Annotated in this window: 97 protein-coding genes, 1 tRNA gene and 1 pseudogene (2 of these 99 cut by a window edge); 76 read left to right on the top strand and 23 right to left on the bottom strand. The window is 45.4% G+C overall.

Translation table 11 applies throughout. From position 1 onward, the window contains the following. Positions 1–1,824, bottom strand: the 5' portion of a protein-coding gene (locus tag MHH60_RS06240) for an ATP-binding protein (protein ID WP_076136209.1). Its footprint begins 1,275 nt before the window's first position; only the first 1,824 of its 3,099 coding nucleotides appear in the window; it begins with the start codon at positions 1,822–1,824; its stop codon lies beyond the left edge, outside the window. Positions 1,825–1,942: 118 nt separating this feature from the next. Here MHH60_RS06240 and MHH60_RS06235 point away from each other — a divergent pair, with 118 nt between their 5' ends. The 4 genes from MHH60_RS06235 (at position 1,943) to MHH60_RS06220 (ending at position 4,640) form a co-directional block, all read left to right on the top strand. After that, positions 1,943–2,509 carry an RNA polymerase sigma factor gene (locus MHH60_RS06235; RefSeq protein ID WP_051491104.1) on the top strand — a complete coding sequence of 189 codons (567 nt, stop codon included), beginning with the start codon at positions 1,943–1,945 and terminating at the stop codon, positions 2,507–2,509. Further along, positions 2,506–2,958 carry an anti-sigma factor family protein gene (locus MHH60_RS06230; RefSeq protein ID WP_076136210.1) on the top strand — a complete coding sequence of 151 codons (453 nt, stop codon included), beginning with the start codon at positions 2,506–2,508 and terminating at the stop codon, positions 2,956–2,958. The genes MHH60_RS06235 and MHH60_RS06230 overlap by 4 nt, the downstream gene beginning before the upstream one ends. A 75-nt stretch (positions 2,959–3,033) precedes the next feature. Next, entirely contained in the window at positions 3,034–3,531 is a 498-nt protein-coding gene (locus MHH60_RS06225; protein ID WP_076125480.1) for a hypothetical protein, read from the top strand. Between the two features lie 17 nt (positions 3,532–3,548). After that, positions 3,549–4,640: a DUF4097 family beta strand repeat-containing protein gene (locus MHH60_RS06220; protein WP_036680112.1), complete on the top strand. Its 1,092-nt coding sequence runs from the start codon at positions 3,549–3,551 to the stop codon at positions 4,638–4,640. Positions 4,641–4,715: 75 nt separating this feature from the next. Here MHH60_RS06220 and MHH60_RS06215 read toward each other — a convergent pair whose 3' ends face one another. Continuing rightward, a complete protein-coding gene (locus tag MHH60_RS06215) occupies positions 4,716–5,696 on the bottom strand; it encodes an aldo/keto reductase (protein ID WP_076136212.1) in 981 nt (326 codons plus the stop codon). Positions 5,697–5,922: 226 nt separating this feature from the next. Here MHH60_RS06215 and leuB point away from each other — a divergent pair, with 226 nt between their 5' ends. The 5 genes from leuB (at position 5,923) to MHH60_RS06190 (ending at position 11,455) form a co-directional block, all read left to right on the top strand. After that, on the top strand, positions 5,923–7,005 hold the full coding sequence (gene leuB, locus MHH60_RS06210) for a 3-isopropylmalate dehydrogenase (protein WP_036680106.1): 1,083 nt from the start codon (positions 5,923–5,925) through the stop codon (positions 7,003–7,005). 169 nt (positions 7,006–7,174) lie between these two features. After that, positions 7,175–7,714: a peroxiredoxin gene (locus MHH60_RS06205; RefSeq protein WP_076136214.1), complete on the top strand. Its 540-nt coding sequence runs from the start codon at positions 7,175–7,177 to the stop codon at positions 7,712–7,714. Between the two features lie 225 nt (positions 7,715–7,939). Further along, a complete protein-coding gene (locus tag MHH60_RS06200) occupies positions 7,940–8,347 on the top strand; it encodes a hypothetical protein (protein WP_036680100.1) in 408 nt (135 codons plus the stop codon). A 391-nt stretch (positions 8,348–8,738) separates the two neighbouring features. Next, complete coding sequence (locus MHH60_RS06195) at positions 8,739–9,842, top strand: ATP-binding protein (protein ID WP_076136215.1); 1,104 nt, start codon at positions 8,739–8,741, stop codon at positions 9,840–9,842. Between the two features lie 107 nt (positions 9,843–9,949). Further along, positions 9,950–11,455 (top strand): leucyl aminopeptidase, encoded by a 1,506-nt coding sequence (locus MHH60_RS06190; protein ID WP_076136336.1) that lies wholly within the window; start codon positions 9,950–9,952, stop codon positions 11,453–11,455. A 98-nt stretch (positions 11,456–11,553) separates the two neighbouring features. Here MHH60_RS06190 and MHH60_RS06185 read toward each other — a convergent pair whose 3' ends face one another. The 4 genes from MHH60_RS06185 to MHH60_RS06170 form a co-directional block, all read right to left on the bottom strand. Then, positions 11,554–11,700, bottom strand: a complete 147-nt coding sequence (locus MHH60_RS06185) for a hypothetical protein (protein WP_172628785.1) — start codon at positions 11,698–11,700, stop codon at positions 11,554–11,556. A 103-nt stretch (positions 11,701–11,803) separates the two neighbouring features. Next, complete coding sequence (locus tag MHH60_RS06180) at positions 11,804–11,983, bottom strand: FeoB-associated Cys-rich membrane protein (protein WP_038569228.1); 180 nt, start codon at positions 11,981–11,983, stop codon at positions 11,804–11,806. A gap of 44 nt (positions 11,984–12,027) precedes the next feature. Continuing rightward, positions 12,028–14,040, bottom strand: coding sequence for a ferrous iron transport protein B (feoB, locus tag MHH60_RS06175; protein WP_036680095.1), 2,013 nt, complete (start codon positions 14,038–14,040; stop codon positions 12,028–12,030). Continuing rightward, on the bottom strand, positions 14,037–14,279 hold the full coding sequence (locus MHH60_RS06170; RefSeq protein WP_036680093.1) for a FeoA family protein: 243 nt from the start codon (positions 14,277–14,279) through the stop codon (positions 14,037–14,039). Before MHH60_RS06170 ends, feoB begins: the two co-directional genes overlap by 4 nt. A gap of 238 nt (positions 14,280–14,517) precedes the next feature. Between MHH60_RS06170 and MHH60_RS06165 the strand changes: the two genes are divergently transcribed. The 4 genes from MHH60_RS06165 to MHH60_RS06150 all read left to right on the top strand — a co-directional run bounded on the left by MHH60_RS06165 (position 14,518) and on the right by MHH60_RS06150 (position 19,024). Beyond that, a complete protein-coding gene (locus tag MHH60_RS06165) occupies positions 14,518–15,477 on the top strand; it encodes an aldolase catalytic domain-containing protein (protein ID WP_170914180.1) in 960 nt (319 codons plus the stop codon). Positions 15,478–15,721: 244 nt separating this feature from the next. Further along, positions 15,722–17,848, top strand: a complete 2,127-nt coding sequence (locus MHH60_RS06160) for a putative bifunctional diguanylate cyclase/phosphodiesterase (protein ID WP_076136217.1) — start codon at positions 15,722–15,724, stop codon at positions 17,846–17,848. 64 nt (positions 17,849–17,912) lie between these two features. Further along, positions 17,913–17,986, top strand: a tRNA-Gly gene (locus MHH60_RS06155). 147 nt (positions 17,987–18,133) lie between these two features. Further along, positions 18,134–19,024 (top strand): cation diffusion facilitator family transporter, encoded by an 891-nt coding sequence (locus tag MHH60_RS06150; RefSeq protein WP_076136219.1) that lies wholly within the window; start codon positions 18,134–18,136, stop codon positions 19,022–19,024. A 297-nt stretch (positions 19,025–19,321) separates the two neighbouring features. On the opposite strand, the gene MHH60_RS06145 is transcribed toward MHH60_RS06150, so the two are convergent. Both MHH60_RS06145 and MHH60_RS06140 read right to left on the bottom strand, forming a co-directional pair. Continuing rightward, positions 19,322–20,677: a dipeptidase gene (locus MHH60_RS06145; protein ID WP_076136221.1), complete on the bottom strand. Its 1,356-nt coding sequence runs from the start codon at positions 20,675–20,677 to the stop codon at positions 19,322–19,324. A gap of 158 nt (positions 20,678–20,835) precedes the next feature. Next, positions 20,836–21,519, bottom strand: coding sequence for an SDR family NAD(P)-dependent oxidoreductase (locus tag MHH60_RS06140; RefSeq protein ID WP_076136222.1), 684 nt, complete (start codon positions 21,517–21,519; stop codon positions 20,836–20,838). Positions 21,520–21,634: 115 nt separating this feature from the next. On the opposite strand from MHH60_RS06140, the gene MHH60_RS06135 reads away from it, so the two are divergent. The 4 genes from MHH60_RS06135 (at position 21,635) to MHH60_RS06120 (ending at position 24,031) form a co-directional block, all read left to right on the top strand. Further along, positions 21,635–22,030, top strand: a complete 396-nt coding sequence (locus tag MHH60_RS06135) for a winged helix-turn-helix transcriptional regulator (RefSeq protein WP_256715154.1) — start codon at positions 21,635–21,637, stop codon at positions 22,028–22,030. A gap of 42 nt (positions 22,031–22,072) precedes the next feature. Continuing rightward, on the top strand, positions 22,073–23,026 hold the full coding sequence (locus MHH60_RS06130; RefSeq protein ID WP_076136224.1) for an RNA methyltransferase: 954 nt from the start codon (positions 22,073–22,075) through the stop codon (positions 23,024–23,026). Between the two features lie 32 nt (positions 23,027–23,058). Next, complete coding sequence (locus MHH60_RS06125; RefSeq protein WP_076136226.1) at positions 23,059–23,676, top strand: NUDIX hydrolase; 618 nt, start codon at positions 23,059–23,061, stop codon at positions 23,674–23,676. Between the two features lie 202 nt (positions 23,677–23,878). After that, positions 23,879–24,031, top strand: coding sequence for a hypothetical protein (locus MHH60_RS06120; protein WP_155288093.1), 153 nt, complete (start codon positions 23,879–23,881; stop codon positions 24,029–24,031). A 101-nt stretch (positions 24,032–24,132) separates the two neighbouring features. On the opposite strand, the gene MHH60_RS06115 is transcribed toward MHH60_RS06120, so the two are convergent. The 3 genes from MHH60_RS06115 to MHH60_RS06105 form a co-directional block, all read right to left on the bottom strand. Next, on the bottom strand, positions 24,133–24,600 hold the full coding sequence (locus tag MHH60_RS06115; RefSeq protein ID WP_076136228.1) for an ASCH domain-containing protein: 468 nt from the start codon (positions 24,598–24,600) through the stop codon (positions 24,133–24,135). A 24-nt stretch (positions 24,601–24,624) separates the two neighbouring features. Next, the gene (locus MHH60_RS06110) at positions 24,625–26,586 is read right to left on the bottom strand and encodes an ABC-F family ATP-binding cassette domain-containing protein (RefSeq protein WP_076136230.1); all 1,962 of its coding nucleotides are present in this window, start codon (positions 26,584–26,586) and stop codon (positions 24,625–24,627) included. Positions 26,587–26,705: 119 nt separating this feature from the next. After that, the gene (locus tag MHH60_RS06105) at positions 26,706–26,873 is read right to left on the bottom strand and encodes a hypothetical protein (protein ID WP_162636617.1); all 168 of its coding nucleotides are present in this window, start codon (positions 26,871–26,873) and stop codon (positions 26,706–26,708) included. Positions 26,874–27,051: 178 nt separating this feature from the next. Here MHH60_RS06105 and MHH60_RS06100 point away from each other — a divergent pair, with 178 nt between their 5' ends. The 6 genes from MHH60_RS06100 (at position 27,052) to MHH60_RS06075 (ending at position 32,210) form a co-directional block, all read left to right on the top strand. Next, positions 27,052–27,429, top strand: a complete 378-nt coding sequence (locus MHH60_RS06100; protein ID WP_036680049.1) for a PH domain-containing protein — start codon at positions 27,052–27,054, stop codon at positions 27,427–27,429. Between the two features lie 604 nt (positions 27,430–28,033). Beyond that, positions 28,034–29,611, top strand: coding sequence for a gamma-glutamyltransferase (gene ggt / locus MHH60_RS06095; RefSeq protein ID WP_076136232.1), 1,578 nt, complete (start codon positions 28,034–28,036; stop codon positions 29,609–29,611). Positions 29,612–29,738: 127 nt separating this feature from the next. Then, positions 29,739–29,867 (top strand): hypothetical protein, encoded by a 129-nt coding sequence (locus MHH60_RS06090; RefSeq protein WP_341161121.1) that lies wholly within the window; start codon positions 29,739–29,741, stop codon positions 29,865–29,867. A 29-nt stretch (positions 29,868–29,896) separates the two neighbouring features. After that, positions 29,897–31,357: an amidase family protein gene (locus MHH60_RS06085; protein WP_081389043.1), complete on the top strand. Its 1,461-nt coding sequence runs from the start codon at positions 29,897–29,899 to the stop codon at positions 31,355–31,357. A 426-nt stretch (positions 31,358–31,783) separates the two neighbouring features. Further along, a complete protein-coding gene (locus MHH60_RS06080) occupies positions 31,784–32,056 on the top strand; it encodes a hypothetical protein (protein ID WP_341161120.1) in 273 nt (90 codons plus the stop codon). Continuing rightward, complete coding sequence (locus tag MHH60_RS06075; RefSeq protein WP_341161119.1) at positions 32,040–32,210, top strand: hypothetical protein; 171 nt, start codon at positions 32,040–32,042, stop codon at positions 32,208–32,210. The genes MHH60_RS06080 and MHH60_RS06075 overlap by 17 nt, the downstream gene beginning before the upstream one ends. A 240-nt stretch (positions 32,211–32,450) precedes the next feature. Here the strand turns inward: MHH60_RS06075 and MHH60_RS06070 are convergent, their stop codons facing one another. Continuing rightward, complete coding sequence (locus MHH60_RS06070) at positions 32,451–32,618, bottom strand: hypothetical protein (RefSeq protein ID WP_306082141.1); 168 nt, start codon at positions 32,616–32,618, stop codon at positions 32,451–32,453. 343 nt (positions 32,619–32,961) lie between these two features. Here MHH60_RS06070 and MHH60_RS06065 point away from each other — a divergent pair, with 343 nt between their 5' ends. The 18 genes from MHH60_RS06065 (at position 32,962) to MHH60_RS05980 (ending at position 53,892) form a co-directional block, all read left to right on the top strand. Continuing rightward, positions 32,962–34,536, top strand: a complete 1,575-nt coding sequence (locus MHH60_RS06065; protein WP_076136233.1) for a PucR family transcriptional regulator — start codon at positions 32,962–32,964, stop codon at positions 34,534–34,536. 53 nt (positions 34,537–34,589) lie between these two features. Beyond that, a complete protein-coding gene (locus tag MHH60_RS06060; RefSeq protein ID WP_076136235.1) occupies positions 34,590–35,714 on the top strand; it encodes an XdhC family protein in 1,125 nt (374 codons plus the stop codon). After that, positions 35,656–36,228, top strand: a complete 573-nt coding sequence (locus MHH60_RS06055; protein WP_162164265.1) for an NTP transferase domain-containing protein — start codon at positions 35,656–35,658, stop codon at positions 36,226–36,228. The genes MHH60_RS06060 and MHH60_RS06055 overlap by 59 nt, the downstream gene beginning before the upstream one ends. A gap of 254 nt (positions 36,229–36,482) precedes the next feature. Further along, positions 36,483–37,643, top strand: a complete 1,161-nt coding sequence (locus MHH60_RS06050; protein WP_036680038.1) for a BMP family ABC transporter substrate-binding protein — start codon at positions 36,483–36,485, stop codon at positions 37,641–37,643. A 109-nt stretch (positions 37,644–37,752) separates the two neighbouring features. Then, positions 37,753–39,285 carry an ABC transporter ATP-binding protein gene (locus tag MHH60_RS06045; protein WP_076136237.1) on the top strand — a complete coding sequence of 511 codons (1,533 nt, stop codon included), beginning with the start codon at positions 37,753–37,755 and terminating at the stop codon, positions 39,283–39,285. Further along, positions 39,282–40,424 (top strand): ABC transporter permease, encoded by a 1,143-nt coding sequence (locus tag MHH60_RS06040; protein ID WP_076136239.1) that lies wholly within the window; start codon positions 39,282–39,284, stop codon positions 40,422–40,424. Before MHH60_RS06045 ends, MHH60_RS06040 begins: the two co-directional genes overlap by 4 nt. A gap of 3 nt (positions 40,425–40,427) precedes the next feature. Continuing rightward, entirely contained in the window at positions 40,428–41,357 is a 930-nt protein-coding gene (locus MHH60_RS06035; protein ID WP_076136241.1) for an ABC transporter permease, read from the top strand. Between the two features lie 58 nt (positions 41,358–41,415). Continuing rightward, complete coding sequence (locus MHH60_RS06030; RefSeq protein ID WP_076136243.1) at positions 41,416–42,315, top strand: FAD binding domain-containing protein; 900 nt, start codon at positions 41,416–41,418, stop codon at positions 42,313–42,315. Between the two features lie 34 nt (positions 42,316–42,349). After that, positions 42,350–44,644 carry a xanthine dehydrogenase subunit D gene (pucD, locus tag MHH60_RS06025; RefSeq protein WP_076136245.1) on the top strand — a complete coding sequence of 765 codons (2,295 nt, stop codon included), beginning with the start codon at positions 42,350–42,352 and terminating at the stop codon, positions 44,642–44,644. Next, positions 44,631–45,167: a (2Fe-2S)-binding protein gene (locus tag MHH60_RS06020; RefSeq protein ID WP_081389044.1), complete on the top strand. Its 537-nt coding sequence runs from the start codon at positions 44,631–44,633 to the stop codon at positions 45,165–45,167. The genes pucD and MHH60_RS06020 overlap by 14 nt, the downstream gene beginning before the upstream one ends. A 4-nt stretch (positions 45,168–45,171) precedes the next feature. Next, on the top strand, positions 45,172–45,684 hold the full coding sequence (gene uraD, locus MHH60_RS06015) for a 2-oxo-4-hydroxy-4-carboxy-5-ureidoimidazoline decarboxylase (RefSeq protein ID WP_076136247.1): 513 nt from the start codon (positions 45,172–45,174) through the stop codon (positions 45,682–45,684). A 43-nt stretch (positions 45,685–45,727) separates the two neighbouring features. After that, positions 45,728–46,678: a factor-independent urate hydroxylase gene (gene pucL / locus MHH60_RS06010; protein WP_076136249.1), complete on the top strand. Its 951-nt coding sequence runs from the start codon at positions 45,728–45,730 to the stop codon at positions 46,676–46,678. Next, positions 46,678–47,082: a hydroxyisourate hydrolase gene (gene uraH, locus MHH60_RS06005; protein ID WP_076136251.1), complete on the top strand. Its 405-nt coding sequence runs from the start codon at positions 46,678–46,680 to the stop codon at positions 47,080–47,082. Before pucL ends, uraH begins: the two co-directional genes overlap by 1 nt. Before the next feature lie 33 nt (positions 47,083–47,115). Next, positions 47,116–48,510: an allantoinase gene (locus MHH60_RS06000; RefSeq protein ID WP_076136252.1), complete on the top strand. Its 1,395-nt coding sequence runs from the start codon at positions 47,116–47,118 to the stop codon at positions 48,508–48,510. After that, the gene (locus tag MHH60_RS05995; RefSeq protein ID WP_076136254.1) at positions 48,507–49,763 is read left to right on the top strand and encodes a M20 family metallo-hydrolase; all 1,257 of its coding nucleotides are present in this window, start codon (positions 48,507–48,509) and stop codon (positions 49,761–49,763) included. The genes MHH60_RS06000 and MHH60_RS05995 overlap by 4 nt, the downstream gene beginning before the upstream one ends. A gap of 34 nt (positions 49,764–49,797) precedes the next feature. After that, positions 49,798–51,030 carry a pyridoxal-phosphate-dependent aminotransferase family protein gene (locus tag MHH60_RS05990; RefSeq protein ID WP_076136256.1) on the top strand — a complete coding sequence of 411 codons (1,233 nt, stop codon included), beginning with the start codon at positions 49,798–49,800 and terminating at the stop codon, positions 51,028–51,030. 234 nt (positions 51,031–51,264) lie between these two features. Continuing rightward, the gene (gene ade, locus MHH60_RS05985) at positions 51,265–53,082 is read left to right on the top strand and encodes an adenine deaminase (protein WP_076136342.1); all 1,818 of its coding nucleotides are present in this window, start codon (positions 51,265–51,267) and stop codon (positions 53,080–53,082) included. A gap of 357 nt (positions 53,083–53,439) precedes the next feature. Further along, a complete protein-coding gene (locus tag MHH60_RS05980; RefSeq protein ID WP_076125508.1) occupies positions 53,440–53,892 on the top strand; it encodes an IDEAL domain-containing protein in 453 nt (150 codons plus the stop codon). A 92-nt stretch (positions 53,893–53,984) separates the two neighbouring features. Here the strand turns inward: MHH60_RS05980 and hemH are convergent, their stop codons facing one another. Next, positions 53,985–54,998, bottom strand: coding sequence for a ferrochelatase (gene hemH / locus MHH60_RS05975; RefSeq protein WP_179088915.1), 1,014 nt, complete (start codon positions 54,996–54,998; stop codon positions 53,985–53,987). 450 nt (positions 54,999–55,448) lie between these two features. Here hemH and MHH60_RS05970 point away from each other — a divergent pair, with 450 nt between their 5' ends. Together MHH60_RS05970 and MHH60_RS05965 are read left to right on the top strand one after the other, a co-directional pair. Continuing rightward, positions 55,449–57,752 (top strand): FMN-binding protein, encoded by a 2,304-nt coding sequence (locus MHH60_RS05970; RefSeq protein ID WP_076136259.1) that lies wholly within the window; start codon positions 55,449–55,451, stop codon positions 57,750–57,752. Between the two features lie 197 nt (positions 57,753–57,949). Next, a complete protein-coding gene (locus tag MHH60_RS05965; protein ID WP_036680004.1) occupies positions 57,950–58,906 on the top strand; it encodes a 3'-5' exoribonuclease YhaM family protein in 957 nt (318 codons plus the stop codon). A 69-nt stretch (positions 58,907–58,975) separates the two neighbouring features. Here the strand turns inward: MHH60_RS05965 and MHH60_RS05960 are convergent, their stop codons facing one another. Further along, complete coding sequence (locus MHH60_RS05960) at positions 58,976–59,632, bottom strand: 3'-5' exonuclease (protein WP_036680002.1); 657 nt, start codon at positions 59,630–59,632, stop codon at positions 58,976–58,978. A 111-nt stretch (positions 59,633–59,743) separates the two neighbouring features. Between MHH60_RS05960 and MHH60_RS33225 the strand changes: the two are divergent. From MHH60_RS33225 to MHH60_RS05945, 4 genes and pseudogenes are all read left to right on the top strand, one after another. Continuing rightward, positions 59,744–60,259, top strand: a pseudogene (locus MHH60_RS33225) (TerD family protein); the annotation flags it as partial. 111 nt (positions 60,260–60,370) lie between these two features. Continuing rightward, positions 60,371–61,042, top strand: a complete 672-nt coding sequence (locus MHH60_RS33220; protein ID WP_256715159.1) for a vWA domain-containing protein — start codon at positions 60,371–60,373, stop codon at positions 61,040–61,042. Between the two features lie 184 nt (positions 61,043–61,226). Then, positions 61,227–61,844, top strand: a complete 618-nt coding sequence (locus tag MHH60_RS05950; protein WP_076136263.1) for a DNA-3-methyladenine glycosylase family protein — start codon at positions 61,227–61,229, stop codon at positions 61,842–61,844. Between the two features lie 21 nt (positions 61,845–61,865). Next, on the top strand, positions 61,866–62,576 hold the full coding sequence (locus MHH60_RS05945; protein WP_076136265.1) for a DNA alkylation repair protein: 711 nt from the start codon (positions 61,866–61,868) through the stop codon (positions 62,574–62,576). Positions 62,577–62,604: 28 nt separating this feature from the next. Here the strand turns inward: MHH60_RS05945 and MHH60_RS05940 are convergent, their stop codons facing one another. Both MHH60_RS05940 and MHH60_RS05935 read right to left on the bottom strand, forming a co-directional pair. Continuing rightward, on the bottom strand, positions 62,605–63,297 hold the full coding sequence (locus MHH60_RS05940; protein ID WP_076136267.1) for a PspA/IM30 family protein: 693 nt from the start codon (positions 63,295–63,297) through the stop codon (positions 62,605–62,607). Positions 63,298–63,356: 59 nt separating this feature from the next. Next, positions 63,357–63,575, bottom strand: coding sequence for a PspC domain-containing protein (locus MHH60_RS05935; RefSeq protein ID WP_038569266.1), 219 nt, complete (start codon positions 63,573–63,575; stop codon positions 63,357–63,359). 286 nt (positions 63,576–63,861) lie between these two features. Between MHH60_RS05935 and MHH60_RS05930 the strand changes: the two genes are divergently transcribed. Continuing rightward, the gene (locus MHH60_RS05930; protein ID WP_036679993.1) at positions 63,862–64,275 is read left to right on the top strand and encodes a zinc ribbon domain-containing protein; all 414 of its coding nucleotides are present in this window, start codon (positions 63,862–63,864) and stop codon (positions 64,273–64,275) included. A 339-nt stretch (positions 64,276–64,614) separates the two neighbouring features. Here the strand turns inward: MHH60_RS05930 and MHH60_RS05925 are convergent, their stop codons facing one another. Continuing rightward, positions 64,615–65,718: a GerAB/ArcD/ProY family transporter gene (locus MHH60_RS05925; protein ID WP_076136269.1), complete on the bottom strand. Its 1,104-nt coding sequence runs from the start codon at positions 65,716–65,718 to the stop codon at positions 64,615–64,617. Between the two features lie 145 nt (positions 65,719–65,863). Between MHH60_RS05925 and MHH60_RS05920 the strand changes: the two genes are divergently transcribed. The 16 genes from MHH60_RS05920 (at position 65,864) to MHH60_RS05845 (ending at position 85,243) form a co-directional block, all read left to right on the top strand. Further along, positions 65,864–67,378: a spore germination protein gene (locus tag MHH60_RS05920; RefSeq protein WP_076125412.1), complete on the top strand. Its 1,515-nt coding sequence runs from the start codon at positions 65,864–65,866 to the stop codon at positions 67,376–67,378. Next, the gene (locus tag MHH60_RS05915) at positions 67,375–68,598 is read left to right on the top strand and encodes a Ger(x)C family spore germination protein (RefSeq protein WP_076136271.1); all 1,224 of its coding nucleotides are present in this window, start codon (positions 67,375–67,377) and stop codon (positions 68,596–68,598) included. Before MHH60_RS05920 ends, MHH60_RS05915 begins: the two co-directional genes overlap by 4 nt. A 6-nt stretch (positions 68,599–68,604) precedes the next feature. Further along, a complete protein-coding gene (locus MHH60_RS05910) occupies positions 68,605–68,835 on the top strand; it encodes a hypothetical protein (RefSeq protein ID WP_076136273.1) in 231 nt (76 codons plus the stop codon). 240 nt (positions 68,836–69,075) lie between these two features. Beyond that, the gene (locus MHH60_RS05905) at positions 69,076–70,635 is read left to right on the top strand and encodes a response regulator transcription factor (RefSeq protein WP_076136344.1); all 1,560 of its coding nucleotides are present in this window, start codon (positions 69,076–69,078) and stop codon (positions 70,633–70,635) included. Next, entirely contained in the window at positions 70,632–72,422 is a 1,791-nt protein-coding gene (locus MHH60_RS05900; RefSeq protein ID WP_076136275.1) for a sensor histidine kinase, read from the top strand. Before MHH60_RS05905 ends, MHH60_RS05900 begins: the two co-directional genes overlap by 4 nt. A gap of 184 nt (positions 72,423–72,606) precedes the next feature. After that, positions 72,607–73,908, top strand: a complete 1,302-nt coding sequence (locus tag MHH60_RS05895) for an ABC transporter substrate-binding protein (protein ID WP_076136277.1) — start codon at positions 72,607–72,609, stop codon at positions 73,906–73,908. A 228-nt stretch (positions 73,909–74,136) separates the two neighbouring features. Then, positions 74,137–74,949, top strand: coding sequence for a carbohydrate ABC transporter permease (locus MHH60_RS05890; RefSeq protein WP_232061505.1), 813 nt, complete (start codon positions 74,137–74,139; stop codon positions 74,947–74,949). Then, positions 74,949–75,770: a carbohydrate ABC transporter permease gene (locus MHH60_RS05885; RefSeq protein ID WP_076136279.1), complete on the top strand. Its 822-nt coding sequence runs from the start codon at positions 74,949–74,951 to the stop codon at positions 75,768–75,770. The genes MHH60_RS05890 and MHH60_RS05885 overlap by 1 nt, the downstream gene beginning before the upstream one ends. A 37-nt stretch (positions 75,771–75,807) precedes the next feature. Then, complete coding sequence (locus MHH60_RS05880; RefSeq protein ID WP_076136281.1) at positions 75,808–78,879, top strand: glycoside hydrolase family 2 TIM barrel-domain containing protein; 3,072 nt, start codon at positions 75,808–75,810, stop codon at positions 78,877–78,879. A 188-nt stretch (positions 78,880–79,067) separates the two neighbouring features. Continuing rightward, positions 79,068–79,778, top strand: coding sequence for a lantibiotic protection ABC transporter ATP-binding protein (locus MHH60_RS05875; RefSeq protein ID WP_076136283.1), 711 nt, complete (start codon positions 79,068–79,070; stop codon positions 79,776–79,778). Next, complete coding sequence (locus MHH60_RS05870) at positions 79,775–80,518, top strand: lantibiotic immunity ABC transporter MutE/EpiE family permease subunit (RefSeq protein WP_076136285.1); 744 nt, start codon at positions 79,775–79,777, stop codon at positions 80,516–80,518. Before MHH60_RS05875 ends, MHH60_RS05870 begins: the two co-directional genes overlap by 4 nt. 5 nt (positions 80,519–80,523) lie before the next feature. Beyond that, positions 80,524–81,285 (top strand): lantibiotic immunity ABC transporter MutG family permease subunit, encoded by a 762-nt coding sequence (locus MHH60_RS05865; RefSeq protein ID WP_076136288.1) that lies wholly within the window; start codon positions 80,524–80,526, stop codon positions 81,283–81,285. Between the two features lie 15 nt (positions 81,286–81,300). Continuing rightward, positions 81,301–81,960 (top strand): response regulator transcription factor, encoded by a 660-nt coding sequence (locus MHH60_RS05860; protein WP_076136346.1) that lies wholly within the window; start codon positions 81,301–81,303, stop codon positions 81,958–81,960. 101 nt (positions 81,961–82,061) lie between these two features. Then, entirely contained in the window at positions 82,062–83,324 is a 1,263-nt protein-coding gene (locus tag MHH60_RS05855; RefSeq protein WP_162636685.1) for a HAMP domain-containing sensor histidine kinase, read from the top strand. A 289-nt stretch (positions 83,325–83,613) separates the two neighbouring features. Continuing rightward, a complete protein-coding gene (locus MHH60_RS05850) occupies positions 83,614–84,387 on the top strand; it encodes an SDR family NAD(P)-dependent oxidoreductase (protein WP_036675873.1) in 774 nt (257 codons plus the stop codon). 496 nt (positions 84,388–84,883) lie between these two features. Beyond that, the gene (locus MHH60_RS05845) at positions 84,884–85,243 is read left to right on the top strand and encodes a hypothetical protein (protein ID WP_036675871.1); all 360 of its coding nucleotides are present in this window, start codon (positions 84,884–84,886) and stop codon (positions 85,241–85,243) included. A 64-nt stretch (positions 85,244–85,307) separates the two neighbouring features. On the opposite strand, the gene nrdF is transcribed toward MHH60_RS05845, so the two are convergent. The 5 genes from nrdF to MHH60_RS05820 all read right to left on the bottom strand — a co-directional run bounded on the left by nrdF (position 85,308) and on the right by MHH60_RS05820 (position 92,548). Next, complete coding sequence (nrdF, locus tag MHH60_RS05840) at positions 85,308–86,267, bottom strand: class 1b ribonucleoside-diphosphate reductase subunit beta (protein ID WP_076136292.1); 960 nt, start codon at positions 86,265–86,267, stop codon at positions 85,308–85,310. Positions 86,268–86,306: 39 nt separating this feature from the next. Next, positions 86,307–88,391 (bottom strand): class 1b ribonucleoside-diphosphate reductase subunit alpha, encoded by a 2,085-nt coding sequence (gene nrdE / locus MHH60_RS05835; protein WP_076136294.1) that lies wholly within the window; start codon positions 88,389–88,391, stop codon positions 86,307–86,309. Next, the gene (gene nrdI, locus MHH60_RS05830; protein WP_076136296.1) at positions 88,378–88,737 is read right to left on the bottom strand and encodes a class Ib ribonucleoside-diphosphate reductase assembly flavoprotein NrdI; all 360 of its coding nucleotides are present in this window, start codon (positions 88,735–88,737) and stop codon (positions 88,378–88,380) included. Before nrdI ends, nrdE begins: the two co-directional genes overlap by 14 nt. Before the next feature lie 403 nt (positions 88,738–89,140). Then, positions 89,141–90,790: a helix-turn-helix domain-containing protein gene (locus MHH60_RS05825; RefSeq protein ID WP_076125388.1), complete on the bottom strand. Its 1,650-nt coding sequence runs from the start codon at positions 90,788–90,790 to the stop codon at positions 89,141–89,143. A gap of 30 nt (positions 90,791–90,820) precedes the next feature. After that, positions 90,821–92,548 carry a sensor histidine kinase gene (locus tag MHH60_RS05820; RefSeq protein ID WP_232061178.1) on the bottom strand — a complete coding sequence of 576 codons (1,728 nt, stop codon included), beginning with the start codon at positions 92,546–92,548 and terminating at the stop codon, positions 90,821–90,823. A gap of 323 nt (positions 92,549–92,871) precedes the next feature. Between MHH60_RS05820 and MHH60_RS05815 the strand changes: the two genes are divergently transcribed. The 4 genes from MHH60_RS05815 to MHH60_RS05800 all read left to right on the top strand — a co-directional run bounded on the left by MHH60_RS05815 (position 92,872) and on the right by MHH60_RS05800 (position 102,943). After that, positions 92,872–94,215 (top strand): ABC transporter substrate-binding protein, encoded by a 1,344-nt coding sequence (locus MHH60_RS05815; RefSeq protein WP_076136298.1) that lies wholly within the window; start codon positions 92,872–92,874, stop codon positions 94,213–94,215. 98 nt (positions 94,216–94,313) lie between these two features. Beyond that, positions 94,314–95,252 (top strand): carbohydrate ABC transporter permease, encoded by a 939-nt coding sequence (locus MHH60_RS05810; RefSeq protein ID WP_036675858.1) that lies wholly within the window; start codon positions 94,314–94,316, stop codon positions 95,250–95,252. 15 nt (positions 95,253–95,267) lie between these two features. Next, positions 95,268–96,107 carry a carbohydrate ABC transporter permease gene (locus MHH60_RS05805; protein WP_081383301.1) on the top strand — a complete coding sequence of 280 codons (840 nt, stop codon included), beginning with the start codon at positions 95,268–95,270 and terminating at the stop codon, positions 96,105–96,107. A gap of 149 nt (positions 96,108–96,256) precedes the next feature. Then, positions 96,257–102,943 carry an S-layer homology domain-containing protein gene (locus MHH60_RS05800; RefSeq protein WP_143766731.1) on the top strand — a complete coding sequence of 2,229 codons (6,687 nt, stop codon included), beginning with the start codon at positions 96,257–96,259 and terminating at the stop codon, positions 102,941–102,943. A 161-nt stretch (positions 102,944–103,104) separates the two neighbouring features. Here MHH60_RS05800 and MHH60_RS05795 read toward each other — a convergent pair whose 3' ends face one another. Next, positions 103,105–103,947, bottom strand: a complete 843-nt coding sequence (locus MHH60_RS05795) for a helix-turn-helix domain-containing protein (RefSeq protein ID WP_076136299.1) — start codon at positions 103,945–103,947, stop codon at positions 103,105–103,107. Positions 103,948–104,127: 180 nt separating this feature from the next. Here MHH60_RS05795 and MHH60_RS05790 point away from each other — a divergent pair, with 180 nt between their 5' ends. From MHH60_RS05790 to MHH60_RS05755, 8 genes are all read left to right on the top strand, one after another. Continuing rightward, a complete protein-coding gene (locus MHH60_RS05790) occupies positions 104,128–105,270 on the top strand; it encodes a DUF2264 domain-containing protein (protein ID WP_076136300.1) in 1,143 nt (380 codons plus the stop codon). 73 nt (positions 105,271–105,343) lie between these two features. Further along, positions 105,344–107,155, top strand: a complete 1,812-nt coding sequence (locus MHH60_RS05785) for a heparinase II/III family protein (protein WP_076136302.1) — start codon at positions 105,344–105,346, stop codon at positions 107,153–107,155. A gap of 72 nt (positions 107,156–107,227) precedes the next feature. Further along, positions 107,228–108,364, top strand: coding sequence for a glycoside hydrolase family 88 protein (locus MHH60_RS05780; protein ID WP_076136304.1), 1,137 nt, complete (start codon positions 107,228–107,230; stop codon positions 108,362–108,364). Between the two features lie 10 nt (positions 108,365–108,374). Next, positions 108,375–110,234, top strand: a complete 1,860-nt coding sequence (locus tag MHH60_RS05775; protein WP_076136306.1) for a DUF2264 domain-containing protein — start codon at positions 108,375–108,377, stop codon at positions 110,232–110,234. 206 nt (positions 110,235–110,440) lie between these two features. Further along, on the top strand, positions 110,441–111,142 hold the full coding sequence (gene sigK, locus MHH60_RS05770) for an RNA polymerase sporulation sigma factor SigK (RefSeq protein ID WP_036675850.1): 702 nt from the start codon (positions 110,441–110,443) through the stop codon (positions 111,140–111,142). Positions 111,143–111,859: 717 nt separating this feature from the next. Then, the gene (locus tag MHH60_RS05765; protein WP_306082147.1) at positions 111,860–113,515 is read left to right on the top strand and encodes a sensor histidine kinase; all 1,656 of its coding nucleotides are present in this window, start codon (positions 111,860–111,862) and stop codon (positions 113,513–113,515) included. A 2-nt stretch (positions 113,516–113,517) separates the two neighbouring features. Further along, positions 113,518–114,924, top strand: a complete 1,407-nt coding sequence (locus MHH60_RS05760; protein WP_076136308.1) for a response regulator transcription factor — start codon at positions 113,518–113,520, stop codon at positions 114,922–114,924. Between the two features lie 24 nt (positions 114,925–114,948). Continuing rightward, a protein-coding gene (locus MHH60_RS05755; protein WP_076136310.1) for an extracellular solute-binding protein crosses the window boundary here: on the top strand, positions 114,949–115,343 show its start. The gene runs 1,237 nt beyond the window's last position; 395 of the gene's 1,632 nt are visible here — the first part of the coding sequence; the start codon lies at positions 114,949–114,951; its stop codon lies beyond the right edge, outside the window.

Genomic DNA, 115,343 nt, shown 5'->3' with positions numbered 1-115,343 from the left:
GCTGGAGTCGCCCTGTTCATAGGGCTGGAAAGCTCTGAGCAACGTCTCCTCGTTCATGCCAAGACCAGTATCCGTAATATGAATCTGCGCCGATTTTTTATGAATATCTGCATGGATTCTTATCGTGCCTACAGTCGTATATTTGACAGCATTTTGAAGCAGATTGAACAAGATCTGAATGAGTCTTTTTTCATCAGCCACAATAGAAGGAAATGAATCTGGTATTTCTGAGATTAGGGTTAAAGATTTCCCTTCCGTTAAGAATTTGAACATATCAAGCACACCCACTGCGAAGGATTGAATCTTAAGTTCTCTGAGCTGCAATTGTATATTGCTTTCACGGAGCTGGGATTGATCCAGCAGATCGTCTACCAGAAGGGACATACGTCTTCCAACGGTAATGAGCAGTTTTAAATTCTCAGCATTTTGATGCGTTACAGTGTCACGCTCGCTGTCCAGGACAGTTTCGGCAATGTTAATGATACTGTACAGCGGATTTTTTAATTCATGTGAGGTGTTAGCCAAAAAAACATCCTTTTGCGTAACACTTCTCTGCAGGCTGTGCGCCAGTTTTTCCGTCTCCTTGGTATTCCAGTGATATCGCTTAAATCCAAAAGTCGCAAAGCACAAAAAGGCGATAATTAGATCAAAAGGATAATAGGTAACGTTGACCCAGTTATAATTCTTGAACATTCCCCAAAGTGTGCTGTTAACGATGGCAAACATAGATAACAACAGGAAAATAGAGCCTTCGTAATTTTTAACAATAGATCTCAGAAAAAGAATTACGACACCTAATGCTAAAACTAATAAATTTATGCCGAAAATCAGTGTGTGAAATTCATAATAGTGAACAACGGGTCCAAATAATATGAACAGGATGTCTGCTACGGACAGGATGGTTAGGATACGAATACTTTTTATTTTTAAATCCGCGAACAAAAGATGTTTGCTTGTCTGCAGGATAAAAATAAATACAGCAATATAAGAGATAAAAAATAGTTTGAAATTCCATTGATAGTTCAAGGGAAATACGTGCAATAAAAGCCTGTCATCATCTATGAGTACGGTAGTTATAGCGGATATTACCAGCAGAAAAAAATAGATCAACATCTTTTGCCGCAGTCCAATTATATATAAAATAACAGCATATACAGCGTGCAGCAGTAGAACAACACATAATAGCAACTGTAGGCTAATAGAGAGCAGTCTTTCCCGTGCTAAAGCTTTTTCGCTGCCAAATACAATTGTTTTAGAAATTCCTCCCGTTTGGGAAAAGGAGTAGTTGGCTACATGGATTACAATTTCAAGTTCACTTTTATCGGTTGTAAAGGATACTGAATAAGGCAGTATGTATGGAATATAGTGCTCTTTATTCTCAGCAGGAGCACCAGAGCTGCCCAGTCGTTCACCATTGACATACACTTCTGAAGAAGAGCGAGCTCCGGAAATGAGAAGACTATAGGATTGCTTCTTATTATTATCTGTAAGCACACGTAGTCGATAGGAGCCGTAGCCATAAGCAGATTTATCGCTACCGCTAAGGGCATCTTTCCAGTTCCCCGGGACTTGTATATATTTTGCAGGAGCAGCAGTTACAGATTGTTCGTTGAATGAAGGAAGCAGCATACCCGGATAGAACTCCCACTGTCCACTTAAAATAAGGAGTTTGTCCTGATTCAATTGTTTATCCCGTAAATCCAACACACCATTGATCAGTGGTGGTTGTGTGGTGTGCGGAGAAATCTTTACCCATAGGATACGGAATCCAGTGAGTATAGTAAGAAACAATGCGATAATTAAGAAGAGTTTTCTTTTAGTCATAGTAGTTAAACATTATTCGACAACAAACTATATATTCCTCTCTTCAGTCTATTTCAAAAAATCCAAAAAAATTTATGTATAGGTTGCAGGGGAGAAGGATTGGCTGGCGTCTAACGTTATGAAGGTGAAGGAGGGGAGAAAGCTGGAAGAGGCAGAATGGATTGCTGCTGTGCTGAACGGTCAACATCAAGCCTTTGGGCATTTGGTGACACGTTACCAAGGCATGGTATACAGAGTATGTGTCAAAATCACAGGAGAAGCCGAATCGGCCAAAGATATGGCCCAGGAGGTTTTTATAAAAGCATATAAAGCGCTCCCCTCCTTCAGAGGACAATCCTCCTTCTCGACATGGCTGTATCGGATTGCCTACCGAACCTGTCTGGACTGGAAACGGGCCAACGATAGGGAGTGGAAGTACCGAAGTGCAGCTGATTACACAGAAAATGATTGGGTAACGTCTCAAACTCCGGAACATGAGGTACTTGAGCAGGAAACATCAGCTGAATTAGGAGAGAATGTGAACAGTCTGGCGGAACCGTACCGGTCGGTCGTCCAGCTGTACTATTTTCAGCGAAATTCCTATCAAGAGATTGCAGAGCAAAAGGGAGTTTCCGTGAAAACAATCGAATCGCAGCTTTATCGAGCCAGACAGATGATGCGTAAACAAAGGGAGGAATGGCGATGAATTGTGCAATAGTGAAGGAATGGATGCCACATTATATAGACGGCCTACTGTCTCCAGAGATGGAGCTGAGTATCCGATTGCACATAGAGTCATGTCCTGATTGCGCAGAGTGGCTGGAGGAAGCCAAAGCAATGTCGGAGCTGTGGTCGGAAATGGATGCTGACAGAGAACAGTTGCAGGCGCAGATGGACTTCCCGGATCTCGCAGCAGATGTTATGACACATATTGAGCAGCTCGAAACAGGGCGCAGATCACGAGCGACTAAGGCGACCAATGCAAGACGTCGTTCTGCCCCAAAAACCTCATGGATTCATTATGGAGTGGCTGCTTGCCTCAGTTTGTTATTGTTGCAGTTTGGGGTATTTGAGAATTTGGCCTATGGTATTACCGAAATAAACGGCCATATGTCGAATTCAGTAACCCAGTGGTTTGGTGGCTTTGGGAGATAGTAATAAAATAATTGAACATTAATAGATGTTTAAATTGGCTAAAGTTTTGCTACCCAAATTTTAGGAGGATGTATTATGATTAAGAAGAGACGTTGGCTCACTTTTATGCTGGCTATGATACCTGGAGTAGGTCATTTGTACTTAGGCTTTAAAAAGCAGGGTTTACAGTTTATGATCGGGGCGTCCTTATGTATAATGTTTATTCCGTCCGAGCCCTTGATCTTCCCGTTTGCCCTGGCGGCGCTGTGGTTTTATCAGTTGTTTGATGCCCTGCAGAAGGCGGCTTGGATGAAAATAACTGCTGCTGAACACGAACGAATGATGTTTCATCCAGACAGCTTCGGAGCCCCTTGGACCATGGGTATGTCCTCTATGCCTGGATATCCACATGAAGAGATCAATCCAGCTTGGGTGGGAATCGGCTGTGTTGTTGCTGGATTCCTCATGTTGGTAATCACAGCTTTCCCTACCCTTTGGGATATGCTGACTGAGATCAACATCGGCACGATCTTATTATCAGTGGGTCTGATTGCGTACGGACTGAAGATGTTAAGGAACAATACGAGAGCATAAGAAACGGGGATTTAACTATGGGGAGATGGAAAATAGGAAGTTTCACAGCAGCCTTGGGCTGCATTGCCCTTGGTGTCATTATCGTGATGGCTCAGTATGATATGATCAGCTATGAGGTGCTTGGTTTTTTATGGCCGGCGTTGTTGGTCTTATTCGGACTTGAGATGTTGATTAGACTTTTTATCAAATCCGATGTCAAAAGCCGTGTAAGCGGCTGGGCCATCCTGTTAATTATTGTGCTGATCGGAGCAAGTGGTGCTCAGACAGTAATGGCCGGAGGTTCACTCAGCAATCTGATCGGTAATACACATCTAACTCCGCTTAGTGGGAATGTGGAAGTGAAAGAGAATATTACGACGCTCAAAATTGTACTTCCAAGTGGAAAAGTAAAGGTTGAGGGTGTAGCTGGAAGCTCTTTGGATTATGAGGGAAGTTTACTGCTGCCTGGAAAATCGCAAAGTGATGCTGAAAGTGCACTAGAAAAGAAATGGAAAGTTAGTACTGAAGGAGATACACTGATTATGGAGCTTGATACCGATCATAATTGGTTCTCTAACATTCAGTTTGGATTCAATACCAAAAGTCCTTATTTAAATGTAAGTGCACCCAATAACCTTGCTGTTGAGGTTGAGACAAGTGATGGCTCTATAGAAGCCTGGAATCTTAAGTCAGGTATAGAGGTTGAGACAAGTAATGGTGCATTAAATATTCATGATATTGTCGGCGAAGTGGATGCACATACCAGCAATGGGTCACTATCCGTACAGAATATCCAAGGTGAAGTTGAACTTGTGAGTTCTAATGGAGCCATAGTATTGGATAACATTGATGGGGCATTGTCAGCCAAGAGCAGCAACGGCAAAATTACTATAAATTCAGCTGTGACCGGAAACTGGAAATGTACATCCAGTAACGGAAAGATTATAGTGGGCTTGCCGGCCGTGTCGGATGCGAAGATTATTGCAGATACAAGCAATGGCTCGCTGAAAGGGAATGTGCCCTGGGATCGGGACGGAGATAGCTATGGTACCGCTGTGCTTGGTAAAGCCACTTATACTGTGGATTTAAGCACGAGTAATGGAAGTGTGACCGTGGACACAGCTGAATAAGCAGGAGTAAAAGGGAGCTGAGGCTTCAGCGAATGGATTCTGCTGAGGCCTCAGCTCCTTTGTGATAGAACTTACCTACCAAGCATACGCTTTAGGGGCTTCACCGCCGGGTCCAGGGAATATTTCATCTAGCCGTTTAAGCACAGCTTCATCTAGCGTAATCTCAAGACTGCGCAACGCACTCTCGAATTGCTCCAGTGTGCGGGGGCCAATAATAGGAGCAGTTACAGCAGGATTAGCCAGTAGCCAAGCAAGAGCGACATTATCCTGTGGTTCTCCTAGCTCTATACATAAGCTGGAAAAGGCTTCAAGCTGGCTCTTGTGCTGCTCTACACGATCTGCATTTCCGCCACTCCGGCTGCCCTCTATTTTTTTGAGTGCATTTCTTCCGAGCAGACCTCCATCGAGTGGGCTCCAAGGAATAATACCTAGCCCCAGATGGCGAGCGGCTGGCAAAACTTCAAGTTCAGGAAGCCGACAGGCCAGGCTGTATTTATGCTGCTCTGAGACTAGTCCAAGAAAACCACGAGCCTTTGCTTCTTGTTGAGCTATGGCGATATCCCAGCCTGCAAAGTTACTGGAACCGACATAACCAATCTTGCCTTGACTCACAGCCAGCTCGAAAGCCCCCCAGAGCTCTTCCCAGGACGTACTGCGGTCTATATGATGCATCTGGTACAATTCAATATGATCGGTCTGAAGACGCTGCAGGGACCCTTCAAGATGGCGGCGAATGATATATGAGGATAATCCTTCTTCATCATTAGGACCATCAAGCTTATCATTCATGGCTCCATAAACTTTGGTGGCTAGTACAACCTTTTCCCGCCGCCCGCCGCCTTGTTTAAACCAGCGTCCGATAATGGTTTCAGTCAGGCCAGAATTTTCGCCCCAGCCGTAAATGTTAGCGGTATCAAAAAAATTAACACCTGCATCCAGTGCAGCGTCCATGATGCGGAAGGCTTCTTTTTCATCCGTCTGCGGGCCAAAATTCATCGTTCCTAGACATAGGCGACTGACCTTCATGCCGGATTTGCCAAGCTTTGCATATTGCACTTCGCATTCACTCCTTTGATAGATGACTTCATATTAATTGTAAACATCTTCAGAACTAAGAGCAAATATGCTCAGCATTGACTGTAGTGGTCTGATCCTCTCTATTTATAGGCTATACCTATCAGCTCAATAGAATCTATATCTTTGTCCTTTACGACTGGGTATGATACAACAATATAAAGAAGAACTATGTCTGTTAGAGCAGAAAACTTGAGGAGTGACTGAGATGAGTGAAGTTAAAAAAATCGCCGTAATCGCAGGGGACGGTATTGGACCAGAAGTTGTAGCAGAAGCGGAAAAAGTATTGAAAGTAACAGAAGAAGTATTCGGTTATGCTTTTGAAACAGAGCATGCATTATTTGGCGGTATTGCTATAGACGAGAAGGGCACTCCGCTGCCGGAAGATACCCTTGAAATCTGTCGTAGCGCAGATGCTGTGTTATTGGGTGCAGTTGGTGGACCGAAATGGGATAATAATCCAAAGGAGCTTCGTCCTGAAACCGGACTGCTTGGAATTCGCAAAGCACTGGGGTTGTTCTCCAACCTGCGTCCAGCTGTCGTATTTGACTGTCTTAAGGATGCTTCGACTTTGAAGCCTGAAGTCCTGGAAGGCACAGATCTTATGGTAGTTCGCGAACTGACTGGCGGGATTTATTTCGGAGATAAATTGCGCCGTCAAGGAGAACATGGTGAAGAAGCTGTGGACACCTGTGTATATAACGTAATGGAAGTAGAACGAATTGTCCGCCAAGCTTTTGAAATTGCCGGCAAGCGCCGTAATAAACTGGCGAGTGTTGATAAAGCGAATGTACTTGAAACTTCACGTTTGTGGCGTGAGGTTGTGAATAAGATTGCTCCAGAATATCCGGAGGTAGAGGTAGAGCATGTACTGGTTGATAACTGCGCAATGCAGCTGCTGCGCCGTCCATCTAGCTTTGACGTTATCGTTACCGAGAACATGTTTGGTGATATCCTGAGCGACGAGGCTGCTATGCTGACAGGTTCTATCGGTATGCTTGCTTCAGCTTCGATGGGTGACGGCAACTATGGTCTCTACGAGCCCGTTCACGGCTCTGCTCCTGATATTGCCGGACAAGGGCTTGCGAACCCGATCGCAACAATCTTGTCGCTGGCCCTGATGTTCCGCCTAACCTTTGGTTATGAGGATGCTGCTGCTGCAATCGAAGCGGCAGTTGCTGCAGTATTGGATGCAGGACACCGTACAAGTGATATCGCCGTGGATAAGAGCAAAGCGATCAGTACAACTGAAATGGGCGACCTGATTGTTGCAGCAATCCGCAAAGCCTAATCTTCTATTTGTAATAATTATAAATAAATAATTGATCTAATCTTGACTTTGATTTTGTGCGATGATACCATTTGTTAAGTAGACAAGATATTCTATTTCAGCATTTTTCAGTATATTGAGAGATACAAATGGTATTTTTTCTTACATAATCAGAGGGAGGATTCTAGCAATGGCGGAACGTTTAGTAGGTAGACCGGCTCCCGATTTTACTATGGAAACCGTATCAGGTGATGGTAAGGATTTTGGTAAAGTAAGCTTGTCTGATTATCGTGGCAGATGGCTCGTATTCTTCTTCTATCCGCTTGATTTCACATTTGTATGTCCAACCGAAATCACAGCTCTCAGTGACGCAGCAGCACAGTTTGAAGCACTTGATACAGCGATTCTCGGCGCAAGCATCGATTCGATCCACAGCCACAAAGCTTGGATTAATACCCCTAAGGATTCCAACGGCCTGGGTCGTTTGAATTTCCCGCTTGCAGCTGATATTACGAAACAAGTTTCTAAAGACTATGGCATTCTGATTGAAGAAGAAGGTATCGCATTGCGTGGCTTGTTCATAATCGATCCTGAAGGCGAATTGAAATATCAAGTTGTTAACCACAATGATGTAGGCCGCAGCGTGGAAGAAACTCTTCGTGTTCTGCAAGCCTTGCAATCTGGTGGCTTATGCCCAATGAACTGGAAGCCGGGCGATAAGAATCTGTAAACTTTAGAACGTTATCATAGTGATCTTTGATATTCTGATTTCTACCTCCTTGCAGAAAATTTTCTGTAAGGGGGTTTTTTGCACCAAAAGATCTTGTATATCTAAATAGATTTGAAAATAGGCGCGAAAAGTTATATTATGTCCTCGAGTGGAGGAATCTCCATTGGGGTAATGTAATACAATAATAAACAATCAAAGGGTTATTTCTAAGGAGGGCGAACAAATATGAGCTTTTGCTGTGGAGCGAGTATGGTAGGAACAAAGGGGACCCTAAAACATTATCGCACGCAAGTCCATAATGTTCCCCTGCTTTTTTGTCCGGTATGTCATCGTGTGGAGGTTCACTACAAGGTCGAGAATGAATATGAGATCTTAGCGGAATATGCACATGGAGATGGTGTTACCGACGTGGACTTTCAGGACTATGTCATGGAAGACGAAACTGCAATATTCGAGAACGTCATTAACGTCGAGAGTGAAGATCCTCTAGCCGTTGTACGCAATCAAATCGATATGGCGCTTGACCTGCTAGCTGTAGCCAAACAGATTGAGGATACCAAGTGGGAACGGGAATTGAAAAAAAGGTTAGCTGTGATGAGTCAGCGCCGTCTACGCCTGCAACAAAAGGCATAAGTTTATTACTAATTTTTTGGGCATGCCCCATTTTTCCATGTAAGCCTCCGCAATCGCGGGGGCTTTTTAGCTTTTTATAATCCTTTTTAGTTTTTCGTGATCCTTTTTAGATTTTTTTAAATCATTTAGGCGAATAAATAGCGATAAATATAATTTGATGTGATGTTTCATATGTCTTTGGAATCATTTTATGAATTTTTTTACCATTCGACAGTTTCTCCGATTGCGTTGTCTAGTTCTCTTGGATATGATTGGAATATAATTGAACCGGTTGGAAAAAGTGCAACGATTACCGAATGTTCTGGCGGCTTCGTCATACACTCAAATACATAGTAATTTGATGTCGCTTAAGCGTCTTCGTCAAATGCAGTAAAAGGGGGAACTTCGTATCGTGATTAGCCAATATCAAGAAAGTCTTCTATTACCGGGAAGAACCTATCAAACTGGACCTGTGGATACTACATACGAGGATGTTCTAGAGAATATTGACAGCGGAATCATGCTTTTTGATGAAGAGGGAGTTATAAGTTTTGTAAATAAGCAAATGTACGGGATGCTTGAGCTTACCCGTCACTCTCTTGTGGGCTGCACATTTTCCCATCTACTGTCTAATGTTCGACTGAGCCGTTCCAAGAAAAAACAAGTAATGCAGAGCTACAGAGAGATGGTATACAAAGGAAAATCAAATTATGAGTTTCTAGACGAGTATGGCCGTTACTGGAAGGTTACTTTATGCTGCGGAGAGCAAATGAAAGGATGTTATTTGTTCACTGTCAAGGAAATCTCGGATTATAAGTTAATCGAACAAACGGCTTACCAGAACGATAGCTTGGCTATGCTAGGCAAATTATCCGCATCTATTGCCCATGAAATCCGGAATCCTTTGACCGCGATCCGGGGATTTATTCAACTGCTTCATCCATACTTGCACCAACTGGGGAAAGAGGAATATGCCAAGATTATATTGGCCGAGATCGATCGTGCGAACGATATAATCCATGAATTTCTGTCCTCCTCTAAGCCGTCAGTTCCGCAGGTGGGGATGATACCCGTGTCGGCATTGCTCAAGGAGGTTGTTCTCCTTACAGAGAGCGAAGCTTTAATGAAAGGCTGCCAGATCAATCTTCAGCCTCTTCAAGAGGACATGGTGATTTCTGGAGATGTCAAACAGATGAAGCAAGTCGTGCTTAATATGATTAGAAATGCAATGGAGGCTGTAGCGGATCGAGAAGATGATTCGATGGGGAAAATCGAGGTTGGTGCCCGCAGAGAAGGCTCTGAGGTCCGTATGTTCATATCTGACAACGGTAAAGGAATGGATATTCGTACACTGGACAGGTTATTTAATCCTTTCTTTACTACCAAAGAGAATGGTACAGGATTGGGTCTTTCCGTAAGTGACCGCATCATCAAAAATCATGGCGGATGCATTTCTGTTAGCAGCAGAGTTAACGAGGGTACTCATTTTGTGATCTCTTTGCCACTAATCCATTAGAATAAGTAATAAGAGGCTGATCCCTGCGGATAATACAGATGCGGAGATCAGCCTTTGCTTATGTTACAATGGGTGTTGGTTTTGGGAAACAAATGGAGGTAATCGCAATGAATATAGAATACAACAGTGGTGTTGCCAACAATGTGCAGGGTGATGCCCTTATCCTTATTACTTCTGAGTCTGAGGTCGAAAATGGAGGCTTTTCCGAGGGCTGGGATGACAGAATTCGCCTATTGGGAAAGGCAGGTCTATTTAAAGGCAAGCTTAATCAGACTTATGTACTACCTGCTGAGAATTCATCTGGTTGTCCTGTTGTTATTTTAGTTGGCAGGGGGGACCAACTTCTCACGACTGAGGATCTAAGGCAAATGGGGGCTCAGACAGCCCGTGCAGCGCTTCGTTTGAAGGCGCTCAAGCTGGTATTTGAAGTGCCGGACAAAATACAGGAGCTTACCGTAGAGAAGGATGTGACTTCTATTGCTTATGCGCTGACGGAGGGACTATTGCTTGGTTCCTATCGTCGGACTACCTATAAGCAGGTGCAGTCTTTTTATACAGGCCCAACAGCAGTTGTTTTCACTATAAAAGAGAAATTAGAGGGTACTACCGGACGGGATTGGACTCAAGGCATTCAGAAGGGGCTAGCTTTTGGTGAGGCCACGAATTTGGCGCGGAGCTTGACCAACATGCCTGGTAATCTATTGACCCCCTCAGACCTTGCTGTGGCCGCTATAGAGGTTGCAGAGCGATATGGCTTTCCTTCTGAGGTGCTGGATGAACGGGAAATTGAGCAAAAAGGAATGGGCGGATTGCTCGCAGTTGGAAAAGGAAGTGTAAACCCTCCACGAATGATCGTCATCCGTTATCAGGGGACAGGGAATTGGGATAACGTAGTGGGGCTTGTAGGGAAGGGAGTTACCTTTGACACCGGCGGGATCTCCTTAAAAAGGGCACCAGGTATGGAAGAGCTGATTAGTGATATGGGAGGGGCAGCGGCAGTACTCGGAGTAATGGAGGCGCTTGGCCGCTTACGTCCACGAATTAATGTCGTTATGGTTATTCCATCTGCAGAGAATATGCCATCTGCCAATGCTTTTAAGCCTGGAGATGTTATTACCTCCATGAGCGGACGAACGATAGAGGTGTTGAATACCGACGCTGAAGGCAGAATTGTCCTGGGAGATGCGCTGACTTATGCTCGGGAATGGGGAGCGAAACGTATTATAGATGTAGCTACGCTGACAGGCGCTGTGTTGTCCACTTTGGGAGATATAGCAACAGGTGCTGTGACTAATGATGAAGCCTTTCTGGAGCGATTTCTGGCCGCTTCAAGCTATTCAGGGGAAAAGGTCTGGCAGCTTCCGGCATACCCGGAATTTCGTGAGATGCTAAAGAGCGAGGTTGCCGATATCCGTAACACTGCTGGAAGATATGGTGGAGCTACTACAGGCGGATTATTTGTAGGTGAGTTTGCTGAGGGCTTGCCATGGATTCATCTAGACATTGCTGGCACTGCATATGTATCTAAAGAACGTGGAGTTAATCCTAAGGGAGCAACAGGTGTCATGGTTCGTTCTATCATTCAGTGGCTGCTGAGTGAAAGCGAGATCTAAACATCCGGAGAGCTGTCCGTTCTAAACAACAAGGGGTGTTCCCTAAACCAGAGTCTGGTTTAGGGAACACCCCTTTATTGAAATCCAAGAGCAGAAGCTTAAACAGTACCACTGGATTTTTTGGCCTTCGATTGGGAAGTGTAGGATTGAATGCCGTTCATAATTTTATCGCGAGTTCCCTTATTCTTCAGTAAATATACTGCTCCCAATGCGACCGTTGTAAATAATGTCTTTTTGGTATTCATAGGAATTACCTCCTTGGTATTGTCTGTAGTTGCTTATAACAAACATACCCGTTAGTTAAGGAGGCTAAACGATAAATCTCTATTTATTGCCCATTTTACAAGCCTACTTCTTGTTGTTAACCGGTGTAGAACAACAAGAAAGCGGGGAATCCATCGATGCTGCCGAGCAGCTTTTTCCTTTATCACAGCCTGCACAAGCGCCTTGCTTTCCCTTTTGCACATGTCGATAGATGGTCCAGCCAGAATAACCGAAAATTAAGGCGACAATCACAACATTTATCATAATGGTACCCCACTTTCATCATGAGAATCTTATAATTTACAAGTCTACGACCATCCTAATAACCGTCCGCCTTGAAAAATAATTAAAGATACGATATACGCCAGAACGAGAGAATAGCCCATGGAGAAGAAGGTCCATTTCCAAGACGCTGTTTCTTTTTTGATTACCCCTACAGTAGCCAAACAAGGAATATATAGCAGGATAAAGGCCATAAAGCTGATCGAACTCAATGGTGTGAAGACTTGAGAAATTTGATTTTCTAAACCAGCAGCATCTGGTGCGTGATAGATGATATTCATGGTAGAGACTACTACCTCTTTTGCCAAAAATCCCGGAACCAATGTAGAGCCAGCCTGCCATGTTCCGAAACCAAGCGGTGCCAGTAGCGGGGCAATCATACCTCCAAACTTAGCCAGGAAGCTGTGATCCATGTCTACATCAAACCCGCCAGGACCGGCATAAGACATAAACCAAATAATTGCTGAGCCTGCAAGAATAATAGTTCCAGCTTTTCGCAGGAAACCCTTGCCCTTTTCCCAAGTACTGCGCGATAAGGTCTTGATCTGCGGCATACGATAAGGTGGAAGCTCGATCATGAAAACTGAGGATTCATTTTTGAATAAATATTTAGAGAATACCTTACAAAGAATCAGCGCAAATACAATACCCATCACATACATGGACAGAACTGCTACGGCCTCTTGCGCCGGGAAAAATACTGCTGCGAATAAAGCGTAAACAGGCAGTCTCGCAGAACAGGACATCAGCGGCATTAGCAAGGTGGTCAGCATTCGGTCTTTGGGCTGTTCGATGCTGCGCGCCGCCATTATGGCAGGTACATTGCAGCCGAAGCCAATGATGAATGGAATAAATGCTTTTCCGTTTAGTCCCATACGTTCCATCGTGCTGTCCATTAATAAGCAAACCCGAGCCATGTATCCTGAATCCTCCAAGAAGGAAATGATCAGGAAGAGAATGAAGATTTGCGGGACAAAGACGAGGACGCCCCCTACACCGCTAATTAATCCATCGACGATCAGGGCATGCGTGAAGCTGGATGCTCCAAGCGTCTGAAGCAGGGAATTGGCTCCATCACTAATCGGTCCGGAGATCAGGCCATCGAGGAGATCTGATAGAGGTCCGCCGACCCAGTCAAATGTGGTCTTAAAGAGAGCGTACATAAAGAAGATAAATAAGGGCAGTCCTAGAAAACGATGCGTCAATATGGAATCTAATCTTTCTGTTAAGTTATGAGGCTTCTGTGTTGTAGTATCAAGTACTACCTCACAAATGGAGTGGATATAATCCATCCGCTGTGAGCGAATCCATTGGGGGAGCGTCAGGGCCAGCTTTTTGATCTGTAGCTCACTCTGACAGGATTCACAGATGTTTAGCAGGCGGGTGGTGTCCATACGTGTCTTTAGAAAATGAAGAATAACCGGATTCTGCTCCATAAGCTGTAGAGCAATCCAGCGGTGATTGGGTAAGTCCTTGATAGGAAGTAATTCCTTCTCTATAGAAGATATCGCATGCTCTACAATCTCACCGTAGTTCAACTTGAACTTTACAGCGGGAATCGCAGAGGATTTCTCTAAAATACTGAGGACTTGTGCGCAGCCTTTTCCCGTTCTTGCAACAAGCGGGAGGACAGTTATACCCAGTCGTGATTGTAAGACTTCATGATTGATGCGAATTCCACGTGCATTGGCGACGTCAATCATATTCAGTCCGAGTAAGGTAGGTTTGCCATACTCAAGTAATTGAAGCGTGAGCAGCAGATTTCGTTCCAGCTGTGAAGCATCCACGATATTAATTAAGGCTTCAGGAGATTCTTCTATTAAATACTGGGCAGCAACTCCCTCATCACGTGAGAGTGGGTGCAAGGAATAGATGCCCGGCAAATCAATGAGCTTGCCAGCGCCGTTCTTCAGGCTGCCAATCTTCTTTTCTACCGTTACCCCTGACCAGTTACCAACATATTCGTATGAGGAGGTTAACGTATTGAAGAGAGAGGTTTTACCTGTATTTGGGTTACCTACAAGTGCTATTGAACTCAAGACACGTTCACCTCAATCAATGAAGCTTCCTTCCGGCGGATGGCGAACAGTTGGCCATTGCATTCTAAGGTAATAGGTCCTAAAAAAGGTCCTTTCCCTTTCAGGCGAATGCTCACACCCTCGGACACTCCAAGATCAGCCAGACGACGACGCAGGATGGGGTTGATTCCTTCTATTTTATGAATATATCCGGTCGATCCCGGTTGTAGTCGCAGTAATGAGCAAGAGGTAGAAGCCATTTTTATCCCTCCAAAAGAGACTGATAATCAATCTCAATGATTTTCTTGTAATGTAGCATTTTTAGGGCTTATTTACTGTGATCATTGTCGCTGACACGATGTGGTAATAGTATTAAAGAGATGAAGATGAAATTCCTTTACATTTTATTCTTCATTAAAGTATGATTATACGATATAAATTGCATAGTAAAGCTATATTCGCGGTTATAATGATTGCAATAGTTGAAGGGAGATAATTATGAAGACTAATCAATGTAAGATTGTTGACTGCACCATCCGAGATGGGGGCCTAGTGAACAACTGGGATTTTAGTGTGGAATTTGTACAAAACTTATATGCCGGCTTGAATGAAGCTGGTGTTGATTATATGGAAATCGGTTATAAAAATTCACCAAAATTACTCAAAGGAGCAGAGGGTGCCGGACCATGGCGTTTTCTGGACGATGATTTCCTGCGTAAAGTGATTCCGCAAAAAGGTCACACCAAGCTATCTGCTTTGGTTGATATCGGCCGCGTGGATGAGAATGATATTTTGCCTCGCAGCGAAAGTATGCTGGATTTGATTCGTGTGGCATGCTACAGCAAAGATGTAGAAAAAGCCCTCCAATTGGTACAAACTTTCCATGATCTAGGCTATGAGACAACGATCAACATTATGGCTTTGTCTAATGTTATGGAGAATGAATTGTTGGAAGCCTTTGAAATGATCCGTGAGAGCGTTGTTGATGTGGTATATATTGTAGATTCATACGGCAGCTTGGATCACAATGACATGAATTATCTGGTTGAGAAGTTCAAAACACATCTGCCAAACAAACGTCTAGGCGTACATACTCACAATAATCTTCAGTTGGCGTTCTCCAACACGTTGATTGCTGCTGAGAATGGTGTAGAGTTACTGGATGCTTCTTGTTATGGAATGGGACGAGCTGCAGGAAATTGCCCTACAGAGCTGTTAGTAACTCATTTGAAGAATACACGTTACTCCTTGCGCCCTGTGCTTGATATTATTGAACGCCTGATGATTCCTTTGCGTGAGAAAGAGGAGTGGGGCTATATCATTCCTTATATGATCACAGGTACACTTGATGAGCATCCACGTTCAGCAATGGCACTTCGTGCCTCTGCAGACAAGGATAAATCCGTTGATTTTTTTGATAAGCTTACAACACCAGAAGTAACCTTTGGAGACAAATAAACTTGAGTTTCTTAGAAGCACTGAACCCTTTCGTAGGGGGAAGTGCTTTTTTGGTTGCCTGCTAGCAGAAAATGGTTTATATTTATGCAAGATTTATGAATATATAACTTATAAACGCGCCTTCCATTTGAATGCTCATAAAAGAAATGTAACTTAAAAGTCCTATCCCGCCGATATTTATACATAGGACATAACTATACTTGAATGTTAATTAATAGATATTATTTTCAGACGCGAGGGACTTATGAGACAAGAAGAGAAAAAGACAATTCAAGCAGCTGCTGTAGGCGCCTTGCTGTTCCTTTTAATTCAAATTTTCCATACATCGCTTAACCGATTGGACGATTGGGATATTATTTCTTCTCTCTATCTCATTGTCGGCTGCTGTAATGTTGCTTTTGGATTTGCAATATTTGCACAGGGCTGGTTATTCTTCTCTAGCAGATTATCTAAAGGAAGATTATATGCCGCTGCCCTTTTTGGTGGAATTTGTATTATTGATTTTTTGCATACACTGGGGTTTGTCGGCGTCCCGTTGATTTCATCATTCATAACTTTTGAAGAATCTTTATGGCTGCGAACCCTCTCACGACTAATCAGCGGTTTAGGAATGTTGTTTATTTTTAGCAGGGAAGATAAGCCCGTGTCTGTCTCTGAAAAAAGAAAGTTGTTTAGAATAGCCTTCATGCTGATTGTGCTTTCCATTGTTTTGTTTATAATCAGCCACTCGGCGTTGCCACAGTTTTTAACTAAGCCTTGGATGAATCCTTTGAAGCAGATTGCTGATTTAGCAGTTCTTTTTGTTTACTTGGCAGGTGTTGCAGTTATTGTATTTCCTGAAAAAAATGAAAAGTCAGCCTCACTTCTTATTATTATTCGAGCACTTATCTTTTTCTCTTTGGGCCAAGCCTTTTTTATGAGTCCATTCAGTAGTGGCAATATAGATGATCTTTTTGGAATGGTGTGTAGCGGAGTTGCTTACTACTTGCTGCTTACCGGAGTATATCGTCTGACGATTGAAGAACCCTTTTACGAAAAGCAGTTGGCTGAGGAGCGGATCAATTATTTAGCCTATCATGATGATTTAACGGGACTTCCCAATAGACGTCGACTGACGCAGCGTGTAGAAGAAATGATTATTGCTGGGGAAAAGAATACGAGCGATAAATTCTCAGCGTTAGCTATTATGAATATTAATCATTTCAAGAATATAAATGACTCCCTGGGCCATTTTGCCGGAGACCATTTATTGAAGCTGGTGTCTGAGCGGCTTGTGAATGAGGCCAAATCTACTGAAGAGCTTTATAGTATGGGGGCGGATGAGTTCGCTTTTCTTATGATGGAGAGAGCAAGTCTTGGAGAATGTTTAGTTCGAGCTACGGAGCTGCATCGATTATTTGAGATACCTATTGCTTTAGAGTCGGGGGAGTACCATATATCGCTTAGTATGGGTTTAAGTATTTATCCCGGTGACGGTGAAACTGCGGAACATCTAATTCAGAATGCTGATACGGCTGTACATAATGCCAAGGAACAGGGAGTGGAGATTCGCCGGTATATCCCAGCTATGCAGATGAAAGCAAAGGAACGTCTAAAGCTGGAAAATGACCTCCGCAGAGCGCTTGAACGCAATGAATTCTTTCTGGTGTATCAGCCAAAGGTTTTGCTGGAGACGGAAGAGATCGTAGGAATGGAAGCCCTGCTCCGCTGGAATCATCCGAAGCGTGGTCTGGTCTCTCCTGCGGAATTTATCCCGTTAGCTGAGGAGAGTGGCCTCATTGTTCCGATTGGGGAATGGGTTCTCAAAACAGCTTGTCTGCAGAATAAAAAATGGCAGCTGGCCGGCTATGTGCCGATTTGCGTCTCCATCAACCTATCTATGCGGCAATTCCTTCAGCCTAATCTAGCAGGGAGGATTCATACCATCTTAACCGACATTGGATTAGATCCGTGTTATGTCGACCTTGAGATTACTGAGAGTATGACCTTGGACAAAGAAACAGCCTTTGATCAGCTGAAACGTCTGAAAGAGCTTGGTGTCTTCATCAGTATTGATGATTTTGGTACAGGCTACAGCTCCCTGCATTATCTAAAGAACATGCCGATCGACAGATTGAAAATCGATAGGTCGTTCGTATCAGAGGTTATGGAGGACAGCAACAATGCTGCTATAGTCTCTACAATCACTTCTATGGCGCATCATTTGAAGCTGAAGGTTACAGCTGAGGGTGTTGAGAACAAGGAGCAGCTGCAGTTTCTGCGTGAGCAGCATTGTCATGAAGCTCAAGGATTTCTGTTCAGCAAACCTATTCAGCCAGCAGAGTTTGAGGCGATATTTTTAAAAAAGGCACCCCTCGGCGCTTCCCTGTAAACTAAAAAAATGTTGATTTTTACTTGTAGGGATGATACAATATCTCTTGTATTCACTTTCTAGTGCGGGTGTAGTTCAATGGTAGAACTTCAGCCTTCCAAGCTGATAGCGTGGGTTCGATTCCCATCACCCGCTCCATAATTCAAACTTCCAAATCCTTGCGATGCAAGGATTTTTTTATATCCCATCAGCCTATTAATGGTTGGTGGGATTTTGTTGTTTATACTATTTGCCTAATGGAAAAACTTTAATATAGCGTACTTTTAAGAAAAGGTTGTGAAACTTTTGAATGGTGCAAAGATTGCGTTCCTATCTGTACTTAGCAATACATTTATCGTTTCTTTAAAGCTTATGGTCGGAGTACTTACAGGTTCAGTAGCAATTATCTCGGAAGCGATCCACTCCTCCTTAGATTTAGTTGCTTCGTTGATTGCTTTTTTCTCGGTCCGATGGTCGAGTCGCTCTGCGGATAAAGCTCATCCTTATGGTCATGGCAAAGTGGAGAATATCTCAGGGACGATTGAAACGTTGCTTATTTTTGTAGCTGGATTCTGGATTATAAATGAGTGTGTTCATAAAATAATGAATCCAACCGCAATCGAACTTCCCTTTTTGGGCATTATTGTGATGGTGGTCGGAGCGGGGATTAATTATATGGTTTCGCGCAAGGTTAAAAAGAAGGCAGACGAACTTCACTCTGTGGCTATGAAATCGAATGCTCTGCATTTGCTTACGGATGTTTTCACCTCTTTGGGGGTTGCATTCAGTTTATTATTGGTCACCCTCACTGGATGGACGATCCTCGACCCTGTCATTGGGATTGTGTTGGCTCTGTACATTATGGGTGAAGCCTATAAACTTCTAAAGGAGTCATTTCCTCCGCTGTTGGATGCACGATTAACTGAGGCAGAAGAAAATGAAATATTACGTGTCATAAAGTTATTTCAAGGGCGATATATTGAATTTCATGATTTTCGTACCCGACGATCTGGTCCAGAAGAATATGTCGACTTTCACCTTGTGATTCCTTCTAAAATGAGTGTTGCTACTGCGCATCAATTATGCGACGAAATTGAACAAGCCATTCAAGGCATATTTGAACGTGCTCAGGTGTTAATTCACATTGAACCCGAACATGAACAGTTGGCTAACAAACCTATATTACATGAAGGCTAATAATGGTGATTACTCACAGATTTTCTCTGCTATTTCAATATTTTGTTTTAAGTGATATGGTGATTATATCTCTTTTATATTCATTCTATATGGGGGACAGATAATGATCGCTTATTTAAGACCTTTAATAATAAGTAGCTCAGTTAAAAGCTTGATTTTTCTTTTAATAATATTGGTGATAGCAATGGTATGGTGGTTTTATAAATGGACTAAGTAATGATGTTTTTTTGTTTGGCCGCATACTAAAAAGCCAGGCTCCCAATTTAGGGATCCTGGCTTTAATTGTTTGTAGGTATCTTATACAGTCTTTAGGAACTCAACGATGGTGAGTAATCCCTTGTCGAAGTTCTCCAGGTTGAAATGCTCATCCGGTGCATGCAGGTTCTCATCATCGAGACCAAAGCCCATCAGAACGACGGGTGCTTCCAGCACACGGGAGAAGCTCTCCATGATCGGAATGGAGCCGCCGTCTTTGGTGAAGAGGGCACGGGTTCCATATACTTTGCCATATGCGTCTGCTGCAGTTTGCAGAATAGGATTCGACGGATCGATGTTAAAGGCACGTGCCTTCTCCATTTGCTTAACATGCACTTTCGCTCCGGTCTGAATATTAGCTTTCAGATGTGCTTCAACGGCATCGAGGATATGCTGTGGATCCTGATCGCCAACTAAGCGGCAGGTAATCTTCGCATGGGCTTCTTTAGGGATAACCGTCTTACTGCCTTCCCCTTGGAAACCGCCGTATACGCCGTTAAGCTCTAGCGTAGGACGAGCGCCAATCCGTTCTACAAAGGAATAACCTTCTTCGCCGTATAACGATTCCAATCCAAGACCTTCGCGGATTTTGTCTTCATTCACACCTTGCTTCACGAATTCTTCCCGCAGCATTGGGGAAAGCTCAGGAACGCCCTCATAGAATCCGTCTACAGATACACGTCCTTTGTCGTCATGAAGTGAGCTTAGCAAAGATACTAGGGCATGCAGTGCATTCGGAACGCCACCGCCGTAAGAACCAGAGTGCAGGTCTGTCAAGGCAGTAGTTACGTCAACTTCAAGGGAAGCTAGACCACGTAGCCCAGTGCAGATGGCAGGACGACCGCGTTCCAATAGGGATGTATCGGAGACTAGCACTGCATCCGCAGCGAGCTTTTCTTTATTGGCTTCAAGGAACGGAGGCAGATTCACACTGCCGATTTCTTCTTCACCTTCGATGCAAAGCTTGAGATTCACAGGAAGAGTACCTTCTTGTTTCAGGATCGCCTCAATGGCTTTGAGGTGAACGAATACTTGTCCTTTGTCATCTGTTGCTCCGCGTGCATAAAGCTTGCCATCACGAATCTCTGGTTCAAATGGAGGTGTGGTCCATAGGTTTAATGGATCTACTGGTTGTACATCGTAGTGACCATACACGAGAATGGTTGGTTTGCCTGGAGCATGAAGATAATCGGCATATATAACGGGATGTCCCGCTGTCGGATGCAACTCAATGTTCTCAAGTCCGGCTTTTTTCAGGGTGTCTGTCAGCCAATGGGCTGCCTTCAGTACATCGTCCTTATGTTCAGATAAGGCAGAAATACTTGGAATTCTGAGCCATTGTTTTAGTTCTTCGAGATGTTCATCCCGGTGGGTTGAAAAATACGTTTCGTATGACATAGTGAGTATGTACCTCCTTAAGTTTTGCTGCGCAAAACCGGCTTTGTAAGCGCCTGGGCATAAGCTTGTTGGCCATGCGTGACCGTCTTGTTTAGCATTCTATAGGAACCATTATACTGGAGAACTCACTATGGATCAAAAGCGATGGGGCAAACCTCTCACCAGATGATTGTAGCCGGCGTCACACCTTGGGGAAAAGTATCCTCAGCTTTGCTTTTGTCCATATACATTTCATACCAAACATCAGCGATGATTCCTGGATCTGTAGCTGTGCCGGGTTTAATGAATACACCAAGTGCTAAATGACCTACATAGATTCCTTGTGGAGCCAAATCTGCATGCAGGTTAAGTGCGTAGTTTCTTAATCCGCTAAGCGCAATGCCTACATTACCCATCATCTGCATGGGATAGATGGAGGACAATCCGGTTGTGAACAGCAGTGCGCCGCTGCGTTTCTCCAGCATCTCAGGCAATACCTGTGCTACGCTGCGGATAGCGGCTACAACCAGTGCCTGAAAGGCATCCTGTGCATTTTCTTCTGTTACTTGTGAAGCGGGAGTAGGAGGGTGATTTCCACTTGTCGGGCAGAATTCGAGCACATCGATAAAGCCGTATTTTTTCTTGATATTATCGAAGGCTGTGGCTACTTGTTCTTTATTGTATACGTCGGCAGGAAAAGCAGCAGCCTCGATATTCAGTGCTTGCAGTTCCTGAACAAGGGTGTTCAGCTTCTCTTCATTTCGAGAGATTAATGCCACTTGAAATCCGTTGGCTCCGAATTTTTTGGCGATTGAGAGTCCTAGGCCGGGTCCAGCACCCATGATGGCAATGGTCTTTTTCATGATTTATTAGTTCCTTTCCGGTTGTTGATTACTAACAGTAACCATGATAAGCTGAATAGGCTTGAGGGACAAGAAGGCACTATTACATGCTTAAGTTACATGGAGGTAACCACAGTTGGAACATTCAAAGGAAGAACCCACCCGGTTCATGCCGATGCTGGAGGATTGCTCCATTACCCGCCAGATTCTGGACAGGGTCGGAGACAAATGGAGTGTACTGATCATAGTCAATTTAGGTGCTGAAGCTTTGCGGTTCAAAGAGTTGCAAAGGCGCTCTGGAGGGATATCACAACGGATGCTGACCCAGACCCTGCGCCATTTGGAACGGGATGGATTAGTTTGGCGTAAAGCGACGCCTACAGTCCCATTGACTGTGAAATACGGTCTGACGAGCATAGGAGAATCATTGTTAGGACCTTTAACCTCGCTTGTGGACTGGGTCAACAAAAACAATGGGAAGATCGCCAAAGCGCGTAAAGATTATGACCACCAGCACGACACACAGGAGTAACAAGACAGCAGAACAATTCACTGGGATAGAGGATGGATTATATTGCATAAGGAAAGTGAAACCAACACATTTATTTATACTTACACCTGTTCAGAGGACGAGTTATCGCTGTGTCAGATGGAGCTGCGATGTCTTTTTGGCGAGCAGGTGCCGACTGCTCTTTTTAAGAGTGAGGTTGAGGTGGATGTCAGCCGCAGTCCCTTCATTAAAGAGCGGATTGATGTAATGTATGAAGGGGATAGTCTGCCTGAGATTTATGATCAAACGGAGCAGGTGGAGCTTGGCGGCAAGACGTTTAAGGTTATTTTTGTGAAGACCAACGATCTGGGCCCTGCAGACAAAATAGAGTATGATGAGCGCAGAGTGATCGAGCGGGAAATTGGGTTGCGGATTGAAGGAGAAGCGGATGTTAACCATCCGGAGCTGGTATACGGCATTGTTACGTTGGGTGGACGCTGGTACTTCGGATCTTATCATAAAAACAAGGCAACTTGGTTCCGCCAAATGAAGAAGCCACGCAGCTATTCTATCGCGCTTAGTACACGTGTAGCCCGTGCCGCGGTTAATATGGCTATTCCGAATCCTGAAGGTATACGTGCTATAGATCCTTGCTGCGGTATTGGAACTGTAATGGTAGAAGCCTTGTCAATGGGAATCGATATGGTTGGACGTGATATTAACCCTATGATTGCTACCGGTGCGAGAACAAATATTGCCCATTTTGGATTCACCAGTGAGGTAACGCTTGGGGATATTGCGGATATCACTGATCATTACGATGTAGCCATTGTAGATATGCCATATAATCTATATTCTAGTATTACACCTGAGGAGCAGTTCGCGATTCTAGTGAATGCGCGCCGGATTGCAGATCGGGTGGTTATCGTTGCGATTGAACCGATGGATGAGATGATCACTGAAGCTGGATTTACAATCATAGACCGTTGTGAAGCTAAAAAAGGAGCCTTCTCGCGTCATTTAATGCTTTGCCAGTAATCCTAATCAGGTACCGAAAAAGGGGTGCAGCAATGGAGCAGAAATGGTTAACGTGGGCCAAAGAAATTCAGGCCATCGCACAGACTGGATTAACTTATGCTAAGGATGTTTATGATATAGAACGGTATCAAGCTTTGCGGGAGCTCAGTGTAGATATCCTCGCTAATTATACCTTTGAAAGCAAGGAGAGAATTAGACTCTCCTTTGCGGGTGAAGGGGGTTATGCTACCCCAAAAGTTGATGTCCGTGGTGTTGTATTCCGGGAGGATAAAATTCTACTTGTTCGCGAGAAGTTGGACGGGAATTGGGCGCTTCCTGGTGGCTGGGGAGACATTGGACTGTCCCCGAGTGAGGTTGTTGTGAAAGAAATCAAAGAGGAATCGGGTTTTGAGGCAGAAGCAATTCGCTTACTGGCTGTATTAGATAAGAAATTTCATAACCATCCTCCGGAGCCTTATCACGTGTACAAGTTCTTTATTTTATGCCGCATCGTGGGCGGAGAGGCAATGGAAGGGGTAGAGACTAGCGAAGTTTCGTTTTTTGCAGAAGATATGCTGCCTGAGCTTTCAGCAGAGCGGAATACAGAGGCACAGATTCGGACGATGTTTGAATATTTACGAAATCCGGAAAAAGTAGTAATATTGGACTAAGAATCTGCATATACTGTATGACTTCCGTAAATTTAAGTTTTTAATTATTCAAAATTTGGTTAATATCTAATATGTAAGCACTTACAACGTTTTGGCCGCTGAGCCTTTATATCTACCAAAATTCAAAATTTTAATTTTTTGGGTCGAGCGGTCTACATTTTTTCCTCTACTGTGACGATAAGATATTTTAGGAGGGGATCGCATGGAACAAGAAGAATTGAGCATTCCATTGAAACAGGAAAATGTGGTGCGTCCTGCAGAAGGCAATATTGCCACTGGGCTGGTTTGGGGTATCTTAATCAGCATTCCGTTATGGATCTCTGTTATTGGCTGGATTTTGGGATTTTGGCACTAAACCATAAATTAATGAGGATCTAATTCTGTTGAATTTATAGTATACACAAAAGGCTGTCCCTTCCTTGTGGAAGAGACAGCCTTTTGCGTTTTTTGAAGATCTTAGCCTTTTGTAAATACCACTTTGAAATTCTCACAAACAACTTTCATCTTTGGATCAAAGGGTTTGTTTAAGAATTTTAAGGATTCTCGGGTGAAGAACTGCTCATGATCATGCCGCCATGACTTAAGCGTCCGGTCACCTTCTCCTTCAGTATAGGCAAACTCAGCGCTAACCTCATCAAAAGGTATAATTTGTACATCTGTAGTAACAATTATTGCCTGCGGATCACCAGAACCATCCAGCACGATACTGTGACCGCCGACTTGCGGAAACGTCTCGTCACAAGTTTCAAATATATCATAATTTGAAGCAGTTCCTGTCTTAATCCCACGAATCACCAGATCGAGCAGTTCATCGGCCATCTGGGGACTGTCACCAAAGGCCCACGCGTCATAGTTATCCGCTGTTTGTGGATGAAGCTGGGTATATTCTTTCCATAACAACTTAATTTTCTCTTTGTTGCTCATATGCTCATCTCCTTATAGATTAATTTATAGATCAGTTGTCTCCATCCATCCTGTATAGAGCTCATCCAACTGTTCCTGTATCGCATCACGTTCTTGTTGTAGTTCAGCAAGTTCAACTGCATCGCTGCTGATCAGGGGCTCTAACATCTTGGCATCGATCACGCCAAGGCGTTTCTCTACCTCTGCAATGGCCGTTTCCCAGTCGAAGGTGTTGTTTTTCCTACGGGAACTGGAGGATTTAGCGTTGGATTCTTTCCCTGAATTGTTAGATTGAGGCTTATCAGAGCCTGAACTTGTTCGTTCTGCAGAGAAAGGTTTAGCTTGATCCGCAAAAGAGGGAGCCAGTAATGCTTTTTCAGCTTGTTTTTCCTTGTAATATTCATAGTTTCCGTTGAACACTCCAAACCGCCCGTCTTCAATGGACCATAGTTTGTGAAATAGACGATTGATGAAATAACGGTCATGAGATACCGCCAGAACTGTGCCTGGAAATTCCTCTAGTGCTTCTTCGAGTGCTTCACGAGAATCTATGTCCAGATGATTGGTCGGCTCATCGAGAATCAGCAGATTTGGCTTGCGATGCATTAGTACAGCGAAACGCAGGCGGGTCCATTCACCACCGGACAGATTCGTAATGTCTTTGAATACATCGGGACCATAGAATAGGAAACGTGCAAGCTGCCCGCGAGCTTCACCTTCTTCTAGTCCAGCTTCTTCGCGGAAGTAGCGGAGTACAGACTGTTTGTTATTTTCCGGAACAGCCTCTTGTGCGAGGTAGCCGACCACAGTTCTTGAGCCGAGTGTACAGCTTCCGCTGTCCGGGGTTTCTTGCCCTAAAATAATTCTTAAAAGTGTACTTTTACCTGCCCCGTTACCGCCGATGAGTGCCGTAGTCTCTCCGTAGCGAAGTACTTCGTTTGCCTCTGCGAAAAGGCTTCGCTGACCATAGGCTTTTCCGAGATCCTCCAAAATGACAACCTGATTACCGGAACGGTCATTTTGCTGTAGCTGCAAATCCATCGATTTGCGCTCCAGAATAGGACGTTTAACCTTCACCATACGATCCAGTGCTTTTTGCATGGATGCTGCTCTCCGGTAAAAGGAAGGGTTAGGAGGGGTCCCGCGATTGCCAAAATCAATGAGACGTTTGATGCTTTCCTGCATTTGTTTTATTTTTTTCTGCTGCTCTTGATAATCAGCAAATTGTTGAAGAAGCCGTGTTTCCTTCTCCACTTGATAGCCGCTGTAGTTGGTGTGGAAGGTAAAAGCCTCGCCATCTTCAATCTCGATGACTTTCTTGACTACAGCGTCCAGAAAGTAGCGGTCATGGGAAATCGCCAGCACTGTTCCATCATAACTCTGTAAAAATTGCTCCAACCATTCGATGGCATTCATATCGAGATGATTGGTTGGTTCATCCAGTAGAAGGATGTCTGGACGGCGCAGCAGCAGCTCCGCAAGTCCGACTTTTGTTTTTTCTCCTCCTGAAAGAGAGGCGAACAGTCGGCTGTATTGTCCGGTTCCGATCCCGAGACCCGAGACTACGCGCTGAATAGAGGATTCGATCTCGTACCCTCCGGCGGCCTCGAACTTATCCTGCAAGCTGCCATATTCTTTAAGCAGCCGATTCCAGAGGGGTTCATCCGTTCCGCTGTTAAAGCTGGACATTTCCAGCTCAAGCTCCCGCAGGCGATGCTGCCATTGCAAAGGTTCGGCAAAGCTGCGCTGCAGAACATCATATACGGTTTCTTTTTCGTTAACTTCTTGAATTTGAGCTAACAGACCTACTACGCTGCCTTTGCGTATTGAGATTTGCCCTTCATCGGGGCGTTCCTCCCCGTTCAGCAGGTGGAATAGTGTCGTTTTGCCACAGCCGTTGCGGCCGATCAGGCCGATTTTTTCCCCTTGGCGGATATCGAAGGTGATGCTATTCAGCACGAGTTGTGCCCCGTGGTATTTTTGAACATTTTGGCATTGGATGATCATATATATTCTCCTTTAAGAATGCCCTTCGCACCGCCAGTACCCTAAATGGCTCCGAAATCCTGTAAAAACCATAAAAAAAGACCGTAGGGAAATTTCCCCACGGCCTTATCATTCTCCGGTTAACTGATCCGTCCGGGTGATGGCAGGAAAGGCATTTCACAATTGTGTAGTGTTATTAAATTCATACAAATGGACAGACTTCTTCCGTTATCGCCATTTACATGAGCAATGCCAGCTATCGCTTTAGGTAGCCGACTCATAACACTGTTGGTCCAATTGTGATCCATTCCTTCCACACCCCTCTCTTAGTAAATTTAATGACAGTGTAATCAAAAATCAGAAAATAAGCAAGTAAAAAGATGTCAGAGAGTATTTTTACACAGCATAGAATATGGAAAATAGAATAATATGGTTCTGTAGTGGGGGGCAAGTGGCTAAATTTAACGGATGAAAAGAGGAAGAGATATGGCACTTTTTGACGGATTAATGGGCAATGCATCGCAAGTGAATCTTACGGAGGTCCAGCGGGAATACGCACAAATTCTTGCTCCTCAGGAGAAAATCGAACGTGCCTATAAGCTGATTAGAGATATGTTCATTTTTACGGACAAGCGGCTTATTCTGGTGGATAAACAAGGTCTGACGGGCAAGAAAACAGAATATCATTCGATCCCTTACAAAAGCATCTCGCATTATTCCGTGGAGACGGCAGGGCATTTTGATCTGGATGCGGAGCTATGTATCTACATTTCCAGCAGCACGCTTCCGGTGAAGAAGACCTTCAATAAATCCGTAAATATTTACGAGGTGCAGGCCGTGTTGTCGCAATATATTTTAAAATAAATTGTTTATTCGGTGTTCCAAAGCACAAGCCCCCCCTAAGTAAAAGTGGCTAAGATTACTAAGGTTGGATTCAGCTAGATATATCTGAGATAGGCAGCCAGTGGAAGAAATAGGTTAGAGACATATCCGAGATAGGTAGGCATTTGGTGGCAAAAGGTGACTAGACATATCTGGGATAGGTAGCCATTTGACGGTAAAAGGTCACGGTAGTACGCCATGGTAGTATGCGGCTCCCTGTAATTAAAATGATTTTATAATATTCGTAGACGTGAATCTACAAGGTTAAACAAAGATAACCTCTTATTTGTGCATGGCTCACAAAAAGAAGAGGTTTATTTTGCGTTTCAGCGTAACCGATTGACAAAGGATTTTCGTGTAATGTTAAATGACACTAATTAAACCTGAAGTTATAGGGGCTCGCAGAGGAACCTGGTGCAGAAGATAGGAAGATTGAATATGTTGAAGAATCCCGCCGCAAAAACAAGGAGTTGGGACATGATGGTGAACTCATAAAACTTAGGGGGATGGGCATGAGGAAGAAACCCGTAAAATTTAGGGGGATGGGCATGGCGGAGTAATCCGTAAAAACATAGGGGGATGGGACATGGCGGAGAAACCCGTAATAGGCACAAAAACTATGGTAGTTAGCCCCCATTATTTAGCCTCGGCTGCTGGTGCACGTATGTTGGAAAAAGGGGGGAATGCCTTTGATGCAGCGGTGGCGATCAGTGCGACACTAGCTGTAGTATATCCGCATATGACGGGGCTAGGCGGAGATTCCTTTTGGTTGACCTATAACACGCAAGAGGCACGTGTTCGGGCCTATAACGGAAGCGGGCGCTCCGGGTACGGAGTCCGCAGAAGCAGCTATGCCGGGGATGCTTTTATTCCGCGGCGGGGGATTAGCAGCGCCATTACGGTGCCGGGGATGGCAGACAGTTGGGATGCCATACTGAGTAAGTATGGCCGCTTTACGCTGGCGGAAGTACTGGCGCCTGCTGTTGGTTATGCTTTGGAGGGGTTTCCGCTGTCGCCGGATCAGCGGAATAACACGGCTGTTGCGGGCTCTGCGCTGTCGCCGGAGGCGGCAGCGATTTACACGCCAGGCGGCGTGATTCCTTGTGCTGGATCGCGATTCCAGCAAAAACAGCTGGCAGCCACCCTGCGGACATTGGCGGCGGGTGGGCGGGACGCTTTTTATAAGGGGAAGATTGCGGAGGACATCTGTGACTTTATGCTGGCAGCTGGCGGGTATCTGACTCGGGATGACTTTGCGGATCATCAGGGCGAGTGGGGCGAGCCGCTTCATACGGATTATCACGGGCATACGGTGTACCAAGTGCCGCCTAACTCTCAAGGTTTCACAGGACTAATGAGTCTTAATATGTTGGAAAATTTCAACTTTGAAGCAATCGAACATGGATCGTATGAATACTACCACCTGCTTGTTGAAGCGTTGAAGCTAAGCTTCCGCGATCGGGATAGGGTGCTTACGGATCCGGATTTTAGTGCTATACCTTTGGAGCAGCTGCTGGATAAACGTTATGCAGGACAATTAGCGTCTGCGATCTCGATGCAAAAAGCTGCGCAACTGACAAGTCAGCCTATCGGCAGTGATACAGCTTATGCTGCGGTTGTGGATGAAGATGGGAATGCGGTCTCTTTTATTCAGAGTCTGTATTTTGAATTTGGCTCGGGTGTGGTCGCTGGGGATACTGGGATTCTGCTGCAGAATCGAGGTTCGTTTTTTTCGCTGAACCCCGGGCACATCAATACGCTTGAGCCGCATAAGCGCAGCTTCCACACACTGATGCCAGCGATGGCCTGCCGCGAGGGAAAACCTGCAATTCTTTATGGGACGCAAGGTGGCGAAGGTCAACCACAGACTCAAACTCTGCTGCTCACACGGATGCTGCATTATGGCATGAATCCACAAATGGCTGTGAATGCGCCGCGTTTTGTGTGGGGGAGAACGTGGGGAGAGCCTACGCAAGAACTGAAGGTGGAGAGCAGGGTAGCTGATGAGGTGCTGGCAGATTTGGCCGCAGCCGGTCATATTGTCCGGAAAGTAGATGACTACGATGGGGTTATGGGGCACGCTCATGTGATTTCGATAGATGACAATGGATACCGCAGTGGGGGGACGGACCCGCGCTGCGATGGTGCGGCGATTGGGTGGTAAGTATAGGAATGATGGAGCGACCGGAAGGACTCTGAAGGAATCGTAAGAGGGGGATTAAGGGGCTAACGGGCTATGAAGGAGTCGTAGAAGAAAGATGAGGGAGCGAAAGAGTGGAGGAGGGGCGTAGGTGGAAAGACCAGGGAGCAAAGGGACTGCTGGAGGAATCGTAGGAAAAAAGGTGAAGAATTCGAAAGGCTGCTGGAGGAATCGTAGGCGAGATTGTGTGGGATCTGAAAGGCTGCTAGAGGGATTGTAATAGTAATGGTGAAGGGAGGAGGAGTAATTATGGTTTTGGATAATCGGTATGGTGCGTTTATAGATCCTGAACTTACGGTTGAGAGTTTAGGTAGCGGGATATTGGATGGACTGACCTTTGCAGTAAAAGATGTATTCGCTGTAGCTGGACACAGCTCTTCTGCAGGTAATCCTGATTGGCTGCATAGCCACCATCCGTCCACGGCAAATGCGGTGGCTGTACATCGTTTATTGTTGTCGGGTGCTACACTTCGTGGTGCTGCCCATACGGATGAGCTGATGTATAGTCTGGGTGGTGAGAACCATCATTATGGAACGCCAGTTAATCCGCGTGCTGTAGGTCGTATCCCGGGCGGATCTTCAAGTGGTTCGGCAGTAGCGGTAGCTTCTGGTAGTGTTGATTTTGCGCTCGGTACGGACACCGGTGGCTCAATTCGAGTGCCGTCCTCCTATTGCGGAGTATATGGCTTTCGACCAACGCATGGCGCTGTGGATTTTCAAGGTGTTATTCCATTATCTCCGGCTTTTGATACCGTTGGCTGGATGTCAGATCGTTTGGATGTGCTCCAGAAGGTAGGGGAAGTGTTGCTTGTGGCTGGGAGTATATCTGTGAAGACGGCGAAGAAAATAGAAAGTAGTATAGAGGAAACTGTAGGGAAGAGCATGGAGAAGAATGTAATGAAAAATTTAGAGAACAACCTAGAGGGAGACATGGTGAAGACTGATGAAAATAATTTAGAAATGAGCCAGAATGAAAGTTTAGAAACGATTTTGGAGAAGCGTATTGAGAACAGTACGGAGGAAATTTTAGAGATTGGTTCGGAGAACAAGGCGAAAAAGAAAATAGAAGACAAAACCAAAATGGGTACTGTATTTGTTGATACTGACTGTTGGGCTTTGGTTAATCTGGAGGATGCAGCTATTTTATCGGAGGGATTAAGGTGTTTGCGATCCGGGGCAGATCATCTCATAGAGATAGAGATTGCTTTGGAGGGGTTAAAGGTCTGGATGGATGTTTTTAGAGAATTGCAGGGGAATGAAATTTGGGAAACTCATGGCGTTTGGATTGAGAACAAGAAACCAGTTTTTGGACCTGATATTGCAGCGCGATTCTCGTGGGCTGCTAGTTTGGCGGAAGAGGATCATAGTGTTGCGAAATGTAAGCAAAAAGAGATTTCTAATCAGTTGCGCTTGCTGCTAGGGGAGAACAATTGTCTTGTGATTCCGACAGTTCCGGGACCAGCGCCGCTGCGTGGAGGGGATTTGCGCCAATTGGAGGAGAATCGTAGTGGTGCGATGATGTTGAGTTGCATAGCAGGGTTGGCGGGTTTGCCTCAGGTAACAATACCTATGCTCTCCACAAGTGGATTGCCACTGGGATTATCCGTTATTGCCGGACATGGTCAGGATCTCCGGTTACTCTCTTGGGTGAATGAAGTGTGGCAGCAGTCCCGAGATGTGGGTGCAGTGGTCTTGAAAAAGCGATACTAAACAGATCGTAGCTACTGACAACATAGCTTGATACTTTTCTAGTTACTGTTAACCGGTACTCCTCAATACCCTCTTGGAATACACTCTTGGATTATACTTTTGGAATACACTCTAGGAATATACTCTTGGAGTACATTCTAAGTACATTCTAAGTACATTCTAAATACACTCTAACGCCACACTCACTTATTCGTTCACAAATTAACGGAATACACATGTGATTCCCTCCTGCTCTTAGTTTTATTGATACCGGGGAGCCTAGTGGAGTTGCTTTTAATACTAAATTAGTTGGAGTTCGGCTCAATAGTGGGGCAGTAGTGTGAAATAGATAAATTCAGCGCTCGATTATGTTGTAAAACCAGTGGAATTGAGTGAATACGTCGCTGGAGAGAAAAGAACGGTATAAATCCCGCAGAAGTCGTGGAAATGGCTCAAGTAGCTAAAAGGAACGGTATAAATCCCGTAGAATCTAGGAAAGTGGCTCAAGTAGCTAAAAAGAACGGTATAAATCCCGCAGAAGTCGTGGAATTGGCTCAAGTAGCTAAAAAGAACGGTATAAATCCCGTAGAAGTCGTGGAATTGGCTCAAGTAGCTAAAAAGAACGGTATAAATCCCGTAGAATCTAGGAAAGTGGCTCAAGTAGCTAAAAAGAACGGTATAAATCCCGCAGAAGTCGGGGGAAATGGCTCAAGTAACTAAAAAGAACGGTATAAATCCCGCAGAAGTCGTGGAATTGGCTCAAGTAGCTAAAAAGAACGGTATAAATCCCGCAGAATCTAGGAAATTGGCTCAAGTAGCTAAAAAGAACGGTATAAATCCCGCAGAAGTCGGGGGAAATGGCTCAAGTAACTAAAAGAACGGAATAAATCCCGCAGAATCTAGGAAAGTGGCTCAAGTAGCTAAAAAGAACGGTATAAATCCCGTAGAATGTGGCGTAGACGCCTATGTAGCCAAAAAGAAGGGCCAAAGTGCCTCGCACCTCGGAAAAACTGGCCAAACAGCCAAAAAGAAGGGCAAAAAAGCCCTCCACCTCTACCGGCAGCAGTGGATTTATAAGAGCTTGTACCTCCGCCACAGCTATAGTGGGGTGATATTATCTCTGCTCGTAAGGATCTCCTACACAGCTCAATTCCCCGTTTTGCAACGCTGGTGTGCCTGCGACTTCGATCCGATGGCCCATTCGAATGGCCCGAGAATACCCTCCCATCAACTCCCATGTAGAACCCGTAAAAACTTGTTTTACTTGAAAGCCCTCCCTCAATACCTCCTACTATTTTCCAATCCCTTTATACAGTTCACACGAACGATATAAGCTAAAGTTCAATAATTCATCATTCATCATTCATAATTCATAATTCCTCATTCATAATTCATATTTCATAATTCATAATTCCTCATTCATAATTCATAATTCCTCATTCATAATTCATAATTCATAATTCATAATTCATAATTCATGTTCACTGTATGTTATGTTTAATAACACGTTAATCATGAAATTTTAACTTTCCTCTATTCAACACGGTTCATTTTAATTATAATGTTACATAAAATAACATTATAAATCAGAAATGGTTCTATTGATCCTAATAAGGAGGGGTGGCATGCATCTTACGGTTGAAGAAGCGTTGTCCATTTATCCTTTGTCCGAGGCGAAGCTTATCGCTGGGTCTAAAGGGAAACATCGAATTGTGAAGTCAATTAATGTGATGGATGCCCCCGATATCTCGGATTGGATCAAAGAAGGCGAGATGCTGCTAACGACAGCCTATTTGATAAAGGACAATATGGAGGAAGCCTCTGCCTTGCTGCAGACTTTGAATCGCCGGGGTTCTTCAGCCTTGGGCATTAAGCTGGGTCGGTTTTGGGATGAAGTACCAGAGCAACTGGTCGCAGAAGCGGAGAGTCTTAACTTCCCTCTAATCCAGCTGCCGTTCGAGTTTACTTTTTCGGATCAGATGAATGGTCTGTTTCGCGCCGAGCTTAGCCGCAGCACTCACGTTCTGCAGAACATTATGGAGAAGCAGAAAAAGCTGATGCAATTCGCCTTAAGACCTGTCCGCAGCCGTCCATTGTTTGATTCGGTGTCTGAAGTGATTGGCCATTCACTTGTGGTGGTTAGCGCACGGGGGGATGTGATCTACAACAACTCTGAATACCATCCTTCACAGCTGCTGGAGGGGTGGCCATGGCAGAAACGGAATCAGCGCTTTCGTGTGGGAGATCATGTGAGCTACCGTACGCCACTTTTGCAAGGAGAGAAGTGCTCCGGATATCTATTGTTTTGTGCCATCGACCCTTTATTGCTCCCAATGGAAGAAAGTTTGTTCGTTCAGGGAGCTGAACTTATTTCCTATCATATTCATTCAGGATACGAAGATTATTTTGAACAGGCAGAACACAGGGAGTTTAGCGGATTGCTGAGACGTTGTTTGAGCGGTAATTTATCTTACACAGATTTGGCGCAGGCTGCTGTCGACTTGGAGATTGAGCTGCTTCAATCACCATTTTGTCTCTTATTGACCGATACAGCTGCGACTGGGGAAGAACGTCAAGGGGAGCTGCTCAGACTAAAAGAAGAATATCTTGAACATCCCGGGCTGCGGGAAGTAAAGGGAATTCATGTGATCATAGATCAAGGGCTTTTGTCTATATATCCGGGAGATCGTCAGCGTCCTGAACAATTTCGGGATTTAATCCAGGTTTGTTTTGACAACATGAAGTTTGATAAGGGATATTATCCGCGAGCTGCGATAAGCAGTTGTAAAGCGAAGCCGGAGGGGCTGAAGGAGGCTTTTGCGGAGGTAAAGGATTGTATGGGAATGCTTCAGGGCGGGGGAGTAAAAGGGAATGTTGTGCATTACCGGCAGCTTGAGCTTAACCTGCTGCTCGGGCAAATTCCGGCAGAGGTTATGGAGAAATATTGTAATGGAAGTCTTAGAGGGTTGCTTAGCCGAGAACCGGAGTATGTCAGGGAAATGCTGCGGACACTGGAAGTTTATCTAGAAAACGATGGTCATGTTAATGAGACGGCTAAGAAACTGTTTATTCATCGAAACACGGCTACCTACCGGATCGAGAAGCTTAGTGAGCTGCTGGACGTCGATTTTAAAAAAATAAATGATCTAATGAGGTTGAAGTTAGTATTCATGTTTCGGAGGATGCTCGGACGGGACTAAGTTCTAAGTTCTAAGTTCTGGGTTGAAATGCAAACACGGAGGAGGGGAACCTCGTGAATACACATGAGATCGCAATGCATATTCAAACCCATCAGGCGCCTGCGGTGCTGGCAACGCTGATAGAGGTGGAGGGACACTCGTATCGTAAACCCGGAGCGGTGATGTTGTTTTTTGAAGAAGGTACGATTGGGAGCCTGAGTCCAGGTTGTCTGGAAAACGATCTGCAGCTGCGAACTTCTGAGATCTGGGAACGAGGGCTGCCCGAAATTGTGGAATACAACATGCTGTCTCCGGATGATCTGTCCTGGGGTGAGGTTGTCGGCTGTGGAGGCAAAATCAAAGTAGTGCTAGAACCCGTGCAGGGTCAGCTCTACAAGCTTTTAGTGCAGGCGAGTGACAGATTGGCTAGGGGAGAGAAGTTAATTCTGTTCCGCGAAGCAGTGGAGAAAGGTTTTGCCTATAAGCTGGAGCTGGATCCAGACCTTGTACTGCCGCAGAGCAAGAAACATCCGAAATTATCCCACTCGGCAAAAGAAAGCCTGGCGGCAGGTCGCTTTATGGCCGCTCCAGCAGAATTGACAGCATTTCATACGTCTTTCGTGCCTAAACCGCGGCTTGTGATTTTTGGAGGGGGACGTGATGTGGTTCCGATTGCGGAACTTGCTGACAGAGTTGGCTTTCGGGTAGCGGTTGCGGATTGGCGCGAAGGAAGCTTGCACAATAAGTTTCCTCGAGCTGAACAAGTAATTTGTTCCCCTATGGAGGTTGTTCAGCGATTGGGCGTAGCTCGGGAGGATTATGTATTAATTTGCAGTCATCAACTTGGGCGGGATAGACAGTTCATGGAGAGTGTGATTCCGCTTGCTCCTCTGTATATAGGGATTATCGGTTCGAAGGCGCGGATATCTCTTTTACTGGAAGGGCTTGAGGCTCCTGCATCTTTGCATGCACCTGTAGGGTTGCCGATTGGAGGAGAAGGTCCGGAGGAGATTGCGGTCAGTATTATAGCGGAAATTATTCAAATTAGAAGGGTGGGCTCACGAGAGCTGCCCAAAGGAGCGGATAGTCTTGAAGGTAGCAGGAATATATTTGGCAGCGGGGCAGAGCAGGCGGATGGGCGTGTCCAAGGTTTCACTGAAATTGTCGCAGGAGGTCTCACTCGGGAGCGTCGCGCTTAGTGAACTGGATCGTTGCAATCTAGAACCGCTAATCGTGGTAGTGCGTGCGGATGATAACTTGGAATGGCTGCCACCCGCGATTGAACCGCAAGCATCCAGACGTACCGAAACTTGCTTGACCGCACATCTAGGATTGTCTTTTTCACTGCGCTGCGGCCTTAATGCGGTATTACCTTTGCAGCCCGATGCAGTAGTTGTTGCGCTTGCGGATCAGCCATTTATTACTACAGCATTAGTGAACCGTCTAATACAAACGTTTGAACAATCTCCGGAGATGGACTATGTCGCTAGCGTCAGCAATGGGTCGGCTATGCCCCCGGCTTTGTTCTCGAAGACGTTGTTTCCAGCTCTACAGGGATTAGATGGAGATCGAGGAGCGGCGGGGATATTGCGTTCACCTGATTATAAGGGGATTGTTCTGGAATCTGAGTCTGCCCATTATTTCATGGACGCAGATACAAAAGAGGATTTTGGTGAGATTCAGGAGCAATGGATTCTGAGAAATGGAAAGTGAAGTAAAGAATAGTCTGGAAGGTAATCTGAAAAGTAATCTGAAACAGTGTTCCTTTTCCACTTCTGGTCATATAATGTGACACGAAACTCGCCATACAAAAACCAATTAGTGCATTACACACAAAAAAAGTTCTGATTCTTATATTCCTATACAAACGTATGTTATATAAATTTACGCCAAGGCCACCTCTAAGTATAGTAGAAGTACATTAATGGTTGCAGCCATGATGAGAGATGATTTGGAGGAGGAGAATTATGAAAAAAAGGGGTCAGTTCATAACATCTTGTCTTGCATTAATGGTTCTAATGACGGTGGCTTTGGTGGGGTGTGGCAGCAATAATAATACTTCTACAAATGCAACGGAGGCACCAGCGACAACTACAGCGGCAACAGAGGCAACTGCAACAACAGAACCGGCTGCAAAGAAACCGACGGTTGCTTTTGTTTATATCGGACCTCCAGGGGATGGCGGCTACACGTACCAACATGATCAAGGACGGCTGTATATGGAGAAGGAGCTTGGGATTAAAGCTGACTTTGTAGAAAATGTCCCTGAAAGTGCTGACGCCGAACGAATCATCACCGAGCTTGCACAATCACACGACATCGTGTTTACAACGAGCTTCGGATATATGGATTTTACATTAAATGTAGCGGGCAAATTCCCCAACGTGAAGTTCCTGCATGCTTCAGGTTACAAAACCGCAGAGAACATGGGAACCTACTTCGGGAAAAACTATCAGGCCAGCTATCTGAGCGGCATAGCGGCAGGAAAAATGACCAAAAACAATCAGCTGGGTTATGTGGGCGCTTTTCCGATCAGCGAAGTGATCTATAACTTGAATGCTTTTACCCTTGGAGCGCAAAGTGTCAATCCTGATGTAAAGGTGAATGTGGTATGGACGAATACATGGTATGACCCGACGACTGAACGTCAAGCGGCAATCAGCTTGCTGGATAAGGGTGCGGATGTGCTTTTGGCCTATCAGGATTCACCTGCAACACTGCAGGCTGCTGCTGAACGAGGGGCTTTTGCCGGGGGAAATGACTCGGATATGAGCAAATACGCTCCGGACAATTATTTGACGAACCCGGTATGGAATTGGGGGCCGTATTACGTAAAAGCTGTGCAGGCAGTTATGGATGGAACCTGGAAGAGCGAGCAATATTCTGGTGATATGGCTGACGGTATGGTGGAGCTGGCTCCTTTCGGGAACAAGATCCCAGATGATGTGAAAAAGCTTGTCGAAGACGCCAAAGCGAAAATTATCAGTGGTGAGCTCGAGGTTTTCACAGGTCCGATCTCAGATAATCAAGGGAATGTGAAGGTTCAGGAGGGTCAGAAGCTGACCTTGGAGGAAGTGCTGGGCATGAACTGGCTCGTAAAAGGTGTGGAAGGAACTATCCCGCAATAATGTTTAAAAATAGGGAATAAAATGTGCACAATCTATGGGTGGGGCGGGTTCCGTTAAGCGGAAACTTCCCCACCCGTACTACAACTTGAAGGAAGGAGGGGTTCAGGCCATGCGGGGAACTTCAGTTGAAATGCGGGGGATTGTGAAAAAATTCGGCTCGGTAACCGCCAGTGATCAAGTCGACTTTTCGGCAAATGCGGGTGAGATTCATGCGTTGCTTGGGGAGAATGGGGCCGGAAAGAGCACGGTGATGAGCATGCTGTCAGGGGTGTATAGAGCAGACGAAGGAGAAATCTTCATTCATGGGAAAGGTACTCAGATCCGTTCTCCTAAAGATGCTGCGCAGCTGGGTGTAGGTATGGTGTTTCAGAACTTTAGGCTGGTGCAAAGCCTCACAGCAGCAGAAAATATCGTGCTTGGCGAAAAGTCGTCTTTCTGGCGCGGCCGTAAGTGGATGAAGAAGAAACACAAGGAGATCGAGGCATTAGCGGAACGGTTTGGACTGAATTTCCCGGTGGATCGCCCGATCTGGCAGTTGTCCGTGGGTGAGCAGCAGCGTGTTGAAATCGTTAAGACGCTGTATCGCGGGGCTGACATTATTATTCTGGATGAACCAACCTCTGTACTGACCCCGGGAGAGGTGGAACAGCTATTTGAAACGCTGCGGGTCATGAAGCAGGCAGGAAAGACGGTCATTATGACTACTCATAAAATGAAAGAGGTTATGGCGTCCTCCGATCGGATTTCCGTCATGCGCAAAGGGAAAATGATCGCCACGCTGACCACGGCAGATACAGATGAACTGGAGCTGGCTCGTCTGATGGTGGGCAAGGAAGTAACCATCACCCGTCAAGAACGGGAAGCCACTGAAGGGGATTCTTTATTAGAAGTGAAAGATGTGGACGTATATGCTGATCACGGGCGAAAAGCACTGGATCACTTCTCTCTGAACGTATGTAAAGGGGAAATTGTAGGCGTAGCTGGGGTAGCTGGTAATGGGCAAAAGGAACTGGCTGAAGTGTTAACAGGTCTTAGAGGCTGGAAAAGTGGTGAAATCACGTTTGATGGAAAGACGGTGAAATCGGCTTCGGTTAGAGGGGCAATTGATTCAGGAATCTCCCACGTGCCGGAGAACCGGATGAAGAGCGGTTTAGCTGGACGCCTCGGATCGGTGGATAATCTTTTGTTTAAGTCTTACCGCTCAGAGGAGCATTCCAAATTTGGGTTCTTGAAGTCCGCGAAGAACCGTTTGTGGTCACAGGAGCTGGTCCAGCGCTTTAACGTCAAAACACCTGAGCTCGAGACGCCAGTACAACAGTTGTCAGGTGGTAATCAGCAGAAGCTGCTCTTTGCACGTGAAATCAGTCATCGGCCGAAGCTGATGGTCGCCGTTCATCCGACACAAGGGCTGGATGTAGGTGCCACGGCTGGTGTTCACGACCTACTTATGGAGCTGCGTGGTTCAGGTAGTGGCGTGTTGTTAATTTCGGAGGATTTAGATGAATTGCTTCAGTTGTCCGACCGGATTCTAGTGATCTATAACGGCTCAATTATTGGTGAGAGTACACATGAGGAAGCGAATCGAGAGAGCATAGGACTACTAATGGCTGGTATTCATAATAGAGAGGAGAGCGCCGTATGAGCCTGGAGAATGGAAGAAATACCGCAGCAGCTGTACTGGAATCCCTCCCCTCCCACTCCGGAAAACGATTCTCTCTACGTTTCGAATACGATGCCAGCCGCATCCGTTCTCCTTGGTGGACACCTATTGTATCTATAATTTTAGCGCTATTGTTGTGTGCCCTATTTATTGCGGCGAATGGTATGAATCCGGTGCTGGTCTATGAAAAAATGTTCCGTGGCGCATTTGGCACTGCGTATGGGCTCACGGAAACGATGGTTAAAGCGATCCCGCTACTCCTATGTGGGCTTGGGATTGCTGTGGCTTACCGCATTTCGGTATGGAATATTGGAGCAGAAGGCCAGCTAACTGTTGGGGCTATGGCGGCCACAGCGGTCACGATTTATTTTCCTGACTTACCTTCATTCTGGTCCCTGAGCTTAATGCTGCTGTTCGGGATTTCCGCGGGTGCGCTTTGGGGACTGCTGACAGCTATTCCGCGGACGTTTTTTGGAGTGAATGAGCTAATCACTTCATTAATGCTGAATTATGTTGCCCTATTGGCGCTCGATTACGTGGTATTCGGACCCTGGAAAGATCCTAAAGGATTTAATTTCCCGGGATCACCTATGTTTACTGCGGCTCAGTCGCTGCCCGTTCTCGGAAGTACAAGATTGCATATTGGATTGTTATTTGCACTTATCGCCGTTGTGATTTATTACTTAATGATTCGTTTTACCAAGTGGGGTTACGAGCTCCGTCTGATTGGGGCCAATCCTGTTGCAGCCAGATACGCGGGGATTCCTATCAAGCGTCATATTATTATCGTCATGCTGATCAGTGGGGGGCTCGCCGGGATCGCTGGCATGGCGGAGGTCTCCGGTGTTACACACAAGCTGATGCAGGGCATTTCACCGGGTTATGGATACACCGCCATTATTGTAGCTTGGCTGGCTAAATTGAATCCACTCGGTCTAATCGTTACTTCTATTCTATTCGGTGGCTTAATTGTTGGCGGATATAGTGTTCAAACCATCGGGCTGCCCTCATCGATATCTGAGATGCTGCAAGGCTCCATCCTGTTTTTCTTGATTGCTGGCGATATGATCTATCGCTTCCGCATTCGCCGTAGCCGGGTTCAGCTGAAAGGGGGGAGATAGGCAATGGATTTTACAACACAGCTACTTATTGCCGCTATTTCCGCAGGGACCCCGCTGCTGCTGGCTACGCTGGGAGGCATTCTAAATGAACGTGCCGGCATTATACAGCTTGGGGCTGAAGGTCTAATGCTGATGGGAGCGGTCACCACTTGTATCGTGTATATTCGCTCCGGAAACCTGCTGCTGGCTCTGCTGGCTACCGTAGCTGTAACGGCTGTACTTGGTTTGCTGCATTCTTTTCTCTGTGTGACCTTGCGGGCGAATCAAACGATGTCCGGTCTTGCGATGACCCTGTTCGGCAGTGGGTTGAGCGCTTATCTTGGTAAACCGATCAGCGGCATTCCTTTGCCGGGAACCTCCCCTAAGCTGCATCTGGTTTGGCTGGAAAATGTACCGTTCATCGGAAAAATATTCGGCAATATGGATTACCTAACCTGGTTCAGCCTGCTGCTAGTGCTTGCTCTGCATTTGCTAATTCACCGCACTTCATGGGGCCTGCATTTGCGGGCAGTCGGAGACAGTCCGGCTACCGCAGATGTGATGGGGATCCGTGTACGGCTTATCCGCTACAGTTATGTGATCACCGGTGCTGCTCTCATCGGCCTGGCCGGAGCGGATATGGTATTGGCCTACGCGCCAACCTGGAATGAAGGGCTGACAGCCGGTCGAGGCTGGATTGCGGTAGGGCTAGTGATTTTTGCCAGATGGAATCCGCTGCGCGCCTTGTTCTGCGCTTACTTTTTTGGGGCATTGGATTCACTTGGCTTCCGTATTCAATTGCTGGGCAGTGCAGTTCCGCCCTATTTTCTCAAAATGATTCCGTACCTTGTGACCATTCTGGTCCTGATGTACCTGGGGTACCGCAATCGCAACAAACCATCCGGCACACCGGAGGCGCTCGGAGTTCCTTATATTCGGGAACAAAGGTTTTAAGGCAGGCTATACGAGAAGGGAAGCGGCAATCTGGTACTCAAAAAGGGAGGCGGAGTGTATGGGAGTTATACGGGAAGAGGAAGGAAGGCTACCTGAAGTAATTCAACCCCGCAGCCTGCACGAAGCTTGGGAGAGAAAAACGGCGTTTGGTGACAGTGCCCGATATGTCGCAGGAGGAACACTGCTGAGAATAGGGTGGGAAAATGGAACGGCTCATATGCCCAAACAACTGATTGATCTTCGGCAAATTACAAATCTCGGCGACATTACCTTAACGGAATTTCACTTATCTCTGGGCGCTCTTGTTCCACTCTCCCAGTGCCGCAGTAATGAGCATTTGCAGGCCGTAGCTCCTGCGCTGCAAGAGGCTGCACGTTGCATAGCGGCTCCGTCGGTGCGTAATCTTGCCACGCTAGGGGGCAATATCGCTTCTGGCTTCGGAGATATTCTACCTGCGTTACTGGTCTATGACGCGGAGTTAATCTCCTTTGACGGCAAATTTATGACTCCTCTACCTTTGATAGAGTGGCTAAACAATCACTGGAGCGGGATAAAACCTGCGGCAGATCTTGTGGCTGAGATTCGCATCTCACCTACTCGCTTAGAGAGTCCGTTAACGGATAGGCTAGAAATTTTTCGTAAGGTTGGCCGCAGGGAAGCGTTCACCCCTTCACTTGTAACGGTAGCAATCTCAGCATCAATCGATGAGGAACACCGTTTCCGTGAGGTGCGTATCGCCGCAGGTGGGGGCTCTGGGCGGCCACAGCGACTAAGTAGGGCGGAAGTTATGCTTGAAGGTGTGAGGTATACAGAGGAGCTGTTGGCTTCTTTATATGAAGGGGTTGAGAACAGCTTTGAGACGTATAGTGATCCCTTTGCAACAGAACTTTACAAGAAAAAGACTGCTGGGAATTTGGTTGTATCTGAGCTGTGGAAGGCTATGAATGTACGGAGTTAAGAGGTGAATAACCCGACGAAAGGAGAGAGGGAAAATGCTGCTGAATAAGGAATCCAGCGGTAGCCGCTGGCGTACACGACCTGATGGAGAGGGCAAGGTATCCGGTAAGCTGCAGTACTTGACCGACATGAGGGCAGAAGGAATGTTGATCGGCCGCGTGCTCCGCAGTGAGCAGGCACATGCTCGTATTTTGTCCATACGCATTGAGAAGGCCATTGAAGTCCCTGGTGTACACGCTGTAATCACTCATGAGGATGTGCCCGGACTTAACGGCTTTGGCATAGCTTTGCCGCATCAACCGGTATTTTGCAGTGACCGTGTGCGTTACACTGGCGATGCGATTGCGGCAGTCGCGGCAGAGACGGACGAAATTGCGGAATACGCCCTATCTCTTATCGAAGTGGATTATGAGCTTCTACCCTTACTCGAGAATCCGGAAGAGGCGATGAAAAAGGACGCAATTCTGCTGCATGCCGAGGGAAACGTGCTTCATCATACGGAATATCGGAAAGGGGATCCGGAAGCGGTATTTACGGATTGCTGCCATGTGGTAGAGGAGACTTACTATACACCACGCCAAATGCACACCTATATGGAGACTGAAGGTGGACTGTTTATCCCAGAGGATAACGGACGGCTTACCGTATATTCAGCTACACAACATGGGTTAATGGATCGCTTGCAGCTATCCAGAATTCTGGCTATTCCTCAAGAAGATATTCGCGTCATCTCGAGTCCTATCGGCGGGTCCTTTGGAGGAAAAGACGAGCTGAATGTACAGCCGTATGGAGCGCTGCTCGCCTTGCGGACACTCCGTCCGGTAAGGCTGCATAATTCGAGAGCTGAATCGGTACGTGCAGGACTAAAACGCCATCCCATGAAAATCACGATGAAGACTGGCTGCGACCCCGAAGGAATCATCAGGGCACATCAGGTCAGCATTATTTCGGATACGGGAGCTTACGCAACACTGGGGGCGGAGGTGCTCAACTTCGCAACAGAACATGTGATGGGCCCCTATATCATCGATCATGTGGATGTGAAGGGTTTTGCTATATATACCAATAACGGTGTATCTGGTGAATTTCGCGGTTTTGGCGGCAATCAGGCGATTTTTGCTTTGGAGGGACAAATCGATCGGTTGGCTGAGCGATTGCAGATCGACCCGTGGGAAATGCGCCGCCGCAATTTGCGTAAATATGGAGATCTGGGGCCACTAGGTCAGGAAATTGCTCAGACCGATGGTGCCTTTCAGGTGTGGGAAGCGCTGGCGGGTTCGCCTCTTATGACTGAGACCGCATCTACAGACAGTGATTCAGGTGTTGTGGAACCTTGGATCGTAACTGGAACGGGTGCTGCTATAGCTATGCATGGTGCAGGACTTGGTTATGGTATTCCCGATCCGGCGGGAGGCAGGCTCTCTTTGACGCTAGAGGGCAAGATTGAGGCGGTGTTTGGTTACGAGGAGTTTGGTCAGGGCTTAATCGCAACAATGGAACAAATGCTGATTGAACAGTTTGGCTTGGCGGCAGAGGATATAAGCATCGTCATTGGCGATACGGATGTTGTGCCCGATAGCGGATCTAGTACGGCTTCCCGATCAACAAGCATGATGTGGATGGCCTTGAAACGGCTGCGTCCAGACTTCACCGCTCGAGTGCTGGAGGCAGCTGCGATGATAAAGCCGGAGCTGGATAGCTATGAAATGAAGCTCGGCCCTGGCGGCATTTGGCTAAAAGACGGCGGTCTGCTTCTGACTTACAAGGACTTGGCACAGCGTATTTCAGAACCCATTGTCTGTAATACAAAGTTTACTTATCCAACGACACCCTTTAAAAGAGTGGGGGCACATTTCCTATACACCTATTCTGCAATCGCAGTCCGCGTGGAAGTTAATCTGCTTACTGGACGTGTCCGTGTACTGGACCAATATCATGCGGTAGCGGCGGGACCGGTGGCTAATCCGCAAGGTTATCTTGGACAGATCGAAGGTGGCAGCAGTATGGCGGTAGGCTTCACCTTGTCAGAGGATGCTGTGATGTCTGGCGGCAGCTATGTCACCAAAAATTTAGACACCTATTTGGTGCCGACCATTGCCGACATGAATGGCAGCATTCAGGTGCAGCCGATAGAGGATTTACCGGATCATGACACGTACGGTCCTCGCGGCATTGGAGAGGTGGGTTCCGTCAATTTAGCTCCGGCAGTCGTGTCAGCCATATTTCAGGCTGTAGGGAAGCGTGTAACCAGGCTGCCCATTGATCCCGAATGGCTGCAGTCTACACCGTTTATTCCACAAAAGGTGGTGAACATCCATGTCGAGCCATAATTCAGATCACAATCTAGATGAAGATAACCTTGACCCCTTATCGTCTGAGGAAGCTTTTGCAGAAGAGAGGTTCACCTTTAATTGCAATCTCAATGGGAAAGCGATATCCACAGAGATTCCACCCTCTCGCCGGCTTTTAAATGTCATACGTGAAGATTTGGAGCTGACCGGCACAAAACGTTCATGTGAGATTGGCCGCTGCGGGGCATGTATGGTGCTGGTGGATGGACGTCCAGTGAATTCATGTCTGGTTATGGCCTATCAATGCTCAGGTGCGGAAATTACAACAATTGAGGGTCTTAGTGAAGTAGGCCTACATCCCGTTCAACAGGCTTTTTTAGAAGAGGGGGGGTTCCAATGCGGTTATTGTACTCCAGGGATGGTTATCTCGGTGGTTGCTCTGCTGGAAGAGAACCCGCATCCTTCTCAGGCTGAAGTGGAAGAAGCTTTATCGGGTAACATTTGTCGCTGTACGGGGTACGGTGGCATTTTACGAGCTGTTAACAAAGCTATTGGAGGTTGAGTGGATGGTCGTTTCTGAAGGCAGGTTTACGTTGGAAGAGATAAATGCCATGAGTATAACGGATTTTGTGAATCATCTAGGCGGCATTTTTGAACATTCACCGTGGGTAGCAGAGGAGGCTTATAAGCAGATTCCGTTCCATTCTTTAGAGCATTTGCATAGCACAATGATGCAGACCGTACTGAGTGCTGACCGGAGCCGAATGGAGGAACTATTAAAAGCTCACCCAGATTTGGCGACTAGGCTTCAAGTTACGGCTTTGTCTGCCTCGGAGCAGCAGGGAGCTGGACTGGATCGGCTAACAACGGAAGAGTTCAATCTATTAAATGATCTGAATCGAAAGTATACGGACAAATTTCATTTCCCTTTTATTCTAGCTGTTCGTGGCAAAAACAAAGATGACATCATCAGCGCCATTGGAGTGCGAGTTGAGCGTTCCCCTCAGGAGGAATGGGTTCAAGCCTTTTCTGAAGTCGGTACAATTACGAGATTTCGCCTAAGTGATTTAATTATTTAATTATTCATTCATTCATTCATCATAAACGGGGAGGGTGTCAGCCATGCTGGAACCAATTAACGGACGTACAATATTTTATGGAAAAAGTGATGTGCTAACTTATCGTACCTATGCTAAACCGCTGGCCGTTACCCCCGTTCCCGAATCTTCCTTCACGGGCTGCGAGAACATTATATTCGCACATAATATTACATTCGCGGTCACGGGCGAAGCGTTTCTTCCTTCTTTTTCAGAGGGGGATAATTCCATGGTTGTTGCTACCGATTCTATGAAAAATTTTATTCTGCGCAATACCGCGGACTACACTGGCAGCACAACGGAGGGGCTACTGCAGCTTCTAAGCAGCCGTTTTCTCGATAAATACGATCATGTCACCGCAGTTTCAGTTTCCGCAGACCGGTTACCTTTTGAACAGGTGATGGTGCCCGGGGTTGAGGGGCTTATACAGAGTCATTTAGTACTGCGTCACTCCAATAATGAATCTTATTCGGCTTCGTTAACTATAAAACGTGGAGAAAATGGGACTGAGGTTATCGCTCATGAATGCCGATTGAAGGATTTACAGCTGATAAAAGTGAGTGGAAGCTCGTTTTATGGATTCGTCCGTGATGAGTACACAACATTGCCGGAGAGCTTTGACCGTCCGCTTTATATTTTTCTGAATATTAACTGGACCTACAGTAATGTTCAGCATGCTCTGGATGGAGATCTAGGCCAATATGTGGCATCGGAGCAGGTTCGCGATATCGCCCATAGCGCTTTTCATGAGCTGAACAGTCCATCAATCCAATCGTTGATTTATCAAATTGGGCTGCGCGTATTGTCCCGTTTTTCACAGCTGGCTACCGTTTCATTTGAGTCCAATAACCGGACTTGGGAAACCATTGTTGAGCCTGAAGAAACTAAAGGTGGAGTCTTCACCGAACCTCGTCCACCCTATGGTTTTCAGGGCTTTTCTGTCAGCCGTGCAGATCTGGCCGGAGAGACAGTGTAATGAGCGGGCGTCTTACCACCCATGTGCTGGATCTGTCGCGGGGGATTCCTGCTACAGGTCTGACGCTTCAGCTCTGGAAGCTTACGGATGGGATGAGCAAGCTTCTGTATGAAGAAGTCACGAACAGTGACGGGAGGCTGGATGCTCCGCTGCTGGAGGGAAACGAAATGGAGGCTGGATGTTACGAGCTGCTGTTTATGGTTGGCGATTACTACCGTAGAGCTGATGCCAAAGCGTCAGCAGCTGGCATAGGAGTAACAGAAAGCTCAGCAGATACTCAACGTGAGATGTCTTTTTTCCTAGAACAAATACCTATTCGCTTTCATATAGAGAGCTCCATGCAACACTACCATGTCCCCTTGCTAGTAGCTCCTGGTGGATATAGTACGTATCGGGGAAGTTAGGAGAAAGTTGACGACCGGAGGAGGTGGCAGCTCATGAAGGAATCCTATGAACTTGTGATTAAGAACGGGAATGTAGTGCTGCCCGATCAGGTACTCAAGCTGGATATTGCAGTATCAGAGGGTAAGATTGTCGCACTTGGAGAGGAACTTTCGCTTGCGCCGCTAACCAAAGTCATCGACGCAGATGGGTTCTATGTGCTCCCCGGTATGATTGATATGCATGTCCACTTTAATGAACCAACGTTTGGACATTGGGAAGGCTTTCGCAGCGGCTCTGCGGCGTTGGCAGCTGGCGGCTGCACAACCTATGCAGATATGCCGCTTAACGGCAATCCACCTACTGTGAACGAGGCTGCACTTCGTCAAAAGGTGGATGCTGCGGCTGGAAACTCTGCCGTTGATTATGTGCTGTGGAGTGGGCTCGTTCCCGGCAATCTGGATGATTTAGAAGTTTTGGCAGCCGCTGGCGTCACTGGGTTTAAAGCCTTTCTCTCCAATCCTGGAGGGGAGGGCGAAGGCAGATTCCGTGAAGTGGATGAGGATACACTCTATCAAGGGATGCAGCGAATCGCTTCTCTGGGCGGGATTCTGGCGCTGCATGCAGAAAGTGAGGCTATCACGGCGGTGTTGACCGCAGATGCAGTGCGAAATGGCAGAACCAGCGCAAGTGATTTTGCCGCTTGCCGCCCTGCTGAAGCAGAGCTGGAGGCAGTGTCCAGGGCGCTGCTGTACAGTGAACGTACGGGCTGCCGGTTGCATTTTGTTCATATCAGCACGGCCGCCGCCATTGAGAAAATCTATGAAGCTAAGCTACGAGGTCTGGACGTTTCGGCCGAAACCTGTCCACATTATCTGGTCCTCACTGAAAATGATATGAAGGCTTTAGGCCCTGTGGCGAAGTGTGCGCCTCCGCTGCGAAGTGCGGTGGAGCAGGAGAAGTTATGGGAGATGCTGGCCCAAGGCAAAATCGATCTGATTGCTTCGGATCATTCCCCCTGTCCAACGGAATTGAAGGTGAAGCCGGACTTGTCCTTTTTTGCAGCTTGGGGTGGGATCTCAGGTGCGCAGAGCAGTCTGGAGCTTATGTTCCATGAAGGTGTGAATGTGCGGGGGTTGGATGTTACGTTAATTTCCAGTCTGCTCGCAGGGCAACCCGCAAAACGTTTTGGAATAGAGCATCGTAAAGGCGCTATAGCCCTAGGTCTAGATGCCGATCTAGTTCTGCTGAATCCAAGCACAACCTATACGCTGACTGCGGAGGATTTATTGTATCGCCACAAGCACAGCCCCTACATCGGAAGAACTTTATCCTGCAAAGTAGTTGCTACGATCTGCCGCGGGAATGTGATCTATACCTCTGAAGAAGGAGTGATCAGTGAGGGAGGTGGACAGTGGCTGCGAATTAGGAAGGAGCAGTACAGCCTATGAATGATTCCAGAGTTCAAGCGTCGACTCCGAAACTGCTGGAGCTGCTGGAGGAGCTGGCGGCATTCAGCACACCTGGGCCAGGAGTTACTAGACTGCTATATACGGAGGAATGGAGCCGGGCGCAGATTTTTTTGCAGGAAAAAATGGCTGGGCTCGGCTTAGAAGTTTCCATAGACAAGGTTGGCAATGTATATGGACGATTGAGTGGATGCAATCCGCAGCAAAAGGTTATTTTAACCGGATCGCATATTGATACTGTAGTCAATGGCGGGAAATATGATGGTGCCTATGGGATCGCTGCGGCTATGATTGCGCTTCAAGATTTGCAGAGGAACTTTGGCCAGCCGCAGCGGACGCTTGAGGTCGTATCTTTTTGTGAAGAAGAGGGGAGCCGATTTCCGCTTGCTTATTGGGGTTCGGGCCATGTCACGGAAAGGTATGACGGAAGCGAGGCCGAGACCTGTATGGATGCAGAGGGAGTGACGTTAAAAGCAGCAATGGCACAATTCAGTTTCTTACAGGACATAACGGAGGAGAAAGCTTCTAAGCGGACCGGAGTCAGAAATGATATTGGTGCTTTTGTAGAACTGCACATCGAGCAGGGGATTATTCTGGAGAAGACGGACACTCAGATAGGCGTAGTTCAGGGGATTGTTGGACAGAGACGATATGTGGTCAAGGTCAGTGGTATTGCTAATCATGCTGGCACGACACCGATGTTTATGCGGCAGGATGCACTGGCTAGTGCGGTTGAAATGCTGTACGTGCTTGAAAGTTCTGCTAAAACGGCTGGTGAACCTCTTGTAGCAACCTCGGGTAAGCTTGAGGTGTTCCCGAATACGCCAAATGTGATCCCGGGTGAGGTTCTTTTTACATTAGATATCCGCCATAGTGAAGAGGACGAACTGGAACGTTTCTGTGAGAAGCTTTTTGCGGAATGTAATGAAATTGCTGTTAAACGTGGGGTGATTCTTGGGGTTACATCCGTGCTCCACACAGTCCCTGCACCTATGGATACGAAGCTATCTGTAATGCTGGAAAATATCTGCCGCCAACAGGGGAAGACGTACCGCATGATGGTAAGTGGAGCGGGACATGACGCCCAGCTCTTTGCGCCGCGTTGCCCTACTGCGATGATATTTGTGCCAAGCCGAGCTGGGATCAGCCATTCTCCGGAAGAGTATACTTCCCCTGAGCAGCTCGTTGCTGGGCTTGAGGTGCTGACTGCGATGTTATATGAGTTAGCTTATTAAAAAGAGTTCGCCGAACTTTTAAGGGAGGATCATCATGAAGCGTTACGAAGATTTGTCGCCGTCCCAACGCTGTATTATGACTCCGGGTCCGGTCGAGGTAGATCCGCGTGTACTGCGGGCGATGTCTTTTCCGGTGCTGGGTCAGTTTGATCCAGAGTTCACCTCTATTATGAATGAAACGATGGAAATGCTGCGGGAGCTGTTTGCTACTCGTAATTCATGGGCTTACCCAATTGATGGTACCTCCCGTTCTGGAATTGAAGCCGTGATGGTTAGTTTGATCCTGCCGGGTGAGCGTGTGCTGATTCCGATCTTTGGCCGCTTCGGACATCTATTGCATGAGATTGCTGAAAGATGTGGCGCTGAGGTGTTCGTGCTGGAAAAGCCATGGGGGAGTGTGTTTGAGCCGGATGAAGTGATAGCAGCTATGGAGACTTTTAAACCACATGTGGTGGCAATGGTTCATGGGGAGACCTCTACAGGACGTGTGCAGCCACTCGCGGAAATCGGTAGAGCTTGCCGCCGGATGGATGCTTTATTCATAGTTGATGCAGTTGCAACCATTGGGGGCATTCCTGTCGAGACAGATGCTTGGATGTTGGATGCCGTCGTTGGCGGTACACAGAAATGCCTGTCCGTCCCTTCCGGAATGGCACCGATAACGTATAATGATCGTGCCGAAGCTAAGCTCATGACCCGAAAACGAGTAGAGCGCGGGATTAGAACAAGTGATGTCCAGCCAGGTGACTTATCTTTTGTCCGCAGCAATTATTTCGATCTCGGCATGCTTCAGGATTACTGGAGTCCACAACGCCTCAATCATCATACAGAGATGACCTCAATGCTTTATGCACTGCGGGAGGGCTTGCGGCTTACCCTTGAAGAAGGGCTGGATGCCAGATTTGCCAGACATATCCTCCATGAAAAAGCACTTGTAGCTGGATTAACAGCTATGGGTTTAGAACTATACGGGGATCCTTCCTGCAAGCTTACTGTTGTTACCTGTGTGCTGATCCCTGAGGGGGTAGATGGGGAAGCTGTCCGTTCGCTGCTGCTGGGGCGGTTCGGAATTGAAATTGCCAGTTCTTTTGGACCGTTAAAGGGAAGGATCTGGCGCATCGGTACGATGGGTTTTAGCTGTCGTGAGAATAACGTGTTGCGGCTGCTTGGAGCGCTGGAAGCCGCATTACAGCGTCATGGATTTAAGGGGCCTTGCGGGTTTGGGGTTCCGGCAGCACTTGACGTATATGAGGCAAAAGTAAGATAATCGTTGGAATAGAGCGGATGGCGGGAGCGTAAAAACAGGGGCCTGTCCGGATGGTTTGGACAATCTTTGGGAATAAGTAAACGGCTATCATCTACAGGGATGATTGAGCCGTTTTTTCTTACAAATACAGACCTGCGCAACTATATTATCCTAGGCTTAATAGTTATGCAATCCTCTATGATTACGGATCTATTCACTACATCAAGACAACACTTGGATACTAACGGGGGAGAGATGAAGATGACAACTTTTACAAGAAAGCCTTTAGCAGATTGTGTACCTGAGCTTGTGGCTACGGCAAGAGGCGATAAACCGGCAACACTGGTAATTACAGGTGGAAAGCTGGTCAACGTATGCTCTGGTGAAATTCTAGAAGGAATGTCTGTTGGTGTTCAAGGTGGACGAATTGCTTATGTTGGTAAAGATGTGACACATATGATTGGCGAAGGAACGCAAGTTATTGATGCGAACGGCAAGTATATAGCTCCGGGATTGCTCGATGGCCACTGCCATATTGAGAGCACCCAGTTAACCGTTACTGAATTTTCCCGCGCTGTTCTGCCGCTTGGCACAACAGGTGGTTTCTTTGATGCGCATGAGATTGCTAATGTATTCGGGCTGAAGGGTATTCAATTGATGCTGGATGAGATGCGGGGTACGCCGTTAGCTGCTTACATGCAGGTGGCTTCTTGTGTGCCTGCGGCAGGTGCGGAATTCGAGACAACGGGAGCTTCTATTGGACCAGAAGAAGTGGCAGAAGCCTTTACTTGGGGACCCGATGTGATTGCGCTGGGTGAAGTGATGAACTTTCCTGGCGTTGTTTACGGCGATGAGAAAATGCTTGGAGAGATTCAAGCTACGCTGCGGGCAGGCAGATTTGTTGACGGTCATTTCACATGGCCTTCCAGCGACTGGAGACTGCCAGTGTATGCTGCGGCAGGGGTAACTGGTGATCATGAGTGTGTTACAGCAGACGATGTGATTGAGCGCGTTCGACTGGGGATGTATGCCAAAATGCGCCGGGGTTCCGCTTGGCATGATGTGGCTAAAACAATTACGGCCCATACAGAACACGGCATAGATACACGCCGAATGATGCTGGTAACGGATGATCGTAGTTCGGAATCCTTACGAGATGAAGGGCATATGAATTTCGTCCTGCGTGATGCTATTGCTCAAGGTGTTAAGCCTATAATGGCTATCCAAATGGCTACCATTAATACTGCTGAACGCTTTGGTTTAGCGCGGGATATCGGATCTATTACTCCGGGTTCTTTTGCAGATATCATCCTTTTAGACGGGAATTTGGCGGATATTAATGTAGTGCTGACAATTGCCGCAGGTGTAGTAGTTGCGGAGAACGGAGTAATGACGGCAGAGCTTGCTAAATTCACTTATCCAGAGGAAGTGTTGGCTTCGGTTCATTTGCCACAGCGTCCTACCGCCGAAGATTTTATTATCGCGGCTCCAATTGAAACAGGTGAACTTACTACAAGAGTTATTAAAGTAAGAGAAAATCATGTGGAGACCATTGAACGTATAGTTTCGGTACCTGTAGTGGCAGGGCAGCTGGATGTAAATGCTGTAGAGGGTCTGTGTAAAATCGCTGTGCTCGAACGGCATAAAGGAACAGGAAATAAATCAGTGGCTGTTGTGGAAGGCATCGGTTTTAAAGAACCGGCTGCTATCGCAATGACTGTTGCTCATGATAGTCATAATGTACTCGTCATCGGCAATGATAATGAGTTAATGGCTAAAGCTGCGAACGCGGTGGCGGACGCTCAGGGTGGGGTTTGCATGATCACAGCCAGTGGAGAAACGTTATTCCCGTTGGCCATTGCAGGCCTAATGTCTACAGAGCCATTTGAAATTGCTGCTGAGAAATCAGCTGCGATCAGCAAAGCGTTGTATGATGCCGGCTGTACTTTGAATTACGCGTTTATGACTTTATCGCTGCTTGCTCTGGCGGTTATCCCAACGTTACGTATCACCGATAAAGGACTCGTGCGGATTTCACCTGAGGGAATACAGTTAGTGCCATTGTTTGTTTAAGTAAATTAACTGAAGTATAATCCTAATGCAAAAAACTGTTCTGAGGTTGTAATGACCATTCAGAACAGTTTTTTTTGTTTAAATATAAGAAAGCAAAAGCTTCACATGTTGCGTAATCTTTATACATCTTATTGTAATGAACAATAATATTAAACAGATTTTTAGAGAATGAAACATTTTTCTGAGCGAAATCCTAAAAAAATATAAATAAAGCATAGTCAGGTGACGATAATAATGTTAAATTAGATAAAATTAAAGTGAATTAATGGAGTTAATTTTACACTAATGGCATATAAAGAATTATAGATAATGGCAGGTTTCGAATAACCCAACTAAGAGGGACGAGGTGCATGAGAGATGATCAGACTAGAAACGCAAGATATTTTGAATATTAGCATGAAGCAAATTGCTACTATTTTTAAGATGAAGCCGCTTGAACTGAGATTTGTTACCGATTTTCAGGGTGAGAAATATCTCTTAACTAATGATAAGTTACACCTCAACAACCAGCAATATTGGGCAAAGGTTATGGAATGTGTCTTTGATGATCATGTTAGACCTGTGTTAATGTGTGAGGTATTATATTTCCTTCGTAATGAATTTCTGGAAAGTGACATTAAGTTATGTTTTTCTTATGATTACGCAGAGGATGGGAATGGCGCAGCTACAGCTACGGCTGAAGTATCCTTTAATGACTCAGCAGATTTACAGCCGAGTGAGATTGCCGAGCTGATTGATTTTGCGTTGACCTTGCAGGACAAGCAGTGGTTCCATGAACTGACTACGAAATATAAGCAGCTTACAGCATAAGTATCCTTTCGATTCTTCAGGCTTAACAATTGATATAGCTAACCGTCTTGTCTGCAACAGAAATGATCTGTGGACAAGACGGTTTTTTTGATTTACCATCCTTGGGCATTTTTTTCTACATGTTCAGCCAAAAAATCAAGCCAATCCTCATGGTCATTCAAACAGGGGATTGCCATAAATTCCTCTGCTTGTCCTCCACCAGCCTCGAATTGTTCTCGTCCTTCTATGGCTAGCTCATGCAGCGTTTCCAGACAATCGGTCACAAGACCCGGTGAAAAAATCAGAGGTTTACGTATTCCTCGTCCGGCAAGCTCTCCCAGAACATCCGCAGTAGAGGGTCCTACCCATTCTTCTCGTCCGAAACGTGATTGAAAACTAAGCTGCCAGTGTTCGGGCTCCCAATTCATAGCAGAAGCAAGAAGACGCGCAGTTTCCATACATTGCTGCGGGTAAGGATCACCGGTATCCGCATACCGTTTGGGAATCCCATGGAAGGTCAGTACAAAATAATCAGGTTCTTTGCTCAGAATCTCCATTTGACGCAGTAGGTGTGACTTCAAAGCTGAAATATAACCGGGCTCATTATAGTAGGCATCAATAAATCTTAGAGCCGGAATCAGACGTTTAGTTACAGGACCAGTGGAGCTTTGGCGACCTAAGGCTGCAAAGCTGGCCTGATCGAATACGGATGCGGTAGTCGTGGACGAATATTGCGGAAACAGCGGCACAATGATAATTCGGGTAACTCCGGCGGTGTCGAATTTCGCCATCGCTTGCTCCATGCTGGGTTCGCTATAAGCCAATCCAAGCTCTACCTGATACCGCGGGCCAAGCAGTTCTTGTAATCCAGATTGCTGAGCTAAAGAGTGAAAGAGCAATGGTGATCCTTCGGTTGTCCATATTTGACTGTACAGCTCAGCGGACCGGCGTGGACGTGAACGCAGAATGACACCTCGCAGCAAAGGCTGCCACAGCAGAGGAGAATAATCTATGATTCGGCGATCTGATAAAAAACGTTTCAGATAAGGCCGTACAGCTTTTGCAGTTGGTGCAGTAGGGGTGCCGATTTGGGCGATTATAACTCCAATAGGTGGCTGTTTGCTCAAAGCACAGAACTCCTTTCCCATATAAGAGATCGTTCTAAAATAGCATAGCTGGCCTTGAATGCACAGTTATTGAGATCACTTTGCGCGTATAAATTAAATTTAATCGCAAATAGTGATGTTTCTTATAGGGTGTGTGATTTTCGATACAGAAGAACCTCAGAAAGGTCTGGTAGTATCAAACCAGAAATTGATGGAAAACGGGTGTAAGTGTTTTTATAGTAACTTATGTGAATTATTTCACCTTTTATACAGCTTTGTGTTAAAAGGAAGAAATGAAATAGATTCAAGATATTTTTTATTGAAAATCGAGCATGCAAAAGCATGAGAGGGGGGATGAGTTCTTATGAAGAGAGAAGTTATGCTTCATAAGAAGAGAAGGGGCATCGTACGAAAAAGGTTTGGTTAACAAAAAGCTACATATCACTGGGGTTTGGTAAAGGAGAATTTTCATTGAAAAAACTAATTTCTTTAACGGTTAGCGCGGCTATATTGTTAGCGCCGTTTGCTTACACACTTAATGTGCCTGCTGTAAACTTGAAGGTGGATGCAGTATCGGCAGCCTCCGAAGAAGCGGAAGCACCGGCAGCAAAACCAACGGCAAAACCAACAGCAACGCCAAAGCCAACGGCAAAACCAACAGCAACGGCAAAACCAGTAGCAACACCAAAGCCAACGGCAAAACCAACAGCAACGCCAAAGCCAACGGCAAAACCAACAGCAACACCAAAGGCAACAGCCAAACCAGCAGCAACCCCAAAAGCTACAGCAGCACCCGTAGCAACCCCAAAAGCAACCGCTGCACCGGCAGCGACAGTAGTACCAGCGGAAACTGTTAAGCCTGTAGCTACAGCAAAGCCTGTTACAGTTAATGAAAACGTATACCAGGATGGAGTTTACGTAGCTTATGGCGATGCATACTCCAAAGGCACGGAAGGTGCCAAGATCGAAATTAAAGATGGAAAAATTACTAGCATTGAGCTTTTGAGAACCAGTCCTAAGCTGATTGATAGAGATGCTCGTAACAATTATAGTGCTTTATGGCAAGCTTATGGATTGATGAAGGATAGATTGCTTGGCAAAACAAGAGATGGAGCAGCGGCAGTTGATGCTGTTTCGGGAGCTACCCGCTCCAGTAATGGCTGGAAATTGTCTGTAGATAGAGCGTTTGAAAGAGCTCTAACAGTGAAAGATACAAATGCCGTTTACTTTGACGGAGTTCATATGGGCGTAGATCCTACAGGTAAATATTCTGTATTTGCGACCTACGAATCCAACAAGCTCACAGATGTTAAAGTGTATCCTATGAACAGCGCTGGCGATTTCATTGAGGAGAAAGCTTACACAGCTGAGCAAGCGGCAGCAGTTGCAGCTATAGCTCCAGCCTTGCTGGCCAAAGGAACAGAGGCACAGCCTGTTGCAGGTCTTGAAGCTGACTTTAAAGCAGCAATTAACGCTTTCTGGGATGCTGAGCAGAATGCAATAATCAACAATACATCTGCTTATGTAGACGGATTCTATTCCTCTTATGGTACGGCAAGAAGTGTTGGCGTTGAAAGAGCCGACATCGTGATTCGCAACGGTAAGTTGGTTGATGTGAAGCTGTTTAGACTTGGCAACAACCTGATTGACAGAGGTGCAACAGCTTATGCGGAAGTAGTAAAAGCAAATGCCCCTATGACAGCTAAGCTGCTAGCGAATGGTTCATATATCGCTAACTATGATGAAAAGGTTGACGGAATTTCCGGAGCTACGGAAAGTAGTCACAGCTGGAACCAAGCTGTAGAAAGAGCATTTGAGAAAGCGCTGAAGGTTCCTGCTGAAGGTCAATATTTTGACGGCAAATTTGCCGGAGTAGATAACCAATCTAAAGTGCTGCTGCTAGTTGATGTTGATGCAGATGCGGTAACAGGCATTAAAGTAAGTCTGTTTGGAGCTGACGGCAAGCTGATTGCTGACGATAAACTGAGTGCAGAACAAAAAGGATGGGTAGCTACACTCACATCCGGGCTGTTAGAAAAAGGTGTACAAATGGCCGATATTACAGGCCAAGAAGCATTGTCGGCAGCAGCTAAAGCAGCACTGACAGATGCTTTGACCAATGCTTCCAAAGTCCAAGGAACCTATAAAGACGGAACCTTTACTGCATTTGGTGATGCTTATGATAAAGGAACGAACAGAGCAGACGTTACCCTGCGTAACGGCAAAATCGTAAATGTAGCCTTGTACCGTGTAGGAATGAACCTTGTAGATAGAGGGAACGCTGCTTACCCTGAGGTGGTAAAAGCAATTCCTCAGTTGACGGCTAGCTTCCTCGCAGCAGGTACTAGAGAAGGCGTGCAGGAAGTAGATGCTGTGTCCGGTGCAACCAGCAGCAGCGTGGCTTTAAAGACTGCGGTGGATAGAGCATACGGAAAAGCTGAGGTTGTAGAAGCTAATAAAGCGGCTTATTTCGATGGAATCTTCATTGGTGTAAGTGCCGATAAGCTTGTAAATGTTATGGTGAATGTAGAGTACGGTGTTCCTGTCAAAATGCTTGTTTATTATTTGGATAAAAACGGAAGTGTAAGAACAATCAATCAGTTAACGGACGCGGAGCTGGCAGTGAAAGGTGAAATCGAGTCGACATCGACCGGATATAGCCTGCACAAATATGGTTACCGTCCAGCAGTCTTCGGAAAAAATGATGCAGACAAAGAAATATCCGCTAAAGCGGTAGAAGCTATTAAATCAGCACTTGAATCGGCTGGTAAATAATTATCGTTTTATAATAAAAGGAGGATATTCCAGTGCCAGAATATGGCCGGGGAGTAGCCTCCTTTTTCAAATATTCTTGGCTTGTACATAAATATGAAAATAGATCGTATAGTGATTTAAAGGGATTTTGGAGGTGAGTGTCTAAAGTTTAATATAGAGAGCAGGCCGAAAGCCTGTTATTAATAGGAGGCTCCAACATGACACAAATTAAACAGCTCGCTCCACAAGATGAATTTGTTGGCTTTTATCTTTTAAGAGAGCTGGCAATTAAACAAACGAACGGCACTCCTCCAAAAGATTATTTTGACATCGTCCTGGGGGATTCCACTGGACAATTATCCGCGAAATATTGGGATGCCAGCACAACTGATAAAGAAACTTTTTTTCCTATGGCGCTTGTGAAGGTACGCGGGATTGCTCATACTTATCGTGAGAAATTACAAATAAAAATTACTAAAATCAGGTTGGTTAACGATGAGGATGGCGTTGCACTTACGGATTTCATCCGTTCTGCCCCAATTCGTCCAGTAGACCTTATTCATACGATTAAAGGGGTTATGGCAAGTATTTCGGATCCGGAAATTGCTTCAATTGTCTCTTTTTGTGTGGGTAAAGTGGAAGAGAAATTGATGCATTATCCGGCAGCCAAAACACATCATCATGCTTATTTTGCCGGACTTGCTTATCATATGGTGCGTATGCTGGAGATTGGTGATTTTCTGTGCAAGCAGCGTCCGTTCTTGAATCCAGATCTAATGAAGGCCGGGATCATTCTGCATGATATCGCGAAGCCGGAAGAGATGGTCTCCCAGCTTGGGATTGTCTCGGAATACAGCGTTCAGGGCAAATTAATTGGCCATATCTCGATGGCGTCTAATTGGATCACGGAAGCGGCTATCCGTTTAGATATTGATTTGAATTCGGAAAAGGTTATGGCGTTACAGCATCTCGTATTGTCACATCATAATCTGGGCGAATGGGGTAGTCCTGTTCAGCCACAGACAGCTGAGGCAGTCGCTCTGCATCATATCGATGCGATGGATGCGAAGCTGCAAATGGTGGAGGATGCTTTGGATACCACACCGGAGACCGAGGAATGGACACCGTTCATCAGAGGTCTAGAGAATAAGGCTGTGTATCGTTTGAAGATTTAAGTGATGTTCTGTAAAACCAAACCCCCAATCAGCAGAAAAGAGCTGGTTGGGGGTTTTTAATGTTCTTGATTATTTCGACAAAGTGGCGCGGCTGCTATAAATGGAGGGTTTATGTTTAGTGCCTTGTTTCTTAGCAGGCTTTTTCGCGCGAGTCGAAAATGGGGTATACCCGCCGGCAAACATCGTTCCGCTAGTATATCCTTGACTGGCAGAGAGCAATAGAGGATCATAGTGCTCCTCCTGCTCCATAAGTTTTACTAGAATTGCAGCGGCTGCGCGTGCGTCATCCAAGGCATCATGGTGCTTTAGCGTAATGCCGAAAAAATCGGAGACTACATTAAGTTTATGGGAGGGCAGGTCGGGCAGCATTTTTTTGCCTAATAAATAGGTACATAAGTATTGAAAGCTTGGGTAGCTCAGGGACATTCCATCGAGACAATAACGCAGGACGCTCATATCAAAAGCAGCATTATGCGCCACGACGATTTGTCCGTGTAGTAAAGGTTCAACGGTAGGCCACAGCTCTTGAAAAGTAGGTTGCCCGATTACCATTGATGGCGTGATGCCGTGTATCGAAATGTTCATGCCATCAAACCGCTGCTGCGGGTCAATTAGCCAAGAATGCTCTGCGGTTATATTTCCAGCTTTAACTTCCACAAGTCCCAAGGCACATGCGCTGGATCGACTGGAGTTCGCGGTCTCAAAGTCAATTGCTATAAAGTCCATTCATAAAGCTCCTTATCTATCATATATACGTTTCATATTAAAGTAGTAAAATGATAAATACAATCTAGTGAATCACAATGAGCTGTTCAGTAAAAATAAGGAGATGATAGAGTGCGGCTTATAAAGGGGCAAAAGGTGGATATTACGAAAGGGAGAAACGTGAACAAGCTTTTGCTGAAATTTGGGTGGATGACTGCTGATACTAGAATTGGCATAGACTCTGCTGCTTTTTTACTGTCAGAACAGAACCGTTGCGAACGCGATGAGAACTTTATCTTTTATGGTAATCCGTTGTCTATAGACGAAGCTGTAACTCATTCTGTCTTACAACTAGGGGATAAAGAAGCTATCGCCATTACGCTTTCTCGACTTCCTAAGGATATTACTAGAATAGCTTTAACTTTAACGATCTATGAAGGAGAAAAATTAGGACACTCTATGAAGCAAGTAACCTCTCCTTATCTACGCTTAGTGGATGCTGCTAGCGGTGAGGAGTTATTCGTTTTTGAGTATGGCTCTGACCTGTCGACGGAGACAGCTATTGTGGTTGGAGAGCTATATCGCTATGGTCCAGAGTGGAAATTCAGTGCGATTGGTAGTGGCTTTGAGGGAGGATTGGCTGCGTTATGTACAAACTATGGGCTCGTTATTGAAGAAGACGAAGGAAACCCTGAGGTAGCGGCCACAGCTGAGTTAACTCTGCCTTTAGAAACGATCCGTTATGAAGAGAAGAATGTACTGTCCTCTATTGATTTACGTAAAAAAATTGTTCAGATTACCTTAGAAAAAAAGAATCTGACAGGAGTCATTGCAAGGGTAGGCGTTGTCCTGGATATTACAGGATCTATGAGAAATCTCTATAATAATGGAACCGTTCAAGAAGTAGTTGAGCGTATATTAGCCGTTGCCTGTAAATTTGATGATAACCAATCGTTAGATGTGTGGGTGTACGATACGGAGTTTAGCCGGCTGCCACCTGTGACAGAGCAGGATTTAGGAAGATATGTATTTACGCATATTTTAAATAATCGTACCATTCATAAGTTTGGCCGCAATAATGAACCGCCAGTAATGGAGGATATCATTAAAAAATATACGGAGGAAGAACCCGATTCTACACCGGTATTTATCATATTTATTAACGATGGTGGTGTGGTGAAATCCACTAAAAATGTGATTATGGCTGCTTCGGTCCAACCGATTTTCTGGCAGTTTGTCGGAATCGGTAACTCGGATTTTGAAGTATTGAAGCAACTTGATACGATGAAGGGCCGTTTGGTGGATAACGCCAATTTTATTCATCTGGATCACATTGAAAAGGTGTCTGATGAAGATCTGTATGATCAGCTGCTGAATGAATTCCCCTTGTGGTTAAGCGCAGCGAAAGAAAAAAGAATCCTGCGAGCATAAAAATACATTACTGAGAATGAATAAGCCTGTGCGCTACAATAGGCCATAACCACCTATCTTAGGAGGTATTATGGCTTTTTATAGTTTCGCTATCTTGCTATTCTATTCAACAATCCGTACACTGCCAAATAGGTATTGTATATTAGGATTAGGGTCATCACTATCAGATACAGGAGGAAACACTTTGAGCAGCGTAATTACTAAGTTTTTTGATTATGGGCAAGAAGACATAGATTATCTCCGAAGTGTGGATCCAGTACTTGGCGCAGCTATGGCACGGATGGGCAGAGTGGAACGTGTAATTATACCGGATCTTTTTACTGCGCTTATCTATGCTATAGTAGGACAGCTTATTTCAGTAAAAGCGGTTCGGACCATTTGGAACAGAATGTTGGCTCAGTTCGGAGACATCACTCCGCAGCAGTTAGCCTTACATACGGCGGATGAAATTCAAAGCTGTGGGATGACGATGAAAAAGGCACTATGTATCCATGAGATTTCCAATTTGGCCGCTCAGGGTGATTTTAATCTGGAGGAATTGCCTGGGTTATCAGATCAAGAGGTTATACAAAAACTTATGACGTTAAAGGGCATTGGCAAGTGGACGGCAGAAATGATGTTAATCCATTCTATGGAACGACGGGATGTGGTCAGCTGGGGAGATATTGCGATTCGTCGGGGGATGATGAAGCTGTATGGACTTGATAAGCTTACCAAAGATCAATTTGAACAATACCGGCTGAACTATTCTCCTTCGGGTTCTGTGGCTTCAATATATTTATGGGAAATTTCTTTTGAATAATGGACGGCAAGGAGTACTACTATGGAAAAAACAATAAAAGAACAGCTATTCAGTTTGGCAGATGTGGACTACCAAAAGTTTTCTGCGGCCTTAATTCCGACGATAGATAATGTTATAGGCGTCAGGCTACCGGAACTGCGCAAGCTTGCTAAAATCATTGCAAAGGGTGATTGGAGAGCCTATTTGGAGCATGCCGAGACAGATTATTTTGAAGAAGTGATGCTGCAAGGTATGGTGCTGGGTTACGTGAAGACAGATCTTGAAGAAATCCTACGTTATATCGCTGACTTTATTCCCAGAATCGATAACTGGTCGGTATGCGATAGCTTTTGCACAGGCCTGAAGTTTACCGTAAAGAATAAAGAACGGGTATGGGAGTTTATAATGCCGTACTTATCATCAGATAAAGAATATGAGATCCGATTTGCTGTGGTAATGCTGCTTAATTTCTTTATTGAAGAAACGTATATCAGCCGGATTTTACGATTGCTCGATAAGGTCAGTCATGAAGGCTATTATGTAAAAATGGCGGTTTCTTGGGCGCTTTCGATTTGTTATGTGAAATTGCCAGAGCCTACGATGAGTTATTTGAGAAACAACAGCTTAGATGATTTCACTTACAACAAGGCTTTGCAGAAAATCACTGAGTCTTATCGCGTGGATCCGGAAACGAAAAAATGGATTCGCGGGATGAAAAGAAGTAAAAAACAAACCCCTTATTCAGCACAATAGCTGAGTAATAAGGGGCTTGTTGTCCTATTTATTTTTTCTCAGTGTTTACTTCAGTGTTGGTTTTACGGTTGCGGATTCGCTCGATTTCGATGTCAACGGCGCTACGCAGGTTAGGATCGATGGAAGGACTTATTCCTGTGCCTGTATTGAATTTATTTTTGGAGTTTTCCGCCAATGCTTCCCACTCGAAAATCTTCTCTTCCATACGTTCGAAGCCTTGTGAAGCTGATCCTACATTTAGACCTTTCGTAGAACTACGTGGAGCTGAGTGGAGTGTTTCTGTGGCTTGTTGAGCGCGAGCGATAAGCTCAGTTCTTTTCGCTTTGAGATGTTCACGCTCTTCTTTAGCTCTAGCGATATTGATCTCAAGCTCTGCCAGGGATTGCTTAGTTTGTACTTGGCTATTTATGGACTCTTCCAGCTGTTCCACGTACCGCAACTTGGCTATGAGTGCCAGGCGAGCTCTTTCTTCATTTCCTTGCTCAACTGCTTGAACGGCTTCGGCTTCACTTTGCTCTACTAACTGAGTGTATTCTTGCTTGCGGCGTTCCAACACACTGGCTGTTACTTGTAAATCACGCTCATTGCGTTCCGCCTTAGCAATATCATTTTCAAGATCACGTAAATACTGACCTGTCAGCAACACCGGGTTTTCTAATTTATTTAGACCTTCGTGTAGGGCTGCTTTAGTAATTGTGGAAATTCTTTTTAATAGACTCATGTTCTATCTCTCCTTTTTTATGGTTGGATTAGGGCTGGCTTGTATTAAACGACGATTAATTAATAGAAATCATGTCCATCTGAAAAGCTGTTAAAAGGTTCTTTAGGAACGATGATACTAGCGATGACGTAGAAGATAAGTACTGTTCCGAAGCTGAACAATGCTGCGGCAACAGCAACGAGACGGATTACTGTAGCATCAATACCAGACCAACGAGCAAGACCTCCGCACAAACCACTTATCTTCTGATCACTTTGGGAACGATATAATTTTTTCATTTATTGTTTTCTTCCTCTCGTATGGGTGTGATTATTATTGAATCCTGCAACCCGTTTGCTTATGTACTCATTCTAATGTCTTTTTGCATGTGAAAAAACGGCCTGGAGGCGGTTTTGTATACCAGACCTGAGTCGAGGTTCGTTCCCGCAGGAAGGCGGGGAAAGGGTGAGTAAATCGGTTATAGGGTACAAACCATGGACGAAGTTAGGTACAATAAAGAAAGGAATACTTCTGGCGGTGTCGAAATATGCTTATATATGACTACTACGGAATTGGGGGCTGAATATGAGTTTTTTTAACAAAGTAAAAGCAGGGGTAAGCGAGGCTGGGAATAAAGCAAAAACAGTGGTGGAGATTAACCGGTTGAAGCTGCAAAATAACGGTAAGCAAAATGATATTGACCAGCAGTATCAGGTCATGGGCAAACTGTTATTTGAAGCCGTAACTCAAGGTGCAGGACCACTGCCAAGTGAGCAAATCGAGACTAATATCAATCGTATTCTCGAATTGAAGGCGGAGATTGAGACGAACCTTCAGCAAATTGCTGAGTTGTCCGATGTAAAGCATTGTAAAGCATGCGGTGGGAATGTGGCGATTGAGGCGCGCTTTTGTCCAGCCTGTGGATCCACTTTTGAAGTGGCAAAAGAACCTGTCAGTGATGTAACTCCATCCTCGATTTCTTTGGATAAGAAGGAATAGATTTACTTCATACAAGAAACTTATGAACAAAGAGGCTGTCTCAAAAGTAGTGAACACTACTTTTGAGGCAGCTTCTTTTTTAGTAAAAAAGCTATAAGCGGATTCTTGCTTTAGCCAATAGACTATGGGCTACGCAGACAAAGTATTCTATGCCATTAGGTTGGGCGGCGAAATATTCATTTTGTGAGATACCTGTTGGGAGTGATATCGATTGGACGGTGCGATATGCAGTATGCGGGGGCCGTTTGTGTTGTCTGCGTTTTATGAGGGTGCGAAGTTGGGCCTAAGCGGGATTCGTAGCTACAATCTTAATTTCACTTGTCCATAATCTAGTGTCAGTTAAACCTTAGAAGCATGGCGTTTCTTAAATTGATACACAATTAGCAACATAAGCGGCAGAACAAATGCACAGGTGAAATCCCAATCTACCCAGTAGGCGGGGATCTCCTTTACATAGAAAATGATGTCTTTGGCAATCAGCTGTGACATTCCGAATAACAAAAATCCAGTGGGTATGATCAGAGGACGGTGGCTTTTGAGTTTAAATAATTGGGCTGTACCTAAGGTTAAAGCATAGTAATAAACTGCTGTTTTGAAGTACGTGCTGATAATCCATGCTGTAGCCATAAGCGCTTCAATACGTTGCAGAGAATTAGCAATATTAATTTTTTGAGCAAGAATATAAGCGGCATAAAATTGATGTTCAGAAGCGTAAACACCTAGAACGGTAAGGGAAAACAATAAGATGAGGTTAAGCCCCAGAGCTCCGATGATCAAGGCTATGAAAATATCCCGGCTTGTTTTGCTATTCTTCTGAGCATAAGGATATATCATTAGAAACACGCACAATTCGCCAAAAGGATAAAAAACACCATACATCAAAGTATGAAGCATGTCTGGTACTGGTGTGTTCAAGATGGGGTATAAACGTTCCATTTTGACATCGGGGGTCAGCAGGAGCAGCAGACCGATTAAAAAAACTGCAAATAAAGGGAAAAAAAGCTGAGCTGCCCGACCCAATGTTTCTAGGCCAAGTCGTACCCCATATACCAGCAGGAAAATAGCCATGAAACGAATAACCCCACCGGGTGTTTTCTCGTAAATCTGTGTACACATGAAATCTTCAATTTCTCTTATGTAGGTGGAGGCAGCAATCAGGAAGAACCCTAAATAGAATAGGGCCACAGCAGTTCCGACCCATTTTCCTAAAATTTGTAGGCTAAGCTCGATAATATTCTTGTTTGGTTCAATGTCTGCTAAACAGAGTAACAGTTTTATGGTCACTAGACCCAAGGGAATACTAATCAAAGCAGCAATCCATGCATCTTGTTTCGCTCCTGATATCATTAACGCCGGATACACAAGCGCCATATCCCCAATAAATGTGAATAGCCCGAGTATAATCATTTGATTGGTACTAATTCGATCTTTCTCCAAACTCATATACCCCCTCAAATTTATTGGACTAGTTTTAGTATGGTTGTAGTTACCAGAATTATGCCATCCCGATTTTTTAATCCGAAGGAATAATTATCATAATTAACATCAAACTATACTCATCTATCTATGGAGAAGTGGAGGCAGCATCATGAAAGACACGGAGATTGGTACATTATCAAGCCGGTTGGAAGTTAATATTGCTAATTTGTACCAATTGATGGGTGAAAGCTCTGATGTAGTGATAAAAGAGTTGCAGATAGAAGAAAACACTCATATTTCTTTGATTTACATAGATGGTCTTGTGGATACTCAGGTGCTGCATAATTCAATTTTGTATTCCTTGCAGGAACACATTCCTTACGAACAGCTGAGGGGGCTTTCTCCCGAGCAGAAGTTTGAGATGATTAAGAAACAGATATTAATAGCCGGCGATATAGCCGTCATTGACGATTACAGCCAATTTATTCATCATTTATTGTCCGGTAATATAATGCTGCTGCTTGACGGGTTATCCAGCGCCCTGCGGATCGGCTTACCAGGCTGGGAAGATCGTAATGTAGGGGAGCCTAGCTCACAGTCGGTTGTTCGGGGTCCAATGGAAGGATTCACTGAGAATTTACGGACGAATACGGCACTGGTTCGGCGAAAAATCAAAGACAGCCATTTATGGCTGGAAACTGTTCAGATCGGCAGAGTGACTCAAACCAGTGTATCGATTATGTATCTAAGCAACATCGCAAATAAAGAGTTGGTGCAAGAGGTAAAGCGCCGTCTGAATAAAATAGATACGGACAGTATTCTCGAGAGTGGATATATTGAAGAATTTATTCAAGAGACGGCAGTTACACCCTTTCCTACCGTATACAACAGTGATCGTCCAGATACGATTGCAGCGGGTATTTTGGAAGGAAAAGTGGCCATTCTTGTTGATGGAACTCCTTTTGTACTGTTGGTGCCCACATTTTTTGTAGCATTTTTTCAGTCAGCTGAGGATTATTACCAAAGGGCCGATATTGGAACATTGCTGAGATTAGTTCGTTTTATTTCGTTTTTTATTACTTTGCTTGCCCCTTCATTGTATGTTGCGATTACTACTTATCATCAGGAAATGATTCCAACCAATCTTGTAATTAGTTTAGCTGCCCAGCGGGAGAGTGTTCCTTTTCCTGCTTTTGTTGAGGCACTGATTATGGAAATGACTTATGAGATTTTGCGGGAAGCCGGGGTGCGGATACCGAAAAATATTGGTCAGGCGATTTCCATTGTCGGAACGTTGGTGATTGGGCAAGCAGCGGTAGCAGCGGGTTTTATTTCATCCGCAATGGTCATTATTGTATCGCTAACAGCCATTTCTAGTTTTGTTATTCCGGAGACAGGAATGTCTATAGCTGCGCGGATGATCCGTTTTGTGCTTATAGCTTTGGCCGGATTTATCGGATTATATGGAATTCTCTTCGGTATTTTCATCATCGTATTGCATTTGTCGAGTCTGCGCTCTTTCGGAATGCCTTATATGAGTCCGCTCGGACCGTATAATTCCAAAGATTTAAAAGACTCTATTTTTCGCTTTCCGTGGCCGTTTTTAAAGACAAGGCCTGCTGAGAATAAGACGCAGAACCTGTTTCGTCAAAGCACATCCAGTGATAAGGAACCAACAAAATGAATAAAAAATTAGTTAGAGGCGTTCTTCGATTAATGATAGCTCTCCAATTTACGTTAGTGCTAAGCGGCTGTTGGGAAAGAAATGAGCTGAATGAGATAGCTTTTGTCTTGGGGATAGGGATTGACAAGGCAGAAAAAGGATATACCGTTTCGATGCAGGTCGTTATTCCATCTGCGATTTCCTCCCAAACGAATGGAGGAGGGGGAGGCAGTGGAGTCCCAGTAGTTGTATATAAATTTACGGTACCTACGTTTTATGATGCGCTGCGTAAGCTGAATCTGGATAGCTCTAGGTCAAGTTATCTCGGTCATATCCGGGTGTTGGTGATTGGGGAGGAGCTTGCCCGCACCGGAGTGGGTGAGGTACTTGATGTATTTAAAAGAAGTCGGGAACCCCGGATGGATTTCTACGTTATGGTTGCCAGAGATACAACCGCCAGCAATGTCTTGAATGTCCTTACACCTATGGATAAATTACCAGCGAATAAATTATTTAGTTCCCTGGATAATTCTTATAAAGATTCAGCAAAAACAGTCGCTGTCACGCTGGATGATTTTATTGAAAATTTATTGTCTGAAGGCGAGAATCCTGTGCTAACCGGAGTGAAAATTATAGGAGATCCCAAAGATGGAGAGGACAAAAGCAATGTAGAGCGAACAATGCCTAAGGCAAGATTGGAATACCATACTGTAGCTGTGTTCAAAAAAGACAAGTTGATCGGTTGGCTTAACGAGGGAGAAACGATTGGTTACAATTATATCAACGATAAGGTAACCGCACATTCTGGCCCGATCGCAGGGGAAGACGGAAAGCCCATTGTAATCGAAGCGATCCAGGCTACAACTAAACGTAAAGTGAAAATCATTAATGGGGAGCCGCATATTTACCTTAGTGTTAAGACGCTTTGCAATATTGAAGAAGTGCAAAGTGTAGAAAATTTGGAATCGGAAAGCACTATCAAACGTTTGGAAAAGGAAACAGAGGAGCGGATTATAGAGCGGATGCAAAAAACTGTGGAGCATGTAAATGATCGTTTCAATGTTGATATTATGGGATTCGGACAATCGATCTACCATGCCAGCCCTAAAGCTTGGGCAAAGTTGCAGCAACAAAAGGGTGACGATTACCTTAAATCCTTGCCCATCCATTACAAAGCCTCAGCAGTTATTAACCGCGTGGGTCTAACAGATAATTCTTTTCTTGAAAAAATCAAGGAGTGAAGTCAAATGCTAGTACTGTTGTTTTTGGTGATTGCTGTAGGTTGTATGGCAATTGATTTGCCTAAATTAATGCGAAAGCGCCGAGTGCGTGATCTTAGCGTATATTTTATTTTTTGGATTTTGGGTCTTGGTGCGACCTTCTGCTCGTTGTTAAAATTGAACATCCCCAGTCCGCTGTTTCTTATTATTTTTATCTATAAGCCAATAAATAATTTATTTGGATTATTGTTTCATTAACAAAGAAGCTGCAATTATCGCGGCTTTTTTTGTTGTATCATCTAGAAGTTCGTTTCCTTAAACTTAAGAATATTTTATGGAATGAAAAATGAGAGGTTGACCATATTTGTTGGCGGGGCATATGATTTGGAATGAACAATTTTTAAGGTAGCTTACGGCTTTACTTGTATAGAAGCTTGCTCCTTGTTGGATGTATTGTATACTATCAAATGGAAAGAAAACGGTTACAAGGGGGAAGAAATGAAACCAATATTCAATATTATGATTGTTGATGACGAGATGCTTGTAAGACAAGGAATCAAACATCTTTTGAATTGGGAAAATGAAGGGTATCGAATTGTCGGTGAGGCCGCTAATGGTCTAGAAGCACTAAATATGATGGATGAGGTCAGCCCTCATATCATCATTACAGATATTGTTATGCCGATAATGGGCGGAGAGAAACTGGTCAAGATCGTGAAGGAGAAATACCCTCATATTGAAGTAATCGTCTTAAGTAGTTTCAGTGAATACGATTATGTCCGATCCACATTTCAAAGTGGGGTAGCGGACTACATTCTGAAGCCAAAGCTGGAAGCTGATTATTTGTTATCCATCCTAAATAAAACCACTGCTAAATTGGTAGGGATGGAGATGTCCGATCAAGGAACGGATCCTGGCGAAAAGCAAATTTTGCTAGTTATCGAGAAGCTTATGACCGGATATGAGTCTGGGCTTGAACCTGCTTTGCTTCATGCAAAGTTTCCTCACCCACTATTTGCTTTCTTCGGAGCGGATATGAGACATATTAAAGATTCTGGGGATAGGTTAACTCTCATACAAAAAATAGAAAAAGGGCTTAGTACGCTCCCTTTGGGTGATACAGTGTTTATTCGGTTGAAGTTTGTCAATGATTCGGTTATTTATTTGCTTAATGCAAACCCGGGACAGTGGGACGAGCTTGTTATAGAGCTCCGATATCTGGTCTCGGAAATGGATAAATGGACGAGAGAAATACATTTCGTTATCAGCCAAAGCTTTACGGAGTTTAATAAGCTGGGAGAGATTTATCGAGACAATTATTTAAAGCTTACACGATACAGTTTCTACTTACCGGATCGAAGCTTAATTGAAAACGATCATTTGCCCAGCCTTCCGAGTGCCTATCAGGAATATGATATGGGCGAATTAATGGAACAACTGAAACGTAAGCAATATCAGAAGGCATTTACTGGATTTCTGGAATATGTTCATCTCCGTTCGATGGATTATCGGACCGATATTTTCGAATTCAAATCGTTATTGGGGAATTTCATATTTAACGTAACGACCACACTTGGAAAAATGAAGTACGAGACTGGAGGCTTGGAGGCATCCAAATACGACTTCTTTCGAAAAATAGATGAAGCGATGTATGCCGGAGACGCAATCGCTGTTGCTGAAGCCTTTATTCGCGAAGCTGAACGTGCGATTGGTGAGACGAACCTAACGATCAATCCCAATATGACGCGATTGCTTGAATACATTCAGACTCATTACGCTGATCCCATCACGTTGACTGGGGTTGCGCGGCAGTTTCATTTCAACGCTTCTTATTTATCGAGCCATTTCACTGCTCAGAATGGTGAAGGATTTAATGAATATTTGAACAAGGTCCGGTTGGAGAAAGCCATGGAGTTACTCGTGACGACGGAAAAAACAATTTCTGATATCAGCGCTAGTGTGGGGTATTCGGATCAGAGTTATTTTACTAAAGTGTTTAAGAAACAGGCTGGTATTTCTCCGAGCCAGTACCGAAGACGGGACGTAGAGCGACCATGATTGGAACTATCATTAACAAGATTAGAAAGCAGGGCCTATTTCTCAAGATTTTTCTTGTGACCCTCATAAGCATTGTTGCTGTATCCCTGCTGACTTTGTCTATTACCATCCGTATGTCAGAAAATTTATTCTTAAAGACCTTCAGCATAACGAATGGCAAACTACTAAATCAGATGAAGACAAACTTGGAGTCCTACAACAACGTTGTAGCTACGGGTGCTACAATGACAGCTCAGAAAGGTGCCATCCGCAGCTATTTGTCTGGAGGAGAGACGGATTCATTGACACTTGCTATCAAAACCTACCAGATGACAGAAAGTATGCGGGCAGTCCGCTCCAACCTCAGTGCTTTTGATGTGGGGATTATGATTGTAGGTGCGAATGGCAGAAGTTACTCAACTGACCCTTGGTATTGGTCTGCTACTGCTGAAGAATTGAAGAACCACCCGATTACGAAAGCGACAGTGGCTCATCCGCAGCAAATTCTGTACCAGCTTTATCAAAAAGAGGATGGTCAAACCCATAAGAAAGAGATCATGTTAGTGGCTTCTAAAGCTCTATTTGATCATTCGACCGGCAGTATCTATGGCACTATGTACATTGCAATTCGTGATGGCGATTTTAAGGCCTTCTATGCCAATTTTACGAGTGAAGGTAATGATGTCGTGTTGTTGAATGCTAAAGGGCAAATCATATCCAGCAACAGGACAGAGCTGATTGGGCTGACCGATCAACAGCTGCTTCAAGAAGTAGTTGATGAACAGAGCACAGTAGACAGTGGAGAATCTGTCTATGTGATGGGGAATGAACGGGTAGTATTCTCGGAATACTTGCCTGAATTTGATGTTTATTTGGTGAATCTGATCGATAAGAAAGCTGTGACCGGTCAGATGGTTAATGCCAAAGCAGTGTCGTTGACGATCATGGCTATCGTAGCCATTTCGCTTATTATTGTATTTTTAATTACAAGGAAAATGACGAAGTCCCTGCGTGTACTCGTTGAACAGATGTCGAGTATTCCTAAGGGGGGATTCGATAACCACGTGGATGTCGCCACTAGTAGTTATGAAGTTAAGGAGCTAGGCAATGCCTTTAACTTTATGCTTGATTCCCTACATGATTATGTTGATCGGTTGATGGAGACCCAGAAGCAGCAGCGCAATGCGGAGCTGGCCGCCCTTCAAATGCAGATCAATCCCCATTTTTTATACAATACACTGGCTTCTATCAAATTTCTGGTGCAACAGGGCAACAAGGAAAAAGCAGCTGGCACGATAAATTCGCTAATCTCACTCCTGCAAAATACTGTCAGTGATGTTCAATCCACTATACCTGTTAGTCAGGAATTAGAATCGCTGAAGCATTATGTGTATATCAATCATGTAAGGTATGGCGAGAAGATCCGCGTGAATTATTTTGTGGAGCCTGAAAGCTTGGATTATCATATGCCAAAGCTAATTCTGCAGCCTTTTATTGAAAATGCGTTCTTTCATGCATTCAATCTTAAAGATGAGGGAAGAATTCTAATCATGATCGCCGTTCAGGAAGATCAGCTTGTATGTGAGGTTGTAGATAATGGTGACGGGATGGACCTTGATCCTAATTTTCTGAAAGAAGAACAGTTGCCAGCCTCGAAGCACAAACGCCAATTGTTCTCCGGGATCGGTATACGGAATGTTGATGACAGAATCAAATTGCTGTACGGAGAGAGTTACGGTATTAACATTACAAGCAAACGAAATGAAGGTACGAAGATCATAATTACGCTTCCATTGTTAAAAGGCTAAAAAATTTACAAAAATCTAAAATTAGTACCAGCGTCGATCTCAGAGTGAAAATAGAATCCAATAATAACACCAAAGCTAACAAAGATACTGCCAAAGAAAGCGAATACAAAATGATAATATGGAATTGCAGCAGAGAAAACGCTTCCATCTTTATTATTTTACAGATTATCAAGGGGGTTACGAAGTGAAAAAATTATTATCCGTGATGCTGGCTAGTGTGGTTCTACTTTCGGCATGTTCCTCAGGTGGAACGAAAAACGAAACGGGCAACTCCGGAAGCGAAGGTAGCAGTAAGCCACAAGAAATCACAGTTTGGGCTTGGGACCCAGCGTTTAACATTGCAGCCATGAATGTTGCCAAAGAAGCTTATGCGAAAGTCAATCCAGACATAACGGTAAACGTCGTAGAGAACGCGCAGGCTGATATCGTGCAAAAGCTGAACACAGGACTGAACTCTGGATCTACGAAGGGTCTTCCTAACATTGTATTGATCGAGGATTACCGTGCGCAAAGCTTTTTGCAAGCGTATCCGGATTCCTTTTATGAATTGACTGATGTTGTAAAAGCCGCTGATTTTGCGGATTATAAAATTGGCCCGACCAGTGTTGACGGCAAGCAATACGGTGTTCCGTTTGATTCTGGTGTGACTGGAATGTATGTACGGACAGACTATCTTGAGCAAGCAGGCTACAGCCTGGATGCACTACAGGATATCGACTGGAAGCAATATATCGAGATCGGTAAAGCTGTAAAAGAGAAAACCGGCAAAAGCATGATCACGCTGGATCCCAATGATCTTGGTCTTATCCGGGTCATGATTCAATCGGCGGGTGCATGGTATACGGGTGAAGACGGTCAGACTCCGACCATTGCAGACAACGCGGCTTTGAAAGAGGCACTTGTATTGTACAAAGAAATGATGGATTCCGGCATCGTGAAAGTTAACTCAGACTGGAGCCAATTTGTAGGCGCATTTAATAGTGGTGAAGTGGCAACCGTACCAACAGGTAACTGGATTACCCCTTCAATTAAAGCCGAAGCTTCCCAATCCGGTAAGTGGGCTGTAGCTCCGCTTCCTAAGCTGGCAGCAACAGCAGGCTCTGTCCATGCATCTAACCTTGGAGGCAGCTCCTGGTATGTAATGAATGTGGATGGTAAAGAAGCAGCTGCGGAGTTCCTTGCAAAAACATTTGCTTCTGATGCTGAATTGTATCAAACGTTGAATACAAAAGTTGGTGTTATCGGCACTTTAAAAGCTGCAGCAAGCGGAGAAGCTTATTCAGCTGCGGATGAATTTTTCAAAGGTCAAAAGGTTGTATCAGATTTTGCGGCATGGACCGAGCAAATTCCTAACGTCAACTACGGCATGAACACTTACGCAATAGAGGACATTATGGTTGTAGCAGTGCAATCTTATCTTGGTGGAAAAGATGTAGATACTGTTCTGAAAGATGCCCAGAAGCAAGCAGATACCCAAGTTCGCTAATCACACTTAGGCTGTACAATCTAAGCCCTTGCTTCTATTTCTCCTGTAAATTGGATTTCTACAGAAGGATGGGCAGCAGGGGCTTTCATCTCTAATAAATCAGACAGAAGGGTGTGAAGTGGAGTGGAAAATGTAAAGCCAGGGCTAAGCTCTCAAAGACATAAAAGCTCTAAGGGTCAACGGCAGATCCATCTGACAGGTTGGTTATTCGTTATTGTGCCGGTAATTATGATCAGTATTTTCTATTTCTATCCAATGATTCAGGCTTTAATTCTATCCTTCAAGACAGGTAGAGGCAACAATCTTCATTTTACCGGCCTTGATAACTATATTCGACTGTTTAGCGACACCACTTTCCTTACAGCCGTCAAAAACACTTTTATTTACTTGATTATTCAGGTCCCAGTTATGCTAGTGCTGGCGCTCTTTATCGCCGTGCTGCTAAATGACGAAAGACTGAAATTTAAAGGATTTTTCAGAACGGCCATATTTCTGCCAACGGTAACTTCACTTGTAGCGTACTCCGTTGTTTTCAAGTACATGTTTGGAGCCGAAGGTATCGTCAATAAATTTCTGGTGAATCTGCATCTAATCAGCGAACCGATTCAATGGATTACTGACCCCTTCTGGGCCAAAGTCACTATCATTATCGCTATCACTTGGCGCTTTACTGGCTATAATATGATTTTCTATTTGTCCTCACTGCAAAATGTCGACAAATCAATATATGAGGCTGCTCATATAGATGGTGCAAGTGCATTTACACAATTTTTCAAAATTACAATTCCCCTATTGAAGCCGATTATCTTGTTCACGACGATCACATCGACCATTGGAACCCTTCAGTTGTTTGACGAGGTGGTTAACATCACGAAAGGTGGACCCGGTAATGCAACCATGTCGATTTCCCAATATATTTATAACCTTTCCTTTGAATACACGCCTAACTTTGGTTACGCTGCAACCGTCTCCTATTCGATTGTTGTAATGGTGCTCATTCTGACGCTTATTCAGAACAAAGTAGGAGGGGATAAGAGATAATGAAAACCAAACGCATGTTTACTTATGTATTTCTAGTCATCGCTGCGCTGATCTCTATCTTTCCATTTATCTGGATGGTTATAAGCGCCACGAACCAGTCGGTTGATGTAACCAAAGGGACATTGTTGCCGGGTGCACATTTAGTGGAAAATATAAACAATCTATTTAGTTCAGTGGATATGTGGCAGGCTCTCTGGAACTCAGCAAAAATCTCTGTGGTGACTACTGTGCTTTCACTGCTAGTAGCATCGGCGGCTGGGTATGGTTTTGAAATGTACCGTAGCCGGAGTAAAGATATCGTATTCAATATTTTGCTTGCTTCAATGATGATTCCATTTGCGGCGATCATGGTACCTCTATTTCAAATGTTCGCAAAAGTATCGAGTGTAGTGCCTTTTCTGGGTATCGATACAGCATCGGCAGTCATCCTTCCGACATTTACAACAGCATTCCTAATTTTCTTCTTTCGTCAAAGTACAAAAATGTTTCCTAAGGATATGATGGAGGCTGGGCGCATCGATGGTCTTTCGGAATTTGGATTGTTCTTCCGCATTTATATGCCAACGATGAAATCAACTTACGCCGCTGCTGCGATTATCACATTTTTAAACAGCTGGAACAATTATCTGTGGCCTTTGATCGTATTGCAATCACCAGAAAATATGACTGTGCCCCTTCTTATCTCGAATCTAGGCTCAGGTTATGCCCCTGACTATGGTCTGATCATGTCTGCGATTGTCATTACGACCTTGCCGACAGCACTAGTGTTTTTCATGATGCAAAAGCAATTTGTAGCTGGGATGACGGGTTCGGTTAAATAAGTTAGCGATCATGTTATGAATAGAGGAGGAAATATAGATGAAGCAGCAGGTTGAACGAAACCTCACTCCAAGTCTGGAATGGTTATCAGACCCTTCCATTTATGCAATAGGCAGAGTGCACGCGCATTCTGACCATCGATATTACCAAACGAAAAATGAAGCCGAAGCGCTTGGAGAAATGCCCTGGCGCCACAGCCTGAACGGCAGCTGGAAATTTAGCTATGCCCAAAATGCCATGGAACGGCAGGTTCAATTTTATAAGGAGGACGTGTCTTGCAGAGGCTGGAAGGATATTGAAGTTCCCGGTCATATCCAACTTCAGGGTTATGGGCAGCCACAGTACGTGAATACGATGTATCCATGGGACGGTCATGAGCATCTTAGACCTCCGATGATCTCTGAGGACCACAATCCTGTAGGCAGCTATGTCAAATATTTTGAAGTTCCTGCGGGCTGGGAGCAACGTCCGGTGTATATATCTTTTCAAGGAGTTGAATCGGCTTTTTATATATGGCTAAACGGGGAATTTGTTGGCTATAGCGAAGATAGCTTTACACCGAGTGAATTTGATTTAACATCATACTTGACGGAAGGCGAAAATAAGCTGGCGGTCGAAGTTTATCAGCGCAGCACGGGGAGTTGGTTGGAGGATCAGGACTTCTGGCGCTTTTCGGGAATCTTTCGTGAGGTGTATCTATACACCGTGCCGGATGTTCATGTGCGGGATCTCCATGTTCAAACCGATTTGGATGAAAAGTTTGAGCAAGGAACGCTTACGGCTGCCATGCAATTGATAGGTAAGTCTGCCTCAAAAGTGCTCCTTGAGCTTAAAGATAGAGCAGATAATCTTGTGGCTAGTACTGAAAGTGAAGTTTCAGGAGATTCCCTTTCGCTTACGCTTGCGGCAACAAAGGTGCAGTTGTGGAGCGCAGAAGCTCCTAATCTGTATACCCTTTACGTCTCTGTTTACAACGCATCCGGGGATCTTGTAGAAGTTGTGCCGCAAAAAATTGGTTTTCGGAAATTCGAAATGATAGATAAGATTATGCACTTAAACGGCAAACGTATTGTATTTAAAGGTGTCAACCGACATGAGTTTAATCCGCGCTTTGGACGCAGCATTACGAAAGAAGATATGCTGTGGGACATAAAAACCTTAAAACAGGCGAACATCAACGCTGTGCGGACCTCGCACTATCCGAATATGACACTCTGGTATGAGTTGTGTGATGAATACGGAGTCTATGTCATTGACGAGATGAATTTAGAGTCGCATGGATCATGGCAGAAAATGGGGGCAGTTGAGCCGTCTTGGAACATCCCCGGCAATAAGCCTGAATGGCAGGATATCGTGATGGATCGTGCGATTTCCATGGTAGAGAGAGACAAAAACCACCCCTCCATTCTAATTTGGTCCTGTGGGAACGAATCTTTTGCAGGAGAAGTAATTCTGAACGTAGCCAATTATTTTCGAGAGAAGGATCCTACTCGTTTGGTTCATTATGAAGGGGTGTTCCATAACCGTGAATATGATGATTCGAGCGATATGGAAAGCCGCATGTATGCGAAAGCGGCAGATATCGAAAGGTATTTAACAGAAGATCCGTTAAAGCCATATATTAGCTGTGAATACATGCATGCGATGGGCAATTCCGTCGGGGGATTGCATAAATACACAGAGCTAGAGCAAAAGTATCCCATGTATCAGGGTGGATTTATCTGGGATTATATGGATCAGGTGATTGTGAAAAATGATCGATACGGTAAGCCCTTCATGGCTTATGGAGGAGACTTCGATGACCGTTCAACCGATTACAACTTCTCCGGTAACGGAATTGTGTATGCGGATCGGAGATGGTCGCCAAAAATGCAGGAAGTGAAATTCCTGTATCAGAACGTCAAGCTGCTCCCGGACAGTCAGGGTTTTACAATCAGAAATGAAAACTTATTTGTGGGCTTGGATGCTTATGAATTACAATACGCTCTGAACTATGAGGGTAGGGACATCCAGCGTGGAACTGTATTCGCTCAGGTTAATCCGGGCGAGGAAAAATATGTAGAAGTTGATCTACCTGATATTAAGAATCAGCCTGGCGAGTATAGCTTGGATGTTGCACTTGTCCTGAAGGAAGATTCATTATGGGCGAATAGCGGTTATGAAATCGCTTTTGGCCAGCATGTTTTTCAAGTGGCCAATACGTCAGCCGAGGAGTCTTTAACAGATGCTAAGATAACATCTGTCGTGAATGATTTTCGCGTGGTTGAAGGAGATGTGAATATTGGTGTACATGGTCGTGACTTCTCCGTAATGTTCTCAAAGCAGGCGGGTACATTAATTTCTGTTAAATATTCAGGACAGGAAATGATCTCTTCACCGCCGGCACCGCTCTTCTGGAGAGCAATGACCGACAATGACAAGGGGGCAGGAATGCATTTCGACTCTTCCCCTTGGTATGCAGCAAGCTTGACCCGTAGAACGTTAAGCTTCGAGCTCGTGGAGGAGAAAGACCGTGCGACGGTGACTTACGTGTATAAGCTTAGTGTATCAGAGGCGGTACGTGTAAGTGTAACTTACACCGTGTTCTCCGATGGAAGCATAAAGGTGAAATCAAGCTACCATGGAGCAGCGGGTTTACCAAAGCTTCCGATCTTCGCTTTAAGCTTTAAGGTGCCAGCAGATTATAACCAGCTGGATTGGTATGCAAATGGGCCGGAAGAAAATTATATCGACCGTGCGTGTGGGGCGAGATTGTGTCGCTTCCAGAATCATGCGGTGGACAATGTGTCGTCCTATTTGGTGCCGCAGGAATCGGGCAACCGCACAGGTGTGCGCGAAGTATCCATAAAGAACGATTATGGCCAAGGCATTATAATATCGGCACCAGCTGCAGCCCCTGTTGAAGCCAATATCTCGCCATACACGGCAATGGAGCTGGAGAATGCGACACATCATTATGAGCTGCCGAACGTTCACTATACCGTTGTTACCATTGCTGGACGTCAAATGGGTGTAGGCGGGGATGACAGCTGGGGAGCTCCAGTTCTTGATGAATATCAAATCAATCCATCCTTAGATATGGATTTTGAATTTACAATTCGCAGAGCATGATTTTTTTGCAATATTTGAAGTCATGTATTAGATGATAAAAATTCAACAGGCTCGGTTCAACGTTAAATTTGAACCGAGCTTTTTTATGCTCGTTATAATTCCGTATAATTTGAGCTCAGTAAAACCTTATAAAGTCCTTAGATTTGCTATATATGATCAACTTATAGCAAATGAGAGGATGATATAGGATGGGAGAGTATATTTTACAAACTAATAATTTATCCAAGAGTTTCAGGGGGCAGCGTGCGGTTAACGATATTAGCATAACCGTAAAAACTAATTCGATTTATGGACTGTTAGGCCCAAACGGCGCAGGTAAATCGACGACTCTAAAAATGATAACAGGGATTCTTCGAGCGACGTCAGGACAGATTTTATTTGACGGTCATCCATGGACACGTAAGGATTTACTCCACATTGGAGCGCTGATTGAGTCCCCGCCACTTTACGGGAATCTGACTGCTGCCCAAAATTTGAAGGTACATACGACAATATTAAACTTACCGGATTCTCGGATTCGGGAAGTTCTTGAAATTGTTGATTTAACAACAACAGGCAAAAAAAGAGCGGGACAATTCTCTATGGGTATGAAGCAACGTCTCGGGATTGCGATCGCTTTGTTAAATCAACCCAGACTCTTGATTCTGGATGAACCGACAAATGGGCTTGATCCGATTGGGATTCAGGAATTACGTGAGCTTATTCGCTCATTTCCTGCACAAGGGATTACAGTCATCTTATCGAGTCATATTCTTCATGAGGTGGAGCAAATTGCCGATCATATTGGAATCATTAGTAATGGTGTTCTAGGGTATCAGAATGCAATATATCCCGGTGATGATTTGGAGAAATTGTTCATGGAAGTCGTGACTCGGAACAGACAGGAGGTAACAAGATGATCCACTATTTTTTATCCGAAAATATTAAATTCAAACGAACATTTTCGCGAAAATTGATTGTCGTGGTGCCACTGTTTTTTCTTCTATTTTCATTTTTCACACAACAGAACCTGCAAACTGAAGACCACTATTTTATGGAAATGGTCTTTAATTGGTGGCCGCTGTTATTCATGACCATAGGATCTGCTTTGTTGTCTACACTATCGAATAACAAGGATCGTAAGGCTGGAGGGTACCGTAGCTTAAGCAGTCACGGAATTAACATCGTTAAACTGTGGCTCAGTAAAATTATGGTGGTGTCATATTATTTGCTGCTGTCTTCGCTGCTCCTTATTGCAGTAATGTACCTATCTGGTCTTTTGTTTCCTTTGGGTGCAGCACCCTTATCTGAAATTACAACAGCCGCTATTGTTGTCTGGTTGACCTCTTTGGGGATGATTCCAATCTATTTTTTCTTAGCCGAACAATTTGGGGCGGTAGTGTCTATTCTTGCAGGTCTGTTTGGGATGATTGTGAGTGTACTAGCAGCGGATCAACCTTCATGGATTTATGTTCCGTGGAGTTGGGCTTTAAGGTTAATGTGCCCCATTGTTGGTGTGCGTCCCAATGGTGTGGCTCTTTCAGCAGAGGATGCTCTAAGAGACTCTTCGGTTATTTTACCTGGAATTGTGGTGTCGCTTGTATTCTTTTTGGTAACCCTCACCTTAACTAGCTGCTGGTTTAGTAGAAGAGAGGTGTGATAGAGATGGTGATACTCCGACTATTACAAGCTGAATGGTTGATGACTAAGCACACTGCAATTCGTTGGTTGATATTCCTTGTTCCTGTTCTATATCCGATGATGGTACTTTGGTATTTTTTACAGCGTGCGGATCAGCTTCACATCTATGATGGTTATTTTTCATTAATAGCCTTTGGGTTGCCTATTGGGATAGGATTATTCTCTGCTTTAATGAGTGGTTTAGAGGAGGGGGCAGGTGGATTCTATAATCTATTAAGTGCTCTTTCACGTCCGAAGTGTTATATAAGAAAACTCGGGTTCATAATCTTGGCGATGATATGGATCGTATTCGGTTCAACATCAGTTCTAATACTGGGCATGAAAAAATTTTTGCATATAGAGCAGATCCAATATCTAATATTTTGGCAAGGAGCTTGTTGGGTAGTAGGTACTGCTCTAATCTTAATGATCTTTCATCTCATCTTAAGTTATGCAGGAGGCATGGGACTTTCTCTAACGGTGGGTAGTGCAGGTACGCTAATTGCAGCCATCGTAGGTGGAACCATTGTAGGCGATAAAGTGTGGTTATACATACCGTGGGCCTGGTCGATGCGGATGATTCAACTTCCCTTATTTTATGCACAACCCAACGGGCTCATTGAAACGGAAGTATTGAAGCTGCAACTTCTTCATTCCGTACCTGCTATACTTATTAGTACAATGGTAATTGCAGTGTTAGGCTTGATATGGTTTTATTACTTTCAGGGTAGGAAATCATATGAATAAATAGGAGTGAGGTCACTGGCTAATATTTTAATAATAGATGATGAACCTGATATTTTGGCGCTAGTAAATAATATTCTTAGCAAAGATCACCATAGGGTTACGGTAAAAACAAGTGCACGACATATGTCTTTGAACGAGTACTCGACATTTGATTTAATCCTGTTGGACGTGATGATGCCAGATATCGATGGTTTTGAGCTCTGTACTCAAATCAGGGATATCGTAGACTGTCCGATTCTGTTTCTTACAGCTAAATCAATGGAAACGGATATTATGTTTGGACTTAGTGTAGGTGCAGATGACTATATCGTGAAGCCTTTTCGCGCAGGCGAGTTAAAGGCTAGGGTCAACGCTCATTTGCGGCGTGAAAATCGAGGGAAAAATCATATGTTAAGCGCATCTGGAGTGAAATTCAATCTCTCGGCAAAGGAGATTTCTGTTGATAAAGAGAAAATAAATCTCACTAAAAGTGAATATCAGATATGTGAATTTCTTGCTAGAAATAAAGGTCAGGTTTTTTCCAAAGAACAAATTTTTGAATCGGTTTATGGTTATGACAAAGAAAGCGATAGCTCAACTATTACAGAACATGTGAAAAATATCCGCAGTAAGCTGAGTGCGAGGGAGGTTTCACCGATTGAAACCGTTTGGGGGATAGGCTACAAATGGGTGTGAAACGAATACGGCTCCGTACAGTCTTCATTCAATATTTATTATCATTAGGTGCATGTACTCTATTATTGGCATTTCTGTGTTTAGGGGTATTTACTCTCTTAATGCAGTATGGAATGATTGTTCCAGCAAACCATACTGAGCAATCCATTGCAAAGTCTTGGGGTGTTTTGCAGCGTGCGCCACAAATTACGGAAGAAATGATCCCTTGGGGAGCGGAATATGCGGTATTGGATCAACACGAGAACTATATTTCAGGAAATATACCTAAAGAACGCGCTCTAGATATATTGCAGAAGAATCAAAGCAGTTGCAATCTGTTGGGTACAAACTGCAGCGATGTGATTGAGCGGGAGCATGAGGTTATCGTACTGCAATATGCGATCGTACCGCAGTTCACCTCGAATTTTCTGCATAACACGCTGCCTAATCCGCAATTAACGTTATTGCTGTTTTTTGTAGTTCTGATGTTACTGGAAGTTATTCTGATTTCTGGATTTTTCGCTCGAAGACTGAGTCAAAAAATGGCTTCCTTGCAGGAAGCAGCACATCACATTGAAGCTAAGAATTTGGATTTTACTGTCGTGTATTCTGGGGTCAGTGAAATTGATGAGGTGCTATCATCTCTGGAACAGCTGAGAGAGGAATTGAAAAAGTCGCTAGAACAGCAATGGAATCTGGAACAAATGAAAAAAGAGCAGATTTCTGCGCTTGCCCACGACATTAAGACTCCTCTTACGATTATTCAAGGAAATGCAGATTTGCTGATAGACTCAGATTTAGCGGAGAATCAGCAAGAATATATAGGGTATATTTCTAAAAATGCGGATCAAATCGAACAATACATGGCAACACTTATTGAGATTTCTAATACGAGGAAACAAATTTATCCCCGCTCTAAATGGGTGAGAACGGAAGCCTTTATCCAGCAAATTCGTACGCAGTTAGATGCGTTGGTTGTCCCTAAGCGTCTTCAGATAGAATTCCACCAAGACAATCATCTGCCCCCTGAGGTGTTGATAGACAATGAGCTGCTTCATCGGGCTGTGATGAATGTGCTCGCTAATGCGGTAGAGTATTCCCCGTATGAGAGTGTGATTTATTTGCAGGTTGAGGCAAAACAAGATCGGTGGAGTATAACGGTAGCAGACAGTGGATCAGGATTTACAAGTGAAGGACTCCAATCTGCAGTTAAGCAGTTTTATCAAGGGGACAGTAGCCGTACCTCCAAAAGTCACTATGGATTGGGACTTTATATTGCCGACACCATTGTCAGGCAGCATCAGGGCAGTCTGCATATTAGCAATTCTCCTCTGACGGGTGGAGGTCAAGTTCGAATCGACGTCCCAGTTCGTGGAGTTAGGTAGAGGTTTATTACACCTCTTAGATTAACATTGGATAAAACTTCTAGTTTATCTGATGAAATTCTAAGGGGTGTATTTTTTATGACGATCAAAACCAAATTCTCAATTGTTGGAAAAGTAGATTAAAATATTGATTGCTATATACAATTAAATACAATAAAGTTGTCATATAGAGGATAATTTTGTCGATTTTTCTGCAAAAATGTTCCAATCCACATTGTATCAGGTGACATTAGGGTCTATGAGGTTCAAATCCTCCTCCTGAAAAAGACATAAGAAAGTGGTGCGCATAATGAGTAGCAACAGATTTGAAAACAAAGTAGTTATTATTACGGGTGCTGGTACCGGAATCGGAAAAGCTACAGCATTGAGAGTAGCAAGAGAGGGTGGTACTGTAGTAGTTGCCAATCGATCAGATGCTGGCGCTAACACAGTCGAAGAAATCAAAGCTTTAGGTGGAGAAGCTCTGTTTGTGCGGTCAGACGTTTCAGTTGAAGCAGACTGCAAAAATATCGTAGATCAAACCTTAGCAGCTTATGGAAAGATTGATTGCCTTTATAATAACTCAGCAATTACAGGAGATAATGCGGATGTTACAGAATATGATCCGATATTGTTTCAAAAGGTGATTCAGACAAATCTTAATGGCCAATTCTACATGTTGCATTATGCATTACCACATATGAAATCCGGTGCTTCCGTTCTAAACTGTTCCTCCTTACATGGTATTTTTATTGGGATGGCAAATGATGCAGCTTATTCAGCAAGTAAACACGCCATTGTGGGCATGACTAAATCGGTTGCTAAAGAAGTGGGTCACCGTAATATCAGAGTGAATGCTATTTGCCCTGGTCCTATTCCTACACCAACCATGAACAGATACGAAAAGCTGTTGTCTGATGATGTAGAGATGCTTCAATCTCTTATCGCTTCTGGAACGGCTTTGGGTAGATATGGTACGCCTGAGGAAGTAGCTGCTTTTGCATGTTTCCTTCTAAGTGATGAGGCTTCATTTATTACAGGTACAGCACATGTGATTGACGGGGGCTACTCCGCAACTAAGTAATTAGACGGATTATTTTACTTATATAAGCATCTAGTATCAAAGGCTTTGCGGCGTATTCCTGTTCGAAAATCCTGTAGGATGAATGGACTGGAGTTGGAAGGCGCACGCAGAGCCTTTTTTAGTTGTTTCTAAATGATAACAATTACACAAGTGTGAATGAAATTAAGGCAAATATAACCATGGATATGTTGGAATTTGTAGAAATTTGTATTTTAATATAAATAAAAAAAGAAATTTGTCGATAATAATATAGGTAATAGGTATGAGTTAAAATATATTAGAAAGGATGTTGCAATAAAACGATACAGGAAATAGATGTCATTAACTATTGATTGTAACGATATGGCATCATTTAAACAAGGCAGTTTGTTCCAAACCCAGTTGCCAAAAGTAGAAGTTACTGAAAAGCCTGGGCAGAAATTTTTTGTCTGTTGGAGTTACATACATTACTTTCTATCATTAAAAAATAACTATTAAACCTTGGAGGAATACAATTATGTCATACACAATTAAGTACAACAAAAGTGAAAACCACATCGATGTAGTATCTATCGATTTTTCTGCTGAGGATGTTCCAGGATACTTGAAAGATTTTGAGAATATCATGAAGCTTGTTAGTCCTAAATTTACGGGTACAACTGATGTAACTGAATCTGCAAGTGTACTTTCTCCTGAAGTTGCAGCAATGTTGGCTCCAACAGGTGAGATGGCGAAAGCAGCTGGCCAAGCAGGATGGGCTTATGTAACTAAAAACCCAATTTGGAAAATGCAATTGAAACGTATTTTTGGCAGAGATTTTGCTGATGCTTACGATACCTATGAAGAAGCTAGAACAGTTCTGAAAAAATTGCAATAATCTAATAAATAGAGTTAGCAAAAAGTGCGGAGAGCTTTCTCCGCACTTTTTGTTTTATCTATATTTAAAATTGAAAATCTTCATCCTTCAGTGGCTCCACATTAAGCGCCCGGACATATCCGTTGCCTTTCTTCGAGAAGAAGTCATGCTGCTTGGTGTGGGTGCTGATCCCGTTCTGAACAATCGGGTTGATCTCTTCCTCGTCAAATAGCGGATCATGGCCCAGATTCATCATCGCTTTATTGGCATTGTATCTTAGGAAAGTCTTAACCTCGTCCACCAATCCGATAGGGGCATAGATCTGCTCGGTATAACGCTCTTCATTCTCATGCAGCAGTCGAAGCAATTCTACCAGCGTATGGTGAAGTTCGCGTTGCTCGTCTTCTGGGAGCCCGTCAAAGATCTCTTGTGCCAGCACGCCGACATATACCCCATGGATGCTCTCATCCCGTAGAATAAGGTCGATGATCTCACCGCTGCAAGTCATTTTGCCCTGCCCAGCCAGATATAGGGGATAGAAGAAACCACTGTAGAACAAGTAGCTCTCGAGCAGTACGGAGGCTGCCATGGCAAGGTACAGGTCTTTAGGTGAGTCTATGTTTTTGTAATATTGTGATATGGTCTCCGCTTTGAACTGGAGGAAGGGGTTCTCTTCTACCCAGCGGAATACACTGTCGATCTCCTCTGTAGAGGACAAAGTGGTGAAAATACTGCTGTACGATTTGGCGTGAATTTGTTCCATCATGCCCATGAAGCCCAGTACGGCTTTACGTTGAAGGCCTTCGACATGCTCCATAATCTGCGGCATTCCGACTCCGCCTTGAATCGTATCCAGCAGGGTCAGGCCGCCCAGCACCTTCATATAGGAGTCCTTTTCTAGCTCACTGAGCGTGAGCCAGGACATTTTATCATCGGATAATGGAATTTCATCGTCCGTCCAGAATTGCATAATGTTCTGATTCCAGAACATCAATGAGAAATCGTCGTCGGGACGGTTCCAGTTAACGGCTTGGATAGCGGTCATAATATTGCAATCTCCTTTTCTGCGGCTATAGCCTTCCTTTTAGATCGAGCAGGTGAGGCATTCCTCGACAGACAGCTTTTTGGTCCGGGTGTAATACAGCGACTTCAAGCCTTTATGCGCCGCATACAGGTAGGAGCGGGCCAGTTCTCTGGTGGAAACATCACTGTTAACATGCAGAACGGTCGAGATACCTTGGTCGATATGGGGCTGAATTTCCGCGATCAGATCGATTACCTTGAACTGGTCCATCTGGTAAGCCGATTTATAGAAAAATACATTGTCCGGCCGCAGGTACGGCATCGGATAATAAGTAGTTGAATTAGCGTAAGTCCGAGTCTCAATCTGCTCGACAATCGGCATAACGCTTGAAGTGGCGTTTTGGATATAGGAAATGCTGGCCGTTGGCGCAATCGCCAAACGGTAAGCATGGTATAGGCCATTTGCTTTTACCGCATCCCGCAATTGTTCCCAGTCTGCTGGGGATGGGATATAAATATCTCCGAATAACGCTTGTACCCTTGGGGTAACCGGACGGTAATCAGTAGTCAGGTAACGCTCAAAATAAGCTCCCGTAGCATAATCAGAAGCCTCAAATCCATGGAAAGATCGGCCCGTTGCGGCAGCGATTTCCATACTTTTCTCCAGCGAGTGGAAATTCATGGTCATAAAGAAGGTCCGGGCAAAATCGCGGGCCTGCTCGCTTTCATAAGCAATGTTGTTCTTAGCCAGATAGCCGTGCAGATTCATGACGCCAAGACCGACAGAGTGCATCTCCTTGTTTGCTTTGGCTACGCCTGGGGCATTGGAAATGCTGGTCATATCGCTAACAGCGGTCAGGGCGATCATGCCTTCATGTACGGATTCACGGATTTTGCCATGTTCCATCACGTTAACAATGTTCAAGGAAGCCAGATTGCAGCTTACATCGCGGCGGATTGTACTCTCCTGTCCGTAGTCGGCAATTTCTGAGGTCTCCTGCAGCTGAAAGATTTCAGTACAAAGGTTGGACATTTTGATCTGTCCGACGTTTTTTAGGGCATGGGCCGCATTGGCATTGCTCTTGTTCATGATATATGGATAGCCGGATTCCAGCTGGATCATGGCAATTTTAGTCAGCATATCCCGTGCGCTCATAGCTTTCTTCTTTTTGACACGTGGATCGGCCAGCAGCTTATCATACATATCATCCAGATCCATATCGTCGAGATGCGTGCCGTAGGCTTTGTACACACTGTAAGGAGCAAATACATGCAGCGCTTCATTGTCCTTCGCCAGCTTATAAAAGCGGTTTGGAATAATCAGGCCGATGGACAGGGTTTTGAGTCTTGTTTTTTCGTCGGCGTTGATCTTCTTGCTGTCGAGGAATTCCAGAACGTCCCAGCCAAAAATGTTGTAATAGGCTGCTCCTGATCCTTTACGTTGACCCATCTGATCTGCATAGGAGAAGCCGTCTTCCATCAGCTTAAGTACTGGAATAATTCCCTTCGCAGCATCCTCAACACCCTTGATGGTCTCACCACGGGAGCGTAGCTTGGATAGGTTGACGGCCACACCGCCACCGATCTTCGACAACTGCATGCAGGTATTCAGCACATAGTTGATGGAATTGAGCGAGTCGTCCATTTCGATTAGGAAGCAGGAGACGAGCTCACCACGCCGGCTCTTACCGGCATTTAAGAAGGTTGGTGTCGCAGGTTGCAGGCGCTGTTCCATCATCGAACGGGCAAGTACCCCGGCAGTATCGGCATTGCCGCGTCCCAGGTGAAGGGCGACTGCCGCCACACGGTCCGGGTAATGCTCCAGATATTGTTTGCGGTCATTGGTTTTTACAGCGTAATCCGTGTAGAATTTCGAAGCTGCCATATAAGATGGAAAACTGAAGTTGTAGGCGTGGGTAATCTGGTAGACTTCTTCAATTTCCGCCGTGCTGTACTGTTCGTAAAAATTCTCGTAGAAATCCTGTTCAATCATATAATCAACCTTGGCTTTTGTATTCGCAAAAACCAGACTCCGGCGCTCTACATCCCGCATAAATTCGGCTACTGCCTCAAGATCTTTGTCTAACTGAAAGAAGCCACTTTCGTCTCTCTTCATCAACATGTTGTTTAATTCAATATGCCGCAACCCGGCTCACCTCCTGTTTAATCCGTTCTACATCGCCAAATGTACCTGATAACTCAAATTTACCGATAACGGGCACGTTATACCGATCTGCAATCAAGTCCGCGCTGTGCGCGAACAGCTCGCCCCAGTTCTTATTGCCGCTGGCGGCGATGCCTTTCAGATTGGCATTATTGTTCATCAAGAAAGTAGACACCTTTTCTGGAATCTGTCCAAAGCCGGTGGTATATGTAATAAGCACATAGGGCTCATCAATCGTCATATGCTCCTCAATCTGCACAGCCGGCAACTTAAGTTTGCTGATGAAGCGTCTGACATTTCCTGTTTTTGAATCATACGCGACTAGCATGGTGTTTGTCCCCCTGTAAATATTAAAAACTATTGAAAATAGTATGAAAACTGAATAGATAAGCTATAAATACTGAAAAATCGCATCTATACTATATTTAGTGTGCGTTGTTTATTTTAATTACTATATGTTGAAAAGTCAATATGGGAACAGTAGTCTTAATAGCTGGGAAAGTGTCTCGTAAGCGGTTTTTTGGTAGACTTTTAGGGCAGAAAGACCGGAGTATTAGCATTTTGCTAGTTTAAAAATAAAAATAAAAAAATTGCAGGAATAAGAGGGATACTTAGGGATGCTGCTGAGGGTGATGGCAAGCCAATAAATCTGCAAGGAACAGGGCCTGCTCCTTGCAGATTTATTGGCTTTATTTTTGCGAAGTGAGATTATTCTTAATAATCTCTTGATCTCAAGAACGGTTGTTTACTCCGAGGCTTCGGTCAGATGGTGAATCTGCTTTAAGTTGCTGCATGTATTCCCTGGGGGAAATTCCGGTTACCTTTTTGAAAACTTTACTGAAATAGAAGGCACTCTCATATCCCAGCTTCTGTGAGATTTCGTAGATGCGACCTTCCCCGCGTGCCATCATTTCTTTGGCTGTCGTGATTTTGATCTCCGTGATATATTCCACATAGTTGACCTTGGCAACCTTGGAGAAAAGGTGGCTCAGATAGTTGGGACTGAAATTGAAGACATCTGCCACTTGATTGAGCGAGAGCTTAGTTCCGAGATTTCGTTTAATATACTCTTGGACATTTTTGACGAGCTGCTCCTTGTAGCTTTGTCTGCGGGTAGAGAGGATGTCCGAGCAACCGTCCCTGAACTGGATCAGCCAGCCGGCGATCTCTTCAATCGTATGCATCTGGTAGATAGCCCGGTAGCCCTCCGGTTCATTTTCGAAAATTTGCTCCACAATGTTCTCGCCGTCTGCGAGTAGTGAAGTGGCCATGTACAGAATGTTGCAGGCGGCATCAGTGGCGGGAACCAGCAGGTCGGCCCGGCCGTCGAAGATTTCGATCATTTTGGAGATAATGGCGTATAAAGCTTGGGTATCCATTTCTTCAAAAGCACGGCGGATCTCTGTACGCAATTCGGAGAAATCAAACAACAGATGATCCTGCTCCAGCGACTCTCCTTCGGCAAAAAACACAAACGACTGTGCTTTAACCGCAGCAGGAAGCGCTTTTCGCGCAGCGAGGTAGCTTTCCCGCAGCAAATAAGGATCCTCGACCGCAAAGCCGATCGCGCCGATGATCCTTACATTGAAGTAGTTATGGAGTATGGAGGCCATATGGGTCAATAGCATTTCAATCTCTGGCATCCATTGCCGTGAATCCGTCCCGTTGACGGGCAGGGTTACAGCAAAATTGCGCAAGTCCAGACTGGTCACATAACAAGGTCTTATGGAAGTAAGCGTATCTTTGGCCATTTGGACGGTACTTGAGCACAGAGCAACCATTTTATCGCCGCGGGGCGGGACACTGTCTGGCCCCAAAATACGGCAAGTGCAGACTAGATATGCAGGTTCCTTGAGCTCAAGGTTTAAATCATCTCTCTGTAGAAGGTACTGGTTTTTATTTGCGAATAAGTTATTGAACAGGCGGATGAAAAATTTATCGCGTTGGGCTTGTAGATTGCCTCTATGAGCAAGCATAGGATAGCTGTCTAGGGTTTGAAAAGCCTCCAATTGGGAAATTGCTTTCCGAATGGAGGCATCAAGTGCCTCTGGTGTCAGTTCTAGCTTCACTAGATAATCTGTAGCCTGCACTTCAATCGCTCCACGTGCGTATTCGAATTCCTCGTAGCTTGTTAAGATGATGAACAGCGGAAGCCGGCCGTGTTTTTTGCGTACCGCACTGGCAACTTCTAAGCCGCTTTTAATTGGCATTTTTATATCGCTGATTACGATGTCAGGACGGAGGGTGTCAATCATTTCTTCCTCTTGAGCCCCGTTGTGTGCAATGCCGACAATTTCTATATTATATTGCTCCCACTTCAGCATGGACTGCAAACCGATACAGACCAGCGCCTCGTCATCAGCAATTAACAACTTGATCAATTCCATCACATCCTTGCTTGGTATGCTACTCTATTCCTTTTGCAGGAACGGCAGAAGAATCTTCATCCGGGTATATTGGCCCGGCTCACTCTCAATCGAAAGACCGTAATTTTCTCCAAATGCCAGGCGCAAACGTTCATTTACGCTGCGGAGTCCAATATTCTCGGGCATTTCTTTGCTTCCCTCACCTGGATTTGACAGAATCGTGGAGATTTCTTCTTCCTTCATCCCTACACCATTGTCTTCAATCGTAACTAGAATATCGGCGAATCCACTTTTGGCCACCTTAATGAGAATTTCTCCTCTGCCTTTGGGCTCAATGCCATGGAAGATGGCGTTCTCGACCAGGGGCTGGAGCGTGAATCGTGGAATTAGGCCGGTTAGCAGTTCCTCGTTGTCAATCTCCTTCACCATAGAGACCGTACTGCCATAGCGGTATTTCTGAATCAGAAAATAATCATCCAGCAGGCTCAGCTCATCTTTTAGCGGCATTAGTCTACGGTTGTCTTTGGCGATGCTGCGCAGCAGTCTGGATAGTGAAGTGGTCATTTCCGCGATGCCGGTAGCATTCTGAATTGTAGCCATCCATTTGATCGAATTCAGTGTGTTGTACAGGAAATGGGGATTAATCTGACTTTGCAGCATCCGGTATTCCAGCTCCTGCTTCTGTTTCTCGTCAGCGAGCCGGCTGTCCATAAGCGCTACGATATCTTGGGACAGGCGGTTAATGCCCCGGCCGACATCGCCAAGCTCGCTGTTCCATTCGATATTGCGGTCCAGCAGGAAATTGCCCTGGGCGATCTTATCAATCCGCTTCTTCAGTTTTTCCACCGGAAGACTGATGGTACGGGTAAGATACAGCGTAATGATAGCGCTTAAGACAATAACCAGGAGACAGACGCCGAGCATAACCAGAATCCATATATTTGTCTTGGGAGCGAACAGGTCATTAGATAAAGTCTGTGACAGAATGACTCCGCTGCGTACGGGATAAGATACCACGATATGGCTCTCTTTCTCGTCCTCCAGCTTGACCATGGACAGCTCGGTTTGCGGACCGACAGGTTTATCATTGGTATAGGCCACCGGTTCATACGGCTCTGCAATGGCGATGACCTGATCGCCGATGAGCTGATAATGATGATTGCCGAGCGTTAGCAGCAGCCGGGAATTCTTCGGAAGGGAGTACCCTTTCAGCTTGTCGGTAATAACAGTGGTATTCGCTAACAGGTACACTGTTCCAACGCGGGAAGCTCCTTTGCCGTAAATAGGAAAAACAAAAGGAATTCCGTTCGTGTTGGAGAGCGGATCCTTGATCACCCGGTCCCATTTCTCCTCGGCATCGTTGCTAAGGCCGGTAATTTGACCGATATTGTGTATGGTAAGCGGAACAGAGGTGCCGGTTTTATCTACCTGCAGAAACTTTCCGTTGCTGTCCGTAACAATCAGACGGCGGGCATAGCTGTTGGAGCGGTTGTTCAGGAAGTCCTGCTGCATCGAGTTGAATACATTAACTGCTTCCTTAGAGCTAGCCTTAGGGGAACTGAAATAGTCCGTGATCAGGGTATTAGTAGAAGAGTTAGTGCTGCAGGTCATCGCCAGCGATGACAGGTCAATTAAATCCTGTTCAATAATATGGGATACCAGCTGCAGATTGAACTCGGTCGCCTGGATGGTTGTTTTACGCTGATAATAAGTAATTAATTCATAGCTAAAAAAAGACAGCAGCGACGCTATCAGCAGTGCGAATACGGCCATGAGCAGAATAATGCGACTTTTAATGGTGGATTTTCTTACCGTATTTAACACTCCTCTACAAAATGTGAAAACATATAAAGCGTTTTCATATACCATAGCATATTCCTGCGTTCCGATACAGAGGGAGGTACATAAGCTGAATATTTTACATGTTTTAGATAGAAAATTACAGGTTTGAATCCGAGCAGGGAAGAAGAACACAGAAAAGTGAATGAACTTTGTTTGATAATGCATGCCATTCTTGCGAAAAAAGCTATAAACTTTGAACTAAGCTCAGATGAGCCGATCGTAGTTACACAATCAGAAGAAAAGGGGATATTTAAATGAAACTGAAAAGATTCTATGGCATAACTCTCGCCACAGTATTCTCCATGAGTCTGCTGGCTGGATGTTCTGGTAATAACAACAACGAAGGTGCTGCTGCAACGACAGCTCCAGCAACGGGGAATTCTGCAAACGCTTCCGCTGAACCGAGCCAGGAGCCTGTGACTTTGAAATGGGCCTTGTGGGATTGGGAAGCTACCGCTTACTACAAGCCACTAATCGATGCCTATAAAGCTGAGCATCCGAATGTAACGATCGAATATGTCGATTTGGGGTCGACGGACTATATGACTATGTTAAGCACACAACTGTCCGGTGGCGCAGATCTGGACGTACTTACAATTAAAGATATTCCGGGCTACTCGAACCTTGTGAAACAGAATCACCTGGAGCCGCTTAAAAACTTTATGAGTGGCAACGCGATTGATCCTTCGGTATATGGAGGTACTGTAGAACAAATCGAAGTGAACGATGAGGTGTATGCGCTTCCTTTCCGCAGCGATTTCTGGATTCTCTACTACAATAAAGATTTGTTCGACAAAGCAGGCGTGGAATATCCAAGCAATGATATGACATTCGAGCAATATGATGAGTTGGCCAGAAAAATGACTTCCGGCAGCGGTTCTGAAAAAGTGTACGGAGCTCACTACCATACTTGGCGTAGTGCGGTTCAACTGTTCGGTATTCTGGACGGCAAGAACACTGTTGTTGACGGAAACTACGATTTCTTGAAGCCAACCTATGAGCGGATCCTGAAAGAACAGGAAGACGGCATCGTAATGGATTACGCCACACTGAAGACTTCAAGCACGCACTATTCTGGCGTATTCTACAATAATTCCGTTGCTACTATGAACATGGGCAGCTGGTTTATCGCTACACAGATTGAGAAAGTGAAGAGCGGCGAGTCCCAATCGGCTAACTGGGGCATTGCGAAATACCCTCATCCGGATGGTGTGGAAGCCGGTACAACCCTGGGTACAATTACTTCTCTGGCTGTAAATCAGAAATCCAAACATAAAGAAGCAGCACTTGATTTCATGAAATTCGTGACTGGTGAAGAAGGCGCTAAAGTTATTGCTTCCACCGGAACCATTCCAGCGATTAAGAATGATGAAGTTATCAATTCCATTACTTCCATCGAGGGCTTCCCTGCGGATGAGAACAGCAAAGCGGCACTGACTACTGTTAAGACTTATCTGGAAATGCCTATGCATGAAAAAAGCGCGGACATCGAAGTTATTTTGAATGAAGCGCATGACAATATTATGACTAAAAATGCTTCGATTGACGAAGGTTTGGATGATATGAATGCTCGCGTACAGCAGCTCTTGAATAATTAACCTTAAGAGAGCCAGCTCTAAGGGCGGGTGAAAGCCCGCCTTTTATATTAAAAAGTATAGATTTGTGGGGAAGTTTTAGAAGGTTTGGAGGAGAAAGAATGCAGAACGAAACCATATTGGGTACAAAAAAGATCCCTAAACGTCATTTGTCAAAAGGTGTCCGGGAAAACCTGGTAGCTTACAGCTTCATTGCGCCGAACTTTATCGGATTTGCCCTGTTTACGCTGGTACCCATGTTTTTTGCCTTTATCCTTGCTTTTGTGAAATGGGACGGGGCCAATCCAATGAAGTTTATCGGGCTGGACAATTTCACCCGGTTGATCAGAGATACAACATTTCACAAAGCATTATGGAATACCATTGTTTACACTATTGGCGTAGTACCGTTCACCATGATTGTCGCGCTGGCGCTGGCGATTCTGCTTAATCAGAAGATAATGGCCCGCAATTTCATGAGAACCGTATTCTTTTTCCCTTATGTAGCATCCCTGGTAGCCGTTGCTGCCGTATGGAACTTTATCTTCAGCCCTACGATGGGTCCGATCAACAATATCCTGCATACCCTTACCGGTATCCCGCTGGAGGATCTTCCCCGCTGGGCAGCGGATAAACACTGGGCGATGTTTACAGTAATACTGTTTACAGTGTGGAAAAACATGGGTTATTACATGGTTATTTACTTGGCAGGTCTTCAGGGCATCAACCCTGAATTGTATGAGGCTGCTGAACTTGATGGTGCGGGCGCGTGGAGAAGATTCCGCAATGTGACGGTCCCTCAACTGGCGCCTACCTCTTTCTTTGTTCTGATGATTCTAGTCATCAATTCGTTCAAAGTCTACGATATCTTTATCAACCTATTTGCCGGCGCCGATAACCAGTTGAATGATTCTACAAGGGTTATGGTGTATCAAATCTACAATACGGCGTTCCGCTCGCTTGATTACGGATATGCCAGCGCCATGGCCATTGTATTGTTTCTGCTGGTACTTGGCATCACCATCGTCCAGTTCCGCGGCGAGAAGAAATACGGACAATAGGAGGATTCAAAAGATATGGTTGGTAAAAGTAAAGGACTTAGAATCAGCATTATGGTTCTTGTGTATATTTTGTTGTTTGCGACAGTACTAGCGATGCTGGTTCCGTATATATGGATGTTGTCTTCTTCACTCAAGATGAACAAAGATGTGTTTTCCTTCCCAATGCAGTGGATTCCACAGAATCCGCGCTGGGAGAATTTCGCGGATATCTGGACACGGATTCCGCTGGGCCGTTTTATTTACAATACGGCGAAATTATCGATTATCGTAACGATTCTACAACTACTGACTTCCAGCTTTGCTGCGTACGCGTTCTCCAAACTGCATTTCCGGGGAAAAAACATTCTATTCCTTGGATATATTGCAACAATTGCGATCCCTTGGCAGGCTTACATGGTGCCGCAATTTATCCTGATGCGTTACATGGGGCTTAACAACACGCATTTGGCAATCATACTGCTGCAGGCATTCTCGGCATTTGGAGTATTTCTGATGCGCCAGTTTTATCAAGGTGTTCCGGATGAATTATGCGAGGCTGCCCGTATTGACGGCTTGAGCGAATATGGAATTTGGGCGCGAATCATGCTGCCGTTGTCCAAGCCAGCATTGTCTACATTGACGATCTTCACCTTTGTCGCTACCTGGAATGACTTCCTGGGGCCAATGATTTATCTGACAGATACGAAACTCAAGACCATCCAAATCGGACTAAGAATGTTCATCTCGCAATATTCCGCCGAATATGGCCTGATTATGGCTGCAAGTGTGGTGTCCATTATTCCGGTTGTGATTGTTTTCCTGGCTCTGCAAAAGTACTTTGTACAAGGTGTTGCAGCATCGGGCATTAAGGGCTAGAACCGTATTTGACCTGGCAGTTGCATGCTTCATAGGCTGCCAGGTTTTTTTATAAGTCAAAGGGGTCAGTATAACTCTAGTAATTATTCATTTAACAATGAAATGAATACGCTTTCTTTTATTATTGGCCATCAAAGGAGGAGAAGAGAATGAACAGAAAGCACTTTCGAAAAAGGCTTTTCTCAATAACGATGACTACTGCGCTCGTAGTTGGGATGTTTCCGGCATTCACTCTGCCTGCAGCCTCAGCTGCTACCGTAAATTCTATCTACGCTGCCGCCCATATGGGGGCTACAACAATTGCAGATACTACTCTGCCAGCCAGCATTGATATCGGAGGCCAGAGCACAGCAGTGAACTGGAATATTGGAGCAGATACCTTTGCCGTGCCATACGATGCCGTGACCGTCAGCGGTACAGCAAACGGGGGGCCGGTCGTTGCCAGTGTGGAAGTTATTCCGCCCGCAAGTAATCCGTTGGTTTACTTTGTGGATAGCGGCAGAGGGGGCGATTCCGTAGGCAACGGGCCTACTTCCTCGCCGCTGTACGAAGCGGTCCGTACGCTGAGCGGCAGCGTTTTGCTCAACCAGTCACCCGACCAGAAGTATATCAGCGGTACGGCGGACTGGGGATTTGATGATTCCGTAAACAAGGTCAAGAATTCTAAAGACGGGGGACTTACCGATCCAGCTACCGATCCGTCCCTATGGACTGTCGGACTTCGTGCCGACCCTGCCAGCAATCATATCGTGTATAAATTAAAAGCGCTTGAAGCTGGAACCTATACGCTCAGCAGCGGTTTTCATGATTGGTACGGCAGCCGCTCCCGTGTAATACGTCCTCAGATCGAGTATAAGGATGCTAGCGGGGCAACCAAGAACATCTTGTTTGACCAGTTCAACACTAATGTGACTAAGCTAATTTCAGGCGAATTCACTATTCCTGGAGACATTGACGTTAGTAGTCCAATGACGCTGACTTACGCCTATGTTGCTGACGAAAAACCTATTTTGAGCTGGTTCGCCGTTGCCAAGGGCGGAATCAAGAAACAGATCGAAGAGGCTACACAGAGCGCAGCTTCTATGGTCAAGGTTCTGCTTGACGGCAACGATATCCAAGCTGACAATGTCAACGGCCTCACATTCAAGGGGTTTGGCGTACTAAGCGCTAACAGCACCAGTGCGCTTTTGCTGGACTATAAGTCAGAGCATCCAGAGGCTTATGCAGAAATGCTACAGATCTTGTTCGGTGGAGAACATCCGCTCATGACGCATGTGAAAATCGAGATGGGCAATGACCGCAATAACTCCACGGGACCTGACCCGGCGACTATGCGTACGGCTGATGAAGAGGCAAATGTTACCCGGCATCCCGGCTTCCAGCTTGCCGCAGATGCCAAGGCAGTGAACCCTGATCTTAAAGTGAGCATCCTGCGATGGAGTGCTCCGGCCTGGGCGAATAACAACGACAAAATCTATACTTGGTACAAAAAAACCATTCTGGCCGCTTATCGTGAATACGGTTATATGGCCGATTACGTTAATCCTTATATCAACGAGCACGCTCCAGATTTGGCGTGGACCAAACAGTACGCTGAGAGAGTCAAGACTGACAGCGAAGGCTTCAACAGCACCGAAGAGCGGGAACTGTACAACCGGATCAAGTCTGTGATATCCGATGAAGTCGGGATTGGCAGCTTCGGTGCCAGTATGGTGAGTGATCCTTCTCTGCGGGAAGCTGTGCCGATTGCTGGATACCACTACAACACGGACGATGATAGCGCAGGCAATTTCAAAAAACTCGCGGAACAATATGATATTGAGATCTGGAACAGTGAGGCGCAGTCTACCTTCAGTAATTCCTCTTTCCGTCCTAACAACAATATGAAAGATCCTACAGTGGCAGGAACCGGCATTGGTGGTGTCGGCAGTCCGCTGGAGATGAGTAACACGATTATTAAAGGATTCGTTAACTCCCGCCGGACGCACTTTATTTACCAGCCAGCCATTGGCTCCTTTTATGAAGGCGGACAATATTCCTTCAAGGAATTGGTCAGCATGCGCGATCCGTGGTCAGGCTGGATTCATTATGATGCGGGTCTTGTCACTCTGCAGCATTACAGCTGGTTTGCGAATGTAGGCTGGGAGAACGAGGATAATACTGCTGGGATCTGGCGAGCGGTTCCTCAAGCCAGCTCCACAGGTGCGACAGGCACCAATCCGGTCAGCGGCCGCAACGGTTCTCCTAGCTATATAACCCTTGCAGCACCTGATAAAAAAGATTTCTCGACGGTTATCGTGAACGACAGCGAGTATTCCAAAATCTACAAGCTGCAGACAGTCAATATGGCTTATACGGGTAATCCATCCATGGAAGTATGGGAAACCCGTGCCGCTGATGCAGGAGAAGCGTTCAACAGCAATTATATGCAGTATCTTGGAGACGTCACTGCAGACGGTAGCGGGGTATATACCGTTAAGATTAAGCCGTATTCGACCGTGACTGTGTCTACTTTGAAGAACAAGGATAAAGAAGAATATAATACACCGCTGCCTGTAGAAGGCGAGCGTACCGTACTGGATACTGATGCTACAGGAGCGGGACACAGTACTGGGGACAACATTTTGTACGCTGATGATTTTGACTATTCCAAGCAGACTGTTGTGAAGATTGGTGCAGGCGGTCAATCTGAGGGTACCCAGAGCTATATCGAATCCCGCGGCGGTTCCCAAAGCGTTATCCCGCGTTATACCCATGACCGCAACGGGGCATTTGAGGCCTATCTTCCAGAGGGGGCAGACAATTATGTCCTGCGGCAGCAGCTGGACACGGGAACCATGGGGCTTGGCGGCACATGGAACAGCGGAGATCCTGTAACGGCCATCGGCGACAACCGGTGGATGAACTACAAGGCCAGTGTTGATGTTTCGTTCGAAACAAACAATACTCAGGGCGGAGCCAATTATGCTGCGATAGGCGCGCGTTATCAGGGAGGTGGCAGTTCCCACTCCATAACCGGTACACCGTATGTGCTGAAATTCTGGTTCGACGGCGGCTGGCAGCTGCTGGTCAACAATAGTGCAGTAGCGAGCGGAAATGCCGCGAACGGTTCCGGCGGCGTGAAGATCGACGGATTCGATACCGCATATGACGCATGGCATAATATCGCCGTTCAGGTTGCGGGCGATAAAGTGACTGCCTATCTGGATGGGGTGAAGCTGGCTTCCTATACCGATCCTACTCCTGAATTGTCCGGCCGGGTAGATCTGACCAGCGGCTACTATCACGTCCGCTTCGATAATTTGAAGGTGGAGAAGGTTGAGGGCTACACGCCGTATTATTCAGAGCTTCTAGACAATCTTGAAATGTATGACCTGGCTGCGGCTCCGAACCCTAAACTGATATATACCGGGTCGTGGAGCCATATAAACGGAGCGGGCATGTACATTTACCAGCGTTCTCTTTCTACCAGCCAGGCTGTAGACGCTGCAATGGAATATACGTTTGAAGGCACCGGACTGGATATTCTAGGAGCAAATAACGGGTCGGCTAAGCTTGAGGTAACGGTGGACGGAAAAGTCATTGCACTGTCGGCTGATACATTAGCTTCCAAGGAGCTGTACCAGACGTACGCACTCCGCGGGCTTAAATATGGCCAGCACCATGTGCAGATAAAGGTGGTAAGCGGAACTTTGGTTGTCGATGCGGTGGCGGTTGTTTCCGGGGAAGTAACCGGTACTGTAGATACTGCTGCTCTTCAGGCGGCGGTAACAGCCGCGAAAGAAATAAACAAACAGGATGAATATTCGGACAGAGACTGGCAGCTCTTCGTAGATGCACAGAGCGCTGCACAGGAAGCACTGGATAATCCTATTTTATACAAATTGGATCAGGAAGGAGTTACTCAGCTTGAAGCACGCCTGATCTCCGCCCAGAACCAGTTGACTACGGGAGATATACGGGAGCTTGTCGCTCCTCAGGATTTGGCTACTTATACTGGAAAACTGCCGAATCTTCCAGACAAGGTGGAAGCCACTCGGGCAGACGGATCCAAATTGCTGGTATCCGTAAAGTGGAATGTAAATGCGGCCAGCTTCAACAATCCGTATGAACGGGTAGCTGTAACCGGCACTTATGGAAATCTGAAAACAACTTGTTATGTGGAAGTGGTACCGGAGGGGCTCTTATACTTCCTCGATGCTGGTGTATCGGTGGACGGTATCACGCCGCCGTATACATTAATCAAGGATTTTGTAGGTGACAGCTTGCTTAATAACAAGGCGGATCAGCCTTCGACAGGCAGTGGGGTATGGGGGCATACCAGTACTAAGTACCTCCTCAAGGGGCTTGGTGGTGCTGTAGTTCCTTCTGATAAAAGTCAGACAGGTGTTTATGGTTCGGATACAAAAAACAATCCACTTGTATACCTGCTCCCTTTGAACGCAGGCAAATATACGATTACGTCATTCCATCGGGACTGGTGGAACAACACCAACCGCACGATGGATATTACGCTCAGCTACATTGACGCTGAAGGGAAAGAAGTGACCAAACCGGTCCGAACCGGCCTCGTCGCAGGTCCTAATGGCGCTATGATTAACTATGACTTCACGCTTCCGGTGAGCGGTACTGTGAAATACTCAATAAACAATACGTATTCAGGCAATCAGGCTGCATTGATCAGCTATGTGGCTGTAGCTAGAGATAAAGCCAGTGTTGCTAATGAGCAGGCTGTAAATGAGGCTAAGAGTATCATAGAAGGTGCGGTATACAGCGTGCAGAAGGAAGCGGCAAACAGCGAAGAAGCTGTCCAGACTTGGCTGCTTCAGACGATAGGCGCTTTGCCCGGTCTCAATGATACCGGAGTTGCGATCGGTGAGATTACCTTGTCTTCCTTCCAAGAAGCAACCGATGAGACTAACGGCAGCTTCAGCTTTACGGTATCACTGAGTAAGGGAGAGGCTACAGCGGACAGTTCAGCGAGCGGAACAATCAAGCTGCCGGAGCCGGATACTGTTCAGCCTTTGATTACTCTGTTAGGTGATGCGACAGTGAATTTGCACATCGGTTCGGAATATACAGATGCAGGAGCGACTGCTTATGATGACAAGGATGGTGATATTACAGACCGTATAACTACAACAGTTAGTAGTGAAGTATACGGCTTGACTGCTCTCGATACGGCGAAAGCTGATATTTATACCTTCCATTATAATGTCAGCGATTCTGCAGGCAATGCGGCTGAGGAAGTGACAAGAAAAGTAGTTATTGCATTTGATCCGGATGTAATGAAGCCGGTGATTACACTGCTTGGTGAACCATCTATTCAACTGGAAAATGGCGCAAGCTATACGGATGCCGGAGCCACAGCGGTAGATGACCGTGATGGCGACATTACGTTGCACATTGTAGCAACGATTACGAAGAATGAGGAGAATGTACTGGCACTGGACACTAAGGCGGCAGGCATCTACACCTATCATTATAATGTGAGTGATGCGGCGGGCAACGCGGCTATCGAAGTGACTAGAACCGTGACAGTGGGCGAAGCAGAGCAACCTCCGGTAGTGACGCCAACACCAACACCGACGCCAACACCAACACCGACGCCGGAACCGGAGCCAACAACAGCACCAACATCTACGCCGGCGCCAACGGAAGCACCAGTGTGGACGGTAGCACCAACGCCAGCAGTCACCCCGTCCCCGACGCCAACACCGCTTCCGCAGACCGAAAAGGTTCTTGATCGAAAGGATTTCACGGCACCGGTTGGAGGAGTAATAACAGTTCAGCTCACTGAAGCTACAGAATCCGTGCTGCTTCCAGCAGGACTATCAGGAATCATCGGAGAGAACACTCTGCGTCTGGCTTGGAGTAAGGTTGCTATCGATCTGACCCCAGAAGTGCTGAAGAGCATTCAAGAAAAAGCTACTGGAGGTCAAACGGAGGGGGCGCGAATTAAGCTCTCAGCAGTGAAGGTATCCAGAGATGCTGTGGAACAGTTAATCAATAATCGGGCTGTTAATGGTTCCGTACATTTATCTGCGGCAAGTGATGTGATCAACTTCAGCTTGGAGGTTGTTGCTGCGAACGGCACTGCTGTAACGGTAACTGCTTTTGATAAACCGTTGAAACTTACGTTCAACTTAGATCCGGATGCCAATATAAGCTTGCTAGGCAGCTACTATATTTCTGCAAATGGTGCGCTTGATTTCATGGGCGGAACGTTGACTAATGGTAAGTGGACTGCTGAAATAAGGCATTTCAGCCAGTATGCGGTCCTGGAATACGATAAGCTGTTCACGGATGTCAGCAGTGACAGCTGGGCCAGTAATGTGATTAAGACCATGGCCGCGAAGCATATTATCGAAGGCATTTCCAGTACGGAGTTTAATCCGCAAGGGGATGTAACTAGGGCACAATTCGCTGCTATGATTGCACGCGCGCTTGGGCTTAAGGCAGGAAGCCATTCAACATTTGGTGATGTGGATTCCAAGGCCTGGTATGCCGAAGCCGTTGCAGCTGTTAGCGGAGCTGGCATCGTGCTCGGACGAAGTGCAGATTCGTTCTCACCGGATCAGAGCATTACCCGCGAGGAAATGGCTGTGATGATCGTTCGTGCTTATGAATATTTGCAGGGAAGCAAGACCAATGAACCTGCTGTAGGATCGTTCAGTGATTATTCCCGGATTCACGACTGGGCGAAGAGCGCAGCAAACATCGCCGAACAGGCGGGACTAATCAAGGGACGCGGCAATAAGCAATTCGCGCCACAAGAGACGATGACCCGTGCAGAAGGTGCACAAGTTATCTCCAATCTGCTGGGATATTTGTAAGTAGCATTTCAAAGAACCTGGCAGGCTGCATTAAGCGGGCTGCCAGGTTCTTTATAGATTTGGAGAGGCAGGGGAGTGCTTAGGAAATCAGCAGCCGGAAGTCCAACTATTCACCGCAGTTGCGATTACATCTTTTTTTGAAAAATCCTTGAATTTGAGTTTTATAGCTCAGCTCTTTTACCATATTTTCCGGGTGGAATGCCCGTGATGTTCTTGAAGGTACGGATGAAATTGGCATAATCGTTAAAGCCGGACAGATAGCAGGTATCGGATACGGAGTTCCCGGCGGACAAGAGCTGCTTGGATAACGCAATTTTTTTGAGCAAGACGTAACGGTAGATGGTTCCGCCTGTCTGCTGTTTGAACAGATGGCTGAGATAATATTTATCGACGTTCAGATCTCCAGCGATTTGCTCCAGTGACAGATTTAGATGCAAGTGGTTGTCGATATAGCTCATGGCTGATTGAATATGTGAGGAAATAATGCTGGGCACGGTGGATCGGGTACGGCTGTACAGCTCATTGATGAGGACGAGGATCTGAACCAGGTAGGTCAGAGCCAGAACTTCGCTCCCGTACTGCTGATTCTCTAATGTCTCAATCAGGCGGGAAGCAAGGGCTGTATACTCTGCAATCAGCGGTTCATCCATTTGCGCGAGATTATGCTCTCCGGGCTGGCGGTTCTGGAAACAAGCGAGCAGATTTGTAGATGCGGTACAGAAGGGATAAACAAGTGGAGCTTTGAAATGGATTGTCAATCGTTCATAGGGCTCCGGAGATAAATTGATGATTTTATGAATCTCGTGATTGTTGAACAACAGGACATTGCCCCGCTGCAGGGGATAGCTGAACTGATCTACAAAACCGTTCACCTTGCCGCCCAAGAATAGGAAAATTTCATAGTGATCATGGATGTGAAAATCCCTGGTAGGTGAGATCGGCGAATTTCCGATACCTGCCAGAATATCTCCATCGAACGGCTCATAATACTGGGCATGCTTCATTGGAATTGCCCCTTTCAGATTGATCACAATATACGCAATAAAATATCATTATTCGCAAAGACATTGCAATAATACAACACTAAACTATAGTAGAAGATTACGCAATATAACAAGATTCAGGCGGTAGGCAAGAGAAATAGCTGTAGCTGATTAGACGCAATTGAAAGGGTGGAATTGTGCATGAATGGGAAGGAACAGCGTAAATACTGGCTGGATACAATGCTGCTAATCGGGGGGCCTGTGCTGAATGCTTTGGCTGAGCGGAAATTAAAGGAACAGCTGCCTACAGAGTTCCATAGTGACCGGAGCCAGTTTGCCCATTTGGAGGCTTTTGCGAGATTGGCATGCGGAATGGCCCCTTGGCTTGAACTAGAGGGACTTGAGGGTGCGGAAGAACAGCTTAGAGCGCGTTATGCCGGGTTAATGCTGGAAGCCATTGATGCTGCTGTTGATCCGAATTCATCTGACTATATGGAATTCAAGACTGAAGGCCAACCGCTGGTTGATGCGGCATTCCTGGCACATGCGCTGGTACGTGCGCCAAAGCAGCTTGCCGGCAAGATGAGTGCGCGGGTCAAAGGGAACTTAATAACAGCGTTGAAGCAGACACGCCGGACAGCGCCAAGCGGAAGCAACTGGCTGCTGTTCAGCGCAATGGTTGAAGCCGCTTTGTATATTCTCGGCGATCCTGAATATGACCGGATGCGCGTTGGTTATGCGGTCCATATGTTTATGGATTGGTATAAGGGCGACGGGGTTTACGGGGATGGGAAGGACTTTCACTGGGATTATTACAACAGCTTTGTTATTCAGCCGATGCTGGTGGATGTGGTAGCACTTTTTGAACAGGAGTCGGAGCAATATTCGGCATTGAAACCGCTGATTCTGGAACGGGCACAGCGATACGCTACTGTTCTCGAACGGATCGTTGCACCGGATGGAACCTATCCCTTTATCGGGCGTTCGATCGTTTACCGTTTTGGGGCGTTTCAACTGCTGTCGCAGGCGGCGCTGCAGCATTTTTTGGAGGAAGCATTGCCTCCTGCACAGGTACGCTGCGCTTTGACAGCTGTGATTACGCGAATTATGGAGTATCCGGGTACGCTGGATGAGTCCGGATGGCTACGTCCGGGGGTATACGGTTATCAGCCGGAGCTTGCGGAGACCTATATCAATACAGGCAGTCTTTATTTATGCGCCTCCGTATTCCTCCCGCTGGGGCTGCTCCCTTCCGATCCTTTCTGGTCAGGGGAAGAGATGAAATGGACTTCACTAAAAATTGCAGCCGGTGAGGATGTTATGAGAGATCATGCCTTGGAATAAAAAGTATTCAGCCATATTAGTGAAGAATGAGATGCTTCGCGGATCTGACTGATCTATAAGGAGGAAAAAAGGCATGAATAAACAGATGCTTTTGGAAATAGTGCATAAAATGAAGCCAGTCGATCTGAGCTTGTATTATCCAAAGGGGGATGCGGCTGCTTTTTGGAAACGGGCGTTATCATCGGGAGTACTACAGGCAGATATCAGCGAGATCCGCGCGGAGGCGGTAAGGCTGGACGGGCAGTCTATACCTGAACTGTCGTATACGTTATTTTCCATTTATTCGCGTACGGGTTCGAGGCTGGATTATGAACGGGTCTATTTTGAACGGAGAAGAAGGCTGAATACTTATGTATTTCTGGCTTTGCTGGAGCCGGATCATCCGGAAGTACTGGAGAAGCTGGAGGACATCCTCTGGGCTATATGCGATGAGTACACCTGGTGTCTTCCGGCCCACCTCCCAGCGGATCATAATGCAGCTGATATCAACCGGTATATTGATCTGTTTTCTTCCGAGACCGGATTTACTTTAAGTGAAGTTTTACTTTTGCTCGGGGAACGACTTTCGCAGCTTCTGAGATCCCGAATCCACCATGAAGTAGAGCGGAGACTGTTTCGTCCATTTCTTGTAAATGGTCCTTATGATTGGGAGACAGCGCGGCATAATTGGGCAGCGGTCTGTGCGGGATCAATCGGGGCTGCTGCCTTGCTGTCTGTGGAGGACCCGGCCATGCTTGCGGATATTCTGCTGAGGACAGAGCGCGCCATGTTGCATTACCTGGAAGGGTTCGGTGAGGACGGTGCCTGTCTGGAAGGCCTTGGGTACTGGAATTATGGGTTTGGTTATTTCACTTATTATAGCGATCTGCTCTGTTCCAGAAGCGCAGGCAGACTGGACTGGTTCAAGCAAGAGAAGGTAGCGCAAATCGCGCGCTTCCAACAAAAATGTTTCATTGACGGAAGTCATGTAGCCAATTTCTCTGATTCAGTGCCTCAGGTGCTTGTACATATGGGATTGTCCCATTATCTGGCGGAAGTCTGTACGGATGTCGAACGCCCCCCATCTGCTTTGCGCGCTCCTTACACTGAAGATCATTGCAGCCGCTTTGCACCGGCTTTCCGCAATCTGATCTGGACCAGGGCTGGCAAGGAGGACGAAGCTTGGCGAGCCGCCAGCTATTTTCTCCCTGATGCCGCTTGGCTTGTCTCGCGTCATATGTCGGAGGCGGGTTCATTCGGATTCGCAGCCAAGGGCGGGCACAATGCTGAACCGCATAACCATAATGATCTGGGACATTTCATTCTGAGCGGCCGGGGAGAAATCTACGCATCCGATCTTGGGAGCGGAGAGTATACTGCTGATTATTTTGGGGCTGGCCGTTACCACTATGACTGCAATGGATCGCAGGGTCATTCGCTGCCGATCATTGATGGCCGGTATCAGCTGGCCGGTCGGGAGTTCAGCTCCACAGTGCTGCATGCATCGGCGGCGGAGGAGAATGATGAGCTGACACTGGATCTGACACAGGCTTATCAGGTAACAGGACTACAGTCCTTAATCCGTTCGTTCGTCTGGCATAAAGAGGAACGTCCTCGGCTGGAGCTGACAGATACCTACCGGTATGCGGAAATTCCGGCGAGCTGGACGGAGCGGTTTGTCACCTGGCGTGAGCCTAAGCTTCTTCATCCGGGTACCTTGCTGTTGCCGGGGACTACGGCTCGCGGCGTTGAAGTGACATACGATTCACTGAAAGTTGAGCCGGAGATTACTGTGCATGTGTACCGGGATCATTTTGGCATGGAGAAGCTCTGGTATAGTCTGGACTTCCATGTGCTTCAGCTTGGCGCGGTGGGCAAACTGGTATTCACTTTTCAATTTCTATAAAAGATGGGTCTGAGCTTATAAAAAGTCCTCTATCAGAGGGTAGAGGCTAATTCGAATAAAGGCGGGATTTAGATGAGTAGATTAGTAAAGCAAGCTTGGGTAGACGAGGCTTGGGGCAAAGCCTTGGAGAAGACTAGAACGAACAGCCGGAGAATCGGTGCAGAATTCCCCCATGCCAGTCAAGGCGGCAAATACGTGCTTGAAGCACCAAACTGGTGGACGGCCGGCTTTTGGCCGGGAATGCTCTGGCAGCTCTATGCTGAGAGTGGTGATGAGGATTTGAAAGCGGTTGCTGAGCGGTGTGAGGAACGGCTTGACGAGGTGCTGGATGGTTATGTGAAGCTGGACCATGACCTAGGCTTTATGTGGCTGTTGACCAGTGTTGCGAACTACAAGCTCACGGGCAGAGAAGCATCACGAGTCCGGGCGTTGAAGGCAGCTAACTATCTGGCGGCCCGCTTCAATCTAAAAGGACGCTACATCCGGGCCTGGAATCCATGGAGTGAAGGCGAGGATAACAGTGGGGTAGCCATTATTGATTGCTGTATGAATACCAGCCTGCTTTTTTGGGCTTCCGAAGTAACAGGGGATCCACGTTATCGACATATCGCTGAGGCGCATATGGATACGGTGCTGGAGCACTTCATCCGGCCGGATGGTTCGGTTTATCACATCGTCAACTTCAACCCGGGATCGGGCGAAGTGGTTGAAAAGCTTGGCGGGCAAGGTTATGCGCCCGAGTCGGCTTGGTCGCGCGGGGCAGCCTGGGCGCTCTACGGACTGTCATTGGCCTATCATCATACGGGCAAGCAGAGTTATCTCAATGCATCCAAGCAGGTCGCGCATTTCTTCTTGACCCGTCTGCCCGAAGATCATGTTCCACATTGGGATTTCCGTGCTCCCGGTGAAGTTGGAGAGATTCGGGATAGCTCTGCTGGTGCCTGTGCAGCGAGTGGCTTGCTGTTGTTAGCTAGCCAAGTAGATGACTCGGAGGCGCATGTATATCAGAACGGGGCTATAAGAATTACAGAATCCCTTTATAGGAATTATGGAACTTGGGACAATGCAGAAGAAGAAGGATTGCTGCTTCATGGTACGAGTAACTATCCTGAGAATCGGAATATAGATGTTCCGCTTATCTACGGAGATTTCTTCTATGTCGAAGCGCTAGCCCGGCTAAAAGAAGCCGGACCGTTCTACTGGGAATAGGGGGCATATAATGCAGACTGAGAAGACATTTACGACTATTGCTAAAAATCCGCTAAAGACCCGGGAGGATCTGATCTCTGCTCTTGAACAGCTTACAGATCCGCTTCGGCCGCTCTACAGCAGAGGTGGTGCACGGCTGGCAATCGGCGGAACAGGAGCCAGCTATCCGGCTGCAACTGCAGAAATGGAAGGTTTCTCCCGGGTATTATGGGGCTTAGTGCCCCTGCTCATAGGAGGGGGAGAAAGCGGGCTTTGGGATACTGTGCTGGATGGCATACGCCACGGCACGGATCCTGCCCATGAAGAATACTGGGGTGAAGTTCAAGATTATGACCAGCGTCTGGTAGAGATGGCGGTCTTCGGTTTCGCCTTAGCCGCCATTCCTGAACAGATCTGGTCACCACTTACCCAGAAGGAACAGGAGCAATTGTACAGTTGGCTGAATCAGATTAATTCCCATCCTTGCTATGACTGCAACTGGCTTTTCTTCAACGTGCTGGTTAATGTCGGATTCCGCAGAGTCGGCTGTCCCTACGACGCGGATCAGCTGGAGAATAATCTGAAGCGAATGGATGACTTTTATCTGGGTGATGGCTGGTACAGTGATGGAATTAACGGGCATAGCGATTATTATGTTCCTTTTGCCATCCATTACTATGCGCTACTGTACGCGAAGCTGATGGAACAGGAGGACCCGGAACGTTCACAGGTGTTCAAAGAACGGGCCCGGCTTTTTGCCACCGAATTCTTGGGCTGGTTCGCTCCGGACGGATCTGTCCTTCCTTATGGAAGGAGCTTAACCTACCGCTTTGCCCAGTCTGCTTTCTGGAGTGCCCTCGTCTATGCAGGCGTTGAAGTATTCCCTGTAGGTGTGGCCAAAGGATTAGTACTGCGCAATTTGCGCTGGTGGTTCAGCCAGCCGATCTTTGATGCCAGAGGCGTTCTGACGATTGGTTATACCTACCCCAACTTGGTCATGGCGGAGAATTATAATGCTCCCGGTTCCCCCTACTGGGCGTTAAAGACATTCCTGCCATTGGCTCTCAGCGCGGAGCATCCATTCTGGAAGGAAGAAGAACTGCCGCTGCCGGATATTCCTGCAGTTATAGTCCAGAAGCCTGCGCATCTTGTCATTGTCCGCGAACCTGCTTCCGGCCATGTGGCTGCCTTCAACAGCGGTCATCTATATACGAATGAACACACCCACACGTCTGCCAAGTATGAGAAATTTGTATACTCAACAGGCTTCGGATTCAGTGTGCCTCGTTCCGAATGGGGATTGTCTCAGGGTGCATTTGATTCCATGCTCGCTCTGAGTGAGAGCGGGGACAACTTGTATCGGGTCAGACGGCGGAATATGGAGTCAAGAATTGTGGACAATGTGCTGCACTCCGTCTGGAAGCCATGGACTAATGTTGAGGTTCGGACCTGGATCGTTGCTGGGCTGCCTTGGCATATTCGGATACACCGGATCGAGACCGGACGACCGTTGGACGCCGCAGAGGGCGGCTTTGCGCTTGGTCAGGAAGCAGGGGTGGAACAGCAGATCGGCCTTACAACAGCGGCAGTATCTACAGCATGGGGAACAAGCGGAGTCAAGGGGTTGATCGGCTATGAAAAGGCTGAGCTAATTTGGCCTAATGCCAACACAAACCTGCTTCATCCCCGGACTGTTTTGCCAACACTGACGACTTTCCTTGAACCTGGAATCCACTGGCTGGCTTCGGCTGTATACGGTGATCCGTCAGGAGATTCTTGCGGCGGTATTTTAGAACAATCACCAGAGTCTATATTGAAGGTTGCTTTTGATAAGGACATCATTAAGGTTCTTACGTCTAGTGAAGCGGAATTTATTATCAGAAGAGAGTGAGAATTACCTCTAACAACATCGTGTTAAAAGACAAGTGAATGAGTAGAGTATGACTGATTTCTCGTATAAAAAATAAATTTCTGTGGTTGTACAATTTCCCACGTACAGGCACTTCTAGGCGCACGCCCACATACAATAAGGATGACCATGAACCCGTAAGGCAAACAGATCGGTTTCATTGTACAAGTGCGGGAGGTGTCGCCAAGTTGCCTGGATTCTTAAGCACGATTGCGTTGCTGATCAAAGAACTGACGCTGCTGGTATCATACGTAAGGAATAATGCATTTCCACAACCGCTCTCGGAGCAGGAGGAAAGCCGATACTTAGGGATGATGGCTGAGGGAGATGCCAAGGCCCGCAATTTGTTGATTGAGCATAATTTGCGGCTCGTTGCCCATATAGTGAAAAAATTCGATAATACCGGCGAAGACATGGAGGATTTAATCTCCATCGGAACAATTGGCTTGATTAAAGCTATCGAGAGCTACCGCCCGAACAAAGGCACAAAGCTGGCCACTTTTGCTGCCCGTTGTATCGAAAACGAAATTCTGATGCACCTAAGATCCTTGAAGAAGACTCGTAAAGATGTATCTCTGCACGATCCGATTGGGACAGACAAGGAAGGTAATGAAATTACTTTGATCGATATCCTTGGCTCCGAGGCCGATGATGTCATTAAAGAAGTCGATCTTAAGATCGAGAAGAGCAAGATATATCGGAATCTGGATATACTGGATGATCGGGAAAAAGAAGTTGTGGTGGGTAGGTTTGGGCTGGATACAGGTGGAGAAGAGCGGACGCAGCGGGAGATTGCTAAGGAGCTAGGGATCTCGCGGAGTTATGTGTCGCGGATAGAGAAGAGGGCGCTGATGAAGCTTTATCATGAGTTTTATAAGGCGAAGCGCTAGGATTTTAGATAATAACTAAAGATTCACTATAGATTTTATTAAAAGCGACTTGCCAACAAGGGAGTTGCTTTTTTGTTCTGTTATGTGGTTCTAGATGAATAAAAACAAGTGGTTTTGGAATAACAGACGGACTTCAATTGAAGGCTTAGATGAAGAATATCGGGAACTTGGAGAGTTTGGACTTGTGACCAGCGAGGACTAAGAGAAAATATGTCGACAAAACAGGTAGAGCGAGCGGTGAAGTAGAAGAAAGAAGTGCTAAAAAGTGCTCGAAGATCTGGATGCAAGACATGAGACAGAATGGTATGAAAAGATTGAGAGATCAGAAATGAAGAACCTTGATGATAAGAGACTGATAAAGAAGGTCTACGAGCAATACAATAGGGTCAGTAAATATCTTATCTAGGTCCTTAATTTTCAAAAGTGTTGAATTGAAAATTATAACTAAATATTAATTGACTTAGTTCAACTCCTTATAGTTAGTATGTTACAATCTGGAAAGGTATCGTTTCCAGTCTGTCATAATACACTAAATCTATTGCAGAGGTATAAGTTACTTTTACATAGATAGTATATTTCTCAGTGATAGAGCTTTTATACCAATCTACTAAGGGAATTGAAAACGCTGATATCTCTTGACTACGATTCTATAGAAAACAAGGTGTTCCTGAGATGACTTTGAAGAAAAGGATTTTTTTCATTTATTTAATAAGTTCGTTGATTCCGTTTGTTTTTATCAGCTTGATCTCATATTATACGATCAATTCGATTCTAACAAATAAACTTGAAACAGGTATCCAAAGTAATCTTAAGCAAGTGACCTTATCCTTGGATAACTCGCTCAGTAGCCTTAATCACATCTCGCAACAGTTTGCTTACGAAGGCACCATCCTGAAAGAACTGGATGAGCTAATGCGAACGGAGGAACCGTTTCGTCGGATGAAATTGCAGCATCAGTTCAAAAGTAAATTGAATTTGATCACCTTCACTAATCCGGAGATCGGCCTTGCAATGTACTATTTTGATAAAGATCAAACCTATCATTTCACCAATTTCCCAGTAAAGTATAGTTTTTCTCCCAACAAACTGCCTCTTTTTGCCCAATCTTATGGCATTACTTACTACGGGCCGCACGAAAGTTTTAACCGGCTTGATAATGAATACGTATTGTCTGTACTTAGAAAAGTGAATTTTCCCGGACGGGATGATGTGTATGTCTATATTGAATCAGGATTTCAATTATTGAAAAACATGCTTGATAATGAGGAGGCACAAAACAACTCTTCACGCTTGATTCTTCTGGATGCGGAGGGGAGGATCATATACAGTGAAGTTCCACGTCTGTTCAAGAGTGGAACATTTTTCCCTGAATCTGACAAAGGAAAAAATTCCGGCCATAGCAACGATTATTACTGGTTCCAACAAAAGAGTAAGCAAGGTTGGAGCGCAATTTCAGTTTTTGCGGAAGCGGATTTCAACCGGGAAAAGAACAGGTGGTTCCTTCAAATTTCTCTATTCTCTTTAGTGTTCCTTAGCGTGGCATTAATCATGGCCTGGGTCTTGTGGAAAATGGTCTACAGGCCGCTTAATTTGTTCCATAACGAAATCAAGATGATGACGCACGCCGAGCATCAAGTGACTCTTAAGTCAACGAAGATCCCGGAATTCGACAGTTTACTGCGACAATTTCAAAATATGAAGAAAAACATTTGGGAATTGTTCGGCGAAGTTAAGGAAAAAGAAAAGCAACGCGTTGATCTGGAAGTGGAAAAGCTGCTCTACCAAATCAACCCCCATTTTTTGATGAATACCTTAGATACCGCACACTGGCTGGCGGTTATGAACGGTCAGCATGAAATTGACCGCCTCATCCAGGCTTTGAATAAATTATTATATTATAATCTGGGGAAATTAGGCCGTCCTTCTACCATTGAGGAAGAGATTAATGCTATTAAGCAGTATTTGACGCTGCAGCAAATTCGATATGATTTTCAATTCGATGTCCGTATCCAGGTTGACGAAGTCTTGCTAAAAAAAGAGGTACCCCGGTTTATCCTTCAACCGCTCGTTGAGAATTCCCTGTACCATGGGCTTGACGATGAAGGATACATCCTGGTTATTGTCAGGCTGAACCAAGGTATAGAGATTGCCGTACATGACAATGGAGTGGGAATGTCCGATGAACATATTCAAAAACTGTTGACCAACAAGACATCAGAGCAACAGAAGTCAGGGATGGGAATCGGAATGAATTACGTTAAACGGACGATTGAATCCCGTTATGGTCAGCTGGCCAAGCTGGAGATTAAAAGCGAACCAGGCAAAGGAACTAGTATTTTCCTAACGCTACCGCTAGAAGAGGAGAGAGTATAAACATGATTAAGGTACTTGTTGTGGATGATGACAAATTGGTCCGTAAAGGACTAATTTCAATGATGCCATGGCAGGAATTTGATATGAAGGTTGTTGGTGAGGCGAGCAATGGGGAAAAGGCCCTCCAGTTTTTAGAGTCTCATTCTGTTGATTTAGTATTGACTGACTTAGGCATGCCAGTCATGTCGGGCATTGAGTTAATGCGGGTTTTACGCAAACGTTATTCAGAACTTCACGTTGTCGTACTTACGGTGCATCAGGATTTTGAATATGTGCAAGAGGCGCTTCGGCTTGGGGCTATAGATTATATTTCCAAGGTCGATCTAGATTTAGAGAAGGAGCAGCTTGAAGACATGCTCGGAAGAATTGCCGACAGAATACAAGGGCAAGCACGTCAAGGAATAGTCCACCAAGATGGGGCATTGGAGCAAGGATATTCCGTCGTGGTTCTTGATCACAAGGATTTAAAAGACTGGGCCGAGGAATTGAAATATATCCCTGATATCAAGGTGGTTGAAGTGGATCGAAACAACTGGTTAGTGCTTGCTTTAAATGGAAATGAGCGCGATCTATTTGATGAACTATCAAAACGTATCCGTTTGTTGCAGAACGTTGTGCTAATTCAATTGTCGGATCTGCAACAATTCACATTGACTCAAGTTCAGCGATGGGTTAGAAGCTTTACGGAAAAAGAGTTATTCTATGAATATAATCCCGACAACACGATTCTGTCGGTGTGCATTAATAAGAATTATGACGATCTGTATGAACAGAATCGGGGAGTAGGAGATCAACTGGAAGAGCCGAAGGAACTGTTGTTGTCTGGGGAGTGGCTTTACGATAATGTATTGTTCCAGCGGCTATTAATACAATTAAAGATGCTTCGTATACCGCAAACGCGACTGATCGGTTTATTATATTCTTTTGTTAACGAATGGAACAGAGCTTTTGCCGGAACGGTGTTTGGAAAGATCAAGCTTGATGAGACACTTCATTCCTGGTTTCAGATTGAGCGTTGGCTGGAGGATACCCGCACAATGATTCGGTACACAGCGCTTCAAACTAATTACTCCCCGGAGATTGTCAACTGTGTGCTGAAAGCGGAGAAAAAGGTGCGGATGAGATTAGATCAACCGTTGACCTCTGCCGAGGTGGCGAAAGAAATGAATATGAGCCGGAGTTATTTTAGTCAGTGCTTTAAAGATATCATTGGACGTACTTTCAAGGATTACGTTCGTGAATTACGGATGGAAAAGGCGAAGCAGTATCTGGTGCATACGAACAATACGATTCAATGGATTGCTGAGCATACTGGATATACGGATGAAAAATATTTCAGCCGCACCTTTCGCGATTTAACCGGACTACTTCCGAGTGAATATCGGGTTCGTAAACGTATTCCCCAATAAATCGTTGTGTTTAAGGAGGACCGCATGCTGAAAAGAAGTTTAATGATTCTGTTACTCATATCGCTAATATTATCTGTATCCGCTTGCAGTCAGAACAAAACCGATATCATCAAGGAAAGGGGGGAGGATCCAGCGTTCGAGAAATACGAAGTACCGACTACGCTGAATATCGTAATGGGAGTTGATCCCAACTACAAGTCATATACAGGGGAAACCCCCGCTAATAATCCGTGGATTAAGACAATTAAAGCCAAGTTGAATGTGAATATCCATATCGACTGGTTTGCTACACATGAGAATATGGATCAAAGAATTGACTTGGCGATTTCCAGTAATGTGCTTCCTGATGCAATGGTGGTTTCTCCCTATCAATTTAATCAAATGGTTGAGGCGGATGAACTGGAGGATCTGACAAAAGC

Origin of the sequence: Paenibacillus sp. FSL H7-0716 (genome assembly GCF_038002705.1) — a bacterium.
Classification (GTDB): Bacteria; Bacillota; Bacilli; order Paenibacillales; family Paenibacillaceae; genus Paenibacillus_AQ; species Paenibacillus_AQ odorifer.
This window is presented reverse-complemented; position numbering and strand designations above follow the sequence as displayed.

Excerpts from the sequence above, each read along its gene's own strand:
- MHH60_RS06235 (WP_051491104.1), top strand. The coding sequence starts at position 1,943 with ATGAAGGTGAAGGAGGGGAGAAAGCTGGAAGAGGCAGAATGGATTGCT.
- MHH60_RS06230 (WP_076136210.1), top strand. The coding sequence starts at position 2,506 with ATGAATTGTGCAATAGTGAAGGAATGGATGCCACATTATATAGACGGC.
- MHH60_RS06225 (WP_076125480.1), top strand. The coding sequence starts at position 3,034 with ATGATTAAGAAGAGACGTTGGCTCACTTTTATGCTGGCTATGATACCT.
- MHH60_RS06220 (WP_036680112.1), top strand. The coding sequence starts at position 3,549 with ATGGGGAGATGGAAAATAGGAAGTTTCACAGCAGCCTTGGGCTGCATT.
- leuB (WP_036680106.1), top strand. The coding sequence starts at position 5,923 with ATGAGTGAAGTTAAAAAAATCGCCGTAATCGCAGGGGACGGTATTGGA.
- MHH60_RS06205 (WP_076136214.1), top strand. The coding sequence starts at position 7,175 with ATGGCGGAACGTTTAGTAGGTAGACCGGCTCCCGATTTTACTATGGAA.
- MHH60_RS06200 (WP_036680100.1), top strand. The coding sequence starts at position 7,940 with ATGAGCTTTTGCTGTGGAGCGAGTATGGTAGGAACAAAGGGGACCCTA.
- MHH60_RS06190 (WP_076136336.1), top strand. The coding sequence starts at position 9,950 with ATGAATATAGAATACAACAGTGGTGTTGCCAACAATGTGCAGGGTGAT.
- MHH60_RS06185 (WP_172628785.1), bottom strand. The coding sequence starts at position 11,700 with ATGAATACCAAAAAGACATTATTTACAACGGTCGCATTGGGAGCAGTA.
- MHH60_RS06180 (WP_038569228.1), bottom strand. The coding sequence starts at position 11,983 with ATGATAAATGTTGTGATTGTCGCCTTAATTTTCGGTTATTCTGGCTGG.
- MHH60_RS06170 (WP_036680093.1), bottom strand. The coding sequence starts at position 14,279 with ATGGCTTCTACCTCTTGCTCATTACTGCGACTACAACCGGGATCGACC.
- MHH60_RS06165 (WP_170914180.1), top strand. The coding sequence starts at position 14,518 with ATGAAGACTAATCAATGTAAGATTGTTGACTGCACCATCCGAGATGGG.
- MHH60_RS06160 (WP_076136217.1), top strand. The coding sequence starts at position 15,722 with ATGAGACAAGAAGAGAAAAAGACAATTCAAGCAGCTGCTGTAGGCGCC.
- MHH60_RS06145 (WP_076136221.1), bottom strand. The coding sequence starts at position 20,677 with ATGTCATACGAAACGTATTTTTCAACCCACCGGGATGAACATCTCGAA.
- MHH60_RS06140 (WP_076136222.1), bottom strand. The coding sequence starts at position 21,519 with ATGAAAAAGACCATTGCCATCATGGGTGCTGGACCCGGCCTAGGACTC.
- MHH60_RS06125 (WP_076136226.1), top strand. The coding sequence starts at position 23,059 with ATGGAGCAGAAATGGTTAACGTGGGCCAAAGAAATTCAGGCCATCGCA.
- MHH60_RS06120 (WP_155288093.1), top strand. The coding sequence starts at position 23,879 with ATGGAACAAGAAGAATTGAGCATTCCATTGAAACAGGAAAATGTGGTG.
- MHH60_RS06115 (WP_076136228.1), bottom strand. The coding sequence starts at position 24,600 with ATGAGCAACAAAGAGAAAATTAAGTTGTTATGGAAAGAATATACCCAG.
- MHH60_RS06110 (WP_076136230.1), bottom strand. The coding sequence starts at position 26,586 with ATGATCATCCAATGCCAAAATGTTCAAAAATACCACGGGGCACAACTC.
- MHH60_RS06105 (WP_162636617.1), bottom strand. The coding sequence starts at position 26,873 with ATGGATCACAATTGGACCAACAGTGTTATGAGTCGGCTACCTAAAGCG.
- MHH60_RS06100 (WP_036680049.1), top strand. The coding sequence starts at position 27,052 with ATGGCACTTTTTGACGGATTAATGGGCAATGCATCGCAAGTGAATCTT.
- ggt (WP_076136232.1), top strand. The coding sequence starts at position 28,034 with ATGGCGGAGAAACCCGTAATAGGCACAAAAACTATGGTAGTTAGCCCC.
- MHH60_RS06085 (WP_081389043.1), top strand. The coding sequence starts at position 29,897 with ATGGTTTTGGATAATCGGTATGGTGCGTTTATAGATCCTGAACTTACG.
- MHH60_RS06080 (WP_341161120.1), top strand. The coding sequence starts at position 31,784 with ATGGCTCAAGTAGCTAAAAGGAACGGTATAAATCCCGTAGAATCTAGG.
- MHH60_RS06075 (WP_341161119.1), top strand. The coding sequence starts at position 32,040 with ATGGCTCAAGTAACTAAAAAGAACGGTATAAATCCCGCAGAAGTCGTG.
- MHH60_RS06065 (WP_076136233.1), top strand. The coding sequence starts at position 32,962 with ATGCATCTTACGGTTGAAGAAGCGTTGTCCATTTATCCTTTGTCCGAG.
- MHH60_RS06050 (WP_036680038.1), top strand. The coding sequence starts at position 36,483 with ATGAAAAAAAGGGGTCAGTTCATAACATCTTGTCTTGCATTAATGGTT.
- MHH60_RS06045 (WP_076136237.1), top strand. The coding sequence starts at position 37,753 with ATGCGGGGAACTTCAGTTGAAATGCGGGGGATTGTGAAAAAATTCGGC.
- MHH60_RS06040 (WP_076136239.1), top strand. The coding sequence starts at position 39,282 with ATGAGCCTGGAGAATGGAAGAAATACCGCAGCAGCTGTACTGGAATCC.
- MHH60_RS06035 (WP_076136241.1), top strand. The coding sequence starts at position 40,428 with ATGGATTTTACAACACAGCTACTTATTGCCGCTATTTCCGCAGGGACC.
- MHH60_RS06030 (WP_076136243.1), top strand. The coding sequence starts at position 41,416 with ATGGGAGTTATACGGGAAGAGGAAGGAAGGCTACCTGAAGTAATTCAA.
- pucD (WP_076136245.1), top strand. The coding sequence starts at position 42,350 with ATGCTGCTGAATAAGGAATCCAGCGGTAGCCGCTGGCGTACACGACCT.
- MHH60_RS06020 (WP_081389044.1), top strand. The coding sequence starts at position 44,631 with ATGTCGAGCCATAATTCAGATCACAATCTAGATGAAGATAACCTTGAC.
- uraD (WP_076136247.1), top strand. The coding sequence starts at position 45,172 with ATGGTCGTTTCTGAAGGCAGGTTTACGTTGGAAGAGATAAATGCCATG.
- pucL (WP_076136249.1), top strand. The coding sequence starts at position 45,728 with ATGCTGGAACCAATTAACGGACGTACAATATTTTATGGAAAAAGTGAT.
- uraH (WP_076136251.1), top strand. The coding sequence starts at position 46,678 with ATGAGCGGGCGTCTTACCACCCATGTGCTGGATCTGTCGCGGGGGATT.
- MHH60_RS06000 (WP_076136252.1), top strand. The coding sequence starts at position 47,116 with ATGAAGGAATCCTATGAACTTGTGATTAAGAACGGGAATGTAGTGCTG.
- MHH60_RS05995 (WP_076136254.1), top strand. The coding sequence starts at position 48,507 with ATGAATGATTCCAGAGTTCAAGCGTCGACTCCGAAACTGCTGGAGCTG.
- MHH60_RS05990 (WP_076136256.1), top strand. The coding sequence starts at position 49,798 with ATGAAGCGTTACGAAGATTTGTCGCCGTCCCAACGCTGTATTATGACT.
- ade (WP_076136342.1), top strand. The coding sequence starts at position 51,265 with ATGAAGATGACAACTTTTACAAGAAAGCCTTTAGCAGATTGTGTACCT.
- MHH60_RS05980 (WP_076125508.1), top strand. The coding sequence starts at position 53,440 with ATGATCAGACTAGAAACGCAAGATATTTTGAATATTAGCATGAAGCAA.
- MHH60_RS05965 (WP_036680004.1), top strand. The coding sequence starts at position 57,950 with ATGACACAAATTAAACAGCTCGCTCCACAAGATGAATTTGTTGGCTTT.
- MHH60_RS05960 (WP_036680002.1), bottom strand. The coding sequence starts at position 59,632 with ATGGACTTTATAGCAATTGACTTTGAGACCGCGAACTCCAGTCGATCC.
- MHH60_RS05945 (WP_076136265.1), top strand. The coding sequence starts at position 61,866 with ATGGAAAAAACAATAAAAGAACAGCTATTCAGTTTGGCAGATGTGGAC.
- MHH60_RS05940 (WP_076136267.1), bottom strand. The coding sequence starts at position 63,297 with ATGAGTCTATTAAAAAGAATTTCCACAATTACTAAAGCAGCCCTACAC.
- MHH60_RS05935 (WP_038569266.1), bottom strand. The coding sequence starts at position 63,575 with ATGAAAAAATTATATCGTTCCCAAAGTGATCAGAAGATAAGTGGTTTG.
- MHH60_RS05930 (WP_036679993.1), top strand. The coding sequence starts at position 63,862 with ATGAGTTTTTTTAACAAAGTAAAAGCAGGGGTAAGCGAGGCTGGGAAT.
- MHH60_RS05925 (WP_076136269.1), bottom strand. The coding sequence starts at position 65,718 with ATGAGTTTGGAGAAAGATCGAATTAGTACCAATCAAATGATTATACTC.
- MHH60_RS05920 (WP_076125412.1), top strand. The coding sequence starts at position 65,864 with ATGAAAGACACGGAGATTGGTACATTATCAAGCCGGTTGGAAGTTAAT.
- MHH60_RS05915 (WP_076136271.1), top strand. The coding sequence starts at position 67,375 with ATGAATAAAAAATTAGTTAGAGGCGTTCTTCGATTAATGATAGCTCTC.
- MHH60_RS05910 (WP_076136273.1), top strand. The coding sequence starts at position 68,605 with ATGCTAGTACTGTTGTTTTTGGTGATTGCTGTAGGTTGTATGGCAATT.
- MHH60_RS05905 (WP_076136344.1), top strand. The coding sequence starts at position 69,076 with ATGAAACCAATATTCAATATTATGATTGTTGATGACGAGATGCTTGTA.
- MHH60_RS05900 (WP_076136275.1), top strand. The coding sequence starts at position 70,632 with ATGATTGGAACTATCATTAACAAGATTAGAAAGCAGGGCCTATTTCTC.
- MHH60_RS05890 (WP_232061505.1), top strand. The coding sequence starts at position 74,137 with ATGATCAGTATTTTCTATTTCTATCCAATGATTCAGGCTTTAATTCTA.
- MHH60_RS05885 (WP_076136279.1), top strand. The coding sequence starts at position 74,949 with ATGAAAACCAAACGCATGTTTACTTATGTATTTCTAGTCATCGCTGCG.
- MHH60_RS05880 (WP_076136281.1), top strand. The coding sequence starts at position 75,808 with ATGAAGCAGCAGGTTGAACGAAACCTCACTCCAAGTCTGGAATGGTTA.
- MHH60_RS05875 (WP_076136283.1), top strand. The coding sequence starts at position 79,068 with ATGGGAGAGTATATTTTACAAACTAATAATTTATCCAAGAGTTTCAGG.
- MHH60_RS05870 (WP_076136285.1), top strand. The coding sequence starts at position 79,775 with ATGATCCACTATTTTTTATCCGAAAATATTAAATTCAAACGAACATTT.
- MHH60_RS05865 (WP_076136288.1), top strand. The coding sequence starts at position 80,524 with ATGGTGATACTCCGACTATTACAAGCTGAATGGTTGATGACTAAGCAC.
- MHH60_RS05855 (WP_162636685.1), top strand. The coding sequence starts at position 82,062 with ATGCAGTATGGAATGATTGTTCCAGCAAACCATACTGAGCAATCCATT.
- MHH60_RS05850 (WP_036675873.1), top strand. The coding sequence starts at position 83,614 with ATGAGTAGCAACAGATTTGAAAACAAAGTAGTTATTATTACGGGTGCT.
- MHH60_RS05845 (WP_036675871.1), top strand. The coding sequence starts at position 84,884 with ATGTCATACACAATTAAGTACAACAAAAGTGAAAACCACATCGATGTA.
- nrdF (WP_076136292.1), bottom strand. The coding sequence starts at position 86,267 with ATGACCGCTATCCAAGCCGTTAACTGGAACCGTCCCGACGACGATTTC.
- nrdI (WP_076136296.1), bottom strand. The coding sequence starts at position 88,737 with ATGCTAGTCGCGTATGATTCAAAAACAGGAAATGTCAGACGCTTCATC.
- MHH60_RS05820 (WP_232061178.1), bottom strand. The coding sequence starts at position 92,548 with ATGGCCGTATTCGCACTGCTGATAGCGTCGCTGCTGTCTTTTTTTAGC.
- MHH60_RS05815 (WP_076136298.1), top strand. The coding sequence starts at position 92,872 with ATGAAACTGAAAAGATTCTATGGCATAACTCTCGCCACAGTATTCTCC.
- MHH60_RS05810 (WP_036675858.1), top strand. The coding sequence starts at position 94,314 with ATGCAGAACGAAACCATATTGGGTACAAAAAAGATCCCTAAACGTCAT.
- MHH60_RS05805 (WP_081383301.1), top strand. The coding sequence starts at position 95,268 with ATGGTTGGTAAAAGTAAAGGACTTAGAATCAGCATTATGGTTCTTGTG.
- MHH60_RS05800 (WP_143766731.1), top strand. The coding sequence starts at position 96,257 with ATGAACAGAAAGCACTTTCGAAAAAGGCTTTTCTCAATAACGATGACT.
- MHH60_RS05795 (WP_076136299.1), bottom strand. The coding sequence starts at position 103,947 with ATGAAGCATGCCCAGTATTATGAGCCGTTCGATGGAGATATTCTGGCA.
- MHH60_RS05790 (WP_076136300.1), top strand. The coding sequence starts at position 104,128 with ATGAATGGGAAGGAACAGCGTAAATACTGGCTGGATACAATGCTGCTA.
- MHH60_RS05785 (WP_076136302.1), top strand. The coding sequence starts at position 105,344 with ATGAATAAACAGATGCTTTTGGAAATAGTGCATAAAATGAAGCCAGTC.
- MHH60_RS05780 (WP_076136304.1), top strand. The coding sequence starts at position 107,228 with ATGAGTAGATTAGTAAAGCAAGCTTGGGTAGACGAGGCTTGGGGCAAA.
- MHH60_RS05775 (WP_076136306.1), top strand. The coding sequence starts at position 108,375 with ATGCAGACTGAGAAGACATTTACGACTATTGCTAAAAATCCGCTAAAG.
- MHH60_RS05760 (WP_076136308.1), top strand. The coding sequence starts at position 113,518 with ATGATTAAGGTACTTGTTGTGGATGATGACAAATTGGTCCGTAAAGGA.